The 115343-nt window shown below is 38.9% G+C and carries 88 protein-coding genes and 2 pseudogenes (1 of these 90 running past the window's edge); 52 read left to right on the top strand and 38 right to left on the bottom strand.

What is annotated here, in order from left to right:
- The 3 genes from PLEUR7319_RS0109805 to PLEUR7319_RS0109795 form a co-directional block, all read right to left on the bottom strand.
- Positions 1-1971, bottom strand: partial view of a hypothetical protein gene (locus PLEUR7319_RS0109805; protein ID WP_019505046.1) — the 5' portion only. 894 nt of this gene lie to the left of the window's left edge; 1971 of the gene's 2865 nt are visible here — the first part of the coding sequence; it begins with the start codon at positions 1969-1971; its stop codon lies beyond the left edge, outside the window.
- 59 nt (positions 1972-2030) lie between these two features.
- A complete protein-coding gene (locus PLEUR7319_RS34785) occupies positions 2031-2747 on the bottom strand; it encodes a hypothetical protein (RefSeq protein WP_019505045.1) in 717 nt (238 codons plus the stop codon).
- A 131-nt stretch (positions 2748-2878) separates the two neighbouring features.
- On the bottom strand, positions 2879-5695 hold the full coding sequence (locus PLEUR7319_RS0109795; protein WP_019505044.1) for a cation-translocating P-type ATPase: 2817 nt from the start codon (positions 5693-5695) through the stop codon (positions 2879-2881).
- 157 nt (positions 5696-5852) lie between these two features.
- On the opposite strand from PLEUR7319_RS0109795, the gene PLEUR7319_RS0109790 reads away from it, so the two are divergent.
- The 5 genes from PLEUR7319_RS0109790 (at position 5853) to PLEUR7319_RS0109770 (ending at position 14670) form a co-directional block, all read left to right on the top strand.
- Positions 5853-7520, top strand: coding sequence for a transglutaminase family protein (locus PLEUR7319_RS0109790; RefSeq protein ID WP_019505043.1), 1668 nt, complete (start codon positions 5853-5855; stop codon positions 7518-7520).
- A gap of 145 nt (positions 7521-7665) precedes the next feature.
- Positions 7666-8829 (top strand): GuaB3 family IMP dehydrogenase-related protein, encoded by a 1164-nt coding sequence (locus PLEUR7319_RS0109785; RefSeq protein ID WP_019505042.1) that lies wholly within the window; start codon positions 7666-7668, stop codon positions 8827-8829.
- Between the two features lie 474 nt (positions 8830-9303).
- On the top strand, positions 9304-10725 hold the full coding sequence (locus tag PLEUR7319_RS0109780) for a hypothetical protein (protein WP_019505041.1): 1422 nt from the start codon (positions 9304-9306) through the stop codon (positions 10723-10725).
- Positions 10726-10809: 84 nt separating this feature from the next.
- Positions 10810-12912: a hypothetical protein gene (locus PLEUR7319_RS0109775; protein WP_019505040.1), complete on the top strand. Its 2103-nt coding sequence runs from the start codon at positions 10810-10812 to the stop codon at positions 12910-12912.
- Positions 12913-13047: 135 nt separating this feature from the next.
- A complete protein-coding gene (locus PLEUR7319_RS0109770; RefSeq protein WP_019505039.1) occupies positions 13048-14670 on the top strand; it encodes an IS1634 family transposase in 1623 nt (540 codons plus the stop codon).
- A gap of 20 nt (positions 14671-14690) precedes the next feature.
- Here PLEUR7319_RS0109770 and PLEUR7319_RS0109765 read toward each other — a convergent pair whose 3' ends face one another.
- The 5 genes from PLEUR7319_RS0109765 to PLEUR7319_RS0109745 form a co-directional block, all read right to left on the bottom strand.
- A complete protein-coding gene (locus PLEUR7319_RS0109765) occupies positions 14691-15851 on the bottom strand; it encodes a Rieske 2Fe-2S domain-containing protein (RefSeq protein ID WP_019505038.1) in 1161 nt (386 codons plus the stop codon).
- Positions 15852-16232, bottom strand: a complete 381-nt coding sequence (locus PLEUR7319_RS37975; protein WP_019505037.1) for a cupin domain-containing protein — start codon at positions 16230-16232, stop codon at positions 15852-15854.
- Between the two features lie 136 nt (positions 16233-16368).
- Positions 16369-17298, bottom strand: a complete 930-nt coding sequence (locus PLEUR7319_RS0109755) for an AraC family transcriptional regulator (protein WP_019505036.1) — start codon at positions 17296-17298, stop codon at positions 16369-16371.
- A 2-nt stretch (positions 17299-17300) separates the two neighbouring features.
- Positions 17301-19193: an excinuclease ABC subunit UvrC gene (gene uvrC / locus PLEUR7319_RS0109750; protein WP_019505035.1), complete on the bottom strand. Its 1893-nt coding sequence runs from the start codon at positions 19191-19193 to the stop codon at positions 17301-17303.
- Positions 19194-19344: 151 nt separating this feature from the next.
- Complete coding sequence (locus tag PLEUR7319_RS0109745; protein WP_019505034.1) at positions 19345-20745, bottom strand: MFS transporter; 1401 nt, start codon at positions 20743-20745, stop codon at positions 19345-19347.
- 344 nt (positions 20746-21089) lie between these two features.
- On the opposite strand from PLEUR7319_RS0109745, the gene rfbC reads away from it, so the two are divergent.
- From rfbC to rfbB, 4 genes are all read left to right on the top strand, one after another.
- On the top strand, positions 21090-21635 hold the full coding sequence (gene rfbC / locus PLEUR7319_RS0109740; RefSeq protein WP_019505033.1) for a dTDP-4-dehydrorhamnose 3,5-epimerase: 546 nt from the start codon (positions 21090-21092) through the stop codon (positions 21633-21635).
- Positions 21632-22525, top strand: coding sequence for a dTDP-4-dehydrorhamnose reductase (gene rfbD, locus PLEUR7319_RS0109735; RefSeq protein WP_019505032.1), 894 nt, complete (start codon positions 21632-21634; stop codon positions 22523-22525). The genes rfbC and rfbD overlap by 4 nt, the downstream gene beginning before the upstream one ends.
- A gap of 33 nt (positions 22526-22558) precedes the next feature.
- Positions 22559-23632 (top strand): glucose-1-phosphate thymidylyltransferase, encoded by a 1074-nt coding sequence (locus PLEUR7319_RS0109730; protein ID WP_019505031.1) that lies wholly within the window; start codon positions 22559-22561, stop codon positions 23630-23632.
- Positions 23633-23694: 62 nt separating this feature from the next.
- Positions 23695-24780, top strand: a complete 1086-nt coding sequence (rfbB, locus tag PLEUR7319_RS0109725) for a dTDP-glucose 4,6-dehydratase (RefSeq protein ID WP_019505030.1) — start codon at positions 23695-23697, stop codon at positions 24778-24780.
- 29 nt (positions 24781-24809) lie between these two features.
- On the opposite strand, the pseudogene tnpA (PLEUR7319_RS39285) reads toward rfbB, so the two are convergent.
- Positions 24810-25254: pseudogene (tnpA, locus tag PLEUR7319_RS39285) on the bottom strand (IS200/IS605 family transposase).
- Between the two features lie 59 nt (positions 25255-25313).
- Between tnpA (PLEUR7319_RS39285) and PLEUR7319_RS0109720 the strand changes: the two are divergent.
- Positions 25314-26435, top strand: a complete 1122-nt coding sequence (locus PLEUR7319_RS0109720) for an RNA-guided endonuclease TnpB family protein (RefSeq protein WP_026102424.1) — start codon at positions 25314-25316, stop codon at positions 26433-26435.
- Positions 26436-26770: 335 nt separating this feature from the next.
- Positions 26771-28402 (top strand): alpha-D-glucose phosphate-specific phosphoglucomutase, encoded by a 1632-nt coding sequence (locus PLEUR7319_RS0109715; protein ID WP_019505027.1) that lies wholly within the window; start codon positions 26771-26773, stop codon positions 28400-28402.
- A 6-nt stretch (positions 28403-28408) separates the two neighbouring features.
- Here the strand turns inward: PLEUR7319_RS0109715 and PLEUR7319_RS43465 are convergent.
- Both PLEUR7319_RS43465 and PLEUR7319_RS40610 read right to left on the bottom strand, forming a co-directional pair.
- Positions 28409-28633: pseudogene (locus tag PLEUR7319_RS43465) on the bottom strand (RNA-guided endonuclease TnpB family protein); the annotation flags it as partial.
- Positions 28603-28713, bottom strand: coding sequence for a helix-turn-helix domain-containing protein (locus PLEUR7319_RS40610; RefSeq protein WP_083892464.1), 111 nt, complete (start codon positions 28711-28713; stop codon positions 28603-28605). The gene PLEUR7319_RS40610 and the pseudogene PLEUR7319_RS43465, both read right to left, overlap by 31 nt.
- 107 nt (positions 28714-28820) lie before the next feature.
- Here PLEUR7319_RS40610 and tnpA (PLEUR7319_RS0109705) point away from each other — a divergent pair, with 107 nt between their 5' ends.
- Positions 28821-29309 (top strand): IS200/IS605 family transposase, encoded by a 489-nt coding sequence (gene tnpA, locus PLEUR7319_RS0109705; RefSeq protein ID WP_019505025.1) that lies wholly within the window; start codon positions 28821-28823, stop codon positions 29307-29309.
- 174 nt (positions 29310-29483) lie between these two features.
- Here tnpA (PLEUR7319_RS0109705) and PLEUR7319_RS37970 read toward each other — a convergent pair whose 3' ends face one another.
- Positions 29484-32342: an ATP-binding protein gene (locus tag PLEUR7319_RS37970; RefSeq protein ID WP_019505024.1), complete on the bottom strand. Its 2859-nt coding sequence runs from the start codon at positions 32340-32342 to the stop codon at positions 29484-29486.
- A gap of 136 nt (positions 32343-32478) precedes the next feature.
- Positions 32479-33720 (bottom strand): amidohydrolase family protein, encoded by a 1242-nt coding sequence (locus PLEUR7319_RS0109695; RefSeq protein ID WP_019505023.1) that lies wholly within the window; start codon positions 33718-33720, stop codon positions 32479-32481.
- Positions 33721-33924: 204 nt separating this feature from the next.
- Between PLEUR7319_RS0109695 and PLEUR7319_RS0109690 the strand changes: the two genes are divergently transcribed.
- Entirely contained in the window at positions 33925-35193 is a 1269-nt protein-coding gene (locus PLEUR7319_RS0109690; protein ID WP_019505022.1) for an ABC transporter substrate-binding protein, read from the top strand.
- A gap of 60 nt (positions 35194-35253) precedes the next feature.
- Here the strand turns inward: PLEUR7319_RS0109690 and PLEUR7319_RS0109685 are convergent, their stop codons facing one another.
- Entirely contained in the window at positions 35254-36954 is a 1701-nt protein-coding gene (locus PLEUR7319_RS0109685) for a P-loop domain-containing protein (protein WP_019505021.1), read from the bottom strand.
- A gap of 604 nt (positions 36955-37558) precedes the next feature.
- Between PLEUR7319_RS0109685 and PLEUR7319_RS0109680 the strand changes: the two genes are divergently transcribed.
- The 5 genes from PLEUR7319_RS0109680 to PLEUR7319_RS0109660 all read left to right on the top strand — a co-directional run bounded on the left by PLEUR7319_RS0109680 (position 37559) and on the right by PLEUR7319_RS0109660 (position 39284).
- Positions 37559-37780 carry a hypothetical protein gene (locus PLEUR7319_RS0109680; protein ID WP_019505020.1) on the top strand — a complete coding sequence of 74 codons (222 nt, stop codon included), beginning with the start codon at positions 37559-37561 and terminating at the stop codon, positions 37778-37780.
- A 66-nt stretch (positions 37781-37846) separates the two neighbouring features.
- On the top strand, positions 37847-38080 hold the full coding sequence (locus tag PLEUR7319_RS0109675; RefSeq protein ID WP_019505019.1) for a hypothetical protein: 234 nt from the start codon (positions 37847-37849) through the stop codon (positions 38078-38080).
- A 61-nt stretch (positions 38081-38141) separates the two neighbouring features.
- Positions 38142-38363: a hypothetical protein gene (locus PLEUR7319_RS0109670; RefSeq protein WP_019505018.1), complete on the top strand. Its 222-nt coding sequence runs from the start codon at positions 38142-38144 to the stop codon at positions 38361-38363.
- A gap of 219 nt (positions 38364-38582) precedes the next feature.
- Positions 38583-38867, top strand: a complete 285-nt coding sequence (locus PLEUR7319_RS0109665; protein WP_019505017.1) for a hypothetical protein — start codon at positions 38583-38585, stop codon at positions 38865-38867.
- A 195-nt stretch (positions 38868-39062) separates the two neighbouring features.
- Complete coding sequence (locus tag PLEUR7319_RS0109660; protein ID WP_019505016.1) at positions 39063-39284, top strand: hypothetical protein; 222 nt, start codon at positions 39063-39065, stop codon at positions 39282-39284.
- 136 nt (positions 39285-39420) lie between these two features.
- On the opposite strand, the gene PLEUR7319_RS0109655 is transcribed toward PLEUR7319_RS0109660, so the two are convergent.
- The 4 genes from PLEUR7319_RS0109655 to PLEUR7319_RS0109640 form a co-directional block, all read right to left on the bottom strand.
- The gene (locus PLEUR7319_RS0109655) at positions 39421-40185 is read right to left on the bottom strand and encodes a peptidylprolyl isomerase (protein ID WP_019505015.1); all 765 of its coding nucleotides are present in this window, start codon (positions 40183-40185) and stop codon (positions 39421-39423) included.
- Between the two features lie 325 nt (positions 40186-40510).
- The gene (locus PLEUR7319_RS0109650; RefSeq protein ID WP_019505014.1) at positions 40511-42502 is read right to left on the bottom strand and encodes an HlyD family efflux transporter periplasmic adaptor subunit; all 1992 of its coding nucleotides are present in this window, start codon (positions 42500-42502) and stop codon (positions 40511-40513) included.
- A 38-nt stretch (positions 42503-42540) separates the two neighbouring features.
- A complete protein-coding gene (locus tag PLEUR7319_RS0109645; protein WP_019505013.1) occupies positions 42541-45633 on the bottom strand; it encodes a peptidase domain-containing ABC transporter in 3093 nt (1030 codons plus the stop codon).
- Between the two features lie 37 nt (positions 45634-45670).
- Entirely contained in the window at positions 45671-46315 is a 645-nt protein-coding gene (locus tag PLEUR7319_RS0109640; protein ID WP_019505012.1) for a helix-turn-helix domain-containing protein, read from the bottom strand.
- Positions 46316-47532: 1217 nt separating this feature from the next.
- Here PLEUR7319_RS0109640 and PLEUR7319_RS0109635 point away from each other — a divergent pair.
- The 3 genes from PLEUR7319_RS0109635 (at position 47533) to PLEUR7319_RS0109625 (ending at position 52652) form a co-directional block, all read left to right on the top strand.
- The gene (locus tag PLEUR7319_RS0109635) at positions 47533-49410 is read left to right on the top strand and encodes a DUF1822 family protein (protein WP_019505011.1); all 1878 of its coding nucleotides are present in this window, start codon (positions 47533-47535) and stop codon (positions 49408-49410) included.
- A gap of 90 nt (positions 49411-49500) precedes the next feature.
- The gene (locus PLEUR7319_RS0109630; protein WP_019505010.1) at positions 49501-51810 is read left to right on the top strand and encodes a CHASE2 domain-containing protein; all 2310 of its coding nucleotides are present in this window, start codon (positions 49501-49503) and stop codon (positions 51808-51810) included.
- 26 nt (positions 51811-51836) lie between these two features.
- Positions 51837-52652 carry a DUF928 domain-containing protein gene (locus PLEUR7319_RS0109625; RefSeq protein WP_019505009.1) on the top strand — a complete coding sequence of 272 codons (816 nt, stop codon included), beginning with the start codon at positions 51837-51839 and terminating at the stop codon, positions 52650-52652.
- Between the two features lie 3 nt (positions 52653-52655).
- On the opposite strand, the gene PLEUR7319_RS0109620 is transcribed toward PLEUR7319_RS0109625, so the two are convergent.
- The gene (locus tag PLEUR7319_RS0109620) at positions 52656-55403 is read right to left on the bottom strand and encodes a CHAT domain-containing protein (protein WP_019505008.1); all 2748 of its coding nucleotides are present in this window, start codon (positions 55401-55403) and stop codon (positions 52656-52658) included.
- Between the two features lie 80 nt (positions 55404-55483).
- On the opposite strand from PLEUR7319_RS0109620, the gene PLEUR7319_RS34770 reads away from it, so the two are divergent.
- From PLEUR7319_RS34770 to PLEUR7319_RS43460, 3 genes are all read left to right on the top strand, one after another.
- The gene (locus PLEUR7319_RS34770; RefSeq protein ID WP_019505007.1) at positions 55484-58759 is read left to right on the top strand and encodes a filamentous hemagglutinin N-terminal domain-containing protein; all 3276 of its coding nucleotides are present in this window, start codon (positions 55484-55486) and stop codon (positions 58757-58759) included.
- A gap of 406 nt (positions 58760-59165) precedes the next feature.
- Positions 59166-59414, top strand: a complete 249-nt coding sequence (locus tag PLEUR7319_RS0109610) for a winged helix-turn-helix domain-containing protein (RefSeq protein ID WP_019505006.1) — start codon at positions 59166-59168, stop codon at positions 59412-59414.
- A 150-nt stretch (positions 59415-59564) separates the two neighbouring features.
- Positions 59565-59774 carry a GNAT family N-acetyltransferase gene (locus PLEUR7319_RS43460; RefSeq protein ID WP_083892462.1) on the top strand — a complete coding sequence of 70 codons (210 nt, stop codon included), beginning with the start codon at positions 59565-59567 and terminating at the stop codon, positions 59772-59774.
- Positions 59775-59868: 94 nt separating this feature from the next.
- On the opposite strand, the gene PLEUR7319_RS0109605 is transcribed toward PLEUR7319_RS43460, so the two are convergent.
- Complete coding sequence (locus PLEUR7319_RS0109605) at positions 59869-60411, bottom strand: MOSC domain-containing protein (RefSeq protein ID WP_019505005.1); 543 nt, start codon at positions 60409-60411, stop codon at positions 59869-59871.
- Between the two features lie 589 nt (positions 60412-61000).
- Between PLEUR7319_RS0109605 and PLEUR7319_RS0109600 the strand changes: the two genes are divergently transcribed.
- Complete coding sequence (locus tag PLEUR7319_RS0109600) at positions 61001-61867, top strand: M28 family peptidase (protein ID WP_019505004.1); 867 nt, start codon at positions 61001-61003, stop codon at positions 61865-61867.
- 6 nt (positions 61868-61873) lie between these two features.
- Here PLEUR7319_RS0109600 and glgA read toward each other — a convergent pair whose 3' ends face one another.
- The 4 genes from glgA to PLEUR7319_RS0109580 form a co-directional block, all read right to left on the bottom strand.
- Complete coding sequence (gene glgA / locus PLEUR7319_RS0109595) at positions 61874-63349, bottom strand: glycogen synthase GlgA (RefSeq protein WP_019505003.1); 1476 nt, start codon at positions 63347-63349, stop codon at positions 61874-61876.
- Between the two features lie 673 nt (positions 63350-64022).
- Entirely contained in the window at positions 64023-65189 is a 1167-nt protein-coding gene (locus PLEUR7319_RS37965) for a response regulator (protein WP_019505002.1), read from the bottom strand.
- 799 nt (positions 65190-65988) lie between these two features.
- Positions 65989-66672, bottom strand: a complete 684-nt coding sequence (locus PLEUR7319_RS0109585; RefSeq protein ID WP_019505001.1) for a DUF4335 domain-containing protein — start codon at positions 66670-66672, stop codon at positions 65989-65991.
- A 3-nt stretch (positions 66673-66675) separates the two neighbouring features.
- Positions 66676-67305 carry a DUF3038 domain-containing protein gene (locus tag PLEUR7319_RS0109580; protein WP_019505000.1) on the bottom strand — a complete coding sequence of 210 codons (630 nt, stop codon included), beginning with the start codon at positions 67303-67305 and terminating at the stop codon, positions 66676-66678.
- 131 nt (positions 67306-67436) lie between these two features.
- Between PLEUR7319_RS0109580 and PLEUR7319_RS0109575 the strand changes: the two genes are divergently transcribed.
- From PLEUR7319_RS0109575 to PLEUR7319_RS0109540, 8 genes are all read left to right on the top strand, one after another.
- Positions 67437-67955: an adenine phosphoribosyltransferase gene (locus PLEUR7319_RS0109575; RefSeq protein ID WP_019504999.1), complete on the top strand. Its 519-nt coding sequence runs from the start codon at positions 67437-67439 to the stop codon at positions 67953-67955.
- A gap of 215 nt (positions 67956-68170) precedes the next feature.
- Positions 68171-68710, top strand: coding sequence for a DUF2808 domain-containing protein (locus PLEUR7319_RS0109570; RefSeq protein ID WP_019504998.1), 540 nt, complete (start codon positions 68171-68173; stop codon positions 68708-68710).
- 71 nt (positions 68711-68781) lie between these two features.
- Positions 68782-68919 carry a 50S ribosomal protein L34 gene (gene rpmH, locus PLEUR7319_RS0109565; RefSeq protein WP_019504997.1) on the top strand — a complete coding sequence of 46 codons (138 nt, stop codon included), beginning with the start codon at positions 68782-68784 and terminating at the stop codon, positions 68917-68919.
- Positions 68920-68938: 19 nt separating this feature from the next.
- Entirely contained in the window at positions 68939-69310 is a 372-nt protein-coding gene (rnpA, locus tag PLEUR7319_RS0109560; RefSeq protein ID WP_019504996.1) for a ribonuclease P protein component, read from the top strand.
- Entirely contained in the window at positions 69300-69695 is a 396-nt protein-coding gene (locus PLEUR7319_RS0109555; protein ID WP_019504995.1) for a PH domain-containing protein, read from the top strand. The genes rnpA and PLEUR7319_RS0109555 overlap by 11 nt, the downstream gene beginning before the upstream one ends.
- 179 nt (positions 69696-69874) lie before the next feature.
- Positions 69875-71029 carry a membrane protein insertase YidC gene (gene yidC, locus PLEUR7319_RS0109550; protein ID WP_019504994.1) on the top strand — a complete coding sequence of 385 codons (1155 nt, stop codon included), beginning with the start codon at positions 69875-69877 and terminating at the stop codon, positions 71027-71029.
- Positions 71030-71037: 8 nt separating this feature from the next.
- Complete coding sequence (locus PLEUR7319_RS0109545) at positions 71038-71538, top strand: R3H domain-containing nucleic acid-binding protein (RefSeq protein WP_019504993.1); 501 nt, start codon at positions 71038-71040, stop codon at positions 71536-71538.
- Positions 71539-71590: 52 nt separating this feature from the next.
- On the top strand, positions 71591-72100 hold the full coding sequence (locus tag PLEUR7319_RS0109540) for a DUF177 domain-containing protein (RefSeq protein ID WP_019504992.1): 510 nt from the start codon (positions 71591-71593) through the stop codon (positions 72098-72100).
- Between the two features lie 59 nt (positions 72101-72159).
- On the opposite strand, the gene PLEUR7319_RS0109535 is transcribed toward PLEUR7319_RS0109540, so the two are convergent.
- Entirely contained in the window at positions 72160-72972 is an 813-nt protein-coding gene (locus tag PLEUR7319_RS0109535; protein ID WP_019504991.1) for a PhzF family phenazine biosynthesis protein, read from the bottom strand.
- A 174-nt stretch (positions 72973-73146) separates the two neighbouring features.
- On the opposite strand from PLEUR7319_RS0109535, the gene PLEUR7319_RS0109530 reads away from it, so the two are divergent.
- Positions 73147-73332 carry a hypothetical protein gene (locus PLEUR7319_RS0109530; RefSeq protein WP_019504990.1) on the top strand — a complete coding sequence of 62 codons (186 nt, stop codon included), beginning with the start codon at positions 73147-73149 and terminating at the stop codon, positions 73330-73332.
- Positions 73333-73651: 319 nt separating this feature from the next.
- Positions 73652-76732, top strand: a complete 3081-nt coding sequence (ppc, locus tag PLEUR7319_RS0109525; RefSeq protein WP_019504989.1) for a phosphoenolpyruvate carboxylase — start codon at positions 73652-73654, stop codon at positions 76730-76732.
- Between the two features lie 308 nt (positions 76733-77040).
- Here ppc and PLEUR7319_RS0109520 read toward each other — a convergent pair whose 3' ends face one another.
- Positions 77041-77385, bottom strand: coding sequence for a hypothetical protein (locus tag PLEUR7319_RS0109520; protein WP_026102421.1), 345 nt, complete (start codon positions 77383-77385; stop codon positions 77041-77043).
- A gap of 288 nt (positions 77386-77673) precedes the next feature.
- Between PLEUR7319_RS0109520 and PLEUR7319_RS0109515 the strand changes: the two genes are divergently transcribed.
- The gene (locus PLEUR7319_RS0109515) at positions 77674-78930 is read left to right on the top strand and encodes a GAF domain-containing sensor histidine kinase (protein ID WP_019504987.1); all 1257 of its coding nucleotides are present in this window, start codon (positions 77674-77676) and stop codon (positions 78928-78930) included.
- A gap of 282 nt (positions 78931-79212) precedes the next feature.
- On the opposite strand, the gene PLEUR7319_RS0109510 is transcribed toward PLEUR7319_RS0109515, so the two are convergent.
- The gene (locus tag PLEUR7319_RS0109510; protein ID WP_019504986.1) at positions 79213-80445 is read right to left on the bottom strand and encodes a histidine kinase; all 1233 of its coding nucleotides are present in this window, start codon (positions 80443-80445) and stop codon (positions 79213-79215) included.
- 239 nt (positions 80446-80684) lie between these two features.
- Here PLEUR7319_RS0109510 and PLEUR7319_RS0109505 point away from each other — a divergent pair, with 239 nt between their 5' ends.
- Positions 80685-82274: a glycoside hydrolase family 57 protein gene (locus PLEUR7319_RS0109505; RefSeq protein WP_019504985.1), complete on the top strand. Its 1590-nt coding sequence runs from the start codon at positions 80685-80687 to the stop codon at positions 82272-82274.
- A gap of 113 nt (positions 82275-82387) precedes the next feature.
- Here PLEUR7319_RS0109505 and lspA read toward each other — a convergent pair whose 3' ends face one another.
- Positions 82388-82876: a signal peptidase II gene (lspA, locus tag PLEUR7319_RS0109500; RefSeq protein ID WP_019504984.1), complete on the bottom strand. Its 489-nt coding sequence runs from the start codon at positions 82874-82876 to the stop codon at positions 82388-82390.
- A gap of 87 nt (positions 82877-82963) precedes the next feature.
- Here lspA and typA point away from each other — a divergent pair, with 87 nt between their 5' ends.
- Both typA and polA read left to right on the top strand, forming a co-directional pair.
- Positions 82964-84754 carry a translational GTPase TypA gene (gene typA / locus PLEUR7319_RS0109495; protein WP_019504983.1) on the top strand — a complete coding sequence of 597 codons (1791 nt, stop codon included), beginning with the start codon at positions 82964-82966 and terminating at the stop codon, positions 84752-84754.
- Positions 84755-85633: 879 nt separating this feature from the next.
- The gene (gene polA, locus PLEUR7319_RS0109490) at positions 85634-88588 is read left to right on the top strand and encodes a DNA polymerase I (RefSeq protein WP_019504982.1); all 2955 of its coding nucleotides are present in this window, start codon (positions 85634-85636) and stop codon (positions 88586-88588) included.
- 70 nt (positions 88589-88658) lie between these two features.
- Here polA and PLEUR7319_RS0109485 read toward each other — a convergent pair whose 3' ends face one another.
- The gene (locus PLEUR7319_RS0109485) at positions 88659-89369 is read right to left on the bottom strand and encodes a RibD family protein (RefSeq protein WP_019504981.1); all 711 of its coding nucleotides are present in this window, start codon (positions 89367-89369) and stop codon (positions 88659-88661) included.
- Between the two features lie 162 nt (positions 89370-89531).
- Here PLEUR7319_RS0109485 and PLEUR7319_RS34760 point away from each other — a divergent pair, with 162 nt between their 5' ends.
- A complete protein-coding gene (locus PLEUR7319_RS34760) occupies positions 89532-91643 on the top strand; it encodes an ATP-binding protein (RefSeq protein WP_019504980.1) in 2112 nt (703 codons plus the stop codon).
- Between the two features lie 13 nt (positions 91644-91656).
- Here the strand turns inward: PLEUR7319_RS34760 and queA are convergent, their stop codons facing one another.
- The gene (queA, locus tag PLEUR7319_RS0109475) at positions 91657-92751 is read right to left on the bottom strand and encodes a tRNA preQ1(34) S-adenosylmethionine ribosyltransferase-isomerase QueA (protein ID WP_019504979.1); all 1095 of its coding nucleotides are present in this window, start codon (positions 92749-92751) and stop codon (positions 91657-91659) included.
- A 142-nt stretch (positions 92752-92893) separates the two neighbouring features.
- Between queA and PLEUR7319_RS0109470 the strand changes: the two genes are divergently transcribed.
- Complete coding sequence (locus PLEUR7319_RS0109470; protein ID WP_026102418.1) at positions 92894-93283, top strand: hypothetical protein; 390 nt, start codon at positions 92894-92896, stop codon at positions 93281-93283.
- On the opposite strand, the gene PLEUR7319_RS0109465 is transcribed toward PLEUR7319_RS0109470, so the two are convergent.
- The 3 genes from PLEUR7319_RS0109465 to PLEUR7319_RS0109455 form a co-directional block, all read right to left on the bottom strand.
- Positions 93284-93589, bottom strand: coding sequence for a TMEM14 family protein (locus PLEUR7319_RS0109465; RefSeq protein WP_202804225.1), 306 nt, complete (start codon positions 93587-93589; stop codon positions 93284-93286). It abuts the gene before it with no gap.
- 28 nt (positions 93590-93617) lie between these two features.
- Positions 93618-94397 carry a circadian clock KaiB family protein gene (locus tag PLEUR7319_RS0109460; protein ID WP_019504976.1) on the bottom strand — a complete coding sequence of 260 codons (780 nt, stop codon included), beginning with the start codon at positions 94395-94397 and terminating at the stop codon, positions 93618-93620.
- Between the two features lie 72 nt (positions 94398-94469).
- Positions 94470-95741, bottom strand: coding sequence for a type IV pilus twitching motility protein PilT (locus tag PLEUR7319_RS0109455; protein WP_019504975.1), 1272 nt, complete (start codon positions 95739-95741; stop codon positions 94470-94472).
- A 728-nt stretch (positions 95742-96469) separates the two neighbouring features.
- On the opposite strand from PLEUR7319_RS0109455, the gene PLEUR7319_RS0109445 reads away from it, so the two are divergent.
- Together PLEUR7319_RS0109445 and wecB are read left to right on the top strand one after the other, a co-directional pair.
- On the top strand, positions 96470-96838 hold the full coding sequence (locus PLEUR7319_RS0109445; RefSeq protein ID WP_019504973.1) for a hypothetical protein: 369 nt from the start codon (positions 96470-96472) through the stop codon (positions 96836-96838).
- 330 nt (positions 96839-97168) lie between these two features.
- Positions 97169-98293 carry a non-hydrolyzing UDP-N-acetylglucosamine 2-epimerase gene (gene wecB / locus PLEUR7319_RS0109440; protein WP_019504972.1) on the top strand — a complete coding sequence of 375 codons (1125 nt, stop codon included), beginning with the start codon at positions 97169-97171 and terminating at the stop codon, positions 98291-98293.
- Between the two features lie 97 nt (positions 98294-98390).
- Here wecB and PLEUR7319_RS0109435 read toward each other — a convergent pair whose 3' ends face one another.
- Entirely contained in the window at positions 98391-99401 is a 1011-nt protein-coding gene (locus PLEUR7319_RS0109435; protein WP_019504971.1) for a type I glyceraldehyde-3-phosphate dehydrogenase, read from the bottom strand.
- Between the two features lie 400 nt (positions 99402-99801).
- Between PLEUR7319_RS0109435 and murC the strand changes: the two genes are divergently transcribed.
- From murC to PLEUR7319_RS0109405, 6 genes are all read left to right on the top strand, one after another.
- Positions 99802-101301 (top strand): UDP-N-acetylmuramate--L-alanine ligase, encoded by a 1500-nt coding sequence (gene murC / locus PLEUR7319_RS0109430; RefSeq protein WP_019504970.1) that lies wholly within the window; start codon positions 99802-99804, stop codon positions 101299-101301.
- A gap of 175 nt (positions 101302-101476) precedes the next feature.
- Positions 101477-102361 carry a UDP-N-acetylmuramate dehydrogenase gene (gene murB, locus PLEUR7319_RS0109425; RefSeq protein ID WP_019504969.1) on the top strand — a complete coding sequence of 295 codons (885 nt, stop codon included), beginning with the start codon at positions 101477-101479 and terminating at the stop codon, positions 102359-102361.
- A 243-nt stretch (positions 102362-102604) separates the two neighbouring features.
- On the top strand, positions 102605-102943 hold the full coding sequence (locus PLEUR7319_RS0109420) for a YbaB/EbfC family nucleoid-associated protein (protein WP_019504968.1): 339 nt from the start codon (positions 102605-102607) through the stop codon (positions 102941-102943).
- A gap of 116 nt (positions 102944-103059) precedes the next feature.
- Positions 103060-103266: a hypothetical protein gene (locus PLEUR7319_RS0109415; protein ID WP_019504967.1), complete on the top strand. Its 207-nt coding sequence runs from the start codon at positions 103060-103062 to the stop codon at positions 103264-103266.
- Positions 103267-103340: 74 nt separating this feature from the next.
- Positions 103341-103589 carry a DUF4160 domain-containing protein gene (locus PLEUR7319_RS0109410; protein ID WP_019504966.1) on the top strand — a complete coding sequence of 83 codons (249 nt, stop codon included), beginning with the start codon at positions 103341-103343 and terminating at the stop codon, positions 103587-103589.
- Complete coding sequence (locus PLEUR7319_RS0109405; RefSeq protein ID WP_019504965.1) at positions 103589-104032, top strand: DUF2442 domain-containing protein; 444 nt, start codon at positions 103589-103591, stop codon at positions 104030-104032. The genes PLEUR7319_RS0109410 and PLEUR7319_RS0109405 overlap by 1 nt, the downstream gene beginning before the upstream one ends.
- 155 nt (positions 104033-104187) lie before the next feature.
- On the opposite strand, the gene PLEUR7319_RS0109400 is transcribed toward PLEUR7319_RS0109405, so the two are convergent.
- Both PLEUR7319_RS0109400 and murJ read right to left on the bottom strand, forming a co-directional pair.
- A complete protein-coding gene (locus PLEUR7319_RS0109400) occupies positions 104188-105498 on the bottom strand; it encodes an oligosaccharide flippase family protein (RefSeq protein WP_019504964.1) in 1311 nt (436 codons plus the stop codon).
- A 129-nt stretch (positions 105499-105627) separates the two neighbouring features.
- On the bottom strand, positions 105628-107226 hold the full coding sequence (murJ, locus tag PLEUR7319_RS0109395; protein ID WP_019504963.1) for a murein biosynthesis integral membrane protein MurJ: 1599 nt from the start codon (positions 107224-107226) through the stop codon (positions 105628-105630).
- 90 nt (positions 107227-107316) lie between these two features.
- Between murJ and PLEUR7319_RS0109390 the strand changes: the two genes are divergently transcribed.
- Positions 107317-108612 (top strand): tetratricopeptide repeat protein, encoded by a 1296-nt coding sequence (locus PLEUR7319_RS0109390; RefSeq protein WP_019504962.1) that lies wholly within the window; start codon positions 107317-107319, stop codon positions 108610-108612.
- Positions 108613-108821: 209 nt separating this feature from the next.
- Entirely contained in the window at positions 108822-110252 is a 1431-nt protein-coding gene (locus PLEUR7319_RS41210) for a hypothetical protein (RefSeq protein WP_019504961.1), read from the top strand.
- A gap of 10 nt (positions 110253-110262) precedes the next feature.
- On the opposite strand, the gene PLEUR7319_RS0109380 is transcribed toward PLEUR7319_RS41210, so the two are convergent.
- Positions 110263-111021, bottom strand: coding sequence for a nucleoside phosphorylase (locus PLEUR7319_RS0109380; protein ID WP_019504960.1), 759 nt, complete (start codon positions 111019-111021; stop codon positions 110263-110265).
- 116 nt (positions 111022-111137) lie between these two features.
- Between PLEUR7319_RS0109380 and PLEUR7319_RS0109375 the strand changes: the two genes are divergently transcribed.
- Positions 111138-113132 carry a DNA phosphorothioation-associated putative methyltransferase gene (locus PLEUR7319_RS0109375; RefSeq protein WP_019504959.1) on the top strand — a complete coding sequence of 665 codons (1995 nt, stop codon included), beginning with the start codon at positions 111138-111140 and terminating at the stop codon, positions 113130-113132.
- A gap of 56 nt (positions 113133-113188) precedes the next feature.
- Here the strand turns inward: PLEUR7319_RS0109375 and PLEUR7319_RS37960 are convergent.
- On the bottom strand, positions 113189-115343 hold a 2155-nt coding region (locus PLEUR7319_RS37960), incomplete at its 5' end, for an Ig-like domain-containing protein (protein ID WP_158441821.1).

Below are 115343 nucleotides of genomic sequence, written 5' to 3'. Positions count from 1 at the left end.
TAATATTGAATCGATTTGACCTTTTTTTTGTTTTATTCCCTGCCAATATCGATTGTGAATGTAGTCGGTGGTTTTATGTAAGCCAGAAATAACTTTGGCTGGTTGTAATTGAAACAGTTGACGCGGTGCGATCGCCTGAACAGTAAATATCCCCTGATTATTTTTCGCACCATAGATATACCAACCTGTTTTATTTAACGGAGATTCAGTAATCTTGTTGGCAGTAGCGGGTAAAACTCCATTGCGGTCTGGTACTACCTGAGGGAAATAGACAATCTCTTCATTGCCATCAAACTGCCTAGAAGTAGAGTTATAGTGACATACAGTTGCACGATTATTAGGTAATAATTCGGTAACAGTGACTAAAGCATAATACTTTCCTGTAATTAAAATTGGTTCACGGGCAATATATAAGCTAATCTCGGCTTCACTAACAACTTCTACCGAACTCAACGCCACCATTACATCATCATTAGGTCTAGCACCAGCCAAAGATTCTAAAGTTTGTACTTGTCGCCAATGGTTTAAGCGGGTGGGATGAACTATTCCCTGGTTAATGCTTTCATAAGCTTGTTCCGAAAAATCGATTCTAATTTTGACTTGGTTAACATAAGCCTGAATGTCAGGGCGATCGCTCCAACGTAAGTATACTTTTTTACCAATTAAATCTTGCTGCCCTCGCGGTGCATGATGTACTTCAAAATAGACTCCATTAACGCGGGAACGTTCTGAAACGTCTGGTAGGATTAAACGTCCCAACCATTCACTTACAGGAAGATATTCTTGAGTATAAGATTGCTGGATCGGATAATAATCGGGTTGATTAAAATCTGCTTGGACATAATTGGCATAGTCACTCACCACCTTAGTCGATCTTGCTTGGTAATCGGCAACAGCAGCAGGATAAGGTTCGTAACCATCGGCGCGCGTTAAAATACGCCGTATGATACTTAAAGTTTTGGCTAAATGATTACTACCATCTGCTAAGATTGCAGTCTCATCTAAAGGTCCATTTTGGGAGTCATGTCCCATGTTTCCCAAGGAGATTAAGCTAATTTCACCACGACTTTTAGCCAAATTCCAATTGGACCAACTGATTATGGACCATCTTCGCGGAAATAAGATCGGAGTAAGACGAGCTACCCAATCTTTTTTGCCTACTAAATGATAAAAATGTTCTACCTGAGCTACTTCATTATTACCACTAATCACCCCTGCTAAAGAAATCACTTCAATGGGTGCAGCCAAAACCTTTTTTAAATAAGGCACTGCCCCTAAAGATATTTGTCCCCCACCGCTATAACCAATTAGAGTAATTAAGGCACCGCTACCTGGTTGATAGCCTTTATTCAGCAAGCGATCAATAATTATTTGTGCAGTACCGCGATTGTATATGGGACCATAACGACTATCTACTGATACAGCTACTTGAAACATATTACGCAGTAGAATTAACACTTCAAACCTAGATGTAAATTCAATCCATTGCCAAAATAGGGCTAATGGTCTATTGAGAGTTAAAGGCAAATTAACTACAGAATAGGGAATGATGTTTTTAATTAAAATGCGATCGCTGGGCAAGGATTCTTCTAGCTGCTGAAGAAAATTGGCGCTCCTAAAGGAATATTTAAATGAACTTTTGCCAATACCATCGAGATAAACTATGTAATGTGGTGTTGTGGCAGCTATCTTTTTAACTGGTAATTGAGTAGTTTTAAAAGATAAATTAGTTGTATCTCGATAGTTTTCATACCATCCTGCCCACCACCCCAAAGCTTCAAAGGGGGCAAGCAAACCCGCCAACACTAGAGCAATTCCAACAATTCGCGCCCCATCCAAAAGCAAATTTAATAATTGATTTTGAACGAAAGTATACCAGCGTATCCACCCAGCATTAGCAGGAGATAAGAAAGCAACTATACCTAACGCCAAGAGAATTAATGCTGTGGGTTTTAAAAACTGTTTATTCACGATTTTTGGGAAATGGACTCTAATCTATTAGGAATGTCAGTTAAACAACCGATCCAATTTTACTCATTACTGTTATCTGAGCTTCCTAGTAAATTAGGTATATCTGAACTAGTAGGAGGGATGGGTAAACCAGTGTAGAGCATTTGTTCTAAATAATCAGGTTCGGTAATTAATTCAACTCCGGCAACCCAGTCAACTATTCTACTGGTGATGCGAGCGATCGCCTTACCAATAACACGCTGAGAGATTTGTAGTACTAGCCAGCCACCAAGACAACATTCAAAAGCTTGCCAAATTCCCAAGTGAGAAATTACCTCTAAACCAGTGGCGATCGCCATTAGAGTCCAGATTGATAGCACAATTAAAATCGGCATTCCAAAATAGGGAATCACCATCAAAAAACCTAGTAACAATGGTGTATAGCTAAATCCTAGAGTTTCGATCACTTCTATTAGAGGCAGATGGACTTTAAATAACCACCCTGCAACTAACCAGGTACTCAATACCCAAAAATTGTAGTTAAAGACAAATAAGACTGCTGCGATCGCCACTGAGAGTACAAACCGGAGAGGGCGTACCCGATTAATAAACAGCATCACGCTTTGACCAAAAGTTTGCGATAATCCAGCCAATAAGACGATTAAAATACTGGTAATTAAGCCCAAAGGTAAATTATGGATTGAGGCAAAAGTTTCGCGATTTAACAATAATACTCCCGAAATTAAAGCCCAAAACTGGTTTATAGCTGTATCTGCTGTAGTGGCGATGATTATCATTGATATTTTTTCATTATTTTTTTGGCAAGCACTTGGTAAAGGGCTTCGCCCTAGCTATAAGTTATAAGCTATGAGCTATTTACTTAAGTAAACTTTAAAGCTTAAAGCTTAGAGCTTAGAGCTTTTTTGGGTCATTTTTTAACCAAACGAATCAAGAACTTTTCCAACTCTACCCAAACAAAGACCAAGAGACTAAAACCGAGACAAATTAACAATTGTTGTCCTGTTAAAACCTCTGTGCCAAAAAAGCTGCGTAGTGGGGGAACGTAGATCAGCAATAACTGTAGTAAGGTAGTAACGACAATTGAACCTAGAAGATAGGGATTCGAAAAAGGATTTAGTTCCCAAGTCATCCGTTCATGTGATCGCACTGCTAAGGCGTGTCCCATCTGAGCGATACAGAGGGTAGTAAAGACCATAGTTTTCCAACTATTAGGATTGCTAGAAGTTTGGGTTGAACCATATGCCCAACTCATCAGAGCAATGGTAATAATGGCGAAGATGATACCAATACGAATAATGTAGAGTCCTAAACCTCCCGAGAAGATGCTGGCTTTAGTATCAATGGGGGGTCGCTTCATGATATCGGGTTCTGCCGATTCGACTGCTAGGGCAAGAGCAGGTAAGCCGTCGGTAACGAGGTTCATCCACAGAATCTGTAACGGGGTGAGAGGAACATCTGGTAAACCAATTAAAGGTGCCGCGGCAATCACTATTACTTCTCCGACATTACTACCCAAGATATATTTAATAAAACGGCGGATATTACTGTAGACTACTCGCCCTTCTTCGGTAGCAGCAACAATGGTGGCAAAGTTATCATCCAGCAACACCATGTCGCTGGCTTCTTTGCTTACGTCTGTCCCTGTAATGCCCATCGAAATACCAATATCTGACTGTTTTAGTGCCGGAGCATCATTAACTCCATCTCCGGTCATAGCGACAAATCGACCTTGGCGTTGTAATGCCTGTACAATTCGTAATTTATGTTCTGGAGAAACACGGGCATAAATATTTACGTTTTGGACTTCTTGTTCTAAGTCGACCTGGGATAGTTTCTGTATTTCCTGTCCTGTCAGAATCGAGTCATTTTCTTGAGTAATTCCTAGTTTTTGGGCGATCGCTTTGGCGGTTAGTTGATGATCTCCCGTAATCATAATTGGGCGAATTCCTGCCTCTAAACATTCAGTAACCGCGGATTGAGCTTCAGTACGGGGTGCATCCATCATCCCCACTAAGCCTAGCCAAATTAATTCTTGTTCGGTGGTTGACGCGCTATCTTCCGTTGGCACTTCTGTCAGGGGTTTATATGCTAAGCCCAAGACTCTCAAAGCATCATTTGCCAGGTGATTATTAGTTTCTAAGATGGCATCACGACTATCTTGATTTAAAGGCAACTTATCTCCGCTACTATGATAAGCGGTGCATCTTTCTAGAACAATTTCTGGCGAACCTTTGATAAACAGAATTAAATCATTTTGGAACGGCAAATCACAGTTGCCACCTACATTACAGATAACGCTCATCCGCTTGCGATCGCTATCAAAAGGAAAATCGATTACACGACGGATTTTACTATTGAGGGTAGGCTGTTCTAGACCTACTTTTCCTGCCAAAGATAATAATGCCCCTTCAGTTGGATCGCCTACAATGTGCCAGCCTTGTTCTTTTTCGTGAGACAGCGTGGCATCATTGCATAATACACAAGCCGTAAGCAATATTTCTAGTTCAGGATGCTCAGGTAGTAAATTTTCTCGAGCAATTTTGCCATCGTTAGAAAACTCTCCTGTGGGTTGATAGCCTTCTCCGGTAACGGTCCATAAATTCTTAACTGTTGCTACCTTTTGCACCACCATCTTGTTTTGCGTTAGTGTACCAGTCTTGTCGGAGCAGATCGTATTGACTGAACCTAAGGTTTCTACTGCTGGTAGTTTACGAATTAAAGCTTTCCGTTTGACCATCCTCTGGGTTCCCAAAGCCAGAGTAACGGTAATTACCGCCGGTAAACCTTCAGGAACTACCGCCACTGCCATCGAAAGAGAAACTTCCACTAAATCCCGTAAATGAGTCCAACCACTACGGATTACACCGATGGCAATTACTAATCCCACCAGCGTCATGGAACCCTTAACTAATACATGACCTAATTGATTCATCCGCTGTTGCAGAGGGGTAGTTTCGGACTGGACTGACTGCAACATTTGGGCTATTTTGCCTAGTTCTGTTTCCATTCCCGTTGTCGTCACCACGACTTTAGCCCGTCCTTGTAGTACCTCAGTACCTGTAAAAACCATATTAAGGCGATCGCCTAAGGGAGTGTCTTCTGTCAATCCTGACTGTAGGGATTTTTGGACAGCGTGCGCTTCTCCTGTAAGAGCAGACTCTCTTACCTGTAAGTTGACAGCCTCAATAATTTGTCCATCAGCACATAGTTGGTCTCCTGCTTTGAGGAAAATAATATCTCCTGGCACTAGCTGCGGTGAGTCTATTGATACTTTTTGACCATTTCGCAGTACATGTACCTGTGGCGAAGTCATGTTTTTTAGTGCAGTGAGGGCTTTTTCTGCGCGACTTTCTTGTAGGTATCCCAACGCTCCATTGAGAATTACAATAGTCATGATGGCGATAGTATCTTTAAACGGTATTTCTCCTTGTGTTACCCCAGATTCTCGTAAACTAACTAAATCTAATATTCCGGAAATAACTGCTACAGTTATCAACATCAACAACATGATGTCTTTGAACTGATCTAACAGAATTTCCCAGGAATTACGTCCCTTAGCTTCAACAATTTCATTTTTACCGTAGTAGTTTAGTCGTTGCTCTACTTCGGTATCAGTCAATCCGTGATCGCTATTACTATTTAATTGTTTTAAGGTATTATCTGGAGATAATGTATGCCAGGGTCGCTGAACATCAGGCAATGGAGAAGATGGAGATGAGTTCACAAGAAACCTGTTGAAAAAGTGCTAAAGGAAAAGCTAGTTACTATTCGCTTATTGTTAGTTGCTAATGGTTACGTTAGTGTATCTTTATTGTTCAATATCGACACTAATATTGACGAAACAAATATAAAATTTAAAAAAATCCAACTTTTCTGACTATATGACCCCGAAACAGTCTAGTGCCGTTCAAGCCAGTAAAACCATAAGACCGATCGCGGCTAGTTCAATTTACGGTATTGTGTTTCACGAAGGCTTTGTTTGGGCACTCGATTCTCACAACGGTTATTTATTAAAGATCGATCCCAAAACAGAAAACACCACTATTTTAAATACTTACTATTGGTCAGATTTTTTAGGGGCAACGGGGTTAGCAATTACTGATAATATTCTCTGGTTTACCAATCGCGAATGTGTCTATTGTTGTTCGTTGGTAACAAAAGATTTTGAACCGCAATTATTTTTACGTTTAGATTACGACATCGATGGGATAGCTGTTTGGGAATCGACCATCTATCTTACCAGTCAAAAGTTAGGACAGATTTTAATTTACGATCGCGATCGCGCAACTAAAATTACTCACTTTTATGCTCCAGGAATTGGAGTCGAAAATATTACTGTCAAAGAAGAAGAAATCTGGCTGACCGATACATTAGAGCAAACTGTCTACTGTCTTGACCGCGGGACAGGAGAAACTATCTTTAGTGTACTGACTCCCTTTGAATCCCCTACAGGATTAGCTTTTGATACTGATAGTGAAACAGAACAAGAGACTTTATATGTAGCTTATGCTGAGCGTGAGATCTATATTCGCGATAATCCCAACGCCGAACCTAATTACGAATTACAGTATCGCGATAACACTTTTATTCATCCCCTTTATTTTCACTACAATCGCGAGGAAAAGTATGCCCTTTCCAATGGTTATTTAGTTGAAATGTCTTACACAGAGGAAATTTCTCCCCTCGATCCCATAGAATTAAATGACTTAGAATGGCGTATTGCTTTACCTGCGGAAACAGACAGACAGAAGATTAGAGAAGTTAGTGCGATCGGGCTACCCTTTACTGAACAGGTTAAAGACGGACAACGAATTGCTGTATTTAAGTTTGAGCACTTTAATTCTGAACAGCGTTATGTCTTTGGTTGGAAAGCTATTTTAGAAGTCTGGAGCATCAAATATCAGATTCAACCCCGCCATTGCGAGGATCTACCTCAACTTACAGAGGAATTTAAACAAAAGTACCTGACAGATAACGATAACCTGGCAATGGATACAGATATCATTCGTCAGGCTGCGTCAAGAGCGATCGGCAGAGAAACAAATATTTTGCGGCAAGTCTATAGTATTCGTAACTATGTTTACGACAAACTCGCTTATGGCATAAAACCCCATATCGATACTCCAGATATCGTCCTCAAAAGAGGGGTAGGCTCCTGTGGCGAATACCTCGGCTTACTACTGGCTCTGTGCCGTTTAAATGGTATTGCCTGTCGTACCGTTGGCAGATACAAATGTCCTGGCGATCCGCTGAAGAAAAATATTCCTTTACAACCCGACTACAACCACGTTTGGATGGAGTTTTATCTCCCTGGCTATGGCTGGCTACCAATGGAATCCAATCCAGACGATCTCTTTGAAGGTGGTCCTTATCCTACTCGCTTCTTTATGGGACTAGCTTGGTATCACGCAGAAATGGCCAAGGATACTGCTTTTGAAATGATCACTAGTGGAGGGGTAAAAATAGAGAAGGAAACCGTCTCCATTGGGGAATTAGCTCTAAATCATATCAGGTTTGTTGTCTTGGACGAGTTAAAACCTAATAACTGATATTTTTCTTGTTCGAGAAGTTTCAATCGACTGTGTTCTCATCAATTCATAAGTATTGATACACATTTTTAAGCTCTAATCAATTTCCAAAGAAGTATAAAATTTGATAGCCTATGCTAATAAGCTTTGGGAACGAATCAAGAGCGTGGAAATATCAATAGGTCGCGGAAAACAGGCTCGTAGAGCCTACGGATTTGATGAAATAGCACTTTCACCTGGAGTGCGTACTTTAGACCCCAGTTTGGCAAATACAACCTGGGAACTTGGCGGTATTGCCCGCGAAATACCTATATTGGCAAGTGCCATGGATGGTGTTGTAGATGTCAAAATGGCAGTATTATTGTCGGAACTGGGGTCAATTGGGGTTTTAAATTTAGAAGGGGTACAAACCCGTTATGAAAACCCCGAACCAATCTTGGAGCGAATTGCTTCCGTAGGAAAAGAAGAGTTTGTAGGTTTAATGCAGGAACTCTATGCAGAACCCATCAAACCAGAGCTAATCACTAAAAGAATTACAGAGATCAAAAGTCAAGGAGCGATCGCGGCAGTTAGTTTAACTCCCGCAGGAGCGAGCAAGTACGGCAAAACCGTTGCTGAAGCAGGGGCAGATCTGGTCTTTGTTCAAGCTACGGTGGTGTCTACCGATCATCTAGCTCCAGAAGCAATCTCGCCCCTCGATTTAGCTACCTTCTGTCAAGAGATGCCGATGCCTGTGGTGTTGGGCAACTGCGTAACTTATGAAGTAGCGCTGAAACTAATGAAGGCAGGGGCGGCTGCGGTGCTGGTTGGAATTGGACCTGGTGCTGCCTGTACTTCCCGAGGTGTTTTAGGTGTAGGTGTTCCTCAAGCTACTGCTACTGCAGATTGTGCTGCTGCCAGGGATGATTATCATGCTGAAACTGGCAAATATATCCCGGTAATTTCTGATGGTGGCATAATCACTGGAGGAGATATCTGTAAATGTCTTGCTTGCGGTGCTGATGCTGTGATGATTGGATCGCCCATTGCCCGAGCGGCTGAGGCACCTGGAGGAGATTTTCATTGGGGCATGGCAACGCCTAGTCCTGTATTGCCTCGTGGAACTCGTATTAAGGTGGGAACAACAGGAACAATCAAAGAAATCTTGGTCGGACCTGCCAAGTTAGACGATGGTACACATAATCTCTTGGGTGCAATTAAAACCAGTATGGGAACTTTGGGTGCGAAAGATCTTAAAGAAATGCAGCAAGTTGATGTAGTAATTGCTCCATCGCTCCTAACCGAAGGAAAAGTTTACCAAAAAGCTCAGCAATTGGGTATGGGTAAGTAAAGCGGCAGAGCCGCAGCTATAAGCTGTAAGCTGTAAGCCAATTATAAGAGGCTTTAACCTCTCCTAATTGTAGACCACCAAACTTCGTTTGCTGGGGGCATTAAACCCGATAGCTATAAGCCCTTCGGGTACTCTTCGAGAAGGCTCCGCCAACGACAGTTTCTTTAAGCGGGGTTCCCCCGCCAACGAACTGTCTCACTGTTAGCCGTTTACCAAGCGTAAACTTTAGAGCTTAAAGCTTAAGGCTTAGAGCTTAAAGCTTTTTAAGGTAAACGAATAAGGGATAAGGGATAAGGGACTACGTTAGGTAGCTAATTATTTCCTTAGCCCTCTACTTCCCTCTAAAATCTAATCAAAAGAAAATATTAAAGCAAAGATTTTCAACAATTTTGTATTAGTAAGATTGCTTATGATAGCTTAAGACAGTTTTAATGTCTGCAGTTATTTGGTTATCTACAATACGAGTAAAGCAATATGGCACGTAGCTCCTTACAGTTAAATAGCGAATGGATAACAAAAGTAGAGGAATCTCTGGCTACCCAGCAATTAACGCAACGCTCAATTGCTGAACGCCTGGAAATATCTCGTTCGTCGGTTTCTAAGTTTATCAATTGCAAGCCAATTGCCTTAAACACTTTTATTCGCCTGTGTCAGGAATTAAATCTCGACTGGAACGGTGCTTCTCAACCAGAGAGAGAATGGAACGATCAAATTGCCAGTTTCAAGTTTAAAAGCGATGACTTTAAGGTAAATCCAGGGGGGCAAATTTCTCCTGATGAGGTTGTTGGTAGGGAACAGTTAATTGAAGACCTCTGGGATAGATTAAGACAACAAAGCTTTATTTTTAGTGGTGAGAGAAGAATCGGTAAAAGTAGCATCCTTAAAAAGATGAAAGCCGAAGCACCAGAGGATATGTTGCCTATCTATCGCGACTTAGAAGGAGTCAGAACTCCCATTGATTTTGTGGAGGGAGTTTGGCAGGATACAGAAACATATTTAAGAGAAACAGGTAAAGCTAGGCGAGTCAGAGAGTTTCTCAGCGAATTAACAGGTAGCTATTTTAGTGCTTATCAATTTCCAGAAGTGGCAGAAGAGCATTGGAAAACTCTACTTACTAAGACCATTGAAGATGTAGTTACCTTGCAAAATAAGCAAATTGTCTTTATTTGGGATGAGATCCCTCATATGTTAGGTAATTTCAGCGATCAAGTGGCAATGGAACTCTTAGATATATTGCGATCGCTTCGTCAGACCTATCCTGATGTGCGGATGGTGTTTTCTGGCTCCATTGGGTTACACCACATTATTAAAAATTTGCAGAAAGCCGGCTACAGCAACGATCCTACCAATGATATGTATCCCGTAGATGGTCAACCATTGGCTCTAGAAGATGCGATGGAGTTAACCATTAGACTTTTGGAAGGAGAAGAAATACCCACTTTTAATCTGCAAAAAACTGCTGAAGAAATTGCCCTGGCTGTAGACTGCATTCCCTTTTATATTCATCACTTAATTAATCAACTTAAAGGTGCAACTAGTGAAGTGACTCAGGATGAGATTATCGAGACAGTAGATCAATCCTTACGTAGTCCATTAAATCTCTGGAAAATGGATCACTATCGCGAACGAATCGATAATTATTACAACGAAGAACAGAAGCCTTATGCTCTGAATATTTTAGATATTCTCTCAATCAATCCTCCCACCTCGTTTCAAAGGCTGTGGCAATATCTGCAAAGTGAACCCGATACTAGAGACAAAGAAACAGCCAGAACTGTCTTACGATTGTTAATGAAAGATTATTATTTAGTGCAAGAAGATAATCTTTCAGGCAGTTTATATACTTTTCGTTATTCGTTAGTACAAAAATATTGGCGACTAGCTCGCGGTTTATAATAACTATCTGGACTTATGTTGATTAGACATTAAACAACAGCTAAAAGCTAAAGGCTAATAGCTTTTAAATTAATTGTGCTTATTATGCCGCTTTGGATAGTTGGGACAACTCGCACAGGAAAAACCTCTCGTCTGGTAGCAGAGTTTTGTAACTGGGTGAGAAAGCAGTTAATCAAACCCAAACTGAAGAATGTTCCTGAGAATCTAGCCTCAGCCATTCTCGTTTTTGCTGCCAACAATAATAATCGCCGGGAATTAAATGACCGTCTTGTTCTCGCGGTCGATGGTACATATCCTGTAGTATGTAAAACTCCTGTCGGCTTTATCACTGACGAAGTGATGTTATTTTTTCCCTTGATTTTTGAAGAGTTAAAGCTCAAAGCTCAATTTCCTCTCAGGTTGCGCCCTGAAACTGAACAAGAATTAGCCACTCAGCTCTGGCGTAATCAACCAGATTGGCAAGATTTGTGTGCCATAGATAATGAGTATCGTTTGGTGCGCCAAACCTTAGATTTAATGCAGTTGGCAGGAGCAAGTGGTGTCCCAACAGAAGATATCCCAATGATATTGCATCAGGGTTTGTCAGGATTGGATCTAACTCAAGGAGATCAAAGTAATCTCTGGCAAAGAATGGGTGAATTGCTTGTACTGTGGCGTAAATGGTGTTTAGAAAGAGGTTTACTAACTTACGGTCTGATCTATGAACTTTACTGGCGCTATTTGTTGCCTAACCATAGATATCAACAGCATTTACAGCGTCGCTATCAGGCAATTTTTGCTGACGATCTTGATGATTACCCGGCGATCGCTCGTGACTTGTTTGAGCTAATGTTAGATCGAGGGGCTTCTGCTGTATTTACCTATAACCCTGATGGCAAAATACGCCTGGGCTTAAATGCCGACCCAGACTATCTAGAGGGTTTAGCTGCTCGCTGTGAGCAAGTAGAATTATCTATGCCTATCAATAGTAATTTGGCAGTTGAGTTTGCTGATACGGCAGTAGATTTAGTCACTGAAAGAGCTTATCTAATTACTGCACCAGATAGCATTCAGTCTTTACAAACGATCTCCCGCGCTGAATTACTCCGAAAAACTGCCGAGATTATTATTCAAGCCGTTCAAAAGAAGGAAATTGAACCTTCAGAAATAGCCATTATTGCCCCTGGTTTAGATGAAATTGCTCGCTATAGCTTCATAGAGATTCTCTCAGCCCAGGGTATTGCTATAAAACCTCTTAATGAACAACGCCCCATCATTAGTTCTCCTCTGGTCAGAAGCTTACTAACTTTACTTTGCTTAGTCTATGCTGATTTAGGTCGCTTAGTAGAAAGAGATTCTATTGCCGAAATGCTGACCGTATTTAGCCAAAAAACCCAAGCTGGGAAGTTAGTCTCCCAAATCGATCCAGTGAGGGCAGGACTAATTGCTGACTATTGCTATCATGTCGATCCTGAATCTCCTTATCTATCTTCTGTAGAAACCTTTCCCCGTTGGGATCGGTTGGGACATCAAGCCACAAATGCATACCAGGAAATAGTTCAATGGATTGAAGCAAGTAAAGAGCGACAAAGAAAACAAAGTTTTATCACGCCAACTATTCTATTATCAGAGGCAATTAAAGACTTTTTAGGTAATGGCAAATATCTGACCAGTGACAAAATAGCAGTTTTAAGAGAATTAATGGAAACCGCTCAACATTTCTGGGAAGTAGATCGCCGACTAAGACAAAATGAACCCAGTTTCCAAACCCAAACGACAACCACAGCTCAATTTATTCAACTATTACGTCGCGGTACAATTACCGCTAATCCCAGACCACTCAGCCAATTTCCCAGCAACTCTAATGCTGTGACCCTAGCTACGATCTTCCAATATCGCTCTCTGCGCTCGTCCCATCGTTGGCAATTTTGGCTCGATGCCAGTTCACCACTTTGGTCCCAGGGTGGTGCAGCCACTCTTTTTGCAGCTCCTTTATTCTGGAAACAATGGAACGGAAAAACTTGGATGCCCGAAGATGAATACGAGATGGATAAACAGCGTTTACAGCGTATTTTGCGAGATCTTTTAGGTCGAGCAGAAGCCAGAATATTTCTCTGTCACAGTGATTTAGGAGTTAATGGCACAGAACAAGCGGGAGCTTTATTGCCTTTAGTTCATGGAGCAAGTCAATTTATTAAAGTTTTGTAAAAAGATTGGTGATATTGCTATAGAGCTTTTCTACTACTGTATCGTCAACGCTTAAAATAGTTAGATTAATCGGGGATTTCGCAGGTTGAGGAATAAAGATAGGGTATTAAAATGAAGAGTTAAAATAACCTCTGAATGGATATCCAAGTTAAAAACTTAGACCACCTAGGTATAGTAGCAGGAATCGTTGACCAAATAGGATTAGTTGAAGAAATAGATAAGCAAATAGAGCAACATCCCCAACAAATCATCAGCACAGGACAAGTGGTGAAAGCTATGATTCTCAATGGATTAGGGTTTGTCAGTGCACCGCTGTACTTATTTAGTGAGTTTTTCGTTGGCAAAGCAACGGAACATCTTTTAGGAGAGGGGATTAAACCAGAACATCTGAATGATGACCGAATTGGAAGAGCTTTGGATAGCTTGTCGAATCAAGGATTAACGACCTTATTCACTAGCATTGCGATGTTAGCCCATCAAAGATTTAACCTTTTGACCAAGAGTCTACATCTAGATTCGAGTAGCTTTAGTTTGGAGGGAAGCTATGAAATAGAAACCGCAGATGAATCAACCGAATCAACCGAATCAATCGAATCCGTCAAGATAACTTACGGCTACTCCAAAGATCATCGACCAGATTTAAAACAATTCATGATGGATGTTATCTGTACAGGAGATGGAGATGTCCCCCTGTTTGTGAGGATAGGAAATGGAAACGAATCCGACCGTGCTGTTTTTGCTCAATTGATCGAGCAATTTAAACAGGAATGGAATCTGGATAGTATCTACGTTGCTGACAGTGCGCTTTACAGTTCAGCAAATATTCAACAACTGGGAGAGTTAAACTGGATTACCCTTGTCCCTCGAAGTATAAAAACCGCCAAAATCTTAGCTGAATCAATCGAAGGCGAGGTGTTGGTTGAGAGCAAAATTCCAGGTTATCGTATTGCATCATGTTGTTGCGATTATGGAGGAGTTCATCAACGTTGGCTAATTATTGAAAGTGAAAAGCGTCTTAATAGCGATCTCAAGCAACTCGAAAAGCGACTAACAAAACAACTTAAAATAGCGACAAGTGAACTTAAGTCACTGATGAGACAAGATTTTGCCTGTGCTGCCGATGCCAAAAAAGCGGCGGAAAAACTTAGCCGCAACTGGAAATATCATTCCTTAGAATTAATCGACATTGAGACTGATGCTCACTACACAAAGGCAGGACGACCTAGGAAAAATCAGTCTCCTGAACATTTTACCTATCGTATCAAGGCTCAAGTTGTTCCTGTAGATGAGGTAATTGAGATTGCCAGAAGACAAGCAGGAAGGTTTGTTCTCGCTACTAATGTTCTCGATGAGAAGATTCTGACTAATGATGAGATTTTAACTGAATATAAAGGTCAGCAAAGTTCGGAAAGGGGTTTCCGATTCTTGAAAGATCCTCTGTTTTTTACTTCGAGTGTCTTTTTGAATACTCCTCGGCGAGTGGCAGCCCTGGCAATGGTTATGGGTTTGTGTTTGCTAGTTTATACTCTCGGTCAACGTCAATTAAGACAAGTCTTAGCTCATTCCGAGCAGACTATTCCCAACCAACTCAAGAAACCCACCTCTACTCCTACACTAAGATGGGTATTTCAGTGTTTTCAGGCGGTTCATCTTGTTCATTTGAATCATCAAATACAAGTTTCTAATCTTACTGACACCCGACTGAAGATCTTACGGTTTTTTGGAAACCCTTGCCAAAAATATTATTTAATCTGCTGACTGACCTGCGAAATGTCCGATTAATCACCCCAATTTTGAAGATAATTGATTGCTAATTCAGCAGGGGTATCATTTTTGAGGTTAATTTTTTTGTTGAAGGTTAGATAGAGATCATTAAGGATAGATATATCTTCAATAAGTAAGCGATCGCGAAATATATTGGCTATTTTCGGAAATCCAATCAGTTTCTGCCACCAGCTAAATTCAAAATCTATGTAACTATCTAAACATAGTATGGTGCTATGAGGGGACTCTGGATATATAGTGACGATGCCTAAAACAAGCTGTCCTCTATAATCTAAAGTGATAACTGCCAGACTTGGTAAAAATGTATTGAAACACTGTACATATACATTGTCAACTAGCAAGCTCATCTTATTTCTTTTGGCATCTGGATCGTCACGTTTGTACTGAATTAGTTGCCAAGCAAGTTTATTTTCATCCTGAGTTAAATTATTTATTTTTATCTCTTGTGTCAGCATAGTATCCCGATGACTACCTGCAAAATGCTCCCCATCATGTATATTCCAAATAGCTTGGAGAATATTGCAATCAACTGATTCTGAGCGAGAATAAATATGCTTAAGTCCGTTTATCTGTAGTTGCGAATGGGATTTCGGTAGATAAGGAACATTACTATAATCGGGAATAGGTAGTTTTGGTTCAATTGGTTCAGAAACTAATTTTCCATCTTGTTCTTGCCAACTAAGTCCATAAGTCCAAACTAAACTATCAACAATTTGTAACGGTAATACTTGCTGTATAGCTTGATTGGAAATATTACCATCGATAATTACTTTACCATCGCCTAAAAATTGGACTTTATTACCGTGATAAGGACAAGCTAAACAGTTATTTCCCTGAAAATCTACAATATAACCGCCTTTAGCTAGATTTGCTCCAGCATGAGGACAAATATTGTCTAAAGCATTTAAATTACCCGATTCATCTTTCCAAATTACGTAATCATGATCGAGAAGAGTAATTAGTTTAGGTTGATTAATTTCAAAGCTGTCATATCTTCCTAAACACCAAGGCGCACCTTCATACATTTGAGTTTGTGTTTGGGTGTTAGTTTCAATCACGATCGCTGGTATTCTTTTTGCAATGTTTTCACCACCAGTATGAAAAGTTTGCTGGATAATTAGCTTGTAAATTCTGCGTATTTTTGGATATTCCAACTATTTGTTGGGATTGTCTTTGGTTGAATGCTGATTTCCTTCTGAAGAAGTAATGAACATTAGCTTGACGCCATGTTCGGAAAATTGCCGATGCCAAACTTCTTTCGGAACAGTGAATATATCGCCTGCTGAAAGAGATATTTCAGTTCTATTTTCCTTTGCTAAAAGAGTAACTTCCACATTACCGTCAATAACTTGTAGATATTCATCATCAGGATGAAGTTCCCAAGGGGTTTCCCCAATAAAATTCACCATTCCATATATACATTGATTAAATGTTCCCAGAAACCGCATTGATTTTTCTGCATCATTTTCGCTCGTTTTGTCAGCAATTTGAAGTTGCTTCAGGGTTTCTATTTCTGAAATGTTGGTAACATTCATAATGTTTAATTTCTTGATTCAGTGAGTCACAGATTTATTATGACAAAATTCAAACAAACAGTACAAAACTACTCAAAAAATTTACTATCTAAGGAAATTTCTAAATACTCGCTCTGGAATCAATATAATAACTGCGCTAGTTTTTTCTCTTCTTAAACTGTTGTGAAAAAGTTTTGGGCGTAACACCCATTAGACGTTTGAAATGACGATGAAGATGACTTTGATCTACAAAACCTACTTGAGTTGCTGTCTCGGCAATAGATAATCCCTGCTTGAGTAAGCCTTTGGCTCGTTCGATACGACAGCGAATAACATATTGATGGGGGGTAATGCCCGTCGTTTCTTTAAAAAGCTGGGAAAAATATTGGGGACTCATTTGTACCACAGTTCCTAATTCTTTTAAACTTAAGTCGCGATCTAGATAAGCATAAATATAGTCAATTACTTGTTGTAATTTATATTTAGGTAGCTTTCCTGCTATACATTCAGAAAGATTTGGGCGATTAGTTGAATAATGTTCTAGTAAATGAAGAATGAGGGCATTAATTAAAGTCTCGGCATAAAGACGACTGCTGGTGCCATGTTTAGTTAAAACGGATTTAAGTGCTACTCCAATCTGATAAATAAGGGGATCGGGAGTTGCAAACTGAGGCAAAAGTTCAACACAGTCAGGATCGACTACTTCGTAAATAGTCTGAGCAAAAACTGTAGGATTGATCGCGATGGTAAGTGCGCCACCTTCGTGATTCCATGCTACTTGATGACTTGTGTTGGCAGGGACAATGACACAATCTCCTTGAATATTTTGTTCTCGTACTAAACGTCCGTTAATAGTTCTTTCTGTTTGAACAAATGATGGCATATTAGTATAAATTCCCAGACAATGTTGTTTGACTGAAATTTTAGGTATTTCTCCTGGAGGATATTGATCGTAGGCAATTACTAGATCGTTCCAGCCAACGGACATACTAGAAACAAGAGGCGATCGCTTAAAAATACGTTTATAACCTTCTTCTTTTTCCTTAGAAAAATTAATCGAGAGAGAAGGCTCTAAGTTGTTCTGCATCTTCAATTTAGGTTTGGATGAAAATAATTATAAATTTCCTGAGCTAAATTTGGTCCGATCCCAGACACTTCAGTTAACTTTTCCACGGAAGCCTCACGAATATAATCAATAGAGTGAAAATGAGCTAAGAGTTGCTTTTGACGATGGAAACCTAAACCAGGAATTTCTGCTAAGCGCGATCGCCTGCTACTTTTTAGTCTCTGTTGACGATGGAAACTAACAGCAAACCGATGGGACTCATCTCTTACCCGTCTTAGTAATTGAACTCCAGGTTGTTCAGCATCCGTATCTAAAGGCTTAGACTCTCCTGGTAAAAAAATTTCTTCTCTTTTTTTCGCCAGACTAACTACTTTGACTACTTCTAATAGGTTCAGATCTTGCAGTACTTTAACCACTGAAGATAATTGTCCTTTACCACCATCAATCATCACTAAATCTGGAAAATCCTGATCCCCACCTCTCTCCTTTGATAAGGGGGGAATTTGCGCATACTTGCGAAAGCGACGACCAAGGACTTCTGCCATACTAGCAAAGTCATCAGAGTGTCCTATTTTGACATCGGGGTTTTTAATTTTGTAATGACGATAATGTTGTTTTGCGGGTACACCATCCACAAAAACAACCTGAGAAGCGACAGCATTTGATCCCTGGACATGGGAAATATCATAACCTTCGATTCTTTTAGGTAATTCAGATAAATCAAGAATAGCTGCCAAATCTTCTAATGCTTTATAGTTGCGATCGCTTACTCGTTGAGTTCGTTCTAATTCATAGTTGGCATTACGTTCTACCATTTCGATTAGTTCAGCCTTGATTTGTCTTTGGGGATTAACTAAGCTAACCTTTCTACTTTTTTTATTACTCAACCAGTCCGTTAATATTTCTCCATCAGGTAATTCATGTTGTACCAGAATTTCGGTGGGGATTTCTACTGCCTCCACAGTGGAATAATGTTCCTCCAATACCCGTTGTAAAATTGCCCCAGGTAAACCAGATTGAGCATCGGCAAAGAAACCCAAACGCCCTACTAATTTACCTGCACGAATTTGAAATAATTGAATACAGCAGTGTTTATCGTCCGCAGCCAAAGCGATCGCATCACGGGAAACAGTATCATCGGGTAAGGAAACTTTCTGGTCGGCATTAAGACTGTAGAGGGCTTTGATCTGATCGCGGAATTTAGCCGCTTTCTCAAATTCCAATCTTTCTACCGCCTTCTCCATCTGGGATTCTAGAGTATTAACTAATTCATCACTCCGACCCTGAAACACCATCGCCACTTTTTGGACGATTTTATGATATTCCTCAGGAGTAATTAAAGACTGACAAACTCCAGGACATTTACCTAGATCGTAATTAAGACAAGGACGATCTTTAAACAAGGGCTTACGACGTTGACGTAGAGGAAAAACACGCTTAATTATATGCAGAGTATAACGCAGTAGACGAGTATCTACATAAGGACCATAATAGCGATCGCGCTGCTTAGTAGCCCGACGCTTACGAGTAATAAAGATGCGGGGATAGTCTTCTGACCAAGTAATGCACACATAAGGATATTTTTTATCATCCTTAAGCAATACATTATAGTAAGGTTGATGTTTTTTGATTAAGTTGGCTTCTAGTGCTAAAGATTCAGCTTCCGTATCGGTGACAATAAACTCAATCTCCGCTACTTGACGCACCATCATCGCGATTCTGTCGCTTAGTTTTTGAGCAGAGCGAAAATAAGAACGAACACGCGATCTCAATTTCTTGGATTTACCAATATATAAAATATCGCCATTACCACTGCGCATGAAATACACTCCTGGTTCGGAGGGTATCTCCTTCAGGCGAATTTCTAGCTGTTCTGGTTCTTTTAGTAATAGTTTCGTTTCTGTCGATGCTGTCATAGGTTATGAGTTAATCCCTATGATGATGATAGAAAACTTTGACCGAAAAAGCTGCCAGCTCTTAGCCTGTTACTAGAAGTATAATATTGCCACAAAGAACTCTACAATGCTCACAATTCTGTCAACTAAATCTTCAAGTTGACGAGAAGATTCATGACTCTTGAGGATTTCGCAACGAGATGAGTAGAAAAATAATGGTCAGAGGGATTCCTGAAAAAAAGTATAGTCCCAAGCGATAACTGCCAAATAGTTCATTAAATATCGCTAGGAGGGATGGACCAGTTGCGCTGGCAATCACTAGAGTCATCATTTCAACTCCAGAGATCGCACCAAGGTGTTGACGCCCAAAATAACGCGGCATAGTTACTGCTGATAGTGTCCCAAAACATCCACCACTGATACCCAATCCTACAATCGCAACTATCCGCAGCACCGCACTATCTAAGTGTGCCATACCGCTAATCCCAAAGGCTTCAAAGATCATCATACCGATAAACAAGACCCTCAATTGGGTTCTATCTGAGACTATACCCATAAAATAGCTTGTCAGCATCGAAAAAATGGCGATGGGTAAAAAGATGGCAACAGTCTGTTTTTGCGGCAACCCCACAGAAGCACCGATATCCACAATATGAAAAGTAATACCAGTTATGGTCAGAGCTTGAGATGCCAGAGCCAGTGTGACAGCCCAAAATGCAAGCGTCCGCAGAGCTTCTGATCTTGTGAAGTCGCGAGTAGGAGAAACGTTACGTTGAGATGTTTTCGATACTGTTGAATGCTCAGATGGGGTTGATAAGGTATTGGGTGAATCAGAGGATTTAGTTGCAGGAGTAGTAACTGGAAAACCGGCAGCGACAGAAGCGGAGGAAAGTCCATCCATTACCATGCCACACTCTTCTGGATTATCTCGATAAAATAACCAGCCAATTGTTCCCATGCCAAGACCAACTAGTACCGCTAGACTTAGCCATGCTCCACGCCAACCAAATTGATCGATAAAAAAGCTAAGTAGCAGAGGCGCCGCTGAAAAACCACAGGATACAAATACACTAGCGGTTCCCGATGCGATACCTCGACGACGATTAAACCACTTACCAAGGGTGGTGCGACTTACCATCGTTAACATCCCTTGACCACTAAACCTTAGGCTGATAAAGCCAATACACAAGAAGATAAAGGCGATCGCTCTAGAGGAGTTAAGGGATAATGCAGCGCTTGTCCATTGAGCTAGGCGATCGCTCATACTTAGATAAATCAGTGTTATGGACAGCCAAATAGATGCACCTATCACTACCAAGCGAGCCCCAAACCGATCAATAAATACGCCTCCAAAAGGTAATAGTAATCCGCTGGTAAGGGTACCAATAAGATAGGCATTACTTAGGGTTAATCGGGATAGTCCAGTGGCGGCAATCAAGTGATCGGTAAAGACACTCACTCCAGCAGTCTGACCAGGAATGCTCATGATAATCCCGATGGTGGTCACTACCAAAATTACCCAGCCATAAAAAACTGGGAGGGTTTGAGGCTGAAACGGAAAATCTGGCTGCATAGCGGGAGTTTGATTAAGGCGATGAAGTATCGCCTTAAGCGGATGTAAATACTTAGCCTGTGATGGGTTACGGAAAAATCTCAGAATGACCTACCTGTGGACTAGCGCCATAGTAAACTAAAGGGTAATGGTGTGCCCATATGTGAGTGTGCCATTATTTTCAATAAATTACGAGTTCCCTAGTATAGCTACTATTGATTGTTAGCTTCAAAACAAAATTCTCAGTAATTTTTCTGAATATTATTTATCAAATGCTATGTTATCGTGATGCAGTCAGATAACACTCCGTTAATATACGGCAGAATTATCTCTAAAGGCTGAGTAGAAGTTAGATAAAAAGCTTCATGGATATCATTCAAACAAATATTCCCGATGTTTTAATCATTGAACCCAAGGTGTTTGGTGATGATCGCGGCTTTTTTATGGAAAGCTTTAACGAAAAAACTTTTAAAGCGAAAACTGGAGTTACCAGTACATTTGTGCAAGATAATCACTCTCGCTCGGCTAAAAATGTTTTGCGAGGATTGCACTATCAAATTAAACAATCTCAAGGAAAACTAGTCAGAGTAGTCTTAGGAGAAGTATATGATGTAGTGGTGGATATCCGTAAAAGTTCACCAACTTTTGGACAGTGGAGTGGTTGTATTCTCAGTGAAGCAAACAAGCGACAGCTGTGGGTGCCACCTGGATTCGCTCATGGCTTTGTAGTATTGTCTGATATGGCAGATTTTCTCTATAAAACTACCGATTATTATGCTCCTGAATACGAACGTTCGATTCTGTGGAACGATCCGCAACTTAATATAGATTGGCAAATAACAGAAGAGCCAATCTTGTCGGCGAAAGATCAGGCAGGTAAACCTTTAGATCAAGCTGAGGTGTTTGCGTGACCAAGATATTATTGACAGGAATTACAGGGCAAGTTGGTCAAGAGTTGCAACAGACCCTTACTTCGATAGGAGAGGTGATAGGTGTTAATCGTCATGAACTTGATTTAGGTCAACCAGACCAAATTCAACACAGGATTGCAGAGATCAAACCTCATGTAATAGTTAATGCTGCTGCCTATACCGCTGTGGACAAGTCAGAAACCGAAACTGAATTGGCTATGGCAATTAATGCCGAGGCACCCAAGGCGATCGCTCAAGTAGCTCAAGATATCGGTGCCACTGTGGTTCATATCTCAACCGACTATGTATTTAATGGTCAAAATCATACTCCTTATTTAGAGACAGACCAAACCGATCCTTTGGGTGTATATGGTAATTCCAAACTTTTAGGAGAAGAAGGGGTTAGAAAAAACTGCGATCGCCATATCATTCTCCGTACTGCTTGGGTATATGGTTCCAGAGGACATGGTAACTTTATCAAAACCATGCTCAGATTGGGAGCAGATAGAGAAGAATTGAAGGTAGTTGCGGATCAAATAGGTAGTCCTACTTGGTCTTACGATATTGCCGTAGCGATTACTCAGTTACTCGAAAAATATCTAAATAATTTAGCAACGGATGGGACTTATAACTTTACCAGTAGTGGGGTTGCTAGTTGGTACGATCTAGCTGTGGCTATTTTTGCTGAAGCGAAACAACTGGGGTTTCCCTTGAAGATTAAAAGAGTCTTGCCAATTACTACAGCTGAATATCCGACCCCAACTCAACGTCCTGCCTATTCGGTTTTATCCAAAGTCAAAATTACGGAAACATTAGGAGTTTATCCTCCCCATTGGCGAGAATCTCTCAGGAAAATGCTATCTGAATGGCGATCTCTAAAAGATTACTAATTACTAATTACTGATTACTGATTACTGATAAAAATGAAAGCGATTATTCTCTCTGGTGGTAAAGGTACAAGGTTACGTCCTCTAACTTATACAGGTGCAAAGCAGCTCGTTCCCGTAGCTAATAAACCAATCCTTTGGTATGGCATTGAATCCATTGTGGCCGCAGGAATTACGGAAATTGGCATTATTATTAGTCCAGAAACAGGGGGAGAAGTACAGTCGAAGACAGGGAATGGCGATCGCTTTGGAGCACAGATTACTTATATTAAGCAAGAGCAACCTTTAGGACTTGCCCATGCGGTAAAAGTTGCTCAACCTTTTTTAGGAGACTCGCCTTTCGTGATGTATCTAGGAGATAATTTGGTTCAAAGTGAGTTAGACCTATTCTTAGATAAATTTAAATCTCAACATTTAGATGCTTTAACTTTACTCTGTGAGGTAGAAAATCCCAGTGCGTTTGGGGTAGCTAAAGTTGATAGTGACGGTAATGTACTGGAACTGATTGAAAAACCGAAAAATCCACCTTCAAATCTGGCATTAGTGGGAGTTTATTTATTTTCTCCAGAAATTCATCATGCGATCGCGAATATTCAGCCATCGGCCAGAGGTGAATTAGAAATTACGGATGCGATCCAGTATCTTATTGACAAGCAAAAGAGTGTGGCATCTTTTCAGCTATCAGGATGGTGGCTCGATACAGGGAAAAAAGACGATCTTCTGGCAGCCAACCAAATTATTTTAGATACTTGTTTAGAGTTAACCATTGAGGGGGCAATAGATGAACCAAGTAAAATTAGTGGTCGAGTTCACATAGGAAAGGGTTCTCAAATAATCAACTCTATGATTCGTGGACCTGTAACCATTGGTGACAATTGTCAGATTACTAATTGTTTTATTGGTCCTTACAGTAGCATTGCTGATAATACGACTCTGATAGACATTGACTTAGAACATAGTGTGATTCTCCAAGGAGCAACTTTAGAAGGAATTAACGATCGCATTGTCGATAGTTTAGTCGGGGAAAGGGCACATCTTAAAGCTGCACCCCAACGTCCTAAAGCATTGCGTTTTATGGTTGGTGATGACTCAACGATTGAGTTAACGTGAGTTGGGTAATCGAAAGCTGAGAGCTGAGAGCTTTGTTTAGTAAGAGGTAAGAAGTAATTTTTATGCAACAGGACAGTAATAGAACCCCCCGTAAAATATTGATTACCGGAGGAGCAGGTTTTATCGGCTCTAACTTTGTCCATCATTGGTGTAAAAGCTATCCAAGCGATCGCGTAGTGGTTTTGGATGCCTTGACCTATGCGGGGAACAAACTGAATTTGGCTAGTTTGGAGAGTAATCCTAACCTAAAGTTTGTTCAAGGAGATATTTGCGATCGCACTTTAGTAGACAATCTTTTAGAGTCGGAAGATCTTGATACGGTAGCTCATTTTGCTGCTGAATCTCATGTAGACCGTTCTATCTTAGGACCTGGAGCTTTCGTACAGACTAACGTAGTAGGAACTTTTACCTTGCTAGAAGCCTTTCGTCAACGCTGGAATAAACGAGAGCAACCCCAGAGCGATTGCTTTTTGCACGTTTCCACAGATGAAGTATATGGTAGCTTAGAAGCTGATGATCCAGCCTTTACAGAAACAACCCCCTATACTCCCAATAGCCCTTATTCAGCTTCAAAAGCAGGAAGCGATCACTTAGCTCGGGCATATTTCCATACCTACGGTATGCCTACTATAATTACCAACTGCTCAAATAATTATGGTCCTTATCATTTCCCCGAAAAGTTAATTCCTTTAATGTGTATTAACATTCTGCTGGGTAAACCTCTGCCTGTATATGGTGATGGACAAAATATTCGAGATTGGCTTTTTGTTGAAGATCATTGTCGCGCTCTAGATATCGTGATTCATCGCGGTAAACCAGGCGAAACCTATAACGTAGGTGGCAATAACGAAGTCAAAAATATCGACTTGGTGAAACAACTATGTGAACTGATGGATGAGCTGGCACCAGATTTACCTGTTCGCCCCGCTAAAAAATTAATTACCTTTGTCAAAGATCGTGCTGGACATGACCGTCGTTATGCCATTGATGCGAGCAAAATTAAACGAGAATTAGGCTGGACTCCTCAAGAGACAGTAGCAGGAGGTTTACGGCGTACTGTCGAATGGTATTTGGCTAACCGTGACTGGTGGCAACCTTTACTAAGTGACGAATATAAAAGTTATTATCAAAAAGTTTACAGCAAATGAAAGCCCACGTCATTCATGCGTGGGATGGTCTAACCACGAGTTTTTTGTTGAGCGATATCTCTCTCGATCATAGCCAATGAAACATTTCCTGCGGTTGAACAGAAATAGCTTAAGCGTCCACATTGAAGGCATTTTTAGTAATTAGGTAAATTCTTGTTTCAAGTATCTAGCAGTATAGCCTTTAACTTTGTGCATCACTTGAGATGGCGAAATTGTGGGTGAGCAGTTTAAAAAAGCATGAACATGGTCGGGCATCACTTCTAATGCCACTACGATTAAGTCACTATCTTGGCAAGCTTCGTGTATCAAAACTTTTAGTCGCTGTTCGATTAATCCTTAGAGTACTTTTCTACGCCGTCTTGGACACCAGACAAAATGATAGTTAATCAATGTAACTGAAGTATTTTTGAGGGCGCGTGGCTGTGGATTCGCCGCAGCCTTTATGTCGCCCGTATGCCGATATTCTTGTCCCATATTATGTTTTAAGCGTGTCTTTTGGATTGTACAATAGACACATACCACAAGGGCACAACGTGAAGACTTATAAATTCAAGCTTTACCAACATAAGCGAAACAGGCATTTGCATCGCACAATTAATGCAGCGGGACACGTATACAACCACTGCATCGCGTTGCATAAACGCTACTACAGCTTGTTTGGCAAGCATCTGAATAAAAATAAGTTGATGAAACACATAGCCCAACTCAGGCACAAGAATGAGTACTGGCAACTGGTAGGCTCTCAAGCCGTACAAAATATCGTGCAGCGTATAGATAGAGCATATCAGCTATTTTTCAAACATCATCAAAGGGGAGTTAGACCGCCAAATTTTAGAAAAAGAATAAAGTACAAATCGTTCACATTGAAACAGGCTGGCTATAAGTTTCTAGACAGTAATCGCTTGAGAATAGGGAAACGCATTTTCAAGTTCTGGAAAAGCCGAGAGATTGAAGGGAAAATTAAAACGGTCACTATTAAACGAAATCCCCTAGGAGAGCTGTTTGTGTTTGTAGTGACAGACTGTGCAGACCAAATATCAGCAATCATGACAGGTAAAAGTGCGGGTTTTGATTTCGGTCTCAAGGTTTTTCTCAGTTGCTCGGATTCTACAGAAGTCAAATCACCATTTTTTCTTAAGCAATCTTTGAAACAGCTCGCGTCTGCTAGTCGTAAGCATTCTCATAAAAAACGAGGTTCAAACAGCAAAGAAAAAGCTAGGCAAAATCTGGTCAGAGTGCATGAAAAAGTAGTCAATCGTCGCGCTGACTGGTTCTGGAAATTAGCACATCAGCTAACGGATAAGTTGGATTATCTGTTCTTTGAAACTCTTAACCTCAAGGGGATGCAACGACTATGGGGAAGAAAAATTGGCGATTTAGCATTAGCTCAGTTCCTAAAAATCTTAGAATTTGTAGCAGAAAAGAAAGGCAAAATAGTTAGCTATATTGACCGTTGGTATCCAAGCACTAAAACTTGTTCCGAGTGTTATTTTGTTATAGATAAGCTAGGTTTGAACGAGCGTTATTGGGTTTGTCCGAGTTGCTCTACCAAGCATGGACGAGACTCAAACGCTAGCCAAGTAATTTTGAGAGTCGGGGCTTCGACTCTGAGGGTAGGAAATGTCAGTCTGTCTCAGACAGCAATTTCCGCTTGAGCCTCGAATCCCACTGCTTCTAGCTGTGGGAGTAGGTCAATCTTGAATTAGGGCGACTCATTAATTTGAGGGCAAATTAATCAAAATCAGTCTGAAAGGTTAAGAACTTCCTAGCAGTTGATAACCTAGGAATTCCTATAGACCTGTAAAATTAACTTTATATTTTCCTAATGTTTACTGCTTTTGGGGAGAAAATCTTGAGATTGCCTCAAAACGCTTATCTACTGGTGTTTAGACTAAAACAGTAAACTAAACCATAGCTCATGATGGTGATGTAATTAGGAGTATGTAGTTTAAATCAACTGTTATTAAAGCTCTATTTTTGGGATATTTCTATGAACATACGTACTGTTTCCACAACTCCTTTTTCGGATCAAAAACCAGGAACATCAGGATTGCGTAAATCTGTCAAAGTTTTCCAAAAACCACACTATTTAGAAAACTTCGTTCAATCAATTTTTGATTCTTTAGAAGGCTGCGAGGGTCAAACCATAGTTTTGGGTGGCGATGGTCGTTATTACAATCGTGAAGCGATTCAAGTCATCATGAAAATGGCTGCTGCCAATGGTATCGGGAGAATTCTAGTTGGCAAAGGTGGAATTATGTCCACTCCTGCCGCCTCAGCAATTATTCGTCAGTATCAAGCGTTTGGAGGAATTGTACTCTCCGCGAGTCATAATCCTGGTGGTCCAGACGGAGACTTTGGAATTAAGTACAATATTACTAATGGTGGACCGGCACCAGAGAAAGTTACCGAGGCAATTTTTGCCCGTTCCCAAGTGATCGACAGCTATAAAATTTTAGAAGCAGACGATATTAACTTAGATAAGCTGACGGTGACGCGCTTAGGAGAAATGAGTGTAGAAGTTATCGATCCAGTAGAACCTTATGCACGTTTGATGGAGTCCTTGTTTGATTTTGACAAGATTCGTCAACTAGTCAAGAATGACTTTGCGATGTGTATTGATTCTATGCACGCCGTTACTGGTACTTATGCTAAAGATATCTTTGAAAAACGTTTGGGTGCAGCAGAGGGAACGGTACAGAATGGAGTTCCTTTAGAAGATTTTGGTGGCGGACATCCAGATCCTAACTTGGTTTATGCCCATGACTTAGTAGAGATCATGTTTGGTCAGAATGCCCCAGATTTTGGTGCTGCTTCCGATGGCGATGGCGATCGCAATATGATCTTGGGTAATAACTTTTTTGTTACTCCCAGTGATAGCTTAGCGGTACTAACAGCTAATGCCACTTTAGTACCAGGATATAAGGATGGTCTTGCTGGTGTTGCCCGTAGTATGCCTACCAGTGAAGCCGTAGATCGAGTAGCAGAAAAGCTGAATATTAGTTGCTATGAAACTCCAACAGGTTGGAAGTTCTTTGGTAACTTATTAGATGCGGACAAAGCTACTCTCTGTGGGGAAGAAAGCTTTGGTACTGGTTCCAATCATGTTCGTGAAAAAGATGGGTTATGGGCAGTATTATTTTGGTTAAATATTTTAGCTGTTCGGGGAGAATCTGTAGAGGCGATCGTCAAAGAACACTGGAAAACTTACGGACGCAATTTCTATTCTCGTCATGACTACGAAGAAGTAGATAAAGAACGGGCTACGCAACTAATGGAACGTTTGCGGGGTATGGTAAGTACAATGCCTGGTAAAAAGTTTGGCAACTATGAGGTCAAATATGCCGATGATTTTAGCTACCAAGATCCTGTAGATGGTAGCGTTAGCCAAAAACAAGGACTTCGCATCGGCTTTACCGATGGTTCACGAATTGTATTCCGTCTTTCTGGTACAGGTACCAAAGGAGCAACTCTGAGGGTATATATCGAAAGTTATGAACCTGATGCCAGTAAACACAACACAGAAACTCAGAAAGCTTTAAAACCTCTGATTGATCTGGCACAAGAGATTGCTCAAATCAAGGAATATACTCAACGCGATGAGCCTACCGTAATCACGTGACTTCTCCTACACTGAGGCTTCGCGTACAGGTGTAGGCTTCTGAAAACCTCGTAAGATAGTCAGAACTTCCTTTAGGGTACTATTAGTTGTAGAACTAGTTACAACCCGATTCCCCTTACAGCGTTTTATAGTGGGGTACAAGTCCAGCCCCACTCTCTTGATATTGATCCCAGCATTAATATCACGATCAATCAAGAGTTTTAATTCTTCATCCCAATACTCCCTGTACGATTGCGCTCCCACCAATCAAATCTTTCTCCTAGTTGACGGTTATACCAATAACGACAAATACGCAGCCAACTATTGAGCATTAATTTCTGCTCCGTAGTCGGTTTTACTTTGTACTGGTAGTTATAAAGCACAATCAGTGTTCATTTATGATATACACTGATAATAGCACAACTTGTCATTTCTATCGATGTACAAAGATTTTATCTCTAGAGGACGTTCTGTATCTGATATTAAAATCCACTTGGTTTTGACTACCAAATATAGACGTAAAGTATTTACTGCTCAAATGATTAACAGGCTTCATGAAATATTTGAATCTTTGCTAGACAAGTGGGATTGCAAAATAGTGGAATTTAATGGAGAAGAAGACCACGTTCATCTGCTTTTTCAATATCATCCAGAAATTCAATTGAGTAAGTTAGTTAATAGCCTCAAAAGTGTATCTAGCAGAAAATTAAGACAAGAGTTTTTACCAGAACTAGAAAAAACATACTATAAAAAGAAAGTAGTCTGGAACAGTAGTTATTTCTTAGCATCATGCGGAGGTGTAACCATTTCTACTTTGAAAAAGTATATAGAAAATCAAGATTCGCCCATTGTAAGTTTGTTACTGGCGATTCATCCCACGCTGATTGCTATTGTAATACAGGCGTGGAGCTTCTCGCAATCGAGCTAAAAAAAATCAACTTAAATCCCTTCTATCAAAAGAGTTTTAGAAATTAACAACAACAACTTGTTATCGAAAAAATTCAAGCGCAGTTCAAAAACCAGCCAGAAAAATCTGACAAAATTATTGATTCTTCCTGGTAATTTACTGTGTTGCATTCGTAGCGTGCGACATGTGTGTCAACTAAGTGCCAGCATTATATATCCACTCTAAGTTGAGATACTTGCCGATTAAATTAAGCAACTTTACATCATCAATTGGTTTGGTTAGAAAATCATCACAACCTACACTACGACTTTGCTTCTCTACTTGCTCAAAACTACTGGCAGAAATAGCAATAATGGGAATTTGTTCAAAATCAATTTTTTTCCTCAGTTCAGAAATTAGAGTAAAGCCAGTTCTAATGGGCATAAACAAATCAGTTAAAATCAGATCGGGTTTATTTTGCAAGGCAATTTCTAATGCCTGATGTCCATTTTTAGCAGTCATGACTTTAAAACCCAAAGGTTCGAGTAGGTCAACGAATAATAATCGACTTGTTAGTGTGTCATCTACAATCAAGATAGTCTTTTGACCACCTTGATATCCACTGACTTCGTCAACCGCTTCAGTTTCGATTTCTGAAGTTACTTTAATTTCAGGTAATACCACATCAAACCAAAATCTTGAACCTTCGTTTAGTTTGGTAGCAACCTTAAGTTTTCCACCCATCAAATCTATTAATTGTTGGCAAATTGCCAGTCCTAAACCAGTGCCAAATCCTCTCGCAGCTAATTCACCCGCCTGCTCAAAAGGCTGAAAAATATTGTTTAAATCTTGGTAAGCAATTCCCACTCCTGTATCGATCACGGCAAAACGCAAACTTACTTGCGATTGAGAATTACTATCGTTGGTTTGAATACGATCAATTTGACTAACTTCCAACGTAACTTGACCACGATCGGTAAACTTTATAGCATTATTGAGTAAGTTAAAAAGTATTTGTCTGAGTCTTTTCTCATCAACATAGATATTCACTGGTAAATCGCCTGAAGTTTCGCATTTAAACTCAATATTTTTGGCCGCTGCTTTAGTTTCACTACTCCAGACTATGTCTTGCAGAAAAGTCTCCAGATTAATTACAGAAGGATATAGTTGCGTTTTATTAGCTTGGGCTTTGGCAAAGTCGAGAATTTCATCAATCAAAGATAATAAATACTTACCACTTTGATTGATGATAGTGAGCCATTTAAATAAATTGGATTGATTATTAGGAAGAGTATTGGATTGAGCTAAATTTTTTTGAATCAGTTTACTATTACCAATAATGCTGTTGAGAGGCGTTTTTAAGTCATGACTTATATTGGCTAAAAATTGATCTTTTGCTTGGTTAGCTACTTCAGCTGTTTCTTTTGCCTGTTTTAACTCCTGGTTAGTTTGTTGAATCTGCTGAATATTCTGTTCTATTGTTTGAGACATTCCCTCAAAGTTGATTGCCAAAGCATTCATTTCTCTCACAGAACTCCGAGGCAATTCAATTGTTTCATTATGTAGGAGTTTGTCAGGAAGATTAGTCGAAAATTTCGCCAAATTCAAAATTGGTTTAACTAAGAGGCGACTGAGAAATTTAGCAATGATTATAGAACTTGAGCTAATCAGTAGCAAAAGAGCTAAACTTCTAATATAGAGCAACTGTAAATAATTAATGTAAGGTGCAGCAGGGGCTTCCATTACTAAAGTTAAAGGAATTTGTTCATTGATTGTCAAATCTTGACCATAAAAAGATTCTTTCCAACGAGCTATTAAAGGTTTTCCCTCGAGAGTAGGTAGCCAATGATAAACTCCATTCTCTTGATTGTCCGATTGTAGGTAACTAATTTCTCCTTCTTGACGACGATTTAAAATTTGTGGGGAATCGAGTTCCTCATGGGTATTGGCAATTAGAAGCTGGTTTGTATCGAGTAAAGAACTTTCTAAAGGCACAATGTAAGTTTCGGTTTCTAATAATTGCTTGATAAAATCGATGTTCAACTCAGCAATAATGTTGCCTACCCAACGATTATTCAAAATAATCGGCAAAGTTTGCAGGATTTTGGGCTTTGCAGTGCTGTTTTCCCCTTCTGAAGAACTTGGTAGTACAAATATTTCGGGTTTTCGAGGAATATCTAACTCAGTAAAGTCTGGATAGTTGGTGCTAGACTTATCTTGAAGCGTTGCTGCGGCAATTACCTCTAGCTTGTCGTTAATAATGTATATTTGACGAAACAGCGGCAAACTCCTAATTGCCAGTTCCATACTTTGTTGTGTCTGACCTAAAACTACAATTTGACTTTGGTTGCTAGTTGCTGCTAACCGTCGCAGAGCTTCTAAACCAGATTGATGCCATCTCAGTAAATCCGTTGAAAGGTTATGAGCCGAAGTTTCCAAATTGGCTATCAAGGTACTTTGTTCATGTTGGAGAGCAACTCGATTATCGATCGCCATCAACATTAGAGCCGGAATAAGAACAAAAGCCACCAAAAGGTTAAGTAAAATTTGCTCGAATAAAAAGGTTGCTCTTCTCGAAGGGCAATTTGACCAGCGATAAAGTGGTTTATAGGTCAGTATTAGACTGGCAATCAAAGCATTAAAAATGCCATTAACTGGTTGTTTAAGCACAATAATGGCAGTGGTAATTGTCCCAACTTGCAGAATCAAGCCATAAAACAACAAAGCTAAAGGTATTCCCAGCACCAACCAGAAAATCATGTCGACGAGCAATATATTTTGATTTCCTTGGCGTAATCTCCAAGCAACAAATAATGTTTCACAGGTAAAAATAATTAGAGCATAGGGATGTTGCCATAGTGTAATGGTGTAATAACCTGCGATTAGAGAGGCTATAGTTCCCCAGGAAATTCCATACAGTCTGACTACAATGAGAACGGCGATGCTGCCAAATAAAAAATCAACTCCAAACCCAAAGGGATAACTAAAATAATTACCTGCATATCCTGCCGCTATCAGAATAGCTAAAAGTACAGCAGAGGTATTGTGCCAAGTGGTTCGTAATTTATCAAACATACATGTCAGGATTTAACTGAGAAAAGCATTGATTTTTTCCATTTCTCATTCTGGACTGATCTGGTAATCTTTAAATTAACCTACGTATTATTACTCAATTACTTGAAAAATACAAATTAAATAAAATAGAAAAATTTCAAAATTTGATGTTTTCTCCGAAATTGATCACAGAGTGTCTTTGAGCAACTATTTTGCCCCGTTTGATTGTGGTTCTATTTATGGGAGCAGTGCCAATTACAGCCGAAATAGACTTGGCTTCTAGCAATACCAAATCGGCAATTTTTCCCACCTCAATTCCGTAATCTTCAATGCCGATCGCCTTCGCTGCTCTAGATGTTGCCATTTCCAGACAAAGTTGATGACTAGTAGTTGTACCTAATTGTAGAATCTGAGCCAGTAAAGTACAAATTTTTAGCAGATCGCCATCACCGAAAGGTGTAAATAAATTTTGCACGTTGTTAGTTGCTATTCCTACTGTAATTCCCGACTCTGCTAGCCGATGAATTGGTGCTACGCCACGTCTAGAGTTGTGAGTATCCTGTCGTGCCATCATGTAAAGATCCGTGGCGGGCAAAGCCAAAATGGCGATGCCAGCTTTTTTAAGCGAGGGAATAAAGGCCGCTAATTGTTTTGGAGTCAGTCCAGCTAATTTAGTCATGTGTCCTAGACATACTCGCTGCTGCCAATTGTGTTGGAGAGTTTCTTTAATGACTACAGGTAGTAATAAAGGTGCGTCATCATCCAGAAAATCGAGGTGAAAATCAACATCGCAGTTAAATTCCTGAGCAATCTTAAACACCTGGCGAATATTTTCTTCAGGATTAGGATCGACATAGGGAGCGGAACCGATAACATCTCCTCCCATTGACATTGCTTGTCTGAGCAAATCTACTGTACCTGACTGGTTGGTAATTCCTTCTTGAGCAAAAACGGCTAATTGTAAAGTAATGCCCCAAGCATATTCTTCCTTGAGAGGGAGCAAAGCTTCTAGTGACTTAAGTTGGAGAATGGGATCTACTTCGACATGAGTACGCATAGCGGTAGTGCCAAAGGCGATCGCTTGTTCAATTACTTTTCTGGCTCTAGTTTGAATATCGCTTACGGTGTACTCGCTTTTAGCTTGAAGAGTTTTTTGTAGTGCCTCGGTAAAAGTTCCTGCTTCGGCGGGATAGCGATCTAGCAACAATGCTTTATCGAGATGGATATGAGCATCTACTAATCCAGGAATTAGTAATTTTCCCTGAGCATCTAGTATTGGTTCGGTTATCTTGGCAGTAGAATTAGCAGCAGCAATTTCTGTTATGTAACCATTGGCGATCGCTATCTGCCAAGAACCTTTTCTATCTGGTAAAGTAACGTTGGTGATCTTAAGACTCATATTAAATCATGTCATTATTTGGATGGCTTTAACGATTATTTAGTTATTTTGGCGACCATACATGATATTTACTCATAGAGCGATGACGCACAGCGTAGCAACCAAGACAATCGTGAAGCCTGGACAGAGTCCAATCGTGTTTTGGGTGTTGTCTTAGACAATCGCTTGGGAACGAGCATAATATTTATCGGAGCAAGAATACAAATGACTGGTAAAAATTTAAGCAGACGGCACTTAATCAAAGGAGTTAGCTACTTCGCTACGGGAATGGCTATTGCTCAGTTAGCAAGCTGTACATCTGGAGATCAAGTTGCTGAAACCGGAACTACTGCAACTAATTCTCCATCAGACGTTGAAGGTCAAGAAGCTGGTCGAGAACCTGTCAAACTAGGTTTAGTAGCTGCTCTGACGGGAAAATCTGCCCTTTCGGGAGAAGCGATTACTCGGGGTTTAACCGTCGCTCTTGATGAGGTAAACACAGCAGGAGGAGTATTAGACGGTAGAACTTTAGAATTAGTTCGTCGTGATGACGAATCAAACCCCGCCAAAGGGGTTGCTGCTGCCAGAGAATTAATCGAACAAGAAGATGTTGCCGTAGTTTTTGGCGGACTTGACTCCCCCGTATCTCTGGCAATGCTTCCTGTCTTTCACGAATTAGAAACTCCTTATATGGGAGTTTGGGCTGCAGCTACAGGCATTACTCGTAATGATTTTGAGCCTAACTATGCTTTTCGCGTTTCGGCGAATGATAATTTAGTAGACAAATTTTTACTCCGGCACGCCCGAGAAAAATATAATGTCAGCCAAGTAGGTTTGATGTTAATTAACAATCCTTGGGGAGAATCCAATCAACAAGGATTTGAAGAGTGGGCAGGTGAATACAACATTGAAATTACTGGTGTAGAGAAATTCAACGAAGAAGATAACGATGTCACAGCCCAGCTAACTCGATTGAAGAATTCTGGTGCCGAAGCTTTGATGTTAGTTGCCAATGCTGCACCCGCAGCTCAAGTGATGCGATCGCTAACCCGAATTAATTGGGATGTACCGATTATTTCCCATTGGGGTATTTCTGGAGGGCGTTTTCCCGAGTTAGCGGGAGATATCGCTAATAAAGTGGAATTTGTACAAACCTATAGTTTTTTCGATACACAATCAGAAGTTGGGCAAAAGGTTCTGGACCAATTAAATAATAAATTCCAGCTTAAAGATCCCAGTGATATTCTCGCTCCCGTTGGTACTGCTAACGCTTTTGATGCTCTAATGCTAACTGCTAAAGCGATCGAGACAGCAGGCTCAACTGATGGCCCAGAAATTCGAGCAGCTTTGCTCAATTTGCCTCAATATAAAGGCTTGATCAAAACTTACGATCAACCTTTTACGACAGACAACTATGACGCTCTCAACGAAGACGACTACATTATGGTACGTTGGTCAGGTAATAAAATCGTTCCAGTTAAAGAAAAAGGTTAGATTTTTCAAGTTCTGAGATCCTTGAACTCCGAACTTCTAACTCCGAACTCCGAACTCAAGTTATTTAACTTGTAAACTTCTCAATCTATTTAAAGCGGCGGCTAGTTCAAACCGACGAAATAAGGCTAAATCTCCTTGAGGGAAATTGGTGATAATGTCTAATCCATGTTGAGTAATATCCTGAGTGACCAGATCTAAGATCTCGCCAATAGTTAGTGATTGATTCATATATTTCGCTTTGGCATAAACAATTGCTAAAGCGATCGCTTTTAACTGTCCTGTATCGACTATTTGTTCTACTGCCGATAGATCGATATCTTCTGTACCAAAAGCAATTTCATCTACTCCCCGAGATTTTAATTTGACCTCTTTTTTCCCTCGACTGGGATTAATGCTATCTCTTAACGGTATTCTGGGAGTAATTTGACCAAAACTGCTCCCTCCTTCGGCATTTCTATCGGTAACATATTGTTTGGCGATCGCCTTTGCTCTAGCTGTAACATCTTTAGGTAAATAGTTCTCTAAGGCAATTACTCGATCAGCAACATCAAAATAATCTCCACTGCCTCCCATAACTAAAATGGTTGATACGCCATAATCATCATAAAGCTGATGCACTTTATCGATAAACGGGGTGATTGGTTCTTTGTCTTTGGCAATTAAAGCCTGCATACGGCGATCTCGAATAGTAAAGTTAGTCGCCGAAGTATCTTCATCTATCAGTAATAGTCTGGCTCCTGCTTCTAATGCCTCAATTATATTTGCTGCTTGGGAAGTACTGCCACTGGCGTTAGTGGTGGAAAAATGATTAGTAGCACGCCCTTGAGGTAAATGATTAATAAATGGAGATATATCTACCCCCGCAATACTACGTCCATCTTCTGCTCGAATTTTTACTCCCAAAGGATTTGCTACTACATATTCTCTTCCATCTCCAGGGATATGATTGTACACTCCCAGTTCAATTGCTTTGAGTAGTGTTGACTTGCCATGATATCCACCACCAACAATTAAAGTTATACCTGCGGGAATGCCCATTCCAGTGATTTTCCCTCGATTGGGACAAGCAAATTCTACTTCTAATGCTGGTGGTGACTGAAACGGAATTGCATCTATCAATGGACGAGAATCAATACCACTACGACGGGGTAAAATTGCCCCGTTGGGAATAAACGCCACTAGTTCTTTAGTTGACAATTGCTGACGTAACCAGTCGGCATCTTCGACAGTTTCTATATGCCGTTGTATAGCGATCGCGTTTTGAGATTTATACAATAAGGATGACATGATAATTTGGGGCAGATCTTCACATAGCATTGCCGCAGCTTGACGACCGAGAATTCTCCTTCCTCTGGCAGGTAATCCCACCACGAAACGTACTTCTATTCTTTCTGTATCAATCAGTACCGCATTTCCTTCCAAAACTTCTTGATTTAAGGTAGCGATCGCTATTAAGCCGCTTTTTCCCGTACCTCGATGGGAACTCATCTGATTGGCTATTTGGGCAAACTGACGTGCAAGATAGTCTCTTAATGCTATTTCTCTACTTAGAGATTGATATAGTTGCGTTGGGAAATCGGCTATTGCCTGAGGAATTATGACTCGCAATTGACTGGGGGTAGCAAAAGGATCTCCCTGCACATAATCAATGATTAGAGTGAAATCTTCAAATTGATAACTTCCTTTGATCTCTTTATATGCTTTGTAGCTGGAGTTATCTAGATTGAGAAGAGTGGAATTTAATTGATGGTGATCGCTCATATTTCTTTGAGTACCAGCAAATACTAGCAATAGGTTATCAAGTTCGGTTGACAAGGGATTATGTTCATATTTCTTAGTAAAAACTTAGTTTTTAAGTACTAGTTTAAAAGCTATTTTGAGCAAAAATCACCTGATATTTACTCTTATTTGAGCATTAAAGACGCTTAATTGCTTTTTATATGACTTAACGCTTTTTATATGACTTAACAAAAAACTATTTTTTTGTATTTTTCTTAACTACAAAAAACAAGATTTAGCTAATTACCTATTTTAAGTATCAAAAAAATTAGTTTTATAGCAATTTTATTTTTTTAAAAAAATTCAAGATATTAGTTATAAGATAGCCAAAACTACAAATTAATAGGAACAAAAGAAGTAACTAACATAAAATATATATTTAATATTGTTTCTTATTAAGCTTTTTTGAAAATAATTAATAAAATCTAAAAAGAGGACTTAACTCTGATACTTGTGTCTATTTAAGATCGTCAAAAGTATTGTTTTTCGAAATCTAGTGTTGCACAATAAAACTATCGAGAAAAAACAAGAAACTTTTTAAATCTCGAAAATCAATTAAATATTTTCCTAACTTTAGGTGAAGTAAATGTCTAAAATTCAAATTACCGAGTTGAATAAAATTGCTTCTGAATTCAATCTTTTGAATACTCAAGAAACTACTGAAGTTATAGGTGGATACCGCGATAAATATGCAACTATCTATCAAAGTAACTACAACGATACACTTCAATTTGCATCTGGTGGCTACTATAGCAGTAGCAATAGTAATTACACTTCTCAAAGTAATTACGCTAGTGTTTATCAATAATTTCAACAAGCTTATTAGCTTTAGTGAAAAAGATTGTATCGTAACTTAGTTTTCTGGAGAAAAAAAATGTCTAAAATTCAAATTGATAAACTCAACGTAACTGCTTCTGGATTCAATACCTTAAGTGATCGAGAATGTAGTGAAGTTATAGGTGGATACTATGATAAGTATGTTGATATCTATCAACAAAATGTCAACTCTACTATACAACTAGCAGAAGGTGGCTACAGCTATTACTATAGTGGTTCTAACAATAGCAATTCAACTAGCCAATATAATTCCGCTCGTGTCTACCAATAAGATTAGTAGATTTTTTTTGATTGAAAGGAATACATCAATATTTAGTTTTTGGAGAAAAAAAATGTCTAAAATTCAAATCAAAGAACTCAACCGAACTACTTCTGAATTTGATGCATTAAATGAGCAACAAACTAATAAGGTTGTTGGTGGGTACTTTGATAAATCTGCTTATATTTCACAATTCAACTACAATTCAACTTTGCAAATAGCAGATAGCTACTACGGTAGTGCCAGCAATTACAATAGCACTTATCAAGATAATTCAGCTAGTGTCTACCAATAATACTAATCTGATTATTCAGTAATGCCAACAAATATTAATCATTAGTGTAATAAATTTTTTGGTAATTATTGTAGGAAATATTACTATTCTGCTCATTCTAATATATTTATACTTAGTTGAGCAGAATAGATAATTTGTCTAGATATTTTCTAGCTTCGTAAATGGTTAAAAATACACCATAAATATAGTATCAAACTCGAGTTTAAATAAGAGTTAAAAATGACTAAACTTCGACTTACAAAATTAAACTCCTTTTCTTCTGATTTTAAGAAGCTAAACGAAGCTGAAGCTTCAGAAATTGTTGGTGGAACCTCTTATCTGTATCGCTCTAGTGTTCTGGGGTTTAGTGCTTATATCTCTTCAAGATTTAATGTCAATGTTACAGATATTGAGCAAAATAATGAAAACGAAACTATTCAGATTACTATTGGCAATCAAAAATATAGTTTCACCGATCAATCTAACGGTACTAGTCAGCATAACTTTGTTTTTGTTGCTCAGTAAAGAGCAAACTAGCAATTCTTATTGTTACTGTTAATAGACTTGTATTTAAGATTTTTATTGACAGTAACGAAAAAATACTAAAATTGAAAGATTTCATATATGGCAAATATATTGCCACATATATATCTTAATTTGTGATTTATTTGGCTTATAGAAAAAACAATAGCTTCTGAGAAATAGTAGCGAGGAAAAGAAATGTCTAAAATTCAAATTGCTGAACTACAAGAATTAAATTCTGAATTAAGCTTATTAAGCGATCGCGAAACTGGTACTGTTATCGGTGGTCATCGAAAAAGATATTTCAATTTTGAATTCACAAATATTGTTCAGATCAACAACAATGTTAATGTGCAAGTATCCTTTGGTGGTGATAACTTTAATGTCTCTGTCTTAAGCAACGATGCTGGAGCATCCTAAGGCTAAAATAATCAAAACTTGTTATTCAGAAAGTTGACATTTATATTTATCAACTATTTTGCCGAGTTAAACTCTTAGATAAATGAAATGCTCAACAAGTTATATGGGGCGTAAAGTTACTTAGGCTGTTTAAATTTTATTGAATTAGAACATTTTGCTTGTTTTCACTAAACTCCGTAACTATTTGAACTTCTTCTAGCTGTTGTTGTAGCCACTCGGAGAATAAAGTTGACATAATTTGATTTTGTAACTCTTCATCTAACCGGGGTCGAATGATCTCTTCAACTAAGATGAGATGAACTCCCATAGATGTAATTATTGGTTTCAATAGTTGAGGAGGGGAAGCTGCAAATACGGCGGCAGATATTTCAGGTTTCAGGTTTTGTCGTTGCAGTACTCCACAATACCCCCCTGAGCGACGGCGAACAGGATTAGATTCATATCTTCTAGAAATTTCTTGGAAACTCACTTCCCCTTCTTGAAGAGCGCAGAATAATTCGATCGCCAGATCTTCATCGTCTAATATCAGTTCGTACATCGCTACCCCCGTATAGTCGAGCTGATTTTGATAGAAAAAGGATTCAACGCGATCGCTAAAAAGATGTTGAACCAGTTTTTTCGTCAGTGTATCAGTGTGGATCAAAGCTTCAAAATCATCCATAGATAAATGATTGCTTTCTAACCACTGCCATGTAGCTTCGATATTGTTTAAATTTTGAGTTAAACGGAAATCATCAGCTGCTTGCTGAAGTTCTTCATCATTAACAATAATGCCTAACTCAGCCGCTTTAGATTCAATAATTTGACAGGTAGCTACTCCCTCTACAATACGATCTAGCTGCCGAGAAAGTTTGAGATGATTAACAATAGCTGTTTGATTAATTTTTAAAGTTTGTTTCATGGTTATTTATATAGTTTCTCTATTATTTGCACCACAGAATGACCTCTAATCATTAGTTCAGAAATATGATTAAAGTTGGAGCAGAAATGACGATCTTGACTTGCTTTAGATCATCTATACAAATGGTTGATTGCCTAATTTATGTTTCACTTGATATACGATCTGCAGTTACGTTTTGGGATTGTTAAGTAACTGAGAGTAAATTATTTGTTCAATATAAATAGTTATAATAGTTTTTACTTGAGTATTTTATCACGTTAATTTGGAGCAACAAGAGTGTTTTCTTCTGCCTAAGTTCTGATTAGATTGGGAATTTACATCGAGATTATAGTTTCATGCCATCCTGTTGTAATTTCTTAAAGGGATCGATAAAAAAGTCAATTACGCGACGTTGACGGATAATTATTTCAGCCGTAGCAGTTTGACCAGGGGTCAAGGTTATACGCTTGCCTTCATCCCAAACATAGGGTTGAGCTAATTCTATTTCTAGCTCATAACTTTCCCGATCGCCTTGAGGAGTTTCGGTTACTTTTGAGTCTGGTGATACAGAAATTAATGTGCCTTCGGTAACACCGTAATCCTGGAAAGGATAAGCATCAAATTTAATTTTGACAGGCATTCCCTGCTGGAGAAATCCACTATCTGCAGGAGGAATTTGTGCGCGCAAAACCAGAGCAGAGTCTTGTGGTGCAATTTCGATCATTCTCTCTCCTGGTTGAACTACTGCTCCTCTGCCTCTAGCAGGGATATGAAAAACCATCCCGTCAATGGGAGCAATTAGTTCTCGTTGTTTTAATTGAAATTGTCTAGATTGTAGCTGCTTATTAGTCTGAGCAATTTCGCTAGTTAGACTAGTAATCTGAGATTGTAACTCTTGGAGCTGTTCTTCTGTTTTGAGCTTTTCTAACTTGCTGGAGGCTATCAAAGTTTGGTCACTACGTTTTTGTTCTTCGAATCGCAGAGAGGCTTGTTTAATTTCTGCTTTTGATTTCTTAATTAGATTTTGGTAACTATTTTGCTGCTCTTTGAGTCGAGACTTGGCTTGTTCTACGGTCGAACTTGCTTGAGCTAACCGTTCTTGATTTTCTTTAGCTTGTTGTTGGACGTCTAAAAAACGATCTTGAGCAATTACTCCTTCTCTATAGGCTGCTTGATAACGTCTAGTTTTTTCCTGGGCACCTAACATGGCTAATTCTGCCTCTTTACGCGCCGCTATACTGGAATTTATTTCCTGTTTTGCCTGTTCAATCTGTGCCAGTTTTTCTCCTGTTTGAGATTCGTAAAGGGCTTTGAGGGTATCAAGATTTTGCCGTGCTTGAGCTAGCTGAGATTGCTTTTCTAAAAGTCTGGCCTGGTTTTCATCTTCTTTAGTATTTAGCGTAATTCGGGCCTGATTGTACATTAGTTCTAGTTGGCTCAACCTTTGCTGAAGTCCGAATCGTTTGTCTTGTAATTCTTCTAGTTCTGAATTAACTATTTCAGAGGCTAATTCAGCTAAAATCGCACCTTTTTTGACTTTATCACCTTCTTTAACTGTGATTGCTTCTATTTTTCCCGCTACGGGAGCATCTAAATGAATAACTTTATCTTTTGGTTCTAGTCTGCCACGGGCGGTTCCTGTCTGATCGACCTTGGTCAGAATTGACCAAGGCAAAATAATTCCTGTCCCAATTATGAGGAAATATAGTAAGCCCCTTGTCCAAACCCGGGGTAGTGAATCTAAGAGATCTTTGGTTGCTGCGGACCAATCTTCTCGCTCTTCTACGGTTTCAAATGTTACTGTACCGGGTGAATGAACTATTGCTGAATTATTGTCAATATGATTGTTATCGCTAGAAGTTGTTGGTTCAACAGAATTATCCCGATTGAAAAGTTCTGGTGTCGTATCTCTTGAACTGATATTGTTGATAGTATTAAGAACTTTTTTAGTTTCTTCAGAGTAAGAATTTTTATATAAAATTCCTTGCGCCCCCAGGCTAAGCGCTTTGTTGATCTGATCTGATTGATGGTTATTGGTAAAAATTACAATTTTAATCTGGGGGAAATTATGGCTGATTTTTTTGATTAAGGCACAGCCATCAATTTCTGGTAGATCGACATCAACGATCGCCACATTAGGATCATAGCTTTGGATGGCGACAAAGGTTTCCAATTCGTCACTAACCGTTGCCACAATTGACATATTTGGTTCGAGCTTGAGTTGGCATTTGAGGAGTTCGCTACTTAGGTTTTGCTGATCGATAATTAAGATGCGAATTTTGGGTCTAACTCTGCCATTAGCAAGAGCTAAAGCTGATTCTGGTTGGGAATATGACATGAGCTTAAATAGATTTGGTTTTAATCTGATTATTAGAATTACTGAGACACTGCTAGTTGTTGCTGGTTGAGGTAGAAGTAATGTCCTTTTTTGCTCATTAAACCGTCGTGAGTACCTTTTTCTACCAAAACACCCTGATCCAGTACTAAAATCATGTCTGCTTGTCGAATTGTGGAAAGACGGTGAGCGATGATAATTGTTGTACGATCTTTGATGATAGTTTTGAGGTTATTTTGAATTATTCGTTCTGATTCAGCATCCAAACTGCTGGTCGCCTCATCTAAAATCAGCAAACGGGGATTACCTAATAGGGCACGAGCGATCGCCAAACGTTGACATTGTCCTCCTGAGAGTGTGCCACCTCTTTCCCCTACAAGGGTTTCGTATTTAAGGGGGAGTTTTTGAATAAACTCATCAGCACCTGCCTGTTCTGCTGCTTCTCTAATTTCTTCGAGGGTAGCTTCAGGATGTTTAACACTGATGTTTTCGCGAATTGTGCCTCCAAAGAGAAAGTTTGCCTGATCTACTACCCCTACCTGTCGACGTAAGGATGAAGGAGAGACATTTGCTAGATCGTGACCATCGACGAGTACTTTTCCTGCTGTCGGTGGGTACAATGCCAAAATCAGCTTGGCAATAGTTGTTTTGCCAGAACCACTGCGACCAACAATCGCTACAGTTTTTCCAGGCTGAACTTCAAAGTTCAGATTTTCGATAACATTGGCTCGATCGTCGGGATGATAACGAAAGCTGACTTCTTGAAACTGAAGATGTCCTGCAATAGTAGGCAAAGACTGACGGGGATTGGTCTGCCAATCTTCTTCGGGTTCTGCTTCCAAAACATCATTAATTCGCTCTACGGAGATAATTACTTCTTGGATTTGATTCCATAACACCGCTAAGCGTTGAAAAGGACTAATCACGTTGCCTAGTAACATATTAAAAGCAATTAATTGTCCAATAGTTAATTCGTCTTGAATTACCTGCCAAGCTCCAAACCACAATACTGAAGTGGTTGCAATAACTTGAATTGTGGAACTAATTACCTGAACTTTATTACCAATTATTTGTCCGCTAAAACCTTTTTTTACTGCCTTATTCAGAAACTCTTCCCAACGCCAGCGTACTCGATGTTCCACTGCCATCGATTTGACGGTAGCAATTCCTGAAAAGGCTTCAATCACATAGCTTTGCTCTTTTGCTGAAGCGGTAAAGATATCTCGCGAAATTTTTTGTAGAAATGGTGTCGCAACTAAAGCCAAGATAAAGAATGGCGGTACAATAACCAATGCCAACAGAGCCATCTTCCAGCTATACCAAAACATTAAACCGACATAGACAAAGATGGTTAAAAAATCAAGAAAGATCGATAATGCTTCCCCGGTTAAAAAGTTTTGGATCTTTTGATTTTCTTGTAAACGAGCAACAATATCTCCTACATAGCGGGATTCAAAAAAGCTAAGAGGAAGCTTGAAACTGTGCCTTACAAAACCGACGATTAGAGAAACGTTTACTTTTTGAGATACATGATCTAAAAGATATTGACGTAATCCTGTAATTGCTACTCTAAATAGACCGAAAATTAGTAATCCCATACCTACAGCCATCAAAGTAAGATTACTGCGCTGGACTACTACTCGATCTAATAATAGCTGGGTTAACAGAGGAGTAACCAAACCAAAAATTTGAATCGTAATTGAAGCGATTAAAACCTCTAAAAGCACTAGAGAGTGTGGTTTGAGTAACTCTAAAAATCGCCAGATCGGAAAAGTGGATTCTCTTCCCTCCTCTAGCCAAGTGGTCGGCTCTAATAAAAGAGCATAACCAGTCCACCCGGCTTGAAATTCTCGATGAGTTAAAACCCTTGGTCCCATCCCTGGATCGCCAACGATAACTTTCTTATTCGTGATTTCATAGACCACAATATAGTGATTGTTATCCCAGTGAGCGATCGCCGGTAATTTTTGTTGCTCCAAACGATCTAAAGTGGCTTTAACAGGACGGGTTACAAAACCAATAGTCTCGGCTGCTGAAGCTAAACCTCTGAGGGTAGAGCCGTTACGGTTAACATTAGCTAAATCTCGTAGTCGATTAAGACTATAATTTTTTCCCCAATACTGTCCAATCATAATCAGGCATGCTGCACCACAGTCACTTACACTCTGTTGTGCATAGTAGGGATAACGTTGGGTGAGTCTTTGCCATAAATGTCCAACTCGCTGTCTTGGGGAAGGGAAATATGCTCGTCGTTCCTTATGGGATGGTTTATTTTCCTGAGAGATAGTATTTGGTAAGTCGATCGCCTGAACTGGTTTTACCTTGATAGGTGATAAGGCATTATTTGACAGTACTGTATCTTGAGAAGTTGCTAAAATTTCTGATTCTGAAGAATGTAATGGCGATGAATGTAGTTGGACGGCATCACGGTCTTCATAACTCAGACTATACAATTCAGTAGGTAGATCAACTTGCCAGGATTTTTGAGACTCAGATTGCTGAGGAAAGTAGATGGTACCTGAGGTCAATTTCTGACTATTCTCATTTTCTAATTCCCCCTTTCTAAGCAGCCAGAAAAACTGTTTCGACGATGATGAAGATATTAATTGCCCCTGATTTAGATCGTGACGTTGCAATAAAGGAATTACAGATTTTAGTTTATCTACCGAAATACTCTTAAATTCGCCAGACTGGCGACATAGTAAAAGTAAGTCTTGAAATAGTGCTTGTTGTTTTAGATGTTCTTCTAAATGAGGATCGTCTTTAATCAGCGTTTGTATTAAAGAGCCAGGAATAAATGCTAGCCTCAATCTAAAAGAAGCTCGGGCAAGATAAGGGCAAAAAGATTCTTGAGGAAATAATGTCAGTTCGCCAAAAGATGTTCCCTCTTCTGAGGAAGTTAGCAATTGACCATAGACGTCAAATAATCTAACTTTTCCTGTCAAAATTAAATAAATACCTGGAATTGACTGGTTTGATTGCCAGAATTGTTTTCCCGTAGAAGGTTCAACTAGTTTGATTACCGGCAAATACTGTTCTAGTTCGGATAGAGATAGAGATCTGGCAAATGTCTTTTCTAATTGTTGTTGAAGGCGTTTTTTAAATACCGATTGAGATAGTAAATCAATATACATGATTAGGATCAAACAACATTATTTATTAATTGGCTATTTATGTGAGTTGAAAAGGACTAAAACTAGCGATCTGAGCTGGTTTACTCCCCTTGAGATTGCCTATAATAATGTTGGAATTTTGTGATTTTAATGAATTTAATTCCTGGAAATGGTGTATTGATGAACTATCCATATCTACATCTAATCGCGATCGACGCGTTGATAATCCCATCTTTTTTAATAAGCGATTAACGTGGCGTTCGCTTACTTGTATGCCAAGCTCCTCAGCTAGATGCTTACTTAACCAATATGCTGTCCAACGGTTAAATGCATAGCCGAAATCTTGAGGATTTTGACTGACTAGTTCTTGTAATCGATTGAGATATCTTTCATTAACGGTCTTGGGTCTACCTATGGGTAATTCTTGCCACTTGTGAGCATCTCCCGCTTGAGCCACACGAGTCCAATATCGGGCTGTTTCATGAGAACAGTTTAAAGTAGCACAAATTTTAGTTTGAGAGCATCCTCGATCTGCTAGCAACATGATTTCAATTCGCCGACGATACTCTGGGCGTAGATTTGTCTGCAATTTTTCTTGAAGTAACTTTTTTTGAAAAGGAGATAGTAATCGCTTATGAATATTTATTTTAGGTTGCGAATAGTCGCTCTGAGAATCTCTTGATTGAGACAGTTCATTAAACATGACGTGAATTTTTCCTCAAACAATTCAACTTGAAAGAATAAAAAAATATAAATTAATTGCAAAGTTGATTTTGATACTTCTCTTAGTTCAGCAGAGAAAATCCCTAGCTGATTAGAATTCAATATATTTGAAGAGCTATAAAGTTACCTGATGTCACATTCGTAGGCGATTAAATAGCTTTGAATCACAATGAGAGATTAAGCTATTGATAGGAAATGTAAGTTATCATACTTTTTGTTTCTTTGTTCAAGAATATGATATCTTTGTCACCTAATTCGTTTCATTTTTCATCAATTTAGATAATCAGAAAATGATTTCGAACTGCGACTATTCAAATTTATTGAATTACCTTAAAATTTCGGGCTTACAGGTTGTTTTAAAAGCAGTATAATTCTATCAACAATTACGAATATTGTTGTGTACGTGGTAGTGTCTTTGATCATACTCAAAAAGTATTATCAGTTTACTCATATTTTAGGCAATCAACTATATTTGCCAATATTAGTAGCAAATATACACAGAAGATCGAGTAAGTTATTTAGTTTTATCTTAATAAGATTGACAGAAATTCATTTTGTTCTATACGGGAAAATATTCCATATTTTACGCAGATTAATTAGAAACTAAAAATTTGATGGTGTAATCGCCTCTAACTTAAAAGTATTTTTTAGTGATACTAGTTTTTTTTACTTCATAATAGCTACTTATCTATATGTTTGTTAAGCTCATTTATCCACTCTAGTTATTTTTAAAGTTAGAAAAAAAATTTGAGAAACTTGTGAGGGTAATTAGATTTTTTCGGCTAAATTGATATTACAATCTTGATTATCTAAATTACATTTTTTTTGTTATCTAAATTACATTTTTTTTGTTATCTTGGTTAATATTAGTTGAGATAACGTGATTTTCTGCTTGGGGCAGCGATAGTCTGTTCATTGGTCACAAGTTGAGCTTGTAAACTAGCGTCAACGGGAATAAAGAAGAAAAACTAAAAATTAAAATTCAGTCAATTCGTTTTGCCTCAAAATCATATCTATATATTCCGGTTGATTGAGAAAACATGAAACATTTCATCAGTCAATATTACTATCCCCAAAAACTCATTTCACAAAGTATCATACGATCTCCATAAGTAGTATGCAGTATTTTGAAATATAAATCAACAATACAATGTATGTAATAATAAAGGTAAGGCATACATAAACTATTTTTCCTCAATGAATCTAGACGTAGATACGGCTTTGAAGATGGTTGATAAAGCGGTAAATCAACATTTAGGTAGGGGTTTAAATCCTCCTGAAGAAGCTGTGATTAGAGGTACTTGGCAAAAAATTGGCTATAAAGAGATGGAAAATACCACTGAGTTTAGCCGCAACTATCTTATGCGCGATGTTGCCCCCAAATTATGGAAATTACTGTCTCACGTGTTTGGTAAGCCAGTAAACAAGCATAATTTTCGCTCCGTGCTAGAAAACTTGCCCGTAAATCAAGAGTATATAGAGGTGAGGAAAAATCAAATTATTACCGATCGCCTGGCACCAAACCCAAACAATACAGAAACATACTTATCAGAGCTTTGGCAAGAAATAGCTGAGGGAAGTTTTATTGGTAGAGAGACAGAACTCAATACTTTAAAACAATGGATATTAGAAGATAGATTACAATTAATATCGGTGTTGGGCATAAATGGTATTGGTAAAACATCTTTATGTCAGCAATTTACTCGCCTGTATGGCGATCAATTTGATTGTGTAGTTTGGCAGTCTCTTGCTTCACACCTAGCTATAACAGAATTAATTTCTCAGTTAAACCGAAAAGTAGCATACCTTTTATCAAAAGAGCGTGATTGTCATGGGCAGCAATTAGAACATCTATTAGCTGTAATGAGCGAAAAACGTTGCTTAATTGTTTTAGATGGTCTCGAAACACTTTTACAGAAAGGTACTACCAACAGAGAATATCTGTCAGAATATGTCAACTATCAGCAGTTTTTCTATAAAATTGCTACTTTATCTCATCAAAGTTGCGTCCTAGTCACAAGTGTCGAAAATCCTAAAAATAACCTGGCTTTGGAAACAGCAACATCTTTAGTTCGTTCACTACTACTTTCAGGTTTAACCATCGAAGATGCAGGTTTATTTTTAGGAATATCTATTACGGATGAACCAAACTGGAATCATCTAATCGAAAAATATCAGGGACACCCTCTAGCCTTAAAAATTATCCAAAAAACGATTAAAGATATTTTTAATGACAATGTCAACGAGTTTTTAGCCCAAAAAATCTTTATTTTTGGCGAAATTGAGGATATGTTGGCTCATACTTTAGGGAGGTTGTCTTCTATAGAGCTAGAGATTCTTTACTGCTTGGCAGTTGAAACTAAACCTCTTTCGATCAATCAAATTCGAAATAATATTAATTTAACTATTGATAAAGCGGACTTATTAAACAGTTTGGTCTCCCTGGAAAGACGAGGATTGCTGGAAACTTTACAAATCAAAGAACAGTCTTTATTTACTCTCGGTGCCATGATTCATGCTTATCTTAGCAAGAAGCTAATCGAGCGAGCTACTTCTACATCTTTCTCCTACTCATCAGAGCGAAATTTCACCTCTAAAGAAGATTTTATTGACTTAAGTGTTCCAGCAAATACTCAACAAGCTAATTTGAGTAAATGGCAACAAGGTGATTTTGAAACTGATTGGCAATCGATTGAAAAGCTATTACTAAATACCCAAAAACTTTCTGAGCGGTTAAGAGGTACTTATTATTTGCAGCCTGATATGTCTATCAAACGTTGTAAAGCAATTAAGCTAGGGTCTGAGTCAGTAGTGTTATTAGTAGAAATTAAGCCCGATTCTCAGGGATATTTATCAATTCGCGTTCAAGTATATCCTCCACCAGCAAAAAGTACACTACCTGCTAATCTGAAATTGAGCTTAATTAATGATTCAGGTGATTTTTTACGAGAAGTCATCTCTCGTAGGGAGGATAATTTTATTCAGCTTCCTCTAATTAGGGGAAAAGCTCCAGAAAAATTTACGATTGGTTTAGCAATGAATGATTTATTCATTCAAGAAAATTTTATGATGTAACAACATACTTTAGCTCCTTTAATAGGCATAAAATCCATACAAAATAATTGTAAAAACTTTTAGAGACATACTTAGAAAGTCAATGATTCAATGAATAAAGCTACGATATGTTTTGGTAAAGGCTCTTTAGAGCAAGGTTTTCCTATAGTTACAATGCAATTGTGGGATCGAAACAGCCAATTAATTACCAAGCAGCAGAGTAGCTTAACTGCCAATCCACAATTATCGCAACTTTATCATCAATGGCGATCGCTTTATCTGACATATTATCTTGATTTTCAGCAGTCAATGCGAGTTGAAATTGTCGAAGCAGATGAAAGACCCTTGAATTTTTCCTATTTAGAATTTCAGCAAGTATGTCAACAGCTGTCTGAGCAATTTAATATATGGCTCAACAATTTATCTTTTGCAGATATTCGCTGGCATTTAGGTATAAATCTCAGTCCCTTGGAAGAGCTCCAGATAATTATTGAAACAGATGATGAACAAATAAGACAACTGCCCTGGAATCTATGGAACTTTTTGGCTGACTATCCCCTAGCTGAGGTGGCTTTAAGCCTTCCTGTATATAAACAAGTATCATTAAACAATAATCATCATTCATTTCCAGTTAAAGTATTAGGAGTAATTGGTAATCCCATAGATAATGAACTCAATACAGATAAACTAATTCTGGAAAAAACTCTTAATACTAAAATCGAGTTTTTAATTCAACCAACACAATCGGAATTAAAAGAAAAATTACGGCAATATAACTGGGATATATTTTATTTTGCCGGGCACAGTTCATCGGGGGGAAGAACAGGAAACCTACTACTCAATCAAGAGCAAAAACTTAATAGTATTAACCTTTCAGAGTTAGAGCCTGCTCTAGAATACAGTATTAGACAAGGGTTAAAGTTAGCCATATTTAATTCCTGTGATGGTTTGGGATTAGCTTGGAATTTAGCAAAATTAAACATTCCTCAAGCTATTGTCATGAGCCAACCAGTAACTGATAACGTAGCACAGAAATTTCTCAGACATTTTTTAGTCGCGATAGCTGAGGGAGAGTCAACTTGCTTAGCAGTAAGACAAGCAAGAGATAAATTAAAAGACATAGAAGAAGAATATCCTTGTGCTAGTTGGGTACCAATTCTTTGTCAAAATCCAGCAGCATCAACTTCAATTGGGCAATATTTCCCTGAACAATCTCATTCTGTTCGATGGTCACTATCAAAGATTAGAAATAATTTCGCGATCGCTTTGTCAATTTCAGCTCTCACGATTGGCACTAGCTCATTAGGATTGTGGCAGGGAATGGAACTTAAAATCTATGACTGGCTAGTGGGAATGCTACCTCATCATCAAGCCGTGGACGATCGCTTTTTGTTGATTACCGTAGATGAAGCTGATATTCAATATCAAGATCGACAGGGAATGAATCGAAAAGGTTCTTTAGGAGATGAAGCATTAGAAAGAGCACTAACCAAGCTATTACCATATCAACCTAAGGTGATTGCATTAGATATTTATCATGATTCTCCTTTTGAACCTAAACTAAGGCAAAAATTATCCCAAACTAACTTTATAGCTGCCTGCGAAATTGGTAAAACTCCAGCCCATACCTACAGTGTTCCTGCTCCTCCTAACATTGCTCCAGAGCAAATAGGATTTACTGATTTTCCCCTCGATCCAGATAATATTATTCGTCGTCAGCTTCTATTTATGGACTCTACAATATCTTGCCCTACAGATAGTTCTCTTAGTTTACGAATAGCATTAGAGTATCTTACTCAAACAAAAAATATTTCCTTAGAATTTACCGCTAAGGAAGAAGTTAAAATTGATGGGGTTACTTTTCCTCGGTTATCTCACAACGCAGGAGGATACCAGCTACCCTATTCAGAAGCTCTAGGGTATCAAGTATTGCTGAATTATTCTGTTGCTGAATTTCCTGAAATCAGCTTGAGAGATTTTTTAGAAGAAGGAATAGATTCACAGCTTGCTGATTTAGCACAAGACAAAATTATTTTAATTGGTGTTGGTAATAGTTCTAAGGACACTCATTTAATTCCTCAACAACAAAAGTCGTCAACTTCCAAAGTATCGGGAGTTACTATTCATGCTCATATAGTAGGTAGCATTATCAACGCTGTCGAGGGAAAAAATACTACCGTAGTCTGGTGGTGGACACAAGCACAAGAATATTTCTGGATAATTATTTGGTCTGGAGTAGGAGTAGGAGTAATTATCTATTCAAATTCAAAACAGCAATTAATTCTTAGTTTGCTACTATCCTTAAGTATTCTGACTGGATTTACCATACTTTTGTTTTACCAAGGAGGATGGATTCCTCTGGTTCCGCCTGTTATTGCTTTAGCTACTACATCTATTTTTATCAAGCATTTCAATGTTTAATTCTTGGCGACCATAATTTATTCAAGATGTTTATTTCGCTTATAATCAAAAATTTTTACTGGTTGATATTTTTCAGTTTAATTTGGGGGAACCTTTCTCTTGGTCGTCGTTCTCTGGCTCAAATTAATATTGACCGACAAGAGCAAAAATCTCAATTGTCTCTAGAAACTTTTGCCCAAAAAACACAAAACGATCGCCGATGGGGTAGACCGCCAACTAGAACTTCTGGGGGTACTCGAGGTGCTTGCAAAAGACAACTAATTGCCCTCTTACCGGGTAGAGATATGCTTGAGAATAATAGGTGTCAGGGAGAATCTTTTTCTTTTATGACAGCTACTTTGGTAGCAAATCCTACTATCTGGATCCATGTACCACCGTCTTTAACTTCTCAACTAAGTGAGTTAGTCATACTCGATCCTCAGCAGCGTCTTTTAGCATTAAAGTCAGTAAACTTACCAGCAACAGAAGGCATAGTCGGTTTAGCCGTTGATTTTCCTTTAAAAGTCAATCAAGGATATCGCTGGCAGTTATCAGCTGTGGTAGATCCGCAAAGTCCTGCTCAAAATCCTACAGTTGAAGGTTTAATTATCAGAATTCCCTCTAACATCAATTTAACCAAGCAAGTTGCAGCAGCCAAATCTCAATTAGAAATAGCTCGTTTATATGGTCAGAAAGGGATTTGGCAAGATAGTCTAACTTCTTTAGCTAAACTTCGTTGCGCTCGTCCCCAAGATAGAATGGTAAATAATGATTGGTCGAATTTATTAGATGTAGGTGGCTTAAAAGCGATCGCTTCAGATCCTATAGTTAATTGTCAAGATATTAATCTCAGCAACAACTGAATCTTATAACCAATTACCCAACAAAATATAAGGCGACCAATAAAAAGGTGCTTGATAACCCGGAGTATGTAAAAGTTTGACTTGAGAGCGTCTGAGGGCTTCTGCTTTAGTTGTGTTTTTTGCTAGTTCTTGATAAAACTGACTCATTAATTTAGCAATTGAACTATCTTGAACATTCCATAAAGATGCCAGAGTGCTTTTTGCCCCCGATTCAATTGCGATTCCCGCTAGTCCGATCGTAGCTTGATTATCCCCCGCAGCGGTCTGACAAGCACTTAATACTAATAATTCAATTGGTTGCAAATCACTTTGTTTTCTTAGTTGTAATATATTGCTCAAATTACTCACATCAATCCTTTTGTCCCAAGCCAGTAGAAATGTTTGTGCTAATTCGGAACTAAATTGACCATGAGTAGCTAGATGAAGTATGGGAAAATTTAGGGCATTAATTTGCTGTTGTAAGTTGTTGCTTGTAAATTCTCGATCTAAATACTTCTTGGAAGTAACTTGAGAGCTAATTTCTGTTAATTCAGTTTTTACATTATCCAATGTGCTAAAGCCTTGATGAGCTATAAAGTCTGGTCTAATCTCAGAGAGACCAAATGCCAAGACATTAAGATTATTTTTGGTTGAAGATTGTGATGAGAGTAATTTTAAACTGGGAATAGTAGCAACAGCATATTGTTTTTCAATTAAGTATTGTTGACCATCATATAACGCTGCTAATGGTAAATTACGAAAACCACCATCTAATAGAAAAACAAGAGTTTTTATCTTGGCTTGTACTAACGTTTCTTCAATTGGTTTTACTAACCAACTGTAAACTTTTTGAGACAATAGTAAACTTTTCGGGGAAATAAAGCGTCTTTCTAATTCAGTACGCCACTGAATTAAAGTTTGTTCTAATTCATATCTTGATATAGGAATACTATAACTTTGTAGTTTTGACGATTTTGGTAATCTGACAACTATCTCTAATTGATTTTCCAAAATAATAGGATAGATCAAAGCTGCTGTCGGCTCGATTTCTTGTTGATTAAAGTTTGTGTTAGAAGGAAGATTACAATTCAAAAAATCTTCGACTTCAGCAATTCTTAAATCATCTAGAATTTCTATTGTTTGCTGCAAATTAGCTTGAGTTAACTTACGATCTGGTGCTTGAGTTATCATTAGCTCCACTAAATTTCGGTAGCTAGTTTCTATATCCTGTTGCCAGCTAAATTGAATTTCTGAACTTATTGACACCAGATCTTGTCGTAGAATATTTAGGTCTGCAACAGAACCCTGAAAAGCAATAATAGCTCGGTTGATTCTTCCTTGAGCTTGATATATACGACCTAATTGTGATCGCCATTGAGCATTAAGATCTGTAGCATTAATAGTCTGAGATATATTTAAAGCTGATCGACTAAACTTTTCAGCTTGTGACCAGTTTGCTTGCTTTTCGTAGAAATGACCCCTAATACCCAAAGCCAAAGATTCCGATCTAGAGTCTGACAATTGCCTGGCTTGAGTTTGAGCTTGATTAATATACGGGATTGCTAACTGTTGTTTTGGCTCAATTTCCATCAGACTTTGGGCAAAATTTAGCTGTGCCTGAATTGCAAAATGACTGGAAGATCTAGTGAAAACTGGACTATTTATTAGTGTTTCAACTAAACTATTAATTCGAGAGTCGATATCATGTAAATTTAAACTTTGACTAATAAACCACTGTCGTAAACTGAGCAACAGACTAAGCTCATTCAGTTGTACCTGGGTCATAATGTCTTTGACACCGGATTTAGTGACAGTTTTTTTTGCCTTTCGATAATAACGTAAAGCCTCAGAAGCAGAACTTATGGCTTTTTGTTTTGCTTCCTGTTTAATCTTTGGTAAATATGTTTTGTTATGTAGACTGCGGGCTTGTTTATATTTAGCTTTGTTGAGTTGAGCCAAACTAAGTAAAGTAATACTTTTCTCCTGTGAAGATTGCTCTAATTGCAAACTTTGCTTTAAAACTTGTTCCGAATGCTTCCAGTCTCCAAGCTGACGTAAAATATTGCCCAGACTTTGTAGACCTAATATTTTGAGTTTATGTTCTTTTAGTTGCTCAAAACTTTTCAGCACCATTTTCCAATCGTTCATATTAGAAAAATCACAACTGTAATCATTGGTAGCTGCTTTTAATAAAGTTTTGCAGGTGCGACGATAAAAACCTAATTTTTCTAAAGCCTGTGCTTGATTAATTAGACTTCCGGTAATTCCTGTTGAATCACCTAATTGTTCATAAATTTTGCTAGCTTTCTGCCAAGCTAGGAGGGCAGATTCAAACTTTCCCAAAGCTAGGGCGATCGCTCCCTGGGCATTTAAAGTCTGAGCTAAAATTAATTGAAAATCAACAGTCTTAAGTTCTATATCTTTCAGTAATTGCAGACTATGGTTGATCTTAATATTGGCTACTAACCATTTTTCAGATTTTTGTTCAACTAAAGATAGATAAGTTAAAGCTTGAGCTTGTTGTAATTTATTCCCCCTTGCTGTGGATATTGCTAGAGCTTTTTGCCATTTGGCTGCTGCCGTAGCAAATTGAGAGCGAGCATAATCATCTCGACCCTGTTGAATCAGTTGTTCTAAATTTGATATCTGGACTGATGATATTTGAGACGCAACGGGAAATTGAACGATTGCTAAAATCAAACCTATATAAAACCAAACTATTAGGTATCGAGTTACAAGATGGTTCCAAATCGAGCCAATTCTTCTAAGCATAAATATATTTCAATCATTTCCATGATTGTGATTAAATATATTTCAATGGAAAATAATCTTATAATAAGCGATTTATTCAAATGAATAAATTTTTTTCTAGTTATATTTCTATCAGTTCTCTAATTGTTTACTTGCTTTTCGATAGCCACGTCGCGATCGCTCAAATAATTCCCGATCGGACAACCCCAACTACCGTCAATACTGAGGGCAATCGTTTAGTTATTGATCGAGGAGATAGAGCGGGAACTAATCTTTTTCATAGCTTTGAACAATTCTCTATTTCTTCTGGGAAAGAAGCCTGGTTTAATAATGCAGTAGATATAGAAAATATTTTCTCTAGGATTACTGGCGGGAATATTTCATATATAAATGGTTTGATTCGTACTAATGGCGATGCTAATTTATTTCTCATCAATCCAGCAGGGATTATTTTCGGTGAGGGTGCCAGTTTAGATATTGGTGGTTCATTTTATGGTAGTACAGCAGAAAGTATTTTATTTCCTGATAATGTTGAATTTAAGGCTACTGATAACCAAACAAAACCACTGTTAACTATTAATCAACCTATTGGTCTGAACCTGGGTAATAATCCAGGGGATATTATTAATCGTTCTTTAGTGAAAAATAGTGCGGATGAAAAAGTCGGCTTAGAAGTCTCAAACACAAAAAATCTTAATCTAGTCGGAGGGAATATTAATTTAGAAGGAGGAATATTAACAGCATCTGGAGGTAACATCCAACTAGGTGGATTATCAGCAGCAGGAATCGTTGGTATTAGTGCTGATGGTAGTTTAAGTTTTCCTCAAGAGATAACTAAAGAAAATGTGTCCCTTACTCATGGTGCTCTGGTTAACGTAGTTGATACTGGGGGAGGGGCGATTAATATTAATGCTCAAAATTTGGAATTAAGCCAAGGAAGTCGTCTGATAGCGGGGATAGATAAAGAAGTAAATTCTTCTACCGCTCAAGCAGGAGATATCAAGCTCAATGTTGAGGAAGCTGTCATCATCAATGGACCTGAAAGCGGTATTTTCAATAATGTTGGCGAAGAAAATATCTTAGAAGATGAAGGAGAAGAAGATTATACTTCTAGTTTCAATGCAGTCGGCAATGCAGGCAAGATTAGCATTGAGGCTGGCTCATTATCCATCACTTCCGGAGGAAGAATTGGGTCGACTATTTTTGGGCAGGGTAATGCGGGGGATGTGACGGTTAATGCCCGTGAAAACATTGAAATTCAAGGGTTTGACAATGCTCCAGATGTTAATAGTGAATATCCAACTGGTATCTTTAGCAATTTAGAAGTTGGAGCCAAAGGTAACAGTGGCATAATTAAAATCTCTTCTGACTCATTTATCCTGGCTAATAGAGCTCAATTAAGGACTTCAATTGGTCAAGGTGCAGAAGGTATTGCTGGCAAAATTCTCGTGTCAACTGGCTCACTGACTCTCAATGATGCTGGCACTAGATTGGCAACTTCGGTACGTCGAGAAGGAAAAGGTACCGGTGGAGATATCGAGATCGAGGCTGAGACAATGACTATCAATCCGGGTAGCACATTATTAACGGAACTTGGTCCAGATGCGGTAGGTGAGGCCGGCAATATCGAGATTAAGACAGGCTCTCTAATACTGAATTCACCCAGTCTCAAGGAAGATAGTAGTTCAGCCGACAGATCTCTAATCGAAACAAGTGTATTTGATAGGGCACAAGGTAACGGCGGGAATATTGAGATTCAAACCAATTCTTTATCTTTAAGAGGAGAAGCTTTCTTGGCTTCAGAAATAAGAGAAGAAGCACAAGGTAACGCTGGTAATATCTTCATCGATACTGGCTCACTAACTCTCGACAAAGATAGTACTATTCAATCGATAACAGAGGCAATGACTATAGGTAATGCTGGAAATATCGAGATTAATGCCCATACTGTTGAGATACATGAGGGGTCGACAATATTATCGACCACTAAAGGAGAGGGAAATGCCGGCAAGATCGAAGTCAATGCCTCAGATTCAGTAGTTATTTCTGGCATTAGCGATTTTCTATATCTTGACAGAATTTTAAGAGACGAGATGACTGGAGAAATAGTAAGAAGAAACCCGATAGCAGAAGGTGGTTCTAGTGGTTTGTATACATCTGTTGAAGAAAAGGCTTCAGGTCAGGGTGGCGATATTGTAATTTCAACTCCCAATTTAAAAATCTTAGATGGAGGTGTTGTTAGCGCAGAAGTTGAATCCACAGCTCAGGGACAAGGAGGCGATATATTTATTGATGCAATTCAACTGGAACTTGGTGATGGTGGACAAATAATAGCCGATGGTTTGGGAATTGGCGACGCTGGTAAAATTACTCTCAATATTAAAGACAGTATTAGGGTTTTCGGCAGTGACCCGACTTTTTCGGAACGTTTTAAAGCTGAAAAAAGAACACGAGAGTCAATAGGACGAAATTCAGAAGAAATAACAGTTAATGGACGTTTAACTGAGCAAGAGGGAAGAGAAAATTTTACCCAGGTTGGTATTGGAGATGACCGCCAAATATCGAGTGTTTTTGCTAACAGTGAGAATCAAGGCAGTGGAGGGATTATCAATATTCAGACAGGTACTCTTACCTTAGAGGATGGAGGTCAGATCGCTGCAGCTACCAGCGCAGGAGAAGGTGGAAACATCATACTAAGAATTGACGATACTTTGAGTATGCGCAATAGTAGTTTGATATCTGCCCAAGCGACTGGCGATGCTGATGGCGGCAATATTGACATTACTACAAAATTTGTTGTTGCCTTTCCCAATGAAATATTCAGTAATGGTAACGATGTAATAGCTAATGGTCTGGTAGGTCAAGGTGGCAATATTAATATTTCTGCTCAGCAAATTTTTGGTTTAGCAGAACGTAAGGCTACTGCTAATAATGTTACTAATGATATTGATGCTAGTTCAGAATTTGGCTTTGATGGCAATATTTCCATCGACACTCCTGAAATAGATCCTAGTAGAGGATTAACAAAACTTCCCATTAAATTTATTAGCCCTAAGCCTTTACAAAGTTGTCACAGACAAAAACGTCAAGATAGTTTTATTAATATAGGTCGCGGGGGTCTACCTGACAATCCAGATAAAATCAACAGCAATAATACCTGGGAAGATTTACGTTCTGTTGATAATGGTTTTCGTAATTCGTCAGGTAGAACAATTAAGGATGTTGCAGTTAATGCTAAATCAAAACCAAAACAAATTGTAGAAGCTCAAGGATGGAGAGTAAATTCTCAAGGTAATGTAGTTCTTACAGCACAACCATTCACTAGTTCGAGCCAAAATGAAGCTATCAAATATACTACTTGCTATATTTTTGGTTGATACTGATGAGAGGAACACCAAAAGCCGAAATTGAAATAGATGTACCTGACGATTATTTAGTTCTTATGAACTATAACTCATGGCTTTAATCTCTTTTTCGATCTACTAACTTTGTATTGCTGAGGATGGATAAAGTTCACGAATTCAGAATTGTTACAGGTGGTCTAAATCTTAATATAATGTGTCAAATTTAAATATTTGACACAAATTTATGATTAAAAGAATTGCTGTAGGTTCTTGATAATGGAGATTTTTATTTGAGAATTTGAACTTGATTGTTATTAGCGATCGCTGTCACCCATTCACTTATTTTTCCATTGAATTTTGTAGCTAATTATTAGAGCCAATTCATTAACTATGTGTCAAAATTATATTTCTGACACAATCTAAAAGAAAATTCTGCTTTATGCTGATTGATGGTAAAAAATATAGTTACCGCCAGCTAATTGAGGAAACTGGTCTTTCTAGAAGTACTTTGCACCGACGTGTTAAAGCTCTTAAGGAATCTGGTGTGCCTCTTACCATGGGTGCGATCATGCAATTTCCAACTACTTGGGCTTTTCACGATCGCCATGGTGATTTTTATTCCTCTAAAACTGATTACGCAATCAAGAATAATATTCCATACTATGAAATGTTTCAAAATAATGAATAATAAACATTTATCATTTATCTATCAGTGTCTCTTAAACGTACGAGGAGATAGTATTTGTTCTAGAGAAGAGTAACGGAAAGCTCGGGGAGATTCATCGAATTGAGGGTGCGAAACTACGCTGAAGGTAGTTAATCAGAAAAAGTTCCCTATATTGAAGGTTGGTATATAGATCTGGAGCTTCGGGGCTGTGGATATGGAAAAAAGTTAATTCAAACCGCAGAAAATTGGGCGACAGAAAATGGTTTCGATGAATTGGCAAGTGATGCTGGACTAGAAAATTTGGTCAGTATTGCCGCTCACAAAGCATTGGGCTTTGAGGAAGTTGACCGAATTGTATGTTTGATTAAGAAGTTGATTTAAGGAAATTGAAAATTTCCTTTTCTTAATTAATGTGTCATAAATAAACTATTGACACATTTGAAAAAATTATGAGTAGCTATTTTTGAATAAGCTTTTAAACTCGTTCAAGCGATCGATATGGTTTAGGCGGAAATTCAATATTAATCTGATCTCCAGTATTGACTACTCCACTAGCTAAGACAATACCCATAATTCCAGCTTTACGAATGATATTGCCCTGTTCATCTTTATCTAACACCGCAGCCATTAAACCAGGTTGAAAGCGGTCTAGTTGAGTGCAAGGATTGCGTAAACCAGTTACCTGAATAACCGCGTCATTTCCTAGATGTAGCAGTGTGTCGGTAGGTAATTCTAAAAGATTTATACCCCTAGTCGTAATATTTTCTCCCATTTGACCGGCTAAGATGTTAAACCCGACAGCCTTTAACTCATCGTGTAATTCAGCATGAATTAAATGCACTTGTCTTAAGTTAGGTTGATTAGGGTCTTTTGCTACTCTGGAGCGATGTTTAACGGTTCTTCCAGAATGAGCATCGCCTTCAACACCTAATCCTGCTAATAACTTGATACTATCCTGATTTGATTTACTAAATGCATGGGTTGCTCTGCGACTTACGGCGGTCACTATTCCATTCATCGATATTAGCCTCTCTCAAAAATGTATCAATTATTAATTTATGACACATTTTAATTATTGAAGTTGTAGCAGTGACTCTTTGTTTAACAACAATCAAGGGAGTTCATTCTATTATTTTTGATGATTGGAGCTTTAATATTGTCGCGATCGCCTGAACTTTGCTTTCAAGATCACCTCTATCTAATAGTACTTGTAAACTAATAAAATGTGTCAAAACTAAACTAGTGACACATTTTAAAGAATTGAGTAGAAAAACAAGATTGGTAGAAATAGACTTACATAATTCACTTTAATAACAAAAAACATCAAGTTTTTTATTGCTTTTTAAGACTAATATCTAGGAAAATTTTTATCTTTTTGGAAAATAAGTGATAGTAAATTTAAATTCAATATATAGAATTGGAAGCATTCAAAATGTTATACATACTTTTGCCTGTAAACGCTTGTGATTTATATTTTGTCAAAGAACAATGAACTACCGATAACAGTAATTATCGGTAGTTAAGCTAAAAACGTACACAACGTCCACAACTATAGTGGTAAATGGTTAGAATTATTGAGAAATCACGCTGTCTAAAAAAGTAGTAAGATGGAAAACCAACAACAAATAAATGTCAATTTGAAACAAAGGCTTTACGATCATCTGACTCAAATTGTACGAGAGCGAGATCCCTATGTTGCTTCTGGAGGACATTTTTTGGTTAGGGAATATATCCGCGAGTCTTTATCTCAGTGGGGAAAAGTGGACAATCATGAATTTGAAGTTAATGGTAAAACTTATCAAAATCTAATCCTCAATCTTGATTCCGATCAAACATCCAACTTACCTCCGATCTTAATTGGCGCACATTACGATGCTGTACCTGGGACTCCTGGGGCAGATGATAATGCAACGGGAGTAGCGGTTCTATTAGAGTTAGCAGCAGTTTTTACTACTAGTCCGCTAAAATATCCCGTTAGGCTAGTAGCATTTGATTTGGAAGAATATGGTTTATTAGGTAGTACTGCCTATGCTCAACAGCTTAAGCAAAATAAAGAAAAGTTAAGACTGATGTTGTCCCTAGAAATGTTGGGATATTGCGATAATGCTGCTGATTCTCAGTCTTATCCTAAGATATTAAAACCCTTTTATGGCGATCGCGGTAACTTTATTGCTTTAGTAGGTAATTTAAAAGCCTTTCCTGATTTAATGCGTATGAGTCGCCAAATGAAACAAACTGGCACTCCCTGCGAAATATTACCAGATCCTAGTAGTGGCAAACTGGTTCCCATCACTGGATTTAGCGATCATCGTCCTTTTTGGCAACAAAATTACCGTGCCATCATGGTGACAGACACGGCAATGTTGCGTAATCCTCATTATCATCAGGCTAGCGATACAATCGACACTCTGGACTTAGATTTTTTAACTAATGTTTGTCAGAGTTTGGTCGCAGCTTTAAAGAAAATTAATTAGACAGACTTACTTAAACCGAATCAGCTCATAAATACTGAGATATTGAGAAGCTGAATTTTTCCAAGAATAATTGTATTCCATTCCTTGCAACATTAGCTGCTCAAATTCCTTAGGATACTCATAATATAAGCCGATCGCTCTTTCCATAGCTGATTCTAAAGCATGATTATCCATTTGATAGAAGACATAGCCATTACGCTTTTCTGGGGCATGGTCTAGATCGTAGTCACGGTCAAACACGGTACTGAGTAGACCACCAACACCTCTTACAATCGGTACAGTGCCGTATTTTAAACTAATCAGTTGAGTCAGTCCGCAAGGTTCAAAGTTACTGGGAACAACTACCATATCAGCCCCAGCATAGATTAAGTGAGCTAGTTCTTCGTTGAAACCAATCTCTAGATGTACGTCGGGATTATCGTTGAGAAAATGCTTTTCATGCCAAAATTTAGCGTTGACATCACCGGAAGTAGCTGAACCTAATAATACAAATTGAGCATTACGATTAAGAGCATAGTAGATTGCATGATGAACTAAGTGTACTCCCTTTTGATCGTCTAAACGACCGATGTAAGCAATAAGGGGTTTATCGCAATCCTTTAACAGTAGTCGTTCTCGTAAAGCTTGTTTGTTTTTTGCTTTATTTTGAGGCTGATTAAGACTGTACTGAGAGGGAATATAACTATCTGACTCAGGATTCCACAGATTGTAATCAACACCGTTAAGAATGCCACTAAATTTACCTTGATGAATTTCTAGAGTATGACCCAAGCCATAACCGACATCCGTAAAGCGAGCTTCCCATGCATGATGAGGAGAAACAGTATTAACATAATTGGAATATACTATCCCACCCTTCATGAGATTTAGAGCAAAGGGATTGAAGTTATCTTGTAGACGATCATAGTGGAAGTAGTATTCAGGTCGATTTAAACCTGTCGCCATCAGGATATCGTTGCCACAATTGCCTTGATGTCTAAAATTGTGAATTGTGTAGCAGACTCTCTGACGTTCCATTCCGTAGTACTGATACATTTCGTATAGCATCACGGGAACTAAGCCAGTTTGCCAGTCGTGACAATGGATGATATCAGGACGTTTATTACTTTTGAGTAAAAACTCCATTGCCGCTTTACTAAAGAAAGCAAAGCGCATCGGATCATCTTCACCACCATAGACATATCCACGATTAAAGAATTGATCTTGGCTCTTAGGTTGAATAAAGAAACAAAGTCTTCCGTGTACCCAACCACAAAAAACGTCACATTTAATTTCACCACCATACCAAGGTACGTCTAGATCGCGATAGGCATCGTGCAATCCCCAAATATGGTCATATCTCATGCAGTCATACATCGGCAGAATTAGCTCGACACAGTGACCCCGCTCCTCTAATTCCCTACTCAACCCATAAACCACATCTCCTAAACCGCCGGCTTTAATTACAGGAGCGCATTCGGAGGCAATCTGCACGATGTACATAATTTATTTAAACCCTCGCTTAATAAAAATTTATATTTGTCTATTTTAATTTAAGATTTTAGAACACAAATTCGTTTTTTCGCGGATTGATAGAAATAAAAAATATAAAATTGATCTTCTATCAACCTTAGTAGCCAGACAAAAAGGCGGAGGAAGCAGATTGTTGAAATATAAAGGAATGAAAAACGTATCTTTAATAATTGTATTATCTACTATTTAGTTTTTAAAAAAATTGCTTAATACACGAGATAAATTAAGTGATGTTTGATCTACAAAGCTCATTCTCATCAGGCTTCAAGAGTAATAAGTAGGAAGTAGTGAGTAAGGAGTAATACTTCCAGAATCACGCAAGACCAAGGCGCATATTTCGCCGCATGTATTCAAAAATTGAATTATATTTTTTTAGCTTTGTCCTAATTGATGAAGACACGTGTGCGAAAGCTTCTTCCTCACCGTGAGATGTCCGTGAGGACAAAGGGCTTGCCGGTATGTGTTTCGACCAAACTTCGGGCATTACTCATTACTCATTACTCATTACTCATTACTCATTACTCATTACTCATTACTCATTACTCATTACTCATTACTCATTACTCATTACTCATTACTCATTACTTGTTACTTGTTACTTCAGCCCAAAGGGCTTGGTAATGAGCAAGCTATTTTAATTGTTTTAAGTCTTGATCTTTTTACCCTTTCCCAAACCACTTAATCCTAATATTGACCAAAATATTCGTCTGCGCATCAGTAACACTAATATTCCCACAAGTAACATCACATAAGTACGGAAGTGATGAATAATTTCTATCTGAATCTGCCCAAAGTAGTGAGGTCCTACTAAGATCGTATGTATTATTGCTAAAGCCAGGCTAGGAACAGTCAGTAAATGAATTTTGCGCCAGTTTTTCCCTAATTTCTTTTTAAAATGATTAAAACTAGTTATGGCAGCAGGAGTCATCGCCGCCAAGGACAAAATACCAGCCCACATTCCCCATTGGAATTTGGGTGACATTAAGAAGATTGTTGCCCAATTTGAATGCAAGACATTAATAGTAGCATAAATAGCATGACCTAAGGCAGTCGCAAAAGCAAGTATACCGATAGTTCTACGATATTTTAGAGGTAGATCCCATAAGAAACGAATCGGACGAGCAATCAATGCCAACATCAAAAAGAACACCCCTGCGTGCCCGAGATGATGACCCATACCATCTGTTTTAGCCAATAGAACTATTCCGATAACTAATGCCGCCCAATCACCGTATCGAAATAATGGTTTTTCTGGCTTGACTTTAGCTTTTTTAGCCAGTTTAGTTTTTGACGATTTTACTTGACTAGTTTGTGGTTTGACTTTAATTTTTTGACTAGAATCAATAGTACCAACTTTTTCGGGAGCTGCTACGGTGTTGGTGGAACCTGAATTGTTAAAAGCAGTTTTTGCCAGGCTATCGAGAACCCCGGGTGCTAGTTGAGAAGAGCCTCGATTGACTGCCCGAATTGCTGAAGCTAAATCTTGAGCAATCATATTTTTGAGCAGATAACCTTTTGCCCCTGCCGCGATCGCATCCATAATTACGGGGTCATCCTCAAAGGTACTTAGAACAATAACCTTTACTTCAGGAAACAGTTTGGTTATCTCCTTGGTAGCCTCAATGCCACCCATAACCGGCATCAGTACATCTATCAAGACGACATCTGGTTTTTCTTGAATAATTTGCTCAATGGCATCTTGGCCATTGTGAGCAAATCCAACAATGCTGATATCTTCGACAGATAAAAACATTGCTTTCAAACCCTCACAAATTAGCTTTAGGTCATCTACAACCAATACGCGAATCATTTTAAGATGCTCCCACTCTCAAGTTTACAAGGTTTGTAAGTTTCCGTTTCTCGCTATATCCTCTCAGGAAACTCTCATTTTGCTTTAATTTTGCTTTAATTTTGTTTTGATAATGTTAAACAAAATACTTTAATTAGAATATTTAATACAAAAATTTACAATGTGTTAAATAAGTAAAAGTATTATTAACGCAAAAACTTCAGATTTCAAGCTATGACAGCTTAGAACTGTGATAAATTAAAAAGCCCGATTTTCCCCACCATAGAATCACAAGGGTGACAAACTAGAAACAGGAATTAAATGGCTATTTGAAGTCTTAAAGTTTATTCTTAAATTACGGATAATTTTGAATATCTGTCAGTTTAACGATTGAAAATTGACCAAGAGATCGTATCTAAGAATTAAAGCACAATGGGATTTTTGGCTCAACATTGGTTTGGCGATGATCATTAAGAACAGGTTTTAAATTCTAAAATTTGGTCAAAAGTGATTGAGAAAAAGCACCATAAAACTAGCGAGCAAATCTCGCTTAAGGAAGTAACACAATTCTAGATAGATTATTATCTACTAGTTGCTTTTACTTATCAAACAGTTTTCCACTTTCTAAACTGCTTGTCAAACTTAGACAAATTTGAATATAAAATACTTATGAAACTAGCAATGAGTGCCTAAAATGAGTAGTTAAAATAATCCGATAAAAGTGTTGATTTCTTCAATAATTTTGATCGGGGGTATTAGACTCAATAAAAACTTTTATAAATTATTAAATATATTAAGGAACAGTACTAGAACTCTAAAATCAATTAGTGGGAATAGGTTCTGCCTCTGAAGATGGAAGCTCTTTGGGGTCCGTACTTGGAGTAGTTTCGGTCGTATTATCTGTGGATGCCGGCTTAGGTTCACGCATTTCTGGGGGAGGAATCATAAACAAAGCTCCAGCCATCACTGCTAAACTACTAAATCCCAGCACTACGGGAGTTAGTCTCTCTGTTAGAGGTTGTTCGGGTTTACGGTAGCGCTTGCTAATTGGTCGTAATTCTAGAGTCATATTGGGCAGAGTATGGCGATCGCCATAAAACTGATCAATCGCATCTACTAAATCGAATAACTCGACTGTGGTTAAATTGACCTCAATCTTTTGTTCCTCACTACCTGGTTCAGGCTCAAGAGTTAGACGATGCAGATTTTGTTCGATAACTTTTTCCAGTGTAATTTGAGGATAGTTTGTCGTTTCTTGGTTGGGTTGAGACAAACCACTCAAAAATCCTTGAGCATACTTACTTACCGCTTGAGATAAGTTTTCTAAGAAAACGCTGCCACCACTAAGTTTTTGGTTGGAATTAAGAAAATTACACTCAGCATTAATCAAGATAGACATGGGGGGATGTCCATCTAAAATAGCAACGCTTTCAGTATCTGCATCTTCGAGCCCTTCCAACACCAAATTACAGTTTGGCAAACTGTATTGTCGCTTAATATTCATCTTTTATGCCACTTCTCCATCGAACAAACTAAACCACACCCTCTGCATTCCTCTGGTTCCTGTACAAAACAACAGCTTATTTAACAACGATAAAGCTAATTCGTTCAATTGTTCTTCTGAGGCTATGTAGGCTGATACTTTAGCACGGCGAGAGTTCATACGGCTACGGAAATGGGCGCGAAATCTTTCTAAATATTCTGAGAGACGAAAATGATTGTCGATCGGCAAATTTTTCTCTCGCATCTGTTGTTCTGCCAACAGTAATTGTCTAATTATTACCATCAGCTCTTTAGCTCGGTAAGCAGCAATAATTACTAATGCTTTGGCTTGGTTTAAGCTCAAATAATCTCTAGTGTAAGAACGTCGCCAAGGATTACTACAGCGCAAACGCCAAAGATTGACACGATGTTTAATAATTTCTTCTATTCCCAACTGTCTTGCCATCGCCAACATATGCTCTGATGCTCCTAATTCGAGAGCTTCGAGAGCTAATAAAAGTAAATCGATTTGTAATTGAGTATGGGGGGAACAACCCTTAGAGGGAAGAGATATGTCTGGTAAAGTGCTTAAAATTGATGCTTGGCTTTCCGCAGGAGCAGGAAAATCAGATTCTAAACTTGCAGATTGGCTCATTATAAAATTAAATCCATATTCTAGTTATATGTATTATTCTTTGTCGAGGATAACAAATAAATCTCTGGTGTTATGATGCCATAGCTATTAAGACAAAGGATGGATTGAATCTAATTTATTGACGTTTATTTATGGAACTCAAATCTTTAATTCGCGATATTCCCGATTTTCCCCAACCAGGAATTATTTTTCGGGACATAACCACTTTGCTGAATAATGCTGAAGGATTGCGCTACACCATCGAGCAACTGACTCATAAATGTCAGGCGGCAGATTTGGTTCCCGACTATGTAGTGGGCATGGAATCACGGGGCTTTATTTTTGCCACCCCGTTAGCTTATCAACTCCAAGCTGGTTTTGTCCCTGTACGTAAATCAGGTAAACTACCCGCTTCTGTTCATTCCGTTGCCTACGAACTAGAATATGGTACCGATCAGTTAGAAATTCATCAAGACGCGATCGCATCTGGGGCGAAAGTCTTAATTGTCGATGATTTGTTGGCTACTGGAGGGACAGCTAAAGCCACAGCTCAGCTTCTAGGACAAGTAGAAGCCGAAGTTATTGGCTGTGCTTTTGTGATTGAATTGACGACCTTAGCGGGAAGAGAACAATTACCTGACATACCAATTATTAATTTAGTGGAGTATTAAGAGAATCAACTTATCCTCAATTATTTAGTTTCAACTTCATATTTTCCGTAAACTGTTGCTCATTAAGTTGCTCATTAATTTGTTCTCCTGACTCTCGATTACTATAAATATGTATTGGCACTTTTTTGACCTAATAACGTCCGACAATTTGATACCTTTACTTAGTCAGTAAAATAGTAGGGTTGAGTAACAATTAACCTCTAAGCAAAATAATTATGTTTCTTCGTAAATCATTTTTCAAACCTCTATTAACAGCATTAACTTTAGCTACCTGTACTCTGGGGGGAGTTCATACTCTGGCTGTGGCACAAGGAACACCAGGCTTAGTTATTTTTGGTAACAGAGATGTAGATATTCTTAATTACTATCTAGATTTTGGTGGTGTTGCCGACAATCGCGATCGCTATCGTCTTAGAATTCCTAAAAAGAAATTACAGAATGGAGCAACTCAGTTTGTCATCTCTTATCCAGATTATTTTGATGGCAAATTTGATACCGATAAAATTGAAGTTAGACCGAATGGAGATAAGAAAAAATCTTTAACCCTCAAAGATGTAATTTGGGACGAAGACAATCATTTTGTCCAGATAAATTTGGCAGAGCCTCTCAAAGATCCCAAAAAATTAGAGATTGTCATGTCTAATGTCAAAAATCCCGAAGTCGGTACTTACTATTTCTATGCCCAGGTTGTGCCTGCTAACACTCCACCAGTTCCCGAGAGAGTTGGAGCATGGGTTTTGAGTATCAATCCGTAGTTTATAGTACAATTATGGATTGTGACTTTTCGTCAAGTACTTTAGCTCAATTTTTACAGAGGGAATAATCAGTGACTCAGCGTACTTTGGGCGGAACCAACCGCAAACAAAAAAGAAAGTCTGGTTTTCGCGCTCGTATGCGAACCAGCAATGGCAAAAGAGTGATCCAGGCTCGCCGTAAAAAAGGTCGCCATCGCTTGGCAGTCTAAGTTCAGTTAAGTATGGGATATGGGATTGCCAAAAGCCCATCGGCTCAGAAATCGGCAAGACTACAGGGCTGTCTACGACCAAGGTATCCGTCGTTACAGTCCTCACCTAACCTTAGTGGCACTTTTTTCCCAGGCACAAGCTAACTTAGTTTCTAATTCAGAAACGATGATTGGCATCTCTATTAGTAAAAAAGTCAGTAAAAAAGCTGTGGTTCGCAACCGTATTAAAAGGCAAATTAAAAGTGTAATTAGAGCTAAGTTGACCAAGATGGCCCCTGGTTGGAAAATAGTAATTGTCGTTAAACCCAAAGCAGTTGAATGCAAATATGAACATTATTTGCGAGAATTAGAAGAGTTATTAAAACAAGCAACAATAATCAATGGGTATTAAAGAAGAAGTTTTTTACGAAGGTGGACCCCACGTCGGAGATTTAATCTTCAACATATTATTAGCGTTTACCGTAATTTGTATCCCTTTAACTGTCGGTGCGATCGTCAGAGCTTTGTGGTTACGCTATCGGATTACAGATCGTCGGATTTGTGTTACCGGTGGCTGGATGGGAAGAGAACGAACAGATATTATCTATTCCGAAGTTATCAAAATTGTCAAAGTTCCTAGAGGTATTGGTCTATGGGGAGATTTAGTAGTAACTCTAAGAGATAAAAGCCGTTTAGAAATGCGTGCAGTTCCCCAGTTTCGAGAAATTTACGACTATATTTCCGAAAAAGCAGCGGCAAAAACAGGTAGACCTCTTGAAGCAATTCAAGTTAACTAAAATAAGCCGTGTGTGAATTAGCTTCGTCAAGATTTATTGGTCTAATTCACACGAGATATCTATATGAACCCTAATTAAAAACTATAGTTAATATTGTTTAGATCGGTTTTCCCTCTGGGTAATCGGCTAAACTGGACTGAAAATTGAAGTTATTCCGCAAAGGCTGGACAGATTAAAAAATGGATTTTGGTATCGGCTTTCTTTCAAACAATATCATGCTCCCAATCCTAGATTTTTTCTACGGGATTGTACCGAGTTATGGTTTGGCAATTATTGCTCTGACAATTGTGATTCGCCTAGCGGTTGTACCTCTCAGTGCTGGACAAATTCGCAACATGCGTAAAATGAAAATTGTTCAACCTCTGATGAAGGAACGACAGGAACAGATCAAGCAGAAATATAAGAATGACCCAGAAAAACAAAGGGAAGAGACAGCCAAAGTGATGCAAGAGTTTGGCAATCCCTTAGCAGGTTGTTTTCCCTTGCTGCTTCAAATGCCAATTTTATTTGCCCTGTTTGCTACTTTGAGGGGATCGCCATTCACAGACACGCCCTATGACATTGATGTTCAAATTTTACCTAGAGAGCAAATAGAGAGAATTGCGCCCCAGCCTTTTGCTACTAAACCTAAGAATATCTATATTGACGATGGAGTTCATGACAAAATTGCCGCAATGTTACCTGGGGGTAATAAGCTAGCAGTTGGGGAAAGTACCAAAGTAGAGTTACAAACCCCTAATGGTAAATCTTTAACTACTCTGATTCAAGAATATCCCGACAACAACATTGAACCTACTCTAAAAATTACCAAAGGCTCAGAGAGATTACAAATTAATGACAACGGTACCATTAAAGCTCTAGAGCCTGGAGATGCCACAATTCAGGTCACTGTGCCTGGTATTGCTGCTAATACAGGCTTTTTATTCATTGAGAAGCTTGGTCGAGTTGGCGTTACTGATGAAAACGGTAATATTAACTTTGATATCTTAGCTATGGTCTTGATGTTTGGTATAGGTATCTACATCAACCAGCAGATGAGTGGCGCACAAGGAGGTAATTCTGGTGCAGACCAACAGCAAACAATCAACAAAATAACACCTCTACTATTTAGTGGGATGTTCTTATTTTTCCCCTTGCCTGCCGGGGTATTGATGTATATCGTTGTCGCTAACTTCTTTCAAACTGGTCAAACTTGGTTTTTGATGCGAGAGCCTTTGCCCGAAAACTTGCAAAAAATCCTTGCTGAGCAAGAGAAAGCAGAAGCTGCTGCTAAAAGGGAAACATTGCCTTTTGAGCGCAAGCGCTCTAAAAAGAAAGAGAAAACTTCAGGTTAACAACCATCGTGGAAAGTCAACTTCAGTTTGGTAAACAGTGGCTAGAGCAGCTATTAAACTTTATGGGTTTAGCTGCTAAAGTAACCACAGAGGGATTTGAGAAAGTAACTATTGAATCTGATTCTCACTGGTTAAATATAGATATTAGTGGTTACACACCAGAGCAGAGACAGCAACTAATTGGTATTAAGGGAGAAAGTATTGATGCTATTCAATACCTCGCCAATACCATCATCAATTTGAATCGGGATCCAGAAGCCCAAAACTCTTTTGTAGTTGAATTAGATGGTTACAGAGTCCAGCGTAATCAAGAATTAGCAGCCCTAACTCAAGAAGCAACTGATCAGGTTAGAGAAACCAGCCAGGAAGTTGAAATACCAGGTTTATCCTCAGCAGAAAGAAAACAAATTCATTACTTGTTACAGAATGTTGAAGATTTAACAACTGAAAGTAGGGGTCAAGAGCCACACAGAAAATTAATTGTTAAGCTCAGAAACTCAGACTCTTAGTATTAATTGAGTATATGAGAAAGAGGACGTTGCATCCAAATAAAAGTAAATCATGGAAGCGATATATATTCCCCATCTGCTGAAAGCTTCTAAGCGTCAAGCAGAAATAATTGTTGATGATCAGATCGCTGGATTGAATAGTTTGACCCCTGTAAAAGGTACCATCAATGTACGGCACGGGGGCAATTTTTTAGAGATAACATCTCAAGCAGAAACAATTATTACCCTAACTTGCGATCGCTGTCTACAACATTATAATTATCGTCTGGCGATCGACACTTCAGAATTAATTTGGCTGGAATCTGAACGAGAAAATGTACAAGATATCCCTCTTGAAAGAGAAGTGAGCATGGAAGATTTATCCGAAACTCTTCCTCCTAATGGTCATTTTGAACCAGAAACCTGGCTCTTTGAGCAGTTATCTTTGGCTCTACCACTAAGAAAAGTATGCGGCGAGAATTGTCCTGGAGCAGCTCAGACATCTCTAGATGTTCAATCTCAGCTGGACAGTCGTTGGTCTTCTTTAGCAGCCTTAAAAGAGCAATTAAATGGTAATCAGTAATTACTGATTACTGATTACTGATTACTGATTTTTAAGTTCTTAGCTATCAGTTTTAGACTTTAACTGTCACTGGTCACTGAAAGAAGTTCTCCGTGCATTACGGTTACAGCCTGTCCTTGGAGAAAAACGCGATCGCCTCCATCGTAATTAATTTTGACTACCCCACCACGAAGAGAAGCTTGATAAGCTAAGAAACTATCTTGCTGCAAGCGATCGCGCCAATAAGGAGCAAGACAGCAATGAGCTGCTCCTGTAACTGGGTCTTCATCTATGCCTAAACCAGGAGCGAAAAACCTGGATACAAAATCATATTCTGAGTTATCTGCCGCCAAGCTAGTGACAATGACATTGGATATAGGTAGCTGCTTCAATAAGCCAAAATTCGGCCGTAACTGTTCTACCTGTTCTGGAGAATTTATTTCGACTAAATAACCCAAAGAATTGTATAAAACAGTCTTTAACTGTACTCCCAAAGCATCTTGCAGTTTAGTTATGGGCGGGATAGCTTGAGAGCGATTAGCCGGGAAATCTAGCTCAATCCAGTCATCGCGATAGTTAGCAGTCAGTAACCCGCTTTTAGTCTGAAAGTTAATCGACTGACCAGTTGAAGCATATCCTTCTGTCCATAATACGTGGGCACTAGCTAAAGTTGCATGACCACACAGTGGTACTTCTGTAGTTGGAGTAAACCAACGTAAACTATAATCTTGGTCTTGTTTATGCAAAAAAGCTGTTTCCGAAAGATTCATCTCCTGAGCTACTAACTGCATCCATTGATCATTCTGAGCCTCAGGTAACACACACACAGCCGCAGGATTTCCTTTAAAAGCTTGATTAGTGAAAGCATCAACTTGAATAATTTTTTGTTTCATTTCTACTTGATTAAATGTCGATATACCTTAAGTTCATCAAGAATATTGGGACACGGGTGTCAATTTTTGGAGCTGTTTCTTATAAAGAAATAGTGCAGCGGAGAGCTACGACTTCCTAAAATTCATACAATATAGATCAAGAATAATAGACCAAGAAGGCAAATCGATTTAATTATGAAGTCTAATCATACATCCTGCTTATTATCTTTCTTAGGATTAAGCGTTGCCACAAGCCCTTTTATAATCAGCATTTTGACTTTATATTATTTAACAGAATGGATGACCGAATTAGGAAAAGCTAGCGAAGAAATCTTTCGTTCTGAACGTTTACCTCTGCTCAATTTTCCCCATTTTGATTAGATTAGAACTAAATATCTTGAGCATCTTTTATATATCTTAGAAAATTGATTTAGGCAGTCAAGATAAAGACCATAAAGCTAGGGTTTATGCTGCAAATCATTAAGGTAATAGAGACACATTTGCAAAAATCGCTGTCTCAATATAATAATTTAAGTGTGTTGTCATTAAAACCTGTTTCAGTCTGAGGTTGTACGTACTGGATTGTCAAGATTGTCCATTTATACAGTCTGGATGCCGATAGTTATTCTCGCTCAGAAAATTCTGAATACTTTACTCCATAGATTAAGTCACACTATACATACGCCAAGCAGAGGTTTTTATGAGTTCGGTTGTTCAATCTTCGATCGCGGATCCACAGGAAGTAAATGTACTTTCTGCATCCTATTTACTGTTGCGCCATCGGCAAAAATTAGTAGAAGATCTGTGGGAGTCAGTGCTGCTGTCCGAGTGTGGAGAGGAAATGCTTAAGCTACTTAAGCAAATGCGCTCTCTTTCCTCTGCTGAAGGACAAGTAACAGATTCTCTTCCTGAGTCTTCGGTACCACAATTAATCGAGAAGTTGAGCTTAAATGATGCCATTCAGACAGCTCGTGCTTTTGCACTCTATTTTCAACTCACTAATATCATTGAACAACACTACGAATGTAGAGAACAAAAACTTTCGCGACGTGTAACTCATACCTCAGCTACTCCAGCAAAATCCAATGGGAATGGCATAAGTTCTGCTAATTCTATGCAGCCCACCGTGGATCAACTTGAGGAGAAGTGGGTTGAGCCAAGTATATCTAGCAGCAGTAAAGCTGGTTTATTTCACTGGCTTTTTCCTTACCTCAAGGAAATAAATATGCCTCCGCTAATGCTGCAAAGATTATTAGACCAATTGGATATTAGATTGGTCTTTACAGCACATCCCACGGAAATAGTGCGTCACACAATCCGTAAAAAGCAACGACGCATATCGCATATTTTAGAGCAGCTAGATGTTGCCGAAGAAGTAATGCGTGAAATGGGATTGTCTGACTCTTGGGAAGCCAGTGAAGCGGTTAATCAACTAACCGAGGAAATTCGTCTTTGGTGGCGTACTGATGAACTACATCAGTTTAAACCCAAAGTATTGGATGAGGTGGATTACTCTTTACATTACTTTCAGGAAGTTTTATTTGATGTAATTCCCCAATTGGCTTCGAGGATGAAACAATCCTTGGCTAGTTCTTTCCCTCATTTGTCTGCTCCAACTCATAATTTTTGTTATTTTGGTTCCTGGGTCGGTTCTGACCGTGATGGTAATCCTTTTGTAACTCCTCAAGTGACTTGGGAGACTGCTTGCTATCAAAGAAGTATTGTCATCGAAAAGTATCTCAAGTCGATCGAGCAGTTACGGGAGTTACTCAGTCTTTCTTTACACTGGAGTGATGTGAGACAAGAACTGTTAGATTCTTTAGAACAAGATCAGCAACAGATGCCTGAAATCTATGAAGAATTAGCAATTCGTTACCGTCAAGAGCCATATCGTCTCAAGTTAGCCTATATTGCTCGGAGATTAAAAAGTACTCTGGAACGTAATCAAGCTTTGGCTTCTGCTGCTGGCAGACAAGCAATCTCGGAAATCAATACCGATAATATCTATGCCTCGGGAGAAGAGTTTGTAGCTGAATTAAAGCTGATGCAGAGTAGTCTAGCCGCCACTAGTTTGCATTGTCGTGAATTGGACAACTTAATCTGTCAAGCTGAAGTATACGGATTTACTTTGGTCGAACTAGATTTTCGTCAGGATTCTTCTCGTCATTCAGATGCGATCGCCGAAATCACTGCTTATCTACAAGTACTCCCCAAACCCTACAATGAGCTTTCTGAACCAGAGAAAACTGCTTGGTTAATTCAAGAATTAAAAACCCGCAGACCTTTAATCCCCTCAGAAATGCCTTTCTCGGAGGCTACTTGTGAGACGATCGAAACCTTGAGAATGTTGCGTTTACTGCAACAGGAATTTGGACGGGGTATTTGCCAGACTTACATCATTAGCATGACTAACTTTGTTAGTGATGTCTTAGAAGTTCTGCTACTATCCCAAGAAGCAGGATTATACGACCCTGCCACCTGCCATACCACAGTCAGAATTGTGCCTTTATTCGAGACTGTAGAAGATTTAAAACGCGCTCCTTCGGTAATGAGAGAGCTATTTGAACTTCCACTTTATCGGGCAGCTTTAGCAGGAGGATATCAACACGTATCGGCAGTTCAAGACCAGAATACTCATGCAGCCATTAGCCCTGTTCCCCTAAAACCCAGCAATCTTCAAGAGGTAATGTTGGGTTATTCCGATAGTAATAAAGATTCTGGCTTTCTGAGTAGTAATTGGGAGATTCATAAAGCTCAACGAGCCTTACAAGAAGTTGCTTCCGAATTTGGTATATCGTTACGAATTTTTCATGGTCGCGGTGGTTCTGTAGGTCGTGGTGGTGGTCCTGCTTATTCGGCGATTTTAGCCCAGCCAACTGATACGATTAAAGGCAGAATTAAAATTACCGAACAGGGAGAGGTTCTAGCTTCCAAGTATTCCTTACCTGAGCTAGCACTATATCATCTTGAAACCATGACGACGGCAGTCATTCAATCGAGTTTATTGGGCAGCGGATTTGACCGCGTAGAACCTTGGAATCAAATCATGGAAGAATTGGCAGTGCGATCGCGTGCTGTGTATAGAGCGTTAATCTATGAGCAACCAGATTTTGTCGATTTCTTTCATTCCGTTACCCCAGTCGATGTCATTAGCCAGCTACAAATTGGTTCTCGCCCTTCTAAACGTCCTGGAAAAGGGAATGCCAGTAAAAAGAAAGATATGAGCAGCTTACGGGCAATTCCTTGGGTTTTCAGTTGGACTCAAAGTCGCTTTTTGCTTCCTGCTTGGTATGGTGTTGGCTCTGCTTTACAAGGTTTCCTAGATCAAGAACCAGAAAAAAATCTGGATTTACTGCAATACTTTTACGTTAAATGGCCTTTCTTTAGAGTCTTAATTTCTAAAGTAGAAATGACTCTAGCTAAAGTCGATCTACAAATAGCCGAACATTACGTTAAAGAACTGTCTCAACCAGAAGATTTAGAACGTTTTGATAAGCTATTTGCCCAAATATCTCAAGAATATAATCTAACCAAAGATTTAATTCTCAAAATTAATGGTCAAATGAAATTGCTTGATGGCGATCCTGAATTACAAAGATCGGTACAACTGCGTAATGGGACAATTGTTCCCTTAGGATTTTTACAGGTGGCATTAATTAAACGCCTTCGTCAACACGATAAATCTCAAGCGTTACACTTCCGCTTTAGTAAAGAAGAACTATTGCGTGGGGCGATGCTTACCATTAACGGCATTGCTGCGGGAATGAGAAATACCGGCTGATGTTTTAAATGTTTTAAATAATTGACAATCGATAATTCAGATTTAACGCCTCTTTCTTCAGAAAGAGGTTATTTTTTATTAAATACGCATTAGCCAGATCGACTCATACCCAAAAAAAATGAATGCGACACATCCCGTAAGGGCGAACGGCAGTTCACCCCTAAACCAAAATTATCTGCCGCAGACATTAATTGAATTGGTATCAGAATAAGAAGACTCCGAAAACACGATTTACCAAACCAAAATGGTGGTTAAAGAAAATTTAGGGCTGAATACTTGTTCGAGATTTATTCTTTCGGAAGTGAACTTCACAAAGAACCACACCCTCCAGACTGTAAATGATCTTTAATCGCTGACAAATAACCGACATTTTGTAAAGCGTTCTTCGGTAAGCGATTCTGCTTTATTGCTGCTGATACTAAGGTTTGAGCATTGACTTTTCCCGAACGAATAGCACTATTAAGCTTACTATAACTAGGAATGCCTTGGGTTTTAAACCTTCCTTGACGTGCTAGTTTAATTAGCTTTTGAGGAGGAATAGTATTACCAGCTGGCTGCTGGGTGCTATCCACTGTTCGGGCATTGACAGATGTAATATTAAAGGATACTAGGCTGATTAGGGAAATCGTGCCGCTCACAAAAGATTTCATCATTTTTGTTTAAAGACGATAATTCAATTAGTAATCTTAAAATATATTTTTTTTCTGAAAAGAGGTTGAAAGGAATCTGAAAGCTGACTGATATCAATTTACAAACATTCAAATTAAGTAGATAGTCTTTTAGTAAAAAACATCTAAGTTACCTAAGTAAATTGAGAACGATCGCAACGATTCGCATATTTTATATTTTATGATCATACAAGACATCCAATTCGGCTATATCTTTAATACTTAGAGGAAAACATCTATTAAGATAAATTTTAATAATTTCTATTTAATCAAATGGTTCAGCCACTTCCTTTCCATCAAGGTCAGTTTAAATGGCAGCAAGCTCAAAGAATTCTAGAACTGTTATCGGCTTTGAGCTATCGTTCTTCGACAATCGATAGCTATTTGAAAGATATCGCCTGCGGAGTCAGCCAATTGCTGAATCTAGATTGGTCGGTAGTTACTTTTTGTTGGGCTGAAAAAGAAAAAATAATCGCCAGCAGTTTAGATTTGGGAGCAGGAGAGCAGATCTATTCTTTGCACGGTACTTTAACTCATACTGTTGTTAGAACAGGGAAAACTTTACAGGTCAAAGACACCCAGACTCAAACAAAATACGGAAAACCTCCCGAAGGATATCGTTCCTATTTAGGGGTACCTTTACAAACACCAGGGGGTAAGACATTTGGGACAATATGTTCTTTTTGTGTTCAGCCGCGTTCTTTTGACGAAGAAGAATTGAGAACTGTCCAGTTATTTGCCGAAAGAGCAGCGATCGCGATTGACAATTATAATCTCTATCAGCAACAACAAGATTTTAATCAGGCTTTGGAAACAGAAGTGGCTCTCCGTACCGAGCAGTTAAGAGCCACTCAAGCGAAATTGATTAAAAAAGAAAAATTGGCGGCTATTGGTCAATTTGCTTCCATGATTGTGCATGAGATTCGCAATCCCTTAACTACGATCATGATGGGTTTAAATTCCCTAAAGCGACTCCAACTTGAAAAACGAGATCGTATGAGATTGTCTTTAGCAACAGAAGAAGGAGATCGCCTTTTGGAGCTATTAAAAGAGATTCTCTTCTATGCTAAACCTCAAATACTTGAATTAGAACCAATAGAAGTAGCTCCGTTCTTGGCTGAATTACTGTTTGATTTACGACAATTGCCAATGGCTTCAGGAAAAGAGATTCGATTGATTCCTCTGCCAGAAAAGCTAATAATTAGAGCTGATAAAAATAAGCTTAAGCAAGTCGTAATTAATTTAGTTCAAAATGCTTGCGAAGCGATCGCTCTGGGGGAAGTAGTTACCTGTACTTTAACTAAAACCCAAAATCCTGAATCTATTTGCTTTAGTATTCATAATCAGGGAACTCCGATTCCAGAAGAAATTTTACCAAAACTGAGTGAACCTTTTGTTTCTAGTAAATCAGGAGGAACTGGTTTAGGTTTAGCAATTGTTAAGCAAATTGTCAATGCACATCAAGGTACTTTGTCGATTCAATCTAATACAGTAGAAGGAACAACTATTAGTTTTACTATTCCTGTTTGATGTTAAATATGAGTTCGGAGTTCGGAGTTCGGAGTTCGGAATTCGGATTTTTTCTCGAACTATGCAAGATAAAGAAACGGCTACGCCGTAGCTATTAGCTATTAGCTTCAATCAAATAGAGTCTTAAACTCAATTACGCTTTTAGCAGTCAAACCAAGGCTAAAAGCTAAAGGCTAAAGGCTAAAGGCTAAAGGCTAAAGGCTAAAGGCTAATAGCTTTAAGATAAACGATGAGCAATCACTTCAAAATATTGTTTTATTGATGATTATATTCTGGAGATGTCTATTTATAAACCAGTAAAGTAAATTGAAAACAACTACCTTCTGAAGGAGAACTATCTACCCAAATTTGACCATAATGGGCGCAGACAATCTGGTGACACATAGCTAACCCTAATCCGTAGCCTTCCTGATCGCGATCGCGCTGGAGCCGAAAATTGTCCTCAAAAATAACCTCTCTTTTTCCAGGGGGAATGCCCGGTCCCGTATCACAAATACTAATTTGAACTTTTTGGTTAGTACGATGCAAAATAGACAGAGAAATTTGACCTTTTTCTGGAGTATATTTAATCGCATTATCCAGCAGATTACTAATCAATTGACGAATTAACTCTTCGTCAGCATAGACCAAAGGAATATCTTGGGGAATGTCTTCCTTATAAGTCATTAATTTTTGCTTCAGTCTAGTCTCAAGTTTAGTGACAACTTCTTGACATAAAGGCTTTAAACGTATGGGAGACGGTTTGACTCGTAGCTTGGTACTCACGCTTTGAGAGTTTTGCAACAGCTCACCAATCATGTGATTCATGATGCTAAACTGGCTTTTTGCCTGTTGAAAAAGCTTTTTTTTCAGACTTGCCAGCTTAGTTGCCTCTATGTGTTCATTCTTTTCTGACAACTCAATAGTTTCCATTGCCATAGAGGCTGCTGTTAGAGGGGTACGCAGATCGTGAGCTAGCATAGCCAAAATTTGGTCTTTAAAGCGTAGCTGTGCTAGCAATCTTTCTTTTTCCTTTTTTAAGGAAAATATTTCATCAGCAAGTTTAACGTTTTCAGCGTAGAAACCAACTTTATCTAAAATCGAAATAGATAAGTCATCTCCCAAACTTTGACTATCAACACTAATATCTGAACTATCTAGAGCTGCTTGCCAACGAGGCCACCACTTCTCCAATTGTTTAATTAAATTACTACCAGCTAGAGTTTGCCTTGGACCTGGAGCCACTTTAACTAAAGCAGGAGTAGCTACTAATTTTAGATATTCTACCAAATGAGGTTGCTTGTCAATTTCAACTATTTCTAACTTGAATGAATAATCTGATTGCAAGCCCTGTAAATAAGCTTGGATTCGCTGGATATGCTCTTCGGAAGAAGAACGTTTGTCTATAAATAGTAGGAGTTGAAGCAAACTTCCCCGGTTATTATCTTTTAAGTCATCGGGATGTCGCCCATTAGATTGCAACACTAGAGATGAAAACCCAACAGATTTTAAAAAAGCTTTCTGAACTCTAAACATGTGGTCATGATAGGAATACAGATCGCCTAAGGCACTTACTTATTCCAAATTATTCCAGCTATAACAACGCTTCCAATCTATAAAAAGTCGAGCGCGTGTTAGTAACTGCTATATTGGGCGGCATTTTTTCTGATAGCTAAACTTTTTCAGAATACGTTATTAAGATATCATAAAATTTACCCAGATTGCCTCAGTTCCCTAATTTAGGTCATAAAAAATTTTAGCAATATCTTATTATCATGGCTCTTGGTTATCTTGCCCTTGTTTTACACGCTCACTTACCCTTTGTTCGACATCCAGAAAGCGACTTTGTCTTAGAAGAAGAATGGCTATTTGAAGCTATTACCGAAACCTATGTCCCATTGCTTCAAGTATTTGAAAACTTGAAACGGGATGGAGTTGATTTTAAAATGACTATGAGCATGACACCTCCTCTGGTGTCAATGTTGCAAGATGAACTTCTACAAGATCGGTATGATGATCATCTAGCTCAGCTCCAGGAATTAATTACCAAAGAAATTGATCGCCATCAGCACAATGGTCACATGAGCTATTTGGCTGAATATTATGCCAAGTCCTTTAAACAAATTAGGCAAACTTGGGAAAGCTATGATCGAGATCTAGTATTAGCTTTTAAACAGTTTCTCGATAGTGGCAACCTAGATATTATTACCTGTGGAGCAACTCATGGTTATCTTCCTTTAATGAAGATGTATCCTCAGGCAGTATGGTCACAGATCAAAGTAGCCTGTGAACACTATGAAGAAAGCTTTGGTCGCCCTCCCAAAGGAATTTGGTTGCCTGAATGTGCTTATTATGAAGGTTTGGAGAGAATGCTTGCCGATGCTGGTTTGCGTTACTTTTTAACCGATGGACATGGTATTCTCTATGCTCGTCCTCGCCCTCGTCATGGCTCTTATGCGCCTATTTATACGGAAACGGGAGTAGCGGCTTTTGGTCGCGATCATGAATCTTCTCAGCAGGTTTGGTCTTCCAAAGTGGGATATCCAGGTGCTGTAGAGTACCGCGAATTCTACAAAGATTTGGGTTGGGAAGCTGAATATGAATATATTAAGCCCTACATTATGCCCAATGGTCAGCGCAAAAACACTGGTATCAAATACCATAAGATCACTAGTCGTGATGGGGGATTATCAGAAAAAGGTCTCTATGATCCTTATTGGGCAACAGAGAAAGCCGCTGAACACGCGGGCAACTTTATGTACAATCGGGAGCGACAAATCCAGAATCTCCATGGAATGTTGCAGCGTCCCCCAATTGTGGTTTCTCCCTATGATGCCGAATTATTTGGTCATTGGTGGTATGAAGGACCTCAATTTATTGATTTTCTCTTTCGTAAGAGTTGGTACGACCAGAATACCTATGACATGACTCACTTGTCAGAATACTTACAGAAGCAACCTACTCAGCAGGTGTGTCGTCCTTCTCAGTCTAGCTGGGGTTATAAAGGATTCCATGAGTATTGGTTAAATGATACTAATGCTTGGATTTATCCTCACCTCCATAAAGCAGCAGAGAGAATGATCAAACTAGCAAGTCGTGAGCCTGCGGATGAATTGGAATGGCGTGCCTTAAATCAGGCTGCCAGAGAGTTGCTGTTAGCACAATCTTCCGACTGGGCATTTATTATGCGAACTGGTACGATGGTTCCTTATGCTATCCGTAGGACGCGATCGCATTTGCTCCGCTTTAACAAAATTTATGATGATGTTTTAAGCGGGAAAGTAGATTCAGGTTGGTTAGAAAAAGTTGAGGCAATTGATAACATATTCCCTAATGTAAATTATCGAACCTACAGAACTATGTAGCTGGTTAAAAGCTCTAGGCTCTAAGCTCTAAGCTTTCAGCTTTTAAATTTTGCTTATCCCTGACCAAGATTTCATTGATCCGGTTGAGGGATATTTTTTATTTTCGAAACGGATCAACTATTTGTTTTTGGTTTCGAGGTAGCGCTAAAGCTGGCGATTAACAGGAGTAATACGCCAATATTGATCGATACATCCGCTAAATTAAATACAGGAAAATTAATCAGACGAAAATCCAGAAAATCTACGACATAACCAAATAAAAAGCGATCAATTCCATTGCCGATCGCTCCTGCCAAAATAAATCCATATCCTAATTGCTCAATTAAACTTATTTTGGGGGTATACCAGACAAAAATTATTAACGCTAAACTGACCACCAAGGAAATCCAGCGTAAAATGTCAACCTGTCCGCGAAAAAAACTAAAGGCAGCCCCCGTATTGATCACGTAGGTAAGATGAAACACTCCCTGCCAGAGAGGAACTGTATCGCCGATTTGGGCAAAACTCTGGACAACCAAATATTTAGTTATTTGATCGAGAATGATACCTAAAATCGCAATGAGCCAAAAGCTCCGTTTTCTTCTTATAAATTTCTTGCTCATAACAATTAAATATAAATAAAAACTGAACTAAGTTATAATTGTTAAGAAATTTTGAGCTGACGATACAAAAGTCTATAGACCAATTTTATGTCTCTTCCTATTCGCAATATTGCAATCATTGCCCACGTCGATCACGGTAAAACAACTCTCGTAGACGCGCTTCTTAAACAATCGGGTATTTTCCGCGAGGGCGAAGATGTACCGGATTGTGTCATGGACTCAAATGACCTGGAAAGGGAGCGGGGAATTACCATTCTGTCCAAAAATACAGCAGTTAGCTACAAAGATATCTTAATCAACATTGTTGATACTCCTGGACACGCTGACTTCGGTGGAGAAGTAGAACGTGTATTGGGGATGGTTGATGGCTGTGTATTGATAGTTGATGCTAACGAAGGTCCTATGCCCCAGACCCGCTTCGTGCTTAAAAAAGCTCTGGAAAAAGGCTTACGTCCGATCGTAGTGGTTAACAAGATTGACCGCCCCCGGGCTCATCCTGATGGAGCAGTTGACAAAGTATTTGACTTATTTGTTGAGCTAGGTGCAGACGACGATCAGTGTGACTTTACCACTCTTTACGCTTCGGGCTTACAGGGCTATACCAAAGAAAATCTGGAAGATGAGGGTGTGGATATGCAACCCCTATTTGAGGCGATTATCCATCATGTTCCACCACCAGCAGGGGATGTTGAAAAGCCTTTACAACTACAGGTAACTACCTTGGATTATTCTGATTATCTTGGTCGAATTGTCATTGGTAGAATCCACAATGGAGTTCTTAAAGCTGGTCAACAAGCTGCACTAATTAAAGAGGACGGCAAGGTTGTCAAAGCCAAAATATCTAAGCTGATGGGCTTTAAAGGATTAGCTAGAGTCGAATTAGAGGAAGCCAGCGCAGGAAACATTGTCGCAGTTTCTGGTTTTGCTGATGCTAATATCGGTGAAACTATTACTTGTCCTAATGAACTCCAAGCATTGCCTTTAATTAAGGTGGATGAGCCTACCCTTCAAATGACCTTTTCGGTGAATAATTCTCCGTTTGCAGGGCAAGAAGGAACATATGTAACTTCCAGACAAATTCGCGATCGCCTGATGCGAGAATTGGAGACCAATGTCGCCCTGCGTGTGGAAGCTGGTGATTCAGCAGAAAAATTCCTCGTCTCGGGCAGGGGTGAATTGCACTTAGGTATTCTGATTGAAACCATGCGACGTGAGGGCTACGAGTTTCAAGTATCCCAACCCCAAGTAATTTACCGTGAAATTAACGGCAAACCCTGCGAACCATATGAATATCTGGTATTAGATGTACCCGAAGTCGCTGTTGGTAGTTGTATTGAGCGTCTTGGACAACGCAAGGGTGAGATGATGGATATGCAAAATAATGGTGGACGCACCCAGTTAGAATTTGTAATTCCCGCTAGAGGTTTAATTGGCTTCCGTGGCGACTTTGTCCGCATAACTCGCGGTGAAGGAATTATGAATCATAGTTTCTTAGAATATCGAGATTTCTCTGGAGAATTGGAAACTCGTTATAATGGCGTGATTATTGCTTTTGAAGAAGGTAGCTCGACATTTTATGCTCTCAAAAATGCCGAAGATCGCGGTACATTCTTTATTACTCCTGGTACTAAAGTTTATAAAGGTATGATTGTTGGGGAACACAATCGCCCCCAAGATTTAGACTTAAATGTCTGTAAAGCCAAACAACTAACTAACCACCGTGCCGCTAGTGGTGATGAATTAGTTCAGCTACAAGCACCAACTGAGATGAGTTTGGAGCGAGCTTTAGAGTATATTGGTCCTGATGAATTGGTGGAAGTAACTCCTGAATCTATCCGTTTACGGAAGTTGAAAACTAAAAAATTGGCGAAAAGATAAACATTGTCTAGTTTATAAATTAATTCGGAGGGTAGACTAATTTAAATCTATCCTTTTTTTCTTCGGGAAATTTATCATTAATTTGTCCAGCACTATACTCGTACCTAAGTGAATATTAGGGGCGAACAGCTGTTCGCCCCTAACACAGATGATGATTTGTCATAGTCTTCAATTTTAAGTTAGGATCGTTCTTTTATTGATCGCTAATAATAATCAAACTATAAATTGCGAAGAGTTTAGTTCGATAAACTGTCTAAAAACCAAAAAACGACCATGAATCTCAACATCATGAATCGCACTACAAGAAACTATTTTGCTGTTTTATTAGAATTGATTGGGAGAGGAGAGGACGGGGCTAGCACAGAACAAACCTCCTTGAATTTCAAAGACATAACCAACTAAAACTAGCCTTGAAGAAATTCCTCTCCTGTGTCTTTTTGCAAAATTATAAGACTTCCCAATAAATTATTTTGCAGATTTAAACTTGATAGTAAAGTACTCAATAAAATTCCAACTAAGTAGGTTTATAAATAGCGCACAATAACTAGACTCAACATTTGGATCTAACAACTAACCAATTCTGGCTAAGATTGCGAATTTTCTTAATGTCATTTGCTACTAAAGTAAGGCATAATAACTAAGACTAATTCACCTATTTTTTGCTTATATCCATTTAAAAGTTACTGTGTAGATTCCTAGCAGGAGGTACTTGCTAGAATCTGCTTTGGAAAGAAGATTGGTGTGCTTCTCTGTACCTATTAGTTAAACTAACATCACCAATTATTCAAAACAAGGTGTGTTTACTAATGTTTACAGTCATCCATAAACTGAAACATTGTCTTAATTTTGATATACTTTTCCTGATTAAAAAAGAATCTTATGGTTTCAGCTGTTGTAACTAATTCTGCTGCTCAAAATTCGACAAAACCGTTAATAATCTTGGTAGATGGTCACTCCCTAGCTTTTCGTGCTTATTATGCCCTCAGCAATTCTCGAAGAGGTCCTTTAATTACTTCTACAGGTATTCCCACGAGCATTTGTTTTGGATTTATTAACTCTTTATTGCAGGTATTGGAAACAGAAGAACCGCAATTTATGGCGATCGCTTTTGATTTAAGTGAGCCTACATTTCGCCATGAAGCTGATGTCAACTATAAGAGCGATCGCGTAGAAACCCCTGAAGACTTTATCCTCGACATCCAAAATTTACAACAACTTTTAGAGGCATTTAACTTAACTATTGCCACTCAGCCAGGATACGAAGCTGATGATGTCTTGGGAACAATTGCCACAAAAGCTAGTGCTGAGGGCTATCGGGTCAAAATTATTACTGGCGATCGTGATTTATTTCAATTAGTAGATGACGAAAGAGAGATCAGTGTTTTATATCTACATAATCAAACCTTTAAGAAAACGGCTCATAGTTACACCGAGTTTGATCATGCAGGTGTAGTTAACAAAATGGGAGTGAAACCAGAACAGATTGTAGACTATAAGGCTCTTTGTGGTGATAAGTCTGACTGCATTCCTGGAGTTAAGGGAATTGGTGAGAAAACGGCGGTTAAGCTATTAAATGAATATCAAACTTTAGCAGAAGTATATAACAATATCGATCAAATTAAAGGGGCAACTAAAAAGAAACTGGAAACTGGAAAAGAAGATGCGTTACACTCCCAGTTTCTAGCCCAAATTGCTTTGGATTCTCCTGTAAAGATCAATTTAAATGACTGTAAGTTAGTTGGCTTTGAGCAAGAGCTAGTTTTGCCTTTACTTAAAAAGCTAGAGCTTAAGAAAACTATTGGTAATCTTAATAAATTACAGCTTAAACTGGGGGGCAATCCTGAAGTAAAAGTTGTTGAAGTCAAGCCCAAAATTAACAAAAAAAGTCAAGATAATGATGGTCAACTATCTCTATTTACTGATAATCTGACAGCCGATCAGGAGCCAAAGGTGGAATCAATAGAGCTATTTACACCACAGCTTAATACGCAAATTATTGATACCGAAGCTAAATTAAAGCAGTTAATAAAAACCCTAAAAAAACATACCGATCCAGCAAAACCTGTCGCTTGGGATACGGAAACTACTTCACTAGAAACTCATCTAGCCGAGTTGGTGGGCATTGGCTGTTGTTGGGGAAATAGTGACAGGGAGATTGCTTATATTCCAATGGGTCATAAGGAGGGGAAACAACTAAAACAAGAATTAGTATTATCTACTCTCAAGCCCATCTTAGAGAGCGAGAAATACCCCAAAGCTTTGCAAAATACGAAGTTTGATCGTCTAATCTTACATCATCAGGGAATTAAGCTAGGGGGAGTGGTTTTTGATACTATGCTGGCTAGCTACGTGCTGAATCCTGAAATGACTCATAACCTCGGAGATTTATCAGAGCGTTATGGTCTAGAAATCGCTGCCAAGAGTTATAAGGATTTAGGGATTCCCAAAGGAGATACTATTGCCGATTTAGACATTGCCGTAGTAGCAGATTATTGTGGACTAGATGTATATGCGACCTATTACTTAGTGGATAAGATCAAGGGAGAGTTGGCTAAGTTTCCTGACCTAGAAAAACTACTATTAGAAGTAGAGCAACCTTTAGAACCTGTATTAGCCGCGATGGAAAATACAGGGATTAATTTGAATACTGAATATCTACAACAATTTTCCCAGAAACTAGACCAGGATTTAGAAAAAATTGAACAAGCAACATATCAAGCAGCAGGAGAAGAGTTTAATTTAGGTTCCCCCAAGCAATTAAGTGTAATTTTATTTGAAAAACTAGGGTTAGATCGTAAAAAATCTCGTAAAACAAAAACAGGTTATTCCACTAATCAAGCAGTATTAGAAAAGCTTAAAGGCGATCATCCAGTGATTGATAACATGCTGGAGTATCGTACTCTGGCAAAACTCAAATCTACTTACGTTGATGCTCTCCCTAGCCTAGTCAGAAAGTCTACTAAAAGAGTTCATACTGATTTTAATCAAACGGTAGTTGCCACAGGAAGATTATCATCTTCTAACCCTAATCTACAAAATATTCCCATTCGTACTGAATTTTCTCGTCAGATTAGACAGGCATTTATTCCTCAAGATGGTTGGCTATTAGTTGCAGCAGATTATTCTCAGATAGAATTGAGGATTCTAGCACATCTCAGTCAAGAGCCAGTATTAGTTGATGCCTATCGAAATAACCGAGATGTCCATAGGGTCACTGCTCAACTATTATTTGAAAAAGATGATATTACCTCTGAAGAAAGACGTTTAGGTAAGATAATCAACTTTGGAGTTATCTATGGTATGGGAGCGCAAAGATTCTCACGAGAATCTGGTTTTAAAGTTGATATTGGCAAACAGTTTATCAGTAAATATCATCAACAATATGCTCAAGTCTTTGCATATTTAGAGGGAGTTAAAAAACAGGCGATCGCTTTAGGCTATGTTAATACTATTTTAGGTAGACGACGTTACATTAATCTAATTAGTGAGAGTCTCAAGCAACTGCGAGGCAGTAACCCCGAAGCGATTAATCTAGAAGATCTTAACTATAGCTATACCGATGCTCAAACATTAAGAGCCGCAGCTAATTCACCCATACAGGGTTCCAGTGCTGATATTATCAAAATTGCCATGATTAACCTTCAGGATATCCTGCAAAACTATCAAGCGCGGTTGTTGCTTCAGGTACATGACGAACTAGTATTAGAAGTTCCCCCCGAAGAATGGACAGAACTACAAACGATTATTAAATCCACTATGGAAAATGCAGTAGAGTTAAGTATTCCTCTTGCTGTAGATATTAGCGCCGGTAAAAACTGGATGGAAGCTAAATGAACTTGAGTTCGGAGTTTCGACAGTTCGACAACTGGGGTATCCCTATCCGACACTCTTATATTATTTTCAGCTAACTATTTGTCATTAGTTTATTCCTTTTAACCTGATAGTGCAGAAAGAGCTCTCCCTCTATCTGTTTAACTTCCAATAGCTTCAGTTTTTTGCCCTGAGATTGTTTAAATCCAATTCCCCCTACTGGAGTTGGGGAGTTGTTGCCACCTAAAATTAGAGGGCAAATGGTAATCCAAAGCTCATCAATTAAATCCAATTTAAGTAAAGATGCTACCAATTCTCCCCCACCTAGAATAGCTAGTTTGTTTAAACCTAAACCTTTTAATTGAACAAAGGTTGATACCCAATTGATCGTGGAGTTCTTTTCTTTGGTGCCATGAATAATTAGGATGCGTTCAAATTCTGTTTTGGAGCGCCATAGTTTGGCGCCACTGGGTACAGTAAGTAACCATCGCGGTACTGATTGTTGAAAAAAATGCCACTGGGAATCAAGAATTCCGGAAGCCGAGACAACGATCTGCACTGGCTGCAGTTTTTGCGATCGCTTTAATCTAGACTCTAATAAACTGGCTTCAGAGATAAATATGGTCGTGCCATAAGCCCGCAAAGTGTCGGCACCAAATAATACTCCATCTACCAAAGAAACTTGTTTTTCTAAGTGAGCTTTATCCTTGGCAGAACCAAAACGAGCAGCAGAACGCTGATAGTCGGCGATTTTACCGTCGGCAGTCATTGCTAAAATAGCAGTTGTGTGTGGTAGCTTATTCATCGAGAAATGTGAAATCACTTTGATGTCAACAGTTTGAAGATATGTCAAACTTAAGTCTACTCAATTTTTATAATCTGCAAGAATGGCAAATGTTATCTGAGTGGATATCATTAAAATACAACAGTAGAGATATAGTTTAAGCGTGAGCCTAAATCTTTTCATATGGCACCTGGTCAATCCTCTTTCCGACGTATATTACTCTCGCGCATTCTTTTGGTTAGCGTTCCTGTCTTGTTAGTGGGAGTTTATGTCACTTATAGAAAAGCAAGGTCAGCTTTTTTAGAAACTGCCAGACAGAATTTAACCGAGAGTGCAGTCAGAAAAGGAGAAATTGTCAAACAGTCAATTGATGCCTTGCGTAATAATCTCGCTAGTGCTAGTGATGCGGCAATTTCTCGCTCCGATATGCTAGACCCTCAACTGTTAATTGCTCAATTAAAAGAAGTATTGCCTACGGATATTTTATGTGCACAGATCACAGATTTAAATACTGACAGTGTTATTGCCACAACTTGTAAAGAAGAAGTTGAACTAGAGAATAGTACCTGGCAAAAAAAGAAACAACGGATTTTAACGACTTCCTCCCAAATTAATGTCAAGTTGTTACTGCCATCAACTTCTTTAATCCGTGATTCTGAAGATGCGAGTGAAAACCCGTTTCGTCGGCAACTTAAGCTTTGGTTAACTGCTCCAGTGTACGATCGCAATGGTGATCTTCGTTATGCTTTAAGCGTCAAGTCGGCTATTCTGGCCCAAGATATTATTGAACCAGGTTCCCTAGAGGGTTATCCCGTGGTCATCGATCAGGACGGCACTATTTTGGCTCATCCTTTTGTACAGCGGGTAGGTCGCAATATTAAGCAAATGCCCGATGCTCGAAGACTTAATAGTCTCTTGCAAAATGCGATCTCCAATGAACCAGATTTTTTGCATTTATTTTATCTAGAAACAGATGGAGTTGAATTAGTAGCTGGATATAGTTCTATTCCTTCCCCAGTTACTAAAGACAATCAGGAAAAATGGATTATTCTTGCCGTTAGCCCCCTCGATGCTGCTCTTTTACCCCTTAAAGATATTCGTCAAGCCTTGGTGAGCATGACTCTGGGATTAATTGCTGCCAGCTCTCTAGCTACATTGTATGTATCTCGTGAACTAGCACGACCTCTCGAACAAATTAGAGATTATTCCCTTAAAAATGAAGAGCGTTTGTACTCTAGTAGCGATCGCCTACCAGAAAATTTTCAAATTCGAGAATTTAATCAACTTTCTCTGGCACTCAATGATATGGTTGGTCGATTACGTGCTTGGGGAGAAGAAATAGTCTCTGCCTGGAAAGAAGCGCAGAATGCTAATAAATTAAAAAGTGAGTTTTTGGCGACAACTTCTCACGAACTCAGAACTCCTCTTAATGGGATTATTAACTGTATTCGGATTGTACAAGATGGCTACTGCGATAATATCGAAGAAGAGCGAGAGTTTTTGCAGCAGGCTGACGATGCGGCTATTCATCTTTTAGGGATTATTAACGATGTTTTAGATATCTCTAAAATTGAGGCGGGTAAACTTTCCGTAACTATTGAAAAAGTCGAGCTACGTAAAATACTTAACGAGGTAATCGATCTACATTTAGTACCAATTCAACGTAAAGATTTAAACTTAAAGACCCCAATCTGGAATGAAAATATTTATGTCTTGGCAGATCCAGCTAAATTAAAGCAAATATTAATTAATATATTGAGTAATGCAGTTAAGTTTACGGATTATGGCGGTATTGACATTAGCGTAACCACTATCACTACAGAAGAAAATCTAGAACCAGAAAATGAACCAGAGAATTTGAAATATTTATTTACTTCTACTAAAAAATATCATCATCCTGAAATAGTGACTAATGATCATCATTCTCAGGAAATGCTAGAAAATAATGAGCATGATTTTGCAGCTATTCATAATCACAATACTACTAAATATAGTTCTGAGAAACGCAATCATCAAGAAGTTGTGATTACCATTGAGGATACAGGAATTGGTATTCCCATAAACCAACAAAGCAAATTATTTAATCCTTTTGTGATGGTGGATGGCTCAACAACTAGAAAATTTGGTGGAACCGGCTTGGGTTTGGCTATATCGCGCAATCTAGTGGAGTTGATGCAGGGCAAAATATCTTTAGAAAGTGCTGGGGAAGCTCAAGGAACATTAGTCAAAATTTCTTTACCCCTAGCGGAGATTGCGACTAGTGTAGATTTATCCTCACAAATAGTCGATGAATAATCCTGATTAATCTTTATATTTTGGCTTCCGGTAAAATTAGCATCCCATCTCCAAAAGAATAAAAACGATAATTAAGTGCGATCGCTTCTTGATAAAGTTTTAAAAGACGATTTCTGCCAATTAGGGCACTAACCATCATCAGTAAACTAGAACCGGGTAAATGAAAATTGGTAATCAAGCCATCGATTAGTTCCCATTGATAACCTGGATAAATAAATAAATCAGTCTTACCCTGAAAAGCCTGTAAGGTCTTTCCTGACTTTTGGGCTTCTCTAGCTGCTCCTTCCAAAGCTCTCGAAGCTGTCGTCCCCACTGCAATCACTCTACCCCCCTTAGCTTTTGTGGCTAAAATTTTGGCTACTGTTGCCTGGCTAACTTCAATCCATTCTTGATGCATTGTGTGTTGAGTAATCTGCTCTGATTCTACGGGGCGAAAAGTACCAATTCCCACATGAAGCGTTATTTGAGTTTGCTCTATACCTTGGTGCTGTAATTTACTGAGTAACTCTGGAGTAAAGTGTAAACCTGCCGTAGGAGCAGCGATCGCCCCTGGCTTAGTTGCATATACTGTTTGATAGCGATCATTAGCAGACTTATTGTCAGTAATATAAGGTGGTAAAGGTACCTGTCCATAAAGCTCTAATAATTGCCACAAAGTTTTGTTCGGAGGCAACTCAAATTGTAAAATTCTTCCTCCTGTTGTCTCGTCTCGCCCTACAACAGTAGCTTTTAGCTGAAAATTGCCTTGAGATTGACTGGCATTTGCCGAATCAAAAAAAATTTCTGCTCCCTCTGGAAAACGTTTACCTGGTTTAACCAAAGCTAACCAACAGTTATTTGCTTTTTCTTCTAAGAGCAAAATTTCCACTTGAGAACCTGTGATTTTATAACCATATAGACGAGCAGGAATCACGCGGGTATTATTGAGTACTAATAAATCCCCTGGTTTAAGCCATTTATCTAGATCGTGAAAAACACCATGAACACAAGATGTTAGTGAATCTACTATCAGTAGACGAGAACTATCTCTGGGAACGGCTGGAGTTTGAGCAATCAGCTTTTGAGGTAATTGGTAAGTATAGCTAGAAAGTAAAAGATCCTCGTTCATTCTGATTTATGAGTTAATTTGACACAATCACATTTGGGTAATATCCCCTATAGCAAATTTAAAAGATCGGGTGCTTTTCCCCAAGCGTAACCCCCCTATTTATTGTCAGACTAGTATTATAGGTCTCCTGAGAATGACGTTTATGGACTATCTTTATTTTTTGGCAAACGCCAGCGTTACATTAAGGACAATCGATTATCTGCGTAGCATGGACCATGCAGCAGGTGCTTCTTTAACCGTAATTCATCAAATTGACGGTTGGATTGTTAAAATCCGTTTTCCTCAACCTCTCGAACCTAAGCTACACGGAAATTTTAGGGCTTTTATGTCTGAGTTGGGTATTGCCTATGAACCAGAAATGCGCCTGAAGATGGTGTTTTGGAGTTTAGAAACTGGGCAATCTCCTGTGGAGGTAATGCGCCGTTACCAAGTAGCAGTGGTTTCTCACGGTATACCAGATACCAAAGACATTGAGGCATTTCGGCAGCAGTTTACTAGAGGGCTAGGTTATTGTCCCGAAACTTTGGCCTAATTAGGCAAATAGGCAACTTAAAGAGATCGCCCCAGCAATTAGCATCACTCCTGAGGGCATGAATTTACCTGTTTTTACTAAGCGGATAGTAAACACAACCATGAGTAGCAGGATAATGATTTTACTAAGCAGTAGACCTATATCGTAATTTTGCCACTGCATTCCCGCAGCAATTAATAATGCGATCGCACTTGAACATCCTGCAATTAGTGAAGGCTTGCTCTGAGATTTGATATATCCCCAAATGCCACCAAAACCAGATAGCAATCCATAGGCAATAGTGGCTAAGATAGCTAGATTCATCATACATTTATCATTTATATTTTGCTAACAGCTAATAACTAGAAATAATATGTAATATCCTCTGAATATCATCCAGTTGACCTACTATGCGCTTTACAGGCTTGGGTGCAACTCTGACTAGAGTTGGTGTGACTATAACTTGATTGATTTCAGCCTGTTCTGGATTTTTGTCAATATCGATTACCTTTAAAGTATAGGGACTAGTTAAACCTTGTTCCAACAGTTGATGAATACTACCCAAAGTTTGTTCAGCGGTAGGATTATTGCTGGAAATAAATAATTGCAAGATATATCCTCCAGCTTGCTCATTACTGATGACCTTAACAGTATTTAATTTATATACGTCAGGCTGTTCTATTTCTGGAACTAATGTGGCAGGATATTTGGGGTCAAAACGAATAATTAAATTATGTTGTTGCCAGAGTTGTGGAAAATGCGGTTGGTAAGTTTCAATTACTGCACGGTTGCAATGCTCTTCTTGCCAGGGGGCAAGATGCCATTCAGTAGTTGTTTTTAGATCAAATAAGACTTGCAGTAAAGGTATATAGCGTTGTACCGCCGGATGGACCTCCGCAATCAATTTCATTTGCTGTGTATGAGGATTTAGCCAACGTTCTACAGTTGCGGTGTACCCTGGCACCAAAAAATGAGGGGAATCAGCTAAACCCAAGGTTTCTTGTAGTCTAAGACATAAATGAATGTGCCACTGAGCTTGCTTATGAGGATGAATACCATAAATTAGATCCCCCCCAGGAGTAAATAAGGCAATACCTTTGAAGGTATTGGGTAAAGAAGATAGTTGAGCTGTCAATTTTGACAATTGGTTAAAGGAACTGTTAGTCGAATCATACCCTGTCTACCTTACAAAGTATAAATTTTTAATTTAGATTCTTCCTCGGAGCATCATTGCCATTTCGTTAGGAGTAGGAGAGGTTTCTAAAGCTGTTTCTTCTGTAATTCTGCCTTCCTCATACAAACTAAATAAAGCTTGATTGGTGGTAATCATGCCGTCGTAACCTCCATCCTGCATCAGACTATGAATTTCATCGTATTTACCTTGTTTGATATAGTCTTTAACTGTTTCTGTGTTGACCATAATGTCATGGTAAGCTGCTCTCTTACCGTCAGTTGTGCGACATAAACCTTGGGAGATTACTGCCACTAAGGACTCGGAAAGAGCTATTCGCATGGCATCTTGTTCTTCAGCACTATATAAAGTCAAAATTCTCTCAATGGTTTTAATGGCACTATTGGTGTGCAATGTTCCCATGACTAAGTGGCCCGTCTGCGCCGCTTTCAAAGCTGTGTTAACGGTTTCGCGATCGCGCATTTCCCCAATCAGAATAATGTCTGGATCTTCCCTTAAAGACGCTTTGAGAGCATTATCAAATTTACGAGTATTAATACCAACTTCCCTTTGTTTAATTAAAGAACGTTTACTTTGATGCACAAATTCAATTGGGTCTTCAATGGTAACGATATGTTTGGCATGTTCATTATTGATGTAATCTACCATCGCTGCCATCGTAGTTGACTTTCCCGATCCAGTAGGACCTGTTACTAAAACTAAGCCTTTGTGAGCATCGGAAATATCTTGGAAAACAGGAGGCAACCCTAACTGCTCCATAGTTAGAATTTTGAGCGGAATCAAGCGCATAACTAATGCTGGACCTCGAAGAGTATCAAAGACATTAATTCTGATCCGGGCAAAATCGTATTGAGTCGCCCCATCAAATTCCAATTCTCGTTTAAACTTTTCTACTTCTTCATCAGATAATATTTCATATAACCAACTCATAAAAGTATTGAGATCGGTTTTGGGGTAATCTTGAAGAGCCATTTCACCGCGATCGCGCATTCGAGGTACTTCTTCTACTCCCAAATGAATATCAGAATACCCTCGATCATAAGCTTTTTTTATAATGTATTCTAAGGACGGTTGACCAGAAGAACGCTTAGGACGATTAGATTTGGCTTTGGCAGTTGGGGAAGCAACTGATGATTTTTGACCATTACTCTCTACTTTAGATTTAGTATTTGAATCTTTAATAGCTGTTTTTTGTTGTTGAGCAGTTAGATTATTATTGATACTCCCCAATGTTGATGGTGGAGGGGGAGGTGGAGGAAGTGGCTGCGAACCTAATCTTTGATTCATTTTATTATTACTTATTTTGAACTGTAATCTTTTCTAGACTTAGTATGCCCAGCCCCCTATCTATTTTTAACAATTTGCCCCAGGGGAATTAAACAAATCAGCGATGACTTCAATCGCTAACAGCTAAGGGAATTAGAACGAGTTTCGTTTCCACAAAGCCAATTCAGATTAGCCATCAATCTAATTTTTCTTTAATCACATAAGTTTGAGATATCAAACTAAGTTTTTCAATATTCAAATCAGCTACAAGAATCTTCTGAAGCATAATTACGTAGTTAGTTGAAAAATCTTTTAATACTTTTGCTTGAACAATTATTCTTTTCAAGAATAATTTATTTTTCTTGAGTTTCTGACCAACATTTTGAACTTGTAATTACGAATAAAGCTAGAAATTAAGAAATGTCTATTTGATGACTTATTCTTAAATCTCTAAGTATTTATGCTTAAGTAGTTCAATAGTATTAAAATTTGATTTATTAAGTAATATTTAGATCGTTCTCAAATACTTTTATATTTATCTATAAATAGCTTTGATAGCCTGTAAATGGCTGGGGATCGATAAGTATTGAGATCTAAACTAGGTCTCATTAGAGGAAAATGTAAAATTATATTTAAAAAATGTATTTTATTGATTAGAGTTTCTTATACTTATCTATAACGATGCGAAAGAGCTTAGTTGGCTCAAGAATATCTTTTTTAAATTGTTGTTGTTGGTGAACTTAAAGATAATGGAATTAGTACAAAAGAATAATTACTTTAGTTTGATAAAAAGTTTTTTGATCTGGAGTTTTACGTTAACAGTATGCTTGCTAGTGGTTGGTTTCCCTGTAGGAGCATTGGTGGTTACAGTAGGTATCTTAGCTACAATTATTTTGCAAACAGTTATTCCTGCTAGTGCAGTTTTAGTAGTAACTGGAAGTATTATTGCTCTCAATATAGCCGTAGTTTTGGTTGGTGCGGCGATTTTATCCTTTAAGGGAATTTATCCTGAAGAAGTAAGCTGGTTAAGTTGGTTGCATGGACAGAATGCGTTAGTTAATGCCCCTGTTTATGCTTCTTGTCCCTTAACTTGCCAACTAGACGTTGTTAACCAATAGATATGTTTAGTAGTTGAGAGCTGAAAATTTGATTTGATTACATCAGTTTTTTAATTTCTTAGTTATGGCTTTGGATGGGAATATCAGGTATTTAGTTGATAATTATAATTTAGCCTTCGATTCTAAAAACTATCCAGATCATGACTAGAGAGAGCTATAATCTCAACAAATAAATATTAAGTTGAAGATAGCTAACTTAAATATCTAATTATGAAACCCAGTATACACTGGGTTTTTCTATTTTTAGGGTTTTCTCAAACAAAATTCTTAATTTCAGGTCTTTGATCAGCAGTACATAATTCCTCCAATCTTTTTTCTCATAAAATTAATATGACCATATCAACTATTTCTGTCGGGGTGATTTTAGGAACTCGACCCGAAGCAATCAAGCTAGCTCCCGTCATCCAGCAACTTCAAAATCTTAGTCAGGTTAAAACTCATCTTATCCTTACTGGACAACACAGAGAAATGGTAGATCGAGTCATGGAATTGTTTGACTTAAAGGCAGATCACGATTTAGCTATTATGAAACCCCGACAAACTTTAACTAGTATCACATGTGATAGTTTGCAGGGATTAGAAAAAATTTTTGTCGAAATTAAACCTCAATTAGTTTTTGTCCAAGGAGATACCACTACTGCTTTTGCCGCAGCTTTAGCAGCTTTTTATCAACAGATTCCAGTAGGTCATGTCGAAGCAGGATTGCGTACCGATAACTTATTTAATCCCTATCCAGAAGAAGCTAATCGTCGACTAATTTCTCAAATTGCTCAATTACACTTTGCACCGACTAAATTAGCGGTAGAACATCTACAAAAATCGGGAGTAACGGGAGAAATTCATCATACGGGGAATACTGTCATCGATACCCTCTTAAGAGTTGCAGATAGTCAACCTGAGTGTAAAGTAGCTAATTTAGATTGGCAACAACATCGGGTATTATTGGCTACGGTTCATCGTCGAGAGAACTGGGGTCAACCTTTAGAAGATATTTTGAGAGGATTGAATGCTATTCTTGACCGTTTTCCAGATACAGCATTACTTTTACCTTTACATCGTAATCCTACCGTCCGAGAACCAATTAAAGCTGCTTTAGGAGATCGCCCTAGAGTATTTTTAACCGAACCTTTAGACTACAGCGAATTAGTAGGGGCAATTGCTCGCTGTTATTTACTGTTAACAGATTCGGGAGGTTTACAAGAAGAAGCACCTAGTTTGGGTAAACCAGTCTTAGTCTTACGGGAAACTACGGAAAGACCAGAAGCAGTAGAGGCCGGTACAGCGAAACTTATTGGTACGAATCCACAATCAATTTTAGATTCGGCAACAGAGTTACTAAATGATGAAACTATCTACAAACAGATGTCAACGGCAATCAACCCTTTTGGCGACGGTCAAGCTGCGCTAAGAATTATTAAAGTTGCCCAAGACTATCTTATGAAAGCCGAGCATTGAGCCGACTTGTTATCAAGTAAGACCCCCCGAGCCAAGTTTAACTCAGGGGGCTTTCAAAATAATCTCAACTAAATTTTAATTAGCGTTCTAAATAGCTTTACATGCCATTGGCAACAATTTCAGCTAAGTCAACAACTCGTTGAGAATACCCCCATTCGTTGTCATACCAAGCAATAACCTTAACCATGTCACCATCCAATACCAAAGTAAGTTGACCATCAATAGTGGAGGAGACATCAGTTCCTCTAAAGTCAGAAGATACTAAAGGTAGTTCGGTGTAACCCAAGATTCCTTTCAATGAGCCTTCAGAAGCTTTTTTCAGTGCATCGTTAACTTCTTCAGCAATAGTATTTTTCTCTACTTGAGCAACTAAATCAACCACAGAAACGTTGGGAGTAGGTACACGCATCGCAATACCATTTAGCTTACCCTTGACTTGAGGATATACAAGGGCTACAGCTTTAGCTGCACCAGTAGAGGTTGGTACAATGTTGGCGGCGGCGGCTCTGGCTCTTCTTAAGTCGCGGTGGCTGGCATCCAGAATACGTTGATCACCTGTATAACTGTGAGTGGTGGTCATCGTGCCTTTAATTATGCCAAACTGTTCGTGAATAACTTTGACAATGGGAGCTAGACAGTTAGTAGTACAACTAGCGTTACTTACAATATCAAATTCACCTGGCTTGTAATCTCCGTCGTTGACACCCACTACATAAGTACCGATGTCGGGTCCACTACCAGGAGCAGTAATAACTACTTTTTTGGCTCCTGCTTGAAGATGTTTACCTGCACCTTTAGCGTCGCGAAAAACACCTGTAGACTCAATAACAATATCAATATCCCATTCTTTCCAAGGCAAGTTCAAAGGATTGCGATCAGAGACACACTTGACTGTTTTACCATTGACAATTAGAGAATTGGTATCATAACTAATATCTGCATCCAAAACTCCCAGCATAGTATCGTATCTCAGCAGATGAGAATTAGTTTTTGGGTCGGAGGTATCATTAATACCAACTAACTCTAATTTGCTGTTATCCCTGGTCAGCAAGCATCTGACAAAATTACGACCAATACGCCCAAAACCGTTAATTGCTACTCTAACCACTATTTCTTGCCCTCTATTTTATTAGGTTAATAGATTAAAACATTCTTAATAAGACTAATCATATCGTAAAGTAAGCACAATTCAAGACTCTGTTAAGATTCAATTTAAACACCTATAAAAGCAACAATCGTGGCACTATACCTTGGTTAGCATTAATTAGATTAAGAAAATTATAAGAGCTTGCAATTAAAAGAATTAAACAATTGATTTCTAGGTTAATTTGCGGAAATATATCAATTTTAAAAATATATTTAATTATTTTCTAGGAACTAAATCTACCTAAGTTCAAAAAAATATTGTTATCATATCCCGTATTGTTTTAGAGCGATACCAAGTCACAGACTACATCTCCCCTGGAACAACGGAGTGATCTGTGTACTTTGGTCAGAACTATTGTTTTATGCTGGGAGACACAAAAGTGACAAAAGTAGATTTAAATGGTAAACCATTTCACTTTATTGGTATCGGTGGAATTGGAATGTCGGCTTTAGCCTATATAGTTGCTCAGCGCCAACTACCAGTATCAGGTTCTGATTTACGTACTAGCCATATCACAAGACGCTTAGAAGCGTTAGGAGTTAAAATTTTTCCCGTTCAAGAAGCGAGTAATTTAGATTTTTTTGCTACTTACCTCAATCAAGAACGTCAATCTTTATCAGTATCTACTAGGGGAAAAACAGATACTGTTGTAGAAGTTAAAACCGAGGAAGATCATGTAGATTGTTTACCCCAGATTATCTGTTCTACGGCGATCGCTGAGAATAATCCCGAATATCAAGCTGCGGTTAAATTAGGCTGTACTATTTTCCATCGCTCCGATCTATTAGCAGCTCTAATTAATGAATATCACAGCATAGCTGTTTCTGGAACCCATGGCAAAACCACCACTAGCAGCTTAATTGGTCATATGCTATTGCAGTGTGATCTCGACCCAACTATCATCGTCGGTGGAGAAGTAGAAGCATGGGAAGGTAATGCTCGCAGTGGTCAAGGGAAGTATTTGGTAGCAGAGGCAGATGAGTCTGATGGTTCCTTGGTAAAACATCACCCCAGCATTGGCATCATTACTAATATTGAACTAGATCATCCCGATCGTTATCAAGATATTCAAGAAGTAATCAGTATTTTCCAAACCTTTGCTGGACAGTGTAATACTTTAATTGGTTGTGTTGATGATCCGATTATTCGTGATGAATTAGCCATCACCATTAGCTATAGTCTAAATCCAGCCACAGGGGCAGATTATACTGCCAAGGATATTGCATACCATTCTCAAGGAGTTACGGCTGAAATTTGGGAACGAGGAGTTTGCTTAGGAGTATTACAGCTGCCTCTTTTGGGAGAACATAACTTGAGTAATGCTCTTGCAGCGATCGCTGTGGGACGTAAAGTAGGCTTAGAATTTACTACTATTGCTGAATCATTAGCTAAGTTTAAGGGAACAAAGAGACGATTTGAACATCGTGGAGAAGCTAATGGGATTGTCTTTATCGATGACTATGCACATCATCCCAGCGAAATTAAGGCGACGTTGGCTTCTGCCAAGTTGAGAGTAGAAGGCAAAGAATCTTTACATCGAGTTGTGGCAGTTTTTCAACCTCATCGTTATAGTCGTACCCATACTTTTCTACAGGAATTTTCTACTGTCTTTAAAGATGCTGATGTGGTGGTAATTACAGATATTTATAGTGCAGGAGAAAAAAATATCTTCGGAGTTACAGGAAAAGATCTAGCTAAAGCGATCGCTATAAATCACACTCATGTTCACTATCATGCTTCGGTAGATTCTATTGCTGACTTTTTGAAGCAAGAAATCTTACAACCAGGAGATCTTGCTATGTACCTAGGTGCAGGAAATCTTAATCAAGCCATTCCCAAAACTATTGCTCTTTTTCAGTAATCGGGGAGCAATAAATTGTTACGGATATTCAGCTATTAGCATTTAGCAATCAACCTCTAAATTACGATTTGTTCTAACTACTTTTACTCGATCAGACTAGCCAAATCCTGTTCCAGAAGATATCATCAATCAACCGTATTTATAAGTTATTAATTAATTAGTCTTTATAAATTAAATGAATAGAGATAATTTAATTCAGTCTGAAGTATCTTTAGCCAACCAAACTTCTTACAAAGTTGGTGGTGATGCCCAATGGTATGCTGCACCAAGAAACTGGGATGAACTTGAGGCTAGTTTTGAATGGTATCAGTCACAGGATATACCCCTAACTTTGTTGGGAGCTGGTTCAAACCTACTGGTTAGCGATCGCGGTATACCAGGATTAGTTCTTTCAACCCGATATTTTCGCAGTTATGAGTTTAATCCTGAAACAGGTTTGTTAACTGCTGATGCGGGAGAAGCGATCGCCAAATTAGCCTGGAAAGCTGCTAAAAGAGGTCTCAAAGGGCTAGAGTGGGCGGTGGGTATTCCTGGTACCGTAGGCGGTGGGGTAGTAATGAATGCAGGGGCTCATTCGTCATGTATGGCTGATATTCTGATTAGTGCTACTGTTTTAACTCCCGATGGCACGATTACAGAAGTTACTCCAGAAGAATTAGATTATGCTTATCGTACTTCTAATTTGCAAGGGGATAATCGTATGGTTGTGAGGGCGACGATGCAGCTTGAACCTGGCTTCACTAAAGCTGAAATCATGAACCTCTCTAATCAAAATTGGACTCAACGTAAAACTAGCCAACCTTATCATCTTCCCAGTTGTGGTAGCGTTTTCCGTAATCCTCAACCTCATGCTGCTGCTAGATTAATTGAACAGCTAGGTTTAAAAGGATATAAGATAGGTGATGCTCAGATAGCCCACCGTCATGCTAATTTTATTCTCAACTGTGGTACGGCTACCGCCAACGATATTTTTCAACTGATTCGTTATGCTCAAGAGAAAGTAGAATATCATTGGTCAGTATCTCTAGAGCCAGAAGTTAAGCTAATCGGAGAATTCTAGATAGCTTTTTTTCAGGGTGTGTCATCATTTGGGGGAAAAGATGCTTTTGAAGATATTTTGACGAGATACAAGAAGAAAAATGTTCTGCATAGCAGAGCTATGGAGGTTATTTTTCGACGCAGTAAGTCGTTAAAAGAACGAGAAAAGTACTTTTTTTCTAATTGATGACACACCCTAAGTTAAACTAATCGATCTGGTAAATTTTGTAGTCACCAATAAATAAACTAAAAACTAATTATAGATATGGCAGGAAAAGGATTTGGTCCATTAGGAAAAATGAAAGAACTTGCTGATGCTTTTAAAAAAGCTCAGGAGGTACAAGCAGGAGCACAACAACTCCAAAATGAGTTGGAACAATTAGAAATTGAAGGAACTAGTGAAGACGGATTGGTCAAGGTGGTGATGAGTGGGAACCAAGAACCCCGTCGTGTAGAGATTTCTCCCGATGCAATGTCCCAAGGAGCAGAAGCTCTCTCAGCATCAGTAACCTTTGCGATGCAATCTGCTTACGAACAGTCTACAGAAATGATGCGTGGACGCATGGAAGAACTAACCAGTGGTTTGAATCTTCCTGGAATGTAAATTTAACCAATAGCTATCAGCTTTTAGCTATCAGCCTTCAGCTTTTTGTTGACACAAATCACGTAACTGATAATGATAGCTGATAGTTGATAGCTTGTTGAAATCAACAAAAATTTATGAATTCCGACAAAAAATTTGCTTTCTTAGTATTGGGACTTCCCTTAATCGGTCTAATTTACTGTGGCTTAGGTGTAGTGGCTATGACTTCTAGTAGTACTGTGAGAGAGCATCCTCTGATTTCTGGAGCAATTTTCATTTTGTTGCCATTTAGTATAGCTGCTTATACTTGGATTTCCGCTTCGGCAAAAGCTTATAAAAAGTAATCAGCGATTACTACCATAGAAAAAATATTGATTTACAATATAAAAACCTAGCAGACTTGGGTTTTAGCTTATAGATGCCAGAAATTTTAAGAGAAGATGGGTACGTAGTGAAGATCTGGTTTAACGATCATCCACCTCGTCACGTTCACGTTTTCAAGGCAAATGGAGAATGTGTGATTGAATTAAAAGATGAAAACAATCCTCCCGTGCTTCTTAAATATGAAGGCATGAATCGAAAAGAAATTTCAAAAGCTTTACGTTTAGTCAATAGCTATCAAGGAAAGTTACTCGAAGAATGGCAGACTATTCACGGAGATAAATAATGGCAGCGCAATTAACACAGCAAGAAATAGATAATCAGATAGAAGCAGCAATCGCACTTTCAGCAGAGCGAGAAAAAACCGAGCCAAAAGCTTGTGATGTCTGGTACGACAAAAAGTCAAACAACATAGTCATTCAATTTGACAATGGCTGTAAATTTGAATGTCCAGTTTCATTGCTTCAAGGTGTATGTAACCTGCCAGATGATGAAATTGTCAAAGTTAAATTAACTCCTGCGGGTTGGGGACTAACCTGGGAAGATGCTGACATCGATCTCGGTGTTAATGAGCTGGTTAACGGAATATTTGGTACAAAAGCCTGGATGAAGAAAATAGCAGCCAAAGGTGGTAAATCCACATCTGAGAAAAAGAAAGCGGCATCAAGAGCTAACGGTAAAAAAGGCGGTAGACCAAGAAAATACGAAGGTTCTGTAAAAACAACTTAAGAAACTGGGGCAGTTAAACAAGGAAACAATACTCACCCCGTGTGCAACTTTTTTGGAGTCAACGTGAGCGTCCAACGAATTTGGATTCGTTAAATCTGAAAGAAACAATTTGTTTCCTAAGAGTTCGACGAAGCGAATCTAATTCACTAAGCATCTTATCTAAATATTGAAATAATAGACGGTTTGACCCCCAGATATTTAACTACTAATTGATGGAGCCATCTATTCCAGAGTGCCATAGTTGATGCGGTGGCGATCGCTGCTCCCATAATTCCGAGAGTTGGGATTAAGATCCCATTGAGAACCAGATTTAAAACAGCACTACAGCCCAGGACATAGGCACATTGCTTATGATGTCCTGTCATTTCCATTAAATAGCCTACTGAACCAGCTCCAACGTTTACTAGTTGTCCCAGAATAAGAACGGTCATTGACCAGCGTGCAGCGATAAATTCATCGCCAAATAGACCCAAAACGCGTTCGCCAAAGAAAATTAATAGTAAAGCACAAACTAAAGTAGGGTAGAACATCCACTGAGCAACGGTAGCAGTTAACTTTTGTAATCCTTGAGAGTCTCCCTGAGCGTGTAAAGTGGCAAACATCGGTGCCGCGATCGCATTAACCGCAGCCAGAATAAAACTCACCCCCGCAGCGGTTTTAAAAGCAGCACTATAGAGTCCCACATGAAATGAGCCTAAGATAGCACCAGTCATAATCGTATCGGTTTGGGAAAGCACTACAAATGCCCCATCATTAAATAGCAGGGGGATAGCAACAGCAAACCATTCTCGACGGGAGTAGATCGGCTCGATAATGGCACACTGTTTTGGTAGTTGCCGATTAAATAACCATAGCTGAGAGAGCAAAATTAAAGACAGACTCAAAAAAGTAATCGCGATCGCGATACTACTAGACAAGCGATCGCGATAGTAAAATGCACCACCAATTACTAAGAGGGGAAACATAACGGAAGATGGCATATAGGCTAAGGTCATACGTTTAATACCACGAGACATTTCTCGTTGATGCCTGACTAATGCCCACAGGGGAATTGTGCTAATGCCCAATAAAAAAGAAACCAGGGCAATTTCCGAATTTTGTCGATTCCAGCTAATAATAATTCCGCTACCAATCAAAGTAAACAAAATACTGCTAATCAACACATAACGCCAACTACCCCAAACAATACCTCGTAATTTTCCCCAATCCTCTTTAACGCTGTATTCAGGAATAAACCGTAGCAGACAACTAGGCAAACCCAAGGCAGCCAGAAAACCAAGAAATGTGCCAATACTAATCACATAATCATAAACTCCGTACTGAGTCGCTCCCATCCATCGTGCTAACAATACTTGCATCGTATAGGTGATAGCAATTCCCGATAGTTGGAGACTTAGAGCGATCGCTGCTCCTCGAAATAAATAAGTGAGCAATTCAGATTTGACAAATCGGTTGATAATTGACATACGTGAATTCGGAGTTAGGAGTTAGGAGTTAGGAGTTAGGAGTTAGGAGTTAGGAGTTAGGAGTTAGGAGTTAGAAGTTGTGATTTTTCTTCTAACTATGCGAGATGAACTTATTATGATTAATAGTGTTTATCGACCAAATTTCTGTCTAATTCTACTCATCAACATATCTAATTCAGGTAATCTCAATTGCGCTGCAATTAAACCAAAAACAATAATTGCTATTCCGCTAGAAACAGTCAACTCAATCAACAGCAGTAATAAATTATCGTTGCCGATCGCTCGTTGTAAAAGCTGACTAGTAATATAACTAGTCAATCCAGCCACCGCACTAGCAAAAAATAACCCAATAATGCCCCTGCTCCATTCCCATAAGGGAAGACCATTTAAACGACGGTGTAATATCCAGATAAATATTGCCATCGAAGTGATATTTACTCCCACTGTAGCCATAATTAATCCCGGTGCAGCAAAAGCCTTGATTAAAAAGTAATCTAAGATAGCATTCAAAAAGATATTAATAATGCTGACTTTAAAAGGAGTGTCCCCGTCTCCCAGAGCATAAAATACCCTCACCAAAATATCTCTCCCTAAATAGAAAAACATCCCAAAGCCGTAAACCACTAATAGAGAAGCCACAAATTGAGCGTCTTTGGAGCTAAATTGACCACGCTCAAAAGCTAATTTGATAATTGGTACAGCCAAAGACATAAAAATTGCTGTTAAAGGCAACATAGTCAGGGCACTAAGAAATATTCCTTGACGTATCCTAGTTTTCAATTCTGGCCAGTTTTCTGGGGCAGCTAAACTAGAAAAAATTGGTAAAAAAGGCATCAATATGGCATTAGAAATAATACCTAAGGGAGTAATAAAAATAAAAGTGGCATTGCGAATGGCAGCAGCAGCACCTGCTATTCCAGAAACAAAGAATAGATCGACGTTTAAATTTACGTATAGCATCCCCGACGAAAGAGTAGCGGGAGTCATCACTTTAAATACTTCCATTACCCCTGGCGTATTCCAGTTAAATCGCAGTTTTAACTGACCCATACCAGCCCGCCACTGCACAATTAATTGGGCTAACCACTGCAAAATCGCCCCCCCTAAGGTTGCACTCGCCAAGACGATTGCTCCTAGTTGCAAATATGAGGCAGTATTTAATTGCTCTCCTAGTTTCCAAAAAATCAACCCTACCCCTACAGTAATTGTCACGCTGGAAAATAAGGGACTAATACTAGGTAGCAAATAACTATCAGCCGCGTTGAGAGTACCAAAACCGATACCAATTAATCCTGCTAACAAAGCCAAGGGAGCCATAATTTGCAGTTGCAGGGTGGCAATCCGTTTTACTTCAGGGGTTAATTCTGAACCTATAATATCGATGAAGTTACCAGCAAAGATAATTATTATTAGAGTGACTAGTAGTAGTAAGATGCTGACTAAAGTAGAAACCGTTTCCACGATTGGTGCAGCTTCTGACTTGTCTTTCTTCGCCAGAACACTAACCAAAGCACTGTGAAAAGGACCATTAATGCCCCCAATTAAGACAAAGAGAAATCCAGGAATAGTATAGGCATAGGCATAAGCATTACTGACGGTACCAATACCAAAAGCTGCTGCAACTACTAGCTCGCGGACAAAACCGAAAAGTTTACTGACGAGGGTAGCGATCGCCACTATTTTAGCGACACTACCAACGGAAGGAGATGATTTTTTATCTGTAGCCACAATATTACATTTGCGTGATTAGCAATCGATCTATCATTACAGAAGTAAATAATAAGCTGATTAATTAGTCTGTAATTTCCCACTCTCCTCATGAGCACATTAGAACATCCTTACCTTAAACTGATCGATGATTTACTAAGCAATCCACGAGAGCAAGAGACTAACATTTTAAATGCCAATCAACAGTTAGTTAACCAAGAGTTTATTAGCTGCTTGATGTCTGTGGGCGAAAAACTGAGACGTTCAGGAAATATTTCTCATGCAGAGCGTTTGATTAACTTAGCAGGTAAATTGTTACAGTTAGAAAAAAATAATAACTCGGCTAATCGGCGACGAGAGTACTTTCAGTTTTTAATGACTCTGTTGCAAAAGGTAGCAAATCAGGAATCAACCAGTGAGATATATGCTTTTATTCGCAACAATCAAGATCGGCTGGATCACAATTCCACCAAAATTCTTGATTACTGGGCAAATGAAACAATTGCGTCGGTTGATTCTCCCCGCCAAAGAGCGATCGCTAAAGATTTAGTTAATTTTGGTAATTTAATCGGTAGTTTTCCCGCAGGGGATAAGGCTAATAATTTAGAATTGGCAATTGTTAGTTATCAAGTTGCTTTGAAGACATATCAGCCAACTATTTTTCCCAAAAATTGGGCTATGATCCAGGCTAATTTAGGTAATGCCTTGCGAGATCGGGTTGTAGGGAATCGCCGTAAAAATATCGAACAGGCGATCGCCAATTATCAACTAGCATTAGAAGTAATTACCCAAGAAAAATATTCCTATTTATGGGCAAATATCCAACGTAATCTTGCTATTGCTTATACTTATAGAGTCGAAGGCGATCGCGCTAAAAACATCGAACAGGCGATCGCTCTCTACAAGCGATGTTTATCAATCCATACTTTGGAAAATTATCCCCAAGATTGGGCAGCAACACATAACAACCTGGGAGATATCTATCCTAACCGCTTAGTAGGAGATCAAGCCACTAATATCGAAACTGCAATTAACCATTTAGAAAAAGCTCTAGGGATATATGATCTAGCAGCCAATCCCCATCGTTGGGCAATGTTACAAAATAACCTAGGTAACGCTTTTCAATCTCGGATTAGGGGCGATAAAACTGAGAATATTGAAAGAGCAATCTCTCATTATCAAAATGCTTTATCAATTCATACCTTAGAAAAATTTCCTTACAATTGGGCGATGTTAAATAACAATCTAGGCGGTGCTTTTCGTTATCGAGAGAAAGGGGAATCTGAAGAGAATAAACGCCAGGCTCTTTCTTTCTTGAATAAGGCGTTGTTAGTTTACACCAAAGATAAGTTTCCCCGTCAATGGGCAGATATTCAGCGTAATATGGAAGCAATTAGAAAAACCTAGTAGTTCAGTCGAAGTTCGTAGGGGCGAACTGCGGTTCGCCCTTACTATCAACTGGGACGAACCGCAGCCAAAATTGTGTAATAGTTTAATCTGAAATTTGTTAAATTTTTATCAATAGAATTTAATAAATTGATGACAAACCTAGGAAAGTATGGCATATACAAAGGGCGAAGATAACAAAATCGCGATCTAAATAGTTTTTATTCGCTATGTATGTACGTTTTTTTAGTAAGCTTTCCTTGCTCATTAGCATCTTAGCCTTACCGCAGTTTATTACCTCTACCTCAGCTCCACAATCATTTCTCTGTTCTTCTGTATTGGCTGCGGATACAAAAGAACTAGGGAAAGAAGGTGATAATGGAGATGAAGGTGCTAAAGGAGATAATGGTCGCAACGGTGATAATTTAACTGTGTTTGCCGATGGTTCCCCAATGACCTTGGATCTGACGGGTGGGGATGGGATGCCTGGAGAAGCAGGAGCTAAAGGAGAGGATGCTTCTTGTGAGCAACAATCAAAAGAAGTAGGAAAAAATTTACGCGGTGCGGACGGTGGTCACGGTGGTGACGGTGGTGATGGTGGTGTGGGGGGCAATGGTGGCTCACTAACTGTGTACACTACTAATCAAGAACACTTGAAGCAGATTTATGTAATTGCTGCAGGGGGAGAAGGTGGTGTTCCAGGAAAAGGAGGAGAAGGCGGTGTAGGCTGTCAATGTGAGAGTCCATACTGGAACGAGGAGACTTGCTCTGGTAAGCCTGGAAGCCCCGATTATAAATGCTCTACTCAAGAGTTTCAGTGTGCCGATGGTTACTCTGGTAAAAAAGGACGCAGTGCGAGAAAAGGTAGAGAAGGTAAGGTAGGAAATCTAACTTTAATTAACTTAGACAAATCTCTGGCTCCAGATGCCCCACAAGTTACTATGCCGATCCGGGAATTAAAAACCAGAGGATTTACTTTATCGAGAAATATCTGGAAAAGTAAAGACAACGCTTCTTCATTATTTGCGCCGGGGTCAATTATTGCTGACAAGTACAAAGAATTAGTGGCACGCCATGAACATTCTGTACTAATGGTATGGGATGCACCTCAACCAGTAGAGGAATATGGCGACCAGGAAATCACTCTTAGTCTTCAAGGAGAGAATAAGGCTGGGGTCTCTCTTCCCGAAGACACTTGGCTAGAAACACAAACTATCCAACGAGATAAGCTAACGGAGTTGTTTGTTTTCAATGCTGTTCGCACCAAAGATGTCGATAAGTTGAGTATTGAGGATATATCTGGTCAGGGAGCAAATTTAAAATTAACCATACTGGATAAAGCCGAAAAGTCTAATATAATTGCCACGGACTTTCAAGTTAAATATCTAGTTAACGAAAAGTCAATCAGGAGATCAATTTTTGGCAGCGATCGAGGTGATTATACTAGCCAATACCGAGGATCGGTTCCCTCAGAAGCGATCGTTCAAGACGGAAATTTATTTACCTTGCAATTAGGTAAATTACCCATTCCCCAAGAATATCTTCAGCCAGGAATCAAGATAGATGTGGAAGTAATTGCTAAACGATCTTTGGGAGATAACTCCATGGTCAAAAAATTATCGAAACGCGCCACCATTAAATCAGTCGATGCTGAATCTTAAAAAATCAAATCTATGAGAGTGTTTTGACCGCGACTTCAATGGCTCGTTGAACGGCAAGATCTTTATCAGAGATAATTACAGTCTCAGACTTGGTACGTTGTGCCACTACGGCACAAACACCAGCAGCAGCAAAACCATATACTCCAGCCATCTTAAATAGAGTTCCTACTTCCATTTCATAATTGATAATATTGAGTTGACGATAGGTAGCAGTAATTCCAGTAAGCCATGGTTGAAGATGGGGATTAGCTGAAGATTCACTTCTTTCTTGTCCTTCATAAAAGGTGTCTACTGAAGCGGTAATACCGAGATGACAGGCAATACCTAACTTACGAGCAGTTTCCATTAAAGCCACTGTTAAATAAGGATCGGCGACAGCAGGATACTCTATAGGAGCTATATCAATAGCTGCTCCTTGACGACATAAGGCTGCTTGAGACACAACAATACTACCTACGGGAACAGTTGGCTGAATTGAGCCACAAGTACCAATTCTAATAAACTGCTTAATACCCACTTGTACTAATTCATTGACTACAATACTCAAGGACGGTGCTCCCATTCCGCTAGTAGCCACTAAGATCGATTTGCCATTAGGCAGATAACCTAAGTAGCTATTCAGTCCTCGATATTCTGAGAGTAGTTTGACATTTTGTAAATAAGTCTGAGCTATGTATTGCGATCGCTCGGGCTCTCCAGATAAAAGTACTGTCTGAGGTAGATCAACACCTAAATCTGACTGGCTAAAGCCTATATGATAAAGTCTCATTGGGAAATCTGCTTATAAACTAAAGACTATGAGGAATTGAAAATAAATAAATGTTAGATAAATGTCCGGTTAACATTGATGATTGATTGCTAATTACAATTGACTGATACTGAACGATGGTAACTCTCGAAAAATTTTCCGCAATTGTTTCTAGTTGCAAAAACAGCTCTATAGGTAAGCATTTACCAAATGGGCTATGTATTCATTTTGATGCTTTATCGAAACTACATCCACTATTACAAAAATATGAGCATCAAGCTAGAAATTTAGTGGCTAACGCCGATCATGCTACCATCGTTGAATTTGCTACGGATCGCCCCCAAATCTCTTATTTATACTATCCTGACTTTGATCGCGATCCTCATCCTTCCTTGCACCAAAGTATTATCGTCGATTTGACTACTGAGCAGGTTTCCGTCAAACAGTATCATAATTCTCATAATCCACCGATCCTTCATCGCAAAGAAACCTTCGTCAGTCAAGACTATCCGCTTTACCAAACCTTTGCCCAATTAACTCAAGCGGAAGTTGATTTAGGTTTATTAGATAACGCTTGCCATATTAGTACTCTACAAGAATGGACGCGCTTGTTGCTGCAACAAGGAATATCTTTGGTCGGTCATCATGTCGCTTGTCCTGTAGACTCTCCTACTTTGGGAAAACAAACCATCTTAATCGAAAGACATAAAGCCGCTATCAAACGCTCCGAATTATCTCGACCAGTAAAAATTGCCTTGTCAGCAAATTTATTTGAGGAAGGAACTACCTTTTTCGACTATGGCTGTGGTTATGGAACAGATGTCAAGCAAATCAGCAAGCAAGGTTATGCTAGTTCTGGTTGGGATCCTTACTATCAACCTGATGCTGCGATTGAACCTGCCGATATCGTCAACCTCGGCTACATTATCAATATTATCGAGGGTACAGAAGAAAGACGAGAAGCCCTCCTTAAAGCCTGGGAATTAACTCGTCAAGTTTTGATTGTTGCGGCACAAGTATTAGTAGACGATCGCCGTCGGGGCTTGATGGCTTATGGCGATGGAAGAGTTACCAACCCCGATACTTTCCAGCAATATTACGAACAAGAAGAACTAAAACTGTACATCGATCAAGTAATTGGCGTGGATTCTATTCCCGTAGGCTTAGGCATATATTTTGTTTTTCGTGACGAAATCCAAGCCGAATCATTTCGCGCTTCTCGTTTATTTTCTAGTAGTAGTCCCCCAAAAGTTCCAGCTGAAAATAAAACTTGGTCACAATATCGTGAATTATTAACTCCTTTACTCAATTTTTATGTCCAACGGGGTCGTTTGCCAGTAAAAGAAGAATTAAGCTCAGAAGCGGCTATTAAAGACGAGTTTAGAAGCTACCAACGAGCCTTTAAATTTATCATACAAGCTACGTCAAGAGAAAAATGGGAGGCGATCGCCGAACAGCGTCGTCAAGACTTACTGGTCTACTTAGCCTTGGGTAAATATAGTGGTCGTCCTACCATCCGAAAACTGGCTCCAGAAATTAAAGCCGACATCAAAGCCTTGTTTGGTAGCTATAAAAAAGCCTGTTCATTAGCTGATCAGATGCTAGTTAATGTGAGAGACATGAACAAAATTGCTCATCTTTGTACCACTAGTAAAATCGGCAAGCAACTTAATAATGCGATCGCGGTTCATATCAGTGCCCTCGAAAAATTACCTCCCCTCCTGCGATTATACGAAGGCTGCGCTAGTCGTAACTTCTATCGCCTCGAAAACGCCAATATTATCAAACTCTACTACAACAAACCAAAAGTAACCTATTTGGTATATCCTGAGTTCGATACCCAGGCTCATCCTACTTTACAAGCAACTATGGAAGTAGATTTAAATAACTTATCTATTACCTATCACGATATCTCCGATGAAACCAACCCCTTAATTCTGCACCAAAAAGATGCTTTGGTTGCGCCAGACTATCCTAGTTATCAAAAATTTGTCCGCCTAACCAAAAAAGAACAAAGTTCAGGATTGCTAGAAAATAAAGATGCAATTCGTCGCCTTCATGGTTGGTTGCGCTGTCTGAGGGAGCATGAAGTTAAGATTGAGGGACATAAGTTGAGTACGGGTGCCAAGTAAAGTAATTGTCAAAAATTAATAATTAGTAATTATTAACCAAATATAGCTCAAATTATTTACACAAAGTCAAACGAAACAATTACATCATCGAAGTCGGCATCGCCAAGACCAACCTTGTCTTCAAAGCCGAAGGTATTGTCACCCAAAAGCTTAGAATGATCTGCACCATCGCTATTGGCTCTAGTATGTGAGAAGAATACCTCACTGGCTGTGGGATTAGTTCCATCTACGACTAAAAAGACACCAAGGTATTTACCACCAGCAATGGTGCCAGTGAAGTTTTTTTCTTGACCATTTTCACCCGATAAAGTGAGATCTAATTGTCTGGCTATTGCTGCTTCTTTATATCCTGCATCTCCAGGGTTTAGGGTAGTACCAGAAATATCTGTAATGGCACCAGTAGCATCGTCAGTAGTATAAAAGCCCACTACATTGTCAAAATCTGCTTCGCGGAAGACGCTAAAGGTCATATCCTGGGGACCAGATAGCCCTGTCAGATCGATCGCTGCCGCATCATCTGCACCATCGGCTTCCAGCACATTAGTAGTGGGGATAATGTCGACAACCGAAGCTAATAAATCGGTATCACCATCAAAATCGAACTCAATTTCTCCATTAGGACCACTGGAAATAGTGGCTACTTTAGTAACGCCGTTTTCTACGAGTTCGAGTTCGAGAGTAGAGTTGTCTGATAGCAAAGAACGATCAACAGTAAAGGAAGGATCATAAGAAGAAGGCAAGTCTTCCCCTTCTAGCAGTGAGAAGCTACCAACTTGAGTACGGTTGCCGCTAGAGTCAACGCTAAAAATGTCAATTTCACCTAGACTAGTCTCACTGTCTTGAGTGATCGAGAACCTGATAGAACTATCAGGACCTAGGTTGTTAACTTCAAATGTATTCGGACTGGCGCTAGAGGGAGAGACCGTGGGAGAAGTTGGATCGTAAGTACGAGTGAGTTGAGCGGCAGTATTGTTATTCCCCGCAGCATCGGTCGCCACGTTATCGGCGATATCCACTGTGACATTACCATCGGCGGAAGGAGTCACCTCAAAGGTATAGTCTCTGCCCGAGCCTTTAAAGTTACTTACAGTACCATTAGCGATGGTGAGATCTGTTTCATCAAAGTCACTGGTATCTTCACTAAAGGTAGCGGTAACTAAGAAGGGAGCATTAGTAGGATCGGGACTGGAGCTACCGAGAGTGACCGTGGGAGAAGTTTGATCGTAAGTACGAGTGAGGGTGGAAGCGGCAGTATTGTTATTCCCCGCAGCATCGGTCGCCACGTTATCGGCGATATCCACTGTGACATTACCATCGGCGGAAGGAGTCACCTCAAAGGTATAGTCTCTGCCCGTGCCACTAAAGTTACTTACAGTACCATTAGCGATGGTGAGATCTGTTTCATCAAAGTCACTGGTATCTTCACTAAAGGTAGCGGTAACGGTGAAGGGAGCATTAGTAGGATCGGGACTGGAGCTAGCGAGAGTGACCGTGGGAGAAGTTTGATCGTAAGTACGAGTGAGGGTGGAAGCGGCAGTATTGTTATTCCCCGCAGCATCGGTCGCCACGTTATCGGCGATATCCACTGTGACATTACCATCGGCGGAAGGAGTCACCTCAAAGGTATAGTCTGTGCCCGAGCCTTTAAAGTTACTTACAGTACCATTAGCAATGGTGAGATCTGTTTCATCAAAACCAGTCACATTTTCACTAAAGGTAGCGGTAACGGTGAAGGGAACATTCGTAAGATTAGGACTAGTACTCGAGAGAGAGACCGTGGGAGAAGTGGGATCGTAAGTACGAGTGAGTTGAGCGGCGGCAGTATTGTTATTCCCCGCAGCATCGGTCGCCACGTTATCGGCGATATCCACTGTGACATTACCATCGGCAGTAGGAGTCACCTCAAAGGTATAGTCTCTGCCCGTGCCACTAAAGTTACTCACAGTACCATTAGCGATGGTGAGATCTGTTTCATCAAAGTCACTGGTATCTTCACTAAAGGTAGCGGTAACGGTGAAGGGAGCATTAGTAGGATCGGGACTGGAGCTACCGAGAGTGACCGTGGGAGGAGTTGGATCGTAAGTACGAGTGAGGGTGGAAGCGGCAGTATTGTTATTCCCCGCAGCATCGGTCGCCACGTTATCGGCGATATCCACTGTGACATTACCATCGGCGGAAGGAGTCACCTCAAAGGTATAGTCTGTGCCCGAG

This window comes from Pleurocapsa sp. PCC 7319 (genome assembly GCF_000332195.1).
Classification (GTDB): domain Bacteria; phylum Cyanobacteriota; class Cyanobacteriia; order Cyanobacteriales; family Xenococcaceae; genus Waterburya.
This window is presented reverse-complemented; position numbering and strand designations above follow the sequence as displayed.

Excerpts from the sequence above, each read along its gene's own strand:
- PLEUR7319_RS34785 (WP_019505045.1), bottom strand. The coding sequence starts at position 2,747 with ATGATAATCATCGCCACTACAGCAGATACAGCTATAAACCAGTTTTGG.
- PLEUR7319_RS0109790 (WP_019505043.1), top strand. The coding sequence starts at position 5,853 with ATGACCCCGAAACAGTCTAGTGCCGTTCAAGCCAGTAAAACCATAAGA.
- PLEUR7319_RS0109780 (WP_019505041.1), top strand. The coding sequence starts at position 9,304 with ATGGCACGTAGCTCCTTACAGTTAAATAGCGAATGGATAACAAAAGTA.
- PLEUR7319_RS0109775 (WP_019505040.1), top strand. The coding sequence starts at position 10,810 with ATGCCGCTTTGGATAGTTGGGACAACTCGCACAGGAAAAACCTCTCGT.
- PLEUR7319_RS0109770 (WP_019505039.1), top strand. The coding sequence starts at position 13,048 with ATGGATATCCAAGTTAAAAACTTAGACCACCTAGGTATAGTAGCAGGA.
- PLEUR7319_RS37975 (WP_019505037.1), bottom strand. The coding sequence starts at position 16,232 with ATGAATGTTACCAACATTTCAGAAATAGAAACCCTGAAGCAACTTCAA.
- PLEUR7319_RS0109755 (WP_019505036.1), bottom strand. The coding sequence starts at position 17,298 with ATGCAGAACAACTTAGAGCCTTCTCTCTCGATTAATTTTTCTAAGGAA.
- uvrC (WP_019505035.1), bottom strand. The coding sequence starts at position 19,193 with ATGACAGCATCGACAGAAACGAAACTATTACTAAAAGAACCAGAACAG.
- PLEUR7319_RS0109745 (WP_019505034.1), bottom strand. The coding sequence starts at position 20,745 with ATGCAGCCAGATTTTCCGTTTCAGCCTCAAACCCTCCCAGTTTTTTAT.
- rfbC (WP_019505033.1), top strand. The coding sequence starts at position 21,090 with ATGGATATCATTCAAACAAATATTCCCGATGTTTTAATCATTGAACCC.
- PLEUR7319_RS0109730 (WP_019505031.1), top strand. The coding sequence starts at position 22,559 with ATGAAAGCGATTATTCTCTCTGGTGGTAAAGGTACAAGGTTACGTCCT.
- rfbB (WP_019505030.1), top strand. The coding sequence starts at position 23,695 with ATGCAACAGGACAGTAATAGAACCCCCCGTAAAATATTGATTACCGGA.
- PLEUR7319_RS0109715 (WP_019505027.1), top strand. The coding sequence starts at position 26,771 with ATGAACATACGTACTGTTTCCACAACTCCTTTTTCGGATCAAAAACCA.
- PLEUR7319_RS40610 (WP_083892464.1), bottom strand. The coding sequence starts at position 28,713 with ATGCTCAATAGTTGGCTGCGTATTTGTCGTTATTGGTATAACCGTCAA.
- tnpA (WP_019505025.1), top strand. The coding sequence starts at position 28,821 with ATGTACAAAGATTTTATCTCTAGAGGACGTTCTGTATCTGATATTAAA.
- PLEUR7319_RS37970 (WP_019505024.1), bottom strand. The coding sequence starts at position 32,342 with ATGTTTGATAAATTACGAACCACTTGGCACAATACCTCTGCTGTACTT.
- PLEUR7319_RS0109695 (WP_019505023.1), bottom strand. The coding sequence starts at position 33,720 with ATGAGTCTTAAGATCACCAACGTTACTTTACCAGATAGAAAAGGTTCT.
- PLEUR7319_RS0109690 (WP_019505022.1), top strand. The coding sequence starts at position 33,925 with ATGACTGGTAAAAATTTAAGCAGACGGCACTTAATCAAAGGAGTTAGC.
- PLEUR7319_RS0109685 (WP_019505021.1), bottom strand. The coding sequence starts at position 36,954 with ATGAGCGATCACCATCAATTAAATTCCACTCTTCTCAATCTAGATAAC.
- PLEUR7319_RS0109680 (WP_019505020.1), top strand. The coding sequence starts at position 37,559 with ATGTCTAAAATTCAAATTACCGAGTTGAATAAAATTGCTTCTGAATTC.
- PLEUR7319_RS0109675 (WP_019505019.1), top strand. The coding sequence starts at position 37,847 with ATGTCTAAAATTCAAATTGATAAACTCAACGTAACTGCTTCTGGATTC.
- PLEUR7319_RS0109670 (WP_019505018.1), top strand. The coding sequence starts at position 38,142 with ATGTCTAAAATTCAAATCAAAGAACTCAACCGAACTACTTCTGAATTT.
- PLEUR7319_RS0109665 (WP_019505017.1), top strand. The coding sequence starts at position 38,583 with ATGACTAAACTTCGACTTACAAAATTAAACTCCTTTTCTTCTGATTTT.
- PLEUR7319_RS0109660 (WP_019505016.1), top strand. The coding sequence starts at position 39,063 with ATGTCTAAAATTCAAATTGCTGAACTACAAGAATTAAATTCTGAATTA.
- PLEUR7319_RS0109655 (WP_019505015.1), bottom strand. The coding sequence starts at position 40,185 with ATGAAACAAACTTTAAAAATTAATCAAACAGCTATTGTTAATCATCTC.
- PLEUR7319_RS0109650 (WP_019505014.1), bottom strand. The coding sequence starts at position 42,502 with ATGTCATATTCCCAACCAGAATCAGCTTTAGCTCTTGCTAATGGCAGA.
- PLEUR7319_RS0109645 (WP_019505013.1), bottom strand. The coding sequence starts at position 45,633 with ATGTATATTGATTTACTATCTCAATCGGTATTTAAAAAACGCCTTCAA.
- PLEUR7319_RS0109640 (WP_019505012.1), bottom strand. The coding sequence starts at position 46,315 with ATGTTTAATGAACTGTCTCAATCAAGAGATTCTCAGAGCGACTATTCG.
- PLEUR7319_RS0109635 (WP_019505011.1), top strand. The coding sequence starts at position 47,533 with ATGAATCTAGACGTAGATACGGCTTTGAAGATGGTTGATAAAGCGGTA.
- PLEUR7319_RS0109630 (WP_019505010.1), top strand. The coding sequence starts at position 49,501 with ATGAATAAAGCTACGATATGTTTTGGTAAAGGCTCTTTAGAGCAAGGT.
- PLEUR7319_RS0109625 (WP_019505009.1), top strand. The coding sequence starts at position 51,837 with ATGTTTATTTCGCTTATAATCAAAAATTTTTACTGGTTGATATTTTTC.
- PLEUR7319_RS0109620 (WP_019505008.1), bottom strand. The coding sequence starts at position 55,403 with ATGCTTAGAAGAATTGGCTCGATTTGGAACCATCTTGTAACTCGATAC.
- PLEUR7319_RS34770 (WP_019505007.1), top strand. The coding sequence starts at position 55,484 with ATGAATAAATTTTTTTCTAGTTATATTTCTATCAGTTCTCTAATTGTT.
- PLEUR7319_RS0109610 (WP_019505006.1), top strand. The coding sequence starts at position 59,166 with ATGCTGATTGATGGTAAAAAATATAGTTACCGCCAGCTAATTGAGGAA.
- PLEUR7319_RS0109605 (WP_019505005.1), bottom strand. The coding sequence starts at position 60,411 with ATGAATGGAATAGTGACCGCCGTAAGTCGCAGAGCAACCCATGCATTT.
- PLEUR7319_RS0109600 (WP_019505004.1), top strand. The coding sequence starts at position 61,001 with ATGGAAAACCAACAACAAATAAATGTCAATTTGAAACAAAGGCTTTAC.
- glgA (WP_019505003.1), bottom strand. The coding sequence starts at position 63,349 with ATGTACATCGTGCAGATTGCCTCCGAATGCGCTCCTGTAATTAAAGCC.
- PLEUR7319_RS37965 (WP_019505002.1), bottom strand. The coding sequence starts at position 65,189 with ATGATTCGCGTATTGGTTGTAGATGACCTAAAGCTAATTTGTGAGGGT.
- PLEUR7319_RS0109585 (WP_019505001.1), bottom strand. The coding sequence starts at position 66,672 with ATGAATATTAAGCGACAATACAGTTTGCCAAACTGTAATTTGGTGTTG.
- PLEUR7319_RS0109580 (WP_019505000.1), bottom strand. The coding sequence starts at position 67,305 with ATGAGCCAATCTGCAAGTTTAGAATCTGATTTTCCTGCTCCTGCGGAA.
- PLEUR7319_RS0109575 (WP_019504999.1), top strand. The coding sequence starts at position 67,437 with ATGGAACTCAAATCTTTAATTCGCGATATTCCCGATTTTCCCCAACCA.
- PLEUR7319_RS0109570 (WP_019504998.1), top strand. The coding sequence starts at position 68,171 with ATGTTTCTTCGTAAATCATTTTTCAAACCTCTATTAACAGCATTAACT.
- rnpA (WP_019504996.1), top strand. The coding sequence starts at position 68,939 with ATGGGATTGCCAAAAGCCCATCGGCTCAGAAATCGGCAAGACTACAGG.
- PLEUR7319_RS0109555 (WP_019504995.1), top strand. The coding sequence starts at position 69,300 with ATGGGTATTAAAGAAGAAGTTTTTTACGAAGGTGGACCCCACGTCGGA.
- yidC (WP_019504994.1), top strand. The coding sequence starts at position 69,875 with ATGGATTTTGGTATCGGCTTTCTTTCAAACAATATCATGCTCCCAATC.
- PLEUR7319_RS0109540 (WP_019504992.1), top strand. The coding sequence starts at position 71,591 with ATGGAAGCGATATATATTCCCCATCTGCTGAAAGCTTCTAAGCGTCAA.
- PLEUR7319_RS0109535 (WP_019504991.1), bottom strand. The coding sequence starts at position 72,972 with ATGAAACAAAAAATTATTCAAGTTGATGCTTTCACTAATCAAGCTTTT.
- PLEUR7319_RS0109530 (WP_019504990.1), top strand. The coding sequence starts at position 73,147 with ATGAAGTCTAATCATACATCCTGCTTATTATCTTTCTTAGGATTAAGC.
- ppc (WP_019504989.1), top strand. The coding sequence starts at position 73,652 with ATGAGTTCGGTTGTTCAATCTTCGATCGCGGATCCACAGGAAGTAAAT.
- PLEUR7319_RS0109520 (WP_026102421.1), bottom strand. The coding sequence starts at position 77,385 with ATGATGAAATCTTTTGTGAGCGGCACGATTTCCCTAATCAGCCTAGTA.
- PLEUR7319_RS0109515 (WP_019504987.1), top strand. The coding sequence starts at position 77,674 with ATGGTTCAGCCACTTCCTTTCCATCAAGGTCAGTTTAAATGGCAGCAA.
- PLEUR7319_RS0109510 (WP_019504986.1), bottom strand. The coding sequence starts at position 80,445 with ATGTTTAGAGTTCAGAAAGCTTTTTTAAAATCTGTTGGGTTTTCATCT.
- PLEUR7319_RS0109505 (WP_019504985.1), top strand. The coding sequence starts at position 80,685 with ATGGCTCTTGGTTATCTTGCCCTTGTTTTACACGCTCACTTACCCTTT.
- lspA (WP_019504984.1), bottom strand. The coding sequence starts at position 82,876 with ATGAGCAAGAAATTTATAAGAAGAAAACGGAGCTTTTGGCTCATTGCG.
- typA (WP_019504983.1), top strand. The coding sequence starts at position 82,964 with ATGTCTCTTCCTATTCGCAATATTGCAATCATTGCCCACGTCGATCAC.
- polA (WP_019504982.1), top strand. The coding sequence starts at position 85,634 with ATGGTTTCAGCTGTTGTAACTAATTCTGCTGCTCAAAATTCGACAAAA.
- PLEUR7319_RS0109485 (WP_019504981.1), bottom strand. The coding sequence starts at position 89,369 with ATGAATAAGCTACCACACACAACTGCTATTTTAGCAATGACTGCCGAC.
- PLEUR7319_RS34760 (WP_019504980.1), top strand. The coding sequence starts at position 89,532 with ATGGCACCTGGTCAATCCTCTTTCCGACGTATATTACTCTCGCGCATT.
- queA (WP_019504979.1), bottom strand. The coding sequence starts at position 92,751 with ATGAACGAGGATCTTTTACTTTCTAGCTATACTTACCAATTACCTCAA.
- PLEUR7319_RS0109470 (WP_026102418.1), top strand. The coding sequence starts at position 92,894 with ATGGACTATCTTTATTTTTTGGCAAACGCCAGCGTTACATTAAGGACA.
- PLEUR7319_RS0109465 (WP_202804225.1), bottom strand. The coding sequence starts at position 93,589 with ATGATGAATCTAGCTATCTTAGCCACTATTGCCTATGGATTGCTATCT.
- PLEUR7319_RS0109455 (WP_019504975.1), bottom strand. The coding sequence starts at position 95,741 with ATGAATCAAAGATTAGGTTCGCAGCCACTTCCTCCACCTCCCCCTCCA.
- PLEUR7319_RS0109445 (WP_019504973.1), top strand. The coding sequence starts at position 96,470 with ATGGAATTAGTACAAAAGAATAATTACTTTAGTTTGATAAAAAGTTTT.
- wecB (WP_019504972.1), top strand. The coding sequence starts at position 97,169 with ATGACCATATCAACTATTTCTGTCGGGGTGATTTTAGGAACTCGACCC.
- murC (WP_019504970.1), top strand. The coding sequence starts at position 99,802 with ATGCTGGGAGACACAAAAGTGACAAAAGTAGATTTAAATGGTAAACCA.
- murB (WP_019504969.1), top strand. The coding sequence starts at position 101,477 with ATGAATAGAGATAATTTAATTCAGTCTGAAGTATCTTTAGCCAACCAA.
- PLEUR7319_RS0109420 (WP_019504968.1), top strand. The coding sequence starts at position 102,605 with ATGGCAGGAAAAGGATTTGGTCCATTAGGAAAAATGAAAGAACTTGCT.
- PLEUR7319_RS0109415 (WP_019504967.1), top strand. The coding sequence starts at position 103,060 with ATGAATTCCGACAAAAAATTTGCTTTCTTAGTATTGGGACTTCCCTTA.
- PLEUR7319_RS0109410 (WP_019504966.1), top strand. The coding sequence starts at position 103,341 with ATGCCAGAAATTTTAAGAGAAGATGGGTACGTAGTGAAGATCTGGTTT.
- PLEUR7319_RS0109405 (WP_019504965.1), top strand. The coding sequence starts at position 103,589 with ATGGCAGCGCAATTAACACAGCAAGAAATAGATAATCAGATAGAAGCA.
- PLEUR7319_RS0109400 (WP_019504964.1), bottom strand. The coding sequence starts at position 105,498 with ATGTCAATTATCAACCGATTTGTCAAATCTGAATTGCTCACTTATTTA.
- PLEUR7319_RS0109390 (WP_019504962.1), top strand. The coding sequence starts at position 107,317 with ATGAGCACATTAGAACATCCTTACCTTAAACTGATCGATGATTTACTA.
- PLEUR7319_RS41210 (WP_019504961.1), top strand. The coding sequence starts at position 108,822 with ATGTATGTACGTTTTTTTAGTAAGCTTTCCTTGCTCATTAGCATCTTA.
- PLEUR7319_RS0109380 (WP_019504960.1), bottom strand. The coding sequence starts at position 111,021 with ATGAGACTTTATCATATAGGCTTTAGCCAGTCAGATTTAGGTGTTGAT.
- PLEUR7319_RS0109375 (WP_019504959.1), top strand. The coding sequence starts at position 111,138 with ATGGTAACTCTCGAAAAATTTTCCGCAATTGTTTCTAGTTGCAAAAAC.